Source organism: Burkholderia sp. M6-3 (assembly GCF_050858985.1).
In the GTDB taxonomy this organism is placed as follows: domain Bacteria; phylum Pseudomonadota; class Gammaproteobacteria; order Burkholderiales; family Burkholderiaceae; genus Paraburkholderia; species Paraburkholderia caledonica.
Map to the genome: position 1 here is coordinate 1,436,341 of NZ_CP110091.1, position 113,563 is coordinate 1,549,903.

109 protein-coding genes and 2 pseudogenes (2 of these 111 running past the window's edge) are annotated in these 113,563 nt (G+C 61.3%); 42 read left to right on the top strand and 69 right to left on the bottom strand.

The features are described from left to right. Positions 1-4,712, bottom strand: the 5' portion of a protein-coding gene (locus tag OH764_RS23760; protein ID WP_498851268.1) for a HAMP domain-containing protein. Its footprint begins 1,012 nt before the window's first position; 4,712 of the gene's 5,724 nt are visible here — the first part of the coding sequence; it begins with the start codon at positions 4,710-4,712; its stop codon lies beyond the left edge, outside the window. A 777-nt stretch (positions 4,713-5,489) separates the two neighbouring features. After that, positions 5,490-6,476 carry an alpha/beta hydrolase family protein gene (locus tag OH764_RS23765; RefSeq protein WP_498851064.1) on the bottom strand — a complete coding sequence of 329 codons (987 nt, stop codon included), beginning with the start codon at positions 6,474-6,476 and terminating at the stop codon, positions 5,490-5,492. A 292-nt stretch (positions 6,477-6,768) separates the two neighbouring features. Here OH764_RS23765 and OH764_RS23770 point away from each other — a divergent pair. Continuing rightward, positions 6,769-6,972: pseudogene (locus OH764_RS23770) on the top strand (hypothetical protein); the annotation flags it as partial. Positions 6,973-7,236: 264 nt separating this feature from the next. On the opposite strand, the gene OH764_RS23775 reads toward OH764_RS23770, so the two are convergent. Continuing rightward, complete coding sequence (locus OH764_RS23775) at positions 7,237-8,280, bottom strand: class I SAM-dependent methyltransferase (RefSeq protein WP_498851065.1); 1,044 nt, start codon at positions 8,278-8,280, stop codon at positions 7,237-7,239. Between the two features lie 441 nt (positions 8,281-8,721). On the opposite strand from OH764_RS23775, the gene OH764_RS23780 reads away from it, so the two are divergent. Both OH764_RS23780 and OH764_RS23785 read left to right on the top strand, forming a co-directional pair. Beyond that, a complete protein-coding gene (locus OH764_RS23780) occupies positions 8,722-8,886 on the top strand; it encodes a type II toxin-antitoxin system CcdA family antitoxin (protein ID WP_498851066.1) in 165 nt (54 codons plus the stop codon). Positions 8,887-9,416: 530 nt separating this feature from the next. Next, positions 9,417-9,764, top strand: coding sequence for a hypothetical protein (locus OH764_RS23785; RefSeq protein ID WP_498851067.1), 348 nt, complete (start codon positions 9,417-9,419; stop codon positions 9,762-9,764). A gap of 492 nt (positions 9,765-10,256) precedes the next feature. On the opposite strand, the gene OH764_RS23790 is transcribed toward OH764_RS23785, so the two are convergent. Beyond that, positions 10,257-11,408 (bottom strand): porin, encoded by a 1,152-nt coding sequence (locus OH764_RS23790; RefSeq protein ID WP_498851068.1) that lies wholly within the window; start codon positions 11,406-11,408, stop codon positions 10,257-10,259. 364 nt (positions 11,409-11,772) lie between these two features. Between OH764_RS23790 and OH764_RS23795 the strand changes: the two genes are divergently transcribed. Then, on the top strand, positions 11,773-12,153 hold the full coding sequence (locus tag OH764_RS23795) for a hypothetical protein (RefSeq protein ID WP_498851069.1): 381 nt from the start codon (positions 11,773-11,775) through the stop codon (positions 12,151-12,153). Between the two features lie 45 nt (positions 12,154-12,198). Continuing rightward, positions 12,199-12,519: a hypothetical protein gene (locus OH764_RS23800; protein WP_498851070.1), complete on the top strand. Its 321-nt coding sequence runs from the start codon at positions 12,199-12,201 to the stop codon at positions 12,517-12,519. Positions 12,520-12,636: 117 nt separating this feature from the next. Here OH764_RS23800 and OH764_RS23805 read toward each other — a convergent pair whose 3' ends face one another. Beyond that, on the bottom strand, positions 12,637-13,905 hold the full coding sequence (locus OH764_RS23805; protein ID WP_498851071.1) for an IS256 family transposase: 1,269 nt from the start codon (positions 13,903-13,905) through the stop codon (positions 12,637-12,639). A gap of 160 nt (positions 13,906-14,065) precedes the next feature. On the opposite strand from OH764_RS23805, the gene OH764_RS23810 reads away from it, so the two are divergent. Beyond that, positions 14,066-14,365 carry a hypothetical protein gene (locus OH764_RS23810; protein WP_498851072.1) on the top strand — a complete coding sequence of 100 codons (300 nt, stop codon included), beginning with the start codon at positions 14,066-14,068 and terminating at the stop codon, positions 14,363-14,365. A gap of 104 nt (positions 14,366-14,469) precedes the next feature. Here OH764_RS23810 and OH764_RS23815 read toward each other — a convergent pair whose 3' ends face one another. Beyond that, on the bottom strand, positions 14,470-14,898 hold the full coding sequence (locus OH764_RS23815) for a DUF1810 domain-containing protein (RefSeq protein ID WP_498851073.1): 429 nt from the start codon (positions 14,896-14,898) through the stop codon (positions 14,470-14,472). Between the two features lie 398 nt (positions 14,899-15,296). On the opposite strand from OH764_RS23815, the gene OH764_RS23820 reads away from it, so the two are divergent. Then, positions 15,297-15,704 carry a DoxX family protein gene (locus OH764_RS23820; protein ID WP_498851074.1) on the top strand — a complete coding sequence of 136 codons (408 nt, stop codon included), beginning with the start codon at positions 15,297-15,299 and terminating at the stop codon, positions 15,702-15,704. A gap of 35 nt (positions 15,705-15,739) precedes the next feature. Continuing rightward, positions 15,740-16,468, top strand: coding sequence for a YoaK family protein (locus OH764_RS23825; protein ID WP_498851075.1), 729 nt, complete (start codon positions 15,740-15,742; stop codon positions 16,466-16,468). Positions 16,469-16,573: 105 nt separating this feature from the next. Here OH764_RS23825 and OH764_RS23830 read toward each other — a convergent pair whose 3' ends face one another. Continuing rightward, the gene (locus tag OH764_RS23830; protein ID WP_498851076.1) at positions 16,574-17,467 is read right to left on the bottom strand and encodes an SDR family oxidoreductase; all 894 of its coding nucleotides are present in this window, start codon (positions 17,465-17,467) and stop codon (positions 16,574-16,576) included. An 82-nt stretch (positions 17,468-17,549) separates the two neighbouring features. Here OH764_RS23830 and OH764_RS23835 point away from each other — a divergent pair, with 82 nt between their 5' ends. Together OH764_RS23835 and OH764_RS23840 are read left to right on the top strand one after the other, a co-directional pair. Beyond that, the gene (locus OH764_RS23835; protein WP_498851077.1) at positions 17,550-18,116 is read left to right on the top strand and encodes a TetR/AcrR family transcriptional regulator; all 567 of its coding nucleotides are present in this window, start codon (positions 17,550-17,552) and stop codon (positions 18,114-18,116) included. 408 nt (positions 18,117-18,524) lie between these two features. Next, positions 18,525-18,929: a RidA family protein gene (locus tag OH764_RS23840; RefSeq protein ID WP_498851078.1), complete on the top strand. Its 405-nt coding sequence runs from the start codon at positions 18,525-18,527 to the stop codon at positions 18,927-18,929. 238 nt (positions 18,930-19,167) lie between these two features. Here OH764_RS23840 and OH764_RS23845 read toward each other — a convergent pair whose 3' ends face one another. Together OH764_RS23845 and OH764_RS23850 are read right to left on the bottom strand one after the other, a co-directional pair. Then, positions 19,168-19,425 carry a DUF1214 domain-containing protein gene (locus tag OH764_RS23845; RefSeq protein WP_498851079.1) on the bottom strand — a complete coding sequence of 86 codons (258 nt, stop codon included), beginning with the start codon at positions 19,423-19,425 and terminating at the stop codon, positions 19,168-19,170. Positions 19,426-19,593: 168 nt separating this feature from the next. After that, entirely contained in the window at positions 19,594-20,478 is an 885-nt protein-coding gene (locus tag OH764_RS23850; protein ID WP_498851080.1) for a LysR family transcriptional regulator, read from the bottom strand. A gap of 122 nt (positions 20,479-20,600) precedes the next feature. Between OH764_RS23850 and argC the strand changes: the two genes are divergently transcribed. Then, on the top strand, positions 20,601-21,530 hold the full coding sequence (gene argC, locus OH764_RS23855; RefSeq protein ID WP_498851081.1) for an N-acetyl-gamma-glutamyl-phosphate reductase: 930 nt from the start codon (positions 20,601-20,603) through the stop codon (positions 21,528-21,530). Between the two features lie 198 nt (positions 21,531-21,728). Next, positions 21,729-22,049 (top strand): hypothetical protein, encoded by a 321-nt coding sequence (locus tag OH764_RS23860; protein WP_498851082.1) that lies wholly within the window; start codon positions 21,729-21,731, stop codon positions 22,047-22,049. Positions 22,050-22,177: 128 nt separating this feature from the next. Here OH764_RS23860 and OH764_RS23865 read toward each other — a convergent pair whose 3' ends face one another. Continuing rightward, positions 22,178-23,080 (bottom strand): LysR family transcriptional regulator, encoded by a 903-nt coding sequence (locus OH764_RS23865; RefSeq protein ID WP_498851083.1) that lies wholly within the window; start codon positions 23,078-23,080, stop codon positions 22,178-22,180. 111 nt (positions 23,081-23,191) lie between these two features. Between OH764_RS23865 and OH764_RS23870 the strand changes: the two genes are divergently transcribed. Together OH764_RS23870 and OH764_RS23875 are read left to right on the top strand one after the other, a co-directional pair. Then, the gene (locus OH764_RS23870; RefSeq protein ID WP_498851084.1) at positions 23,192-23,590 is read left to right on the top strand and encodes a cupin domain-containing protein; all 399 of its coding nucleotides are present in this window, start codon (positions 23,192-23,194) and stop codon (positions 23,588-23,590) included. After that, the gene (locus tag OH764_RS23875) at positions 23,568-24,395 is read left to right on the top strand and encodes a carboxymuconolactone decarboxylase family protein (protein ID WP_498851085.1); all 828 of its coding nucleotides are present in this window, start codon (positions 23,568-23,570) and stop codon (positions 24,393-24,395) included. The genes OH764_RS23870 and OH764_RS23875 overlap by 23 nt, the downstream gene beginning before the upstream one ends. A 92-nt stretch (positions 24,396-24,487) precedes the next feature. Here the strand turns inward: OH764_RS23875 and OH764_RS23880 are convergent, their stop codons facing one another. Genes OH764_RS23880 through OH764_RS23890 form a run of 3 tightly spaced genes read right to left on the bottom strand, consistent with a single transcriptional unit; the run spans position 24,488 to position 25,694 of the window. Further along, positions 24,488-24,925: a DUF6691 family protein gene (locus OH764_RS23880; protein WP_498851086.1), complete on the bottom strand. Its 438-nt coding sequence runs from the start codon at positions 24,923-24,925 to the stop codon at positions 24,488-24,490. Position 24,926: 1 nt separating this feature from the next. Beyond that, positions 24,927-25,361 carry a YeeE/YedE family protein gene (locus tag OH764_RS23885; RefSeq protein ID WP_498851087.1) on the bottom strand — a complete coding sequence of 145 codons (435 nt, stop codon included), beginning with the start codon at positions 25,359-25,361 and terminating at the stop codon, positions 24,927-24,929. Between the two features lie 15 nt (positions 25,362-25,376). Next, positions 25,377-25,694, bottom strand: a complete 318-nt coding sequence (locus OH764_RS23890; RefSeq protein ID WP_498851088.1) for a metalloregulator ArsR/SmtB family transcription factor — start codon at positions 25,692-25,694, stop codon at positions 25,377-25,379. 86 nt (positions 25,695-25,780) lie between these two features. Here OH764_RS23890 and OH764_RS23895 point away from each other — a divergent pair, with 86 nt between their 5' ends. Next, entirely contained in the window at positions 25,781-26,335 is a 555-nt protein-coding gene (locus OH764_RS23895) for an MBL fold metallo-hydrolase (RefSeq protein ID WP_498851089.1), read from the top strand. 116 nt (positions 26,336-26,451) lie between these two features. Here OH764_RS23895 and OH764_RS23900 read toward each other — a convergent pair whose 3' ends face one another. Further along, complete coding sequence (locus OH764_RS23900) at positions 26,452-27,051, bottom strand: NUDIX hydrolase (protein ID WP_498851090.1); 600 nt, start codon at positions 27,049-27,051, stop codon at positions 26,452-26,454. Positions 27,052-27,129: 78 nt separating this feature from the next. On the opposite strand from OH764_RS23900, the gene OH764_RS23905 reads away from it, so the two are divergent. Continuing rightward, positions 27,130-27,885, top strand: coding sequence for a DeoR/GlpR family DNA-binding transcription regulator (locus OH764_RS23905; RefSeq protein ID WP_498851091.1), 756 nt, complete (start codon positions 27,130-27,132; stop codon positions 27,883-27,885). Positions 27,886-27,989: 104 nt separating this feature from the next. Here OH764_RS23905 and OH764_RS23910 read toward each other — a convergent pair whose 3' ends face one another. Both OH764_RS23910 and OH764_RS23915 read right to left on the bottom strand, forming a co-directional pair. After that, the gene (locus OH764_RS23910) at positions 27,990-29,120 is read right to left on the bottom strand and encodes a GAF domain-containing protein (RefSeq protein WP_498851092.1); all 1,131 of its coding nucleotides are present in this window, start codon (positions 29,118-29,120) and stop codon (positions 27,990-27,992) included. Between the two features lie 165 nt (positions 29,121-29,285). Next, positions 29,286-29,654, bottom strand: a complete 369-nt coding sequence (locus OH764_RS23915; protein ID WP_498851093.1) for a winged helix-turn-helix transcriptional regulator — start codon at positions 29,652-29,654, stop codon at positions 29,286-29,288. 111 nt (positions 29,655-29,765) lie between these two features. On the opposite strand from OH764_RS23915, the gene OH764_RS23920 reads away from it, so the two are divergent. Together OH764_RS23920 and OH764_RS23925 are read left to right on the top strand one after the other, a co-directional pair. Continuing rightward, positions 29,766-30,401: a glutathione S-transferase family protein gene (locus tag OH764_RS23920; RefSeq protein WP_498851094.1), complete on the top strand. Its 636-nt coding sequence runs from the start codon at positions 29,766-29,768 to the stop codon at positions 30,399-30,401. Positions 30,402-30,613: 212 nt separating this feature from the next. Next, positions 30,614-30,985, top strand: coding sequence for a YciI family protein (locus OH764_RS23925; protein ID WP_498851095.1), 372 nt, complete (start codon positions 30,614-30,616; stop codon positions 30,983-30,985). 212 nt (positions 30,986-31,197) lie between these two features. On the opposite strand, the gene OH764_RS23930 is transcribed toward OH764_RS23925, so the two are convergent. The 10 genes from OH764_RS23930 to OH764_RS23975 all read right to left on the bottom strand — a co-directional run bounded on the left by OH764_RS23930 (position 31,198) and on the right by OH764_RS23975 (position 42,733). After that, entirely contained in the window at positions 31,198-32,889 is a 1,692-nt protein-coding gene (locus tag OH764_RS23930) for an alpha/beta hydrolase family protein (protein ID WP_498851096.1), read from the bottom strand. A gap of 613 nt (positions 32,890-33,502) precedes the next feature. Beyond that, positions 33,503-34,129 (bottom strand): dihydroxyacetone kinase family protein, encoded by a 627-nt coding sequence (locus OH764_RS23935; protein ID WP_498851097.1) that lies wholly within the window; start codon positions 34,127-34,129, stop codon positions 33,503-33,505. 11 nt (positions 34,130-34,140) lie between these two features. After that, positions 34,141-35,151, bottom strand: coding sequence for a dihydroxyacetone kinase subunit DhaK (locus OH764_RS23940; protein ID WP_498851098.1), 1,011 nt, complete (start codon positions 35,149-35,151; stop codon positions 34,141-34,143). Between the two features lie 48 nt (positions 35,152-35,199). Further along, positions 35,200-36,201, bottom strand: a complete 1,002-nt coding sequence (locus OH764_RS23945; protein WP_310066896.1) for an ABC transporter permease — start codon at positions 36,199-36,201, stop codon at positions 35,200-35,202. Next, positions 36,198-37,733 (bottom strand): sugar ABC transporter ATP-binding protein, encoded by a 1,536-nt coding sequence (locus OH764_RS23950; protein ID WP_498851099.1) that lies wholly within the window; start codon positions 37,731-37,733, stop codon positions 36,198-36,200. Before OH764_RS23950 ends, OH764_RS23945 begins: the two co-directional genes overlap by 4 nt. Positions 37,734-37,793: 60 nt before the next feature. Beyond that, positions 37,794-38,891, bottom strand: a complete 1,098-nt coding sequence (locus tag OH764_RS23955; protein WP_498851100.1) for a sugar ABC transporter substrate-binding protein — start codon at positions 38,889-38,891, stop codon at positions 37,794-37,796. Between the two features lie 63 nt (positions 38,892-38,954). After that, positions 38,955-39,626 carry a class II aldolase/adducin head domain-containing protein gene (locus tag OH764_RS23960; RefSeq protein ID WP_498851101.1) on the bottom strand — a complete coding sequence of 224 codons (672 nt, stop codon included), beginning with the start codon at positions 39,624-39,626 and terminating at the stop codon, positions 38,955-38,957. Continuing rightward, positions 39,623-40,702 (bottom strand): S-methyl-5-thioribose-1-phosphate isomerase, encoded by a 1,080-nt coding sequence (gene mtnA / locus OH764_RS23965; RefSeq protein WP_498851102.1) that lies wholly within the window; start codon positions 40,700-40,702, stop codon positions 39,623-39,625. The genes OH764_RS23960 and mtnA overlap by 4 nt, the downstream gene beginning before the upstream one ends. Before the next feature lie 16 nt (positions 40,703-40,718). After that, a complete protein-coding gene (gene mtnK / locus OH764_RS23970; RefSeq protein ID WP_498851103.1) occupies positions 40,719-41,987 on the bottom strand; it encodes an S-methyl-5-thioribose kinase in 1,269 nt (422 codons plus the stop codon). Positions 41,988-42,037: 50 nt separating this feature from the next. Continuing rightward, positions 42,038-42,733: a GntR family transcriptional regulator gene (locus OH764_RS23975; RefSeq protein ID WP_227471287.1), complete on the bottom strand. Its 696-nt coding sequence runs from the start codon at positions 42,731-42,733 to the stop codon at positions 42,038-42,040. 363 nt (positions 42,734-43,096) lie between these two features. On the opposite strand from OH764_RS23975, the gene OH764_RS23980 reads away from it, so the two are divergent. Further along, positions 43,097-43,855 (top strand): Crp/Fnr family transcriptional regulator, encoded by a 759-nt coding sequence (locus OH764_RS23980; RefSeq protein ID WP_498851104.1) that lies wholly within the window; start codon positions 43,097-43,099, stop codon positions 43,853-43,855. Here the strand turns inward: OH764_RS23980 and OH764_RS23985 are convergent. Genes OH764_RS23985 through OH764_RS24000 form a run of 4 tightly spaced genes read right to left on the bottom strand, consistent with a single transcriptional unit; the run spans position 43,830 to position 48,009 of the window. Next, positions 43,830-44,486 (bottom strand): aspartate/glutamate racemase family protein, encoded by a 657-nt coding sequence (locus OH764_RS23985; RefSeq protein WP_027804582.1) that lies wholly within the window; start codon positions 44,484-44,486, stop codon positions 43,830-43,832. The genes OH764_RS23980 and OH764_RS23985 overlap by 26 nt on opposite strands. Before the next feature lie 29 nt (positions 44,487-44,515). After that, positions 44,516-46,033 (bottom strand): sugar ABC transporter ATP-binding protein, encoded by a 1,518-nt coding sequence (locus OH764_RS23990; RefSeq protein ID WP_498851105.1) that lies wholly within the window; start codon positions 46,031-46,033, stop codon positions 44,516-44,518. Next, on the bottom strand, positions 46,033-46,974 hold the full coding sequence (locus OH764_RS23995; protein WP_498851106.1) for a sugar-binding protein: 942 nt from the start codon (positions 46,972-46,974) through the stop codon (positions 46,033-46,035). Before OH764_RS23995 ends, OH764_RS23990 begins: the two co-directional genes overlap by 1 nt. 39 nt (positions 46,975-47,013) lie before the next feature. Beyond that, entirely contained in the window at positions 47,014-48,009 is a 996-nt protein-coding gene (locus OH764_RS24000) for an ABC transporter permease (RefSeq protein WP_027779104.1), read from the bottom strand. 244 nt (positions 48,010-48,253) lie between these two features. Here OH764_RS24000 and OH764_RS24005 point away from each other — a divergent pair, with 244 nt between their 5' ends. Continuing rightward, positions 48,254-49,153: an NAD-dependent epimerase/dehydratase family protein gene (locus OH764_RS24005; protein WP_131315574.1), complete on the top strand. Its 900-nt coding sequence runs from the start codon at positions 48,254-48,256 to the stop codon at positions 49,151-49,153. A 442-nt stretch (positions 49,154-49,595) separates the two neighbouring features. Beyond that, positions 49,596-50,312 carry a transposase gene (locus OH764_RS24010; RefSeq protein WP_498851107.1) on the top strand — a complete coding sequence of 239 codons (717 nt, stop codon included), beginning with the start codon at positions 49,596-49,598 and terminating at the stop codon, positions 50,310-50,312. A gap of 158 nt (positions 50,313-50,470) precedes the next feature. Here OH764_RS24010 and OH764_RS24015 read toward each other — a convergent pair whose 3' ends face one another. The 6 genes from OH764_RS24015 to OH764_RS24040 all read right to left on the bottom strand — a co-directional run bounded on the left by OH764_RS24015 (position 50,471) and on the right by OH764_RS24040 (position 57,573). Continuing rightward, positions 50,471-50,773: a VF_A0006 family four-cysteine protein gene (locus tag OH764_RS24015; RefSeq protein ID WP_498851108.1), complete on the bottom strand. Its 303-nt coding sequence runs from the start codon at positions 50,771-50,773 to the stop codon at positions 50,471-50,473. 119 nt (positions 50,774-50,892) lie between these two features. Next, entirely contained in the window at positions 50,893-52,221 is a 1,329-nt protein-coding gene (locus OH764_RS24020) for an NAD(P)/FAD-dependent oxidoreductase (protein ID WP_498851109.1), read from the bottom strand. A 210-nt stretch (positions 52,222-52,431) separates the two neighbouring features. Further along, positions 52,432-53,736 (bottom strand): MFS transporter, encoded by a 1,305-nt coding sequence (locus OH764_RS24025; protein WP_498851110.1) that lies wholly within the window; start codon positions 53,734-53,736, stop codon positions 52,432-52,434. A 1-nt stretch (position 53,737) separates the two neighbouring features. Further along, a complete protein-coding gene (locus tag OH764_RS24030; RefSeq protein WP_498851111.1) occupies positions 53,738-54,292 on the bottom strand; it encodes a GAF domain-containing protein in 555 nt (184 codons plus the stop codon). 34 nt (positions 54,293-54,326) lie between these two features. Then, positions 54,327-55,739, bottom strand: coding sequence for an MFS transporter (locus OH764_RS24035; RefSeq protein ID WP_498851112.1), 1,413 nt, complete (start codon positions 55,737-55,739; stop codon positions 54,327-54,329). Between the two features lie 49 nt (positions 55,740-55,788). Next, positions 55,789-57,573, bottom strand: a complete 1,785-nt coding sequence (locus OH764_RS24040) for a gamma-glutamyltransferase family protein (RefSeq protein WP_498851113.1) — start codon at positions 57,571-57,573, stop codon at positions 55,789-55,791. A gap of 217 nt (positions 57,574-57,790) precedes the next feature. Here OH764_RS24040 and OH764_RS24045 point away from each other — a divergent pair, with 217 nt between their 5' ends. Then, complete coding sequence (locus OH764_RS24045) at positions 57,791-58,468, top strand: FadR/GntR family transcriptional regulator (protein WP_498851114.1); 678 nt, start codon at positions 57,791-57,793, stop codon at positions 58,466-58,468. Between the two features lie 82 nt (positions 58,469-58,550). On the opposite strand, the gene OH764_RS24050 is transcribed toward OH764_RS24045, so the two are convergent. From OH764_RS24050 to OH764_RS24060, 3 genes are all read right to left on the bottom strand, one after another. After that, positions 58,551-59,603 (bottom strand): serine hydrolase domain-containing protein, encoded by a 1,053-nt coding sequence (locus OH764_RS24050; RefSeq protein ID WP_498851115.1) that lies wholly within the window; start codon positions 59,601-59,603, stop codon positions 58,551-58,553. 81 nt (positions 59,604-59,684) lie between these two features. Beyond that, entirely contained in the window at positions 59,685-60,974 is a 1,290-nt protein-coding gene (locus tag OH764_RS24055) for an MFS transporter (protein ID WP_498851116.1), read from the bottom strand. After that, entirely contained in the window at positions 60,964-62,412 is a 1,449-nt protein-coding gene (locus OH764_RS24060) for a M20 family metallopeptidase (protein WP_498851117.1), read from the bottom strand. The genes OH764_RS24055 and OH764_RS24060 overlap by 11 nt, the downstream gene beginning before the upstream one ends. Positions 62,413-62,587: 175 nt before the next feature. Here OH764_RS24060 and OH764_RS24065 point away from each other — a divergent pair, with 175 nt between their 5' ends. Beyond that, positions 62,588-63,511, top strand: coding sequence for a LysR family transcriptional regulator (locus OH764_RS24065; RefSeq protein WP_498851118.1), 924 nt, complete (start codon positions 62,588-62,590; stop codon positions 63,509-63,511). A gap of 39 nt (positions 63,512-63,550) precedes the next feature. Here OH764_RS24065 and OH764_RS24070 read toward each other — a convergent pair whose 3' ends face one another. The 7 genes and pseudogenes from OH764_RS24070 to OH764_RS24100 form a co-directional block, all read right to left on the bottom strand. Then, positions 63,551-64,699 carry a DUF1501 domain-containing protein gene (locus tag OH764_RS24070; RefSeq protein WP_498851119.1) on the bottom strand — a complete coding sequence of 383 codons (1,149 nt, stop codon included), beginning with the start codon at positions 64,697-64,699 and terminating at the stop codon, positions 63,551-63,553. A gap of 3 nt (positions 64,700-64,702) precedes the next feature. Further along, complete coding sequence (locus tag OH764_RS24075; protein ID WP_498851120.1) at positions 64,703-66,226, bottom strand: DUF1800 domain-containing protein; 1,524 nt, start codon at positions 66,224-66,226, stop codon at positions 64,703-64,705. 71 nt (positions 66,227-66,297) lie between these two features. Beyond that, the gene (locus OH764_RS24080) at positions 66,298-66,807 is read right to left on the bottom strand and encodes a periplasmic heavy metal sensor (protein ID WP_498851121.1); all 510 of its coding nucleotides are present in this window, start codon (positions 66,805-66,807) and stop codon (positions 66,298-66,300) included. After that, positions 66,804-67,223 carry a hypothetical protein gene (locus tag OH764_RS24085; RefSeq protein ID WP_498851122.1) on the bottom strand — a complete coding sequence of 140 codons (420 nt, stop codon included), beginning with the start codon at positions 67,221-67,223 and terminating at the stop codon, positions 66,804-66,806. Before OH764_RS24085 ends, OH764_RS24080 begins: the two co-directional genes overlap by 4 nt. Then, positions 67,220-67,780 (bottom strand): RNA polymerase sigma factor, encoded by a 561-nt coding sequence (locus tag OH764_RS24090; RefSeq protein ID WP_498851123.1) that lies wholly within the window; start codon positions 67,778-67,780, stop codon positions 67,220-67,222. The genes OH764_RS24085 and OH764_RS24090 overlap by 4 nt, the downstream gene beginning before the upstream one ends. Positions 67,781-68,029: 249 nt before the next feature. After that, on the bottom strand, positions 68,030-68,350 hold the full coding sequence (locus tag OH764_RS24095) for a YXWGXW repeat-containing protein (RefSeq protein ID WP_498851124.1): 321 nt from the start codon (positions 68,348-68,350) through the stop codon (positions 68,030-68,032). Between the two features lie 149 nt (positions 68,351-68,499). Continuing rightward, positions 68,500-68,631: pseudogene (locus OH764_RS24100) on the bottom strand (helix-turn-helix domain-containing protein); the annotation flags it as partial. 75 nt (positions 68,632-68,706) lie between these two features. Between OH764_RS24100 and OH764_RS24105 the strand changes: the two are divergent. After that, complete coding sequence (locus OH764_RS24105) at positions 68,707-68,886, top strand: carboxymuconolactone decarboxylase family protein (RefSeq protein WP_498851125.1); 180 nt, start codon at positions 68,707-68,709, stop codon at positions 68,884-68,886. Positions 68,887-68,950: 64 nt separating this feature from the next. After that, positions 68,951-69,220 (top strand): hypothetical protein, encoded by a 270-nt coding sequence (locus tag OH764_RS24110; RefSeq protein ID WP_498851126.1) that lies wholly within the window; start codon positions 68,951-68,953, stop codon positions 69,218-69,220. 110 nt (positions 69,221-69,330) lie between these two features. On the opposite strand, the gene OH764_RS24115 is transcribed toward OH764_RS24110, so the two are convergent. After that, positions 69,331-69,639, bottom strand: coding sequence for a DUF4148 domain-containing protein (locus OH764_RS24115; protein ID WP_498851127.1), 309 nt, complete (start codon positions 69,637-69,639; stop codon positions 69,331-69,333). 440 nt (positions 69,640-70,079) lie between these two features. Here OH764_RS24115 and OH764_RS24120 point away from each other — a divergent pair, with 440 nt between their 5' ends. Next, a complete protein-coding gene (locus OH764_RS24120) occupies positions 70,080-70,217 on the top strand; it encodes a DUF3563 family protein (protein ID WP_498851128.1) in 138 nt (45 codons plus the stop codon). Between the two features lie 161 nt (positions 70,218-70,378). Further along, positions 70,379-71,188 carry an alpha/beta fold hydrolase gene (locus OH764_RS24125; protein ID WP_498851129.1) on the top strand — a complete coding sequence of 270 codons (810 nt, stop codon included), beginning with the start codon at positions 70,379-70,381 and terminating at the stop codon, positions 71,186-71,188. A 52-nt stretch (positions 71,189-71,240) separates the two neighbouring features. Here OH764_RS24125 and OH764_RS24130 read toward each other — a convergent pair whose 3' ends face one another. The 3 genes from OH764_RS24130 to OH764_RS24140 form a co-directional block, all read right to left on the bottom strand. Next, entirely contained in the window at positions 71,241-71,873 is a 633-nt protein-coding gene (locus OH764_RS24130; RefSeq protein WP_498851269.1) for a cysteine hydrolase family protein, read from the bottom strand. Positions 71,874-72,232: 359 nt separating this feature from the next. Continuing rightward, complete coding sequence (locus tag OH764_RS24135) at positions 72,233-72,622, bottom strand: hypothetical protein (protein WP_408489680.1); 390 nt, start codon at positions 72,620-72,622, stop codon at positions 72,233-72,235. 86 nt (positions 72,623-72,708) lie between these two features. Then, entirely contained in the window at positions 72,709-76,893 is a 4,185-nt protein-coding gene (locus tag OH764_RS24140; protein ID WP_498851130.1) for a YadA-like family protein, read from the bottom strand. A gap of 931 nt (positions 76,894-77,824) precedes the next feature. Here OH764_RS24140 and OH764_RS24145 point away from each other — a divergent pair. Continuing rightward, a complete protein-coding gene (locus OH764_RS24145) occupies positions 77,825-78,514 on the top strand; it encodes a phosphatase PAP2 family protein (protein ID WP_498851270.1) in 690 nt (229 codons plus the stop codon). A 94-nt stretch (positions 78,515-78,608) separates the two neighbouring features. Here the strand turns inward: OH764_RS24145 and OH764_RS24150 are convergent, their stop codons facing one another. Beyond that, a complete protein-coding gene (locus tag OH764_RS24150) occupies positions 78,609-78,923 on the bottom strand; it encodes a hypothetical protein (protein ID WP_498851131.1) in 315 nt (104 codons plus the stop codon). Positions 78,924-78,964: 41 nt separating this feature from the next. Here OH764_RS24150 and OH764_RS24155 point away from each other — a divergent pair, with 41 nt between their 5' ends. From OH764_RS24155 to OH764_RS24165, 3 genes are read left to right on the top strand one after another with little or no spacing between them, the layout of a single operon-like run. Beyond that, entirely contained in the window at positions 78,965-79,771 is an 807-nt protein-coding gene (locus tag OH764_RS24155) for a DUF4118 domain-containing protein (protein ID WP_498851132.1), read from the top strand. Then, a complete protein-coding gene (locus tag OH764_RS24160) occupies positions 79,768-80,655 on the top strand; it encodes an alpha/beta hydrolase (protein ID WP_498851133.1) in 888 nt (295 codons plus the stop codon). Before OH764_RS24155 ends, OH764_RS24160 begins: the two co-directional genes overlap by 4 nt. Next, on the top strand, positions 80,652-81,458 hold the full coding sequence (locus OH764_RS24165; RefSeq protein WP_498851134.1) for a MipA/OmpV family protein: 807 nt from the start codon (positions 80,652-80,654) through the stop codon (positions 81,456-81,458). The genes OH764_RS24160 and OH764_RS24165 overlap by 4 nt, the downstream gene beginning before the upstream one ends. Positions 81,459-81,518: 60 nt before the next feature. On the opposite strand, the gene OH764_RS24170 is transcribed toward OH764_RS24165, so the two are convergent. From OH764_RS24170 to OH764_RS24205, 8 genes are all read right to left on the bottom strand, one after another. Further along, a complete protein-coding gene (locus tag OH764_RS24170) occupies positions 81,519-82,853 on the bottom strand; it encodes a Gfo/Idh/MocA family protein (RefSeq protein ID WP_498851135.1) in 1,335 nt (444 codons plus the stop codon). Positions 82,854-82,986: 133 nt separating this feature from the next. Further along, positions 82,987-84,306 carry a PQQ-dependent sugar dehydrogenase gene (locus OH764_RS24175; protein ID WP_498851136.1) on the bottom strand — a complete coding sequence of 440 codons (1,320 nt, stop codon included), beginning with the start codon at positions 84,304-84,306 and terminating at the stop codon, positions 82,987-82,989. Continuing rightward, a complete protein-coding gene (locus tag OH764_RS24180; RefSeq protein WP_498851137.1) occupies positions 84,299-84,748 on the bottom strand; it encodes a DUF2231 domain-containing protein in 450 nt (149 codons plus the stop codon). The genes OH764_RS24175 and OH764_RS24180 overlap by 8 nt, the downstream gene beginning before the upstream one ends. Before the next feature lie 215 nt (positions 84,749-84,963). Next, the gene (locus OH764_RS24185) at positions 84,964-85,335 is read right to left on the bottom strand and encodes a cupin domain-containing protein (protein WP_498851271.1); all 372 of its coding nucleotides are present in this window, start codon (positions 85,333-85,335) and stop codon (positions 84,964-84,966) included. Positions 85,336-85,402: 67 nt separating this feature from the next. After that, entirely contained in the window at positions 85,403-85,882 is a 480-nt protein-coding gene (locus OH764_RS24190) for a carboxymuconolactone decarboxylase family protein (RefSeq protein WP_498851138.1), read from the bottom strand. A gap of 143 nt (positions 85,883-86,025) precedes the next feature. Next, the gene (locus tag OH764_RS24195) at positions 86,026-87,024 is read right to left on the bottom strand and encodes a bestrophin family protein (protein WP_498851139.1); all 999 of its coding nucleotides are present in this window, start codon (positions 87,022-87,024) and stop codon (positions 86,026-86,028) included. Positions 87,025-87,186: 162 nt separating this feature from the next. Beyond that, on the bottom strand, positions 87,187-87,759 hold the full coding sequence (locus OH764_RS24200) for a YbhB/YbcL family Raf kinase inhibitor-like protein (protein WP_498851140.1): 573 nt from the start codon (positions 87,757-87,759) through the stop codon (positions 87,187-87,189). Positions 87,760-88,105: 346 nt separating this feature from the next. Continuing rightward, a protein-coding gene (locus OH764_RS24205; RefSeq protein WP_498846769.1) for an IS5 family transposase occupies positions 88,106-88,917 on the bottom strand; the annotation gives its coding sequence in 2 pieces (ribosomal slippage) (positions 88,106-88,578 and positions 88,578-88,917; 813 coding nt in all). A gap of 610 nt (positions 88,918-89,527) precedes the next feature. Between OH764_RS24205 and OH764_RS24210 the strand changes: the two genes are divergently transcribed. Beyond that, positions 89,528-90,406 carry an ATP-grasp domain-containing protein gene (locus OH764_RS24210; protein ID WP_498851141.1) on the top strand — a complete coding sequence of 293 codons (879 nt, stop codon included), beginning with the start codon at positions 89,528-89,530 and terminating at the stop codon, positions 90,404-90,406. A 44-nt stretch (positions 90,407-90,450) separates the two neighbouring features. Here the strand turns inward: OH764_RS24210 and OH764_RS24215 are convergent, their stop codons facing one another. After that, a complete protein-coding gene (locus tag OH764_RS24215; RefSeq protein WP_498851272.1) occupies positions 90,451-91,233 on the bottom strand; it encodes a hypothetical protein in 783 nt (260 codons plus the stop codon). Between the two features lie 334 nt (positions 91,234-91,567). Here OH764_RS24215 and OH764_RS24220 point away from each other — a divergent pair, with 334 nt between their 5' ends. The 3 genes from OH764_RS24220 to OH764_RS24230 all read left to right on the top strand — a co-directional run bounded on the left by OH764_RS24220 (position 91,568) and on the right by OH764_RS24230 (position 94,840). Further along, entirely contained in the window at positions 91,568-92,569 is a 1,002-nt protein-coding gene (locus OH764_RS24220; protein ID WP_498851142.1) for a sulfonate ABC transporter substrate-binding protein, read from the top strand. 190 nt (positions 92,570-92,759) lie between these two features. Further along, the gene (locus OH764_RS24225) at positions 92,760-94,166 is read left to right on the top strand and encodes a selenium-binding protein SBP56-related protein (protein WP_498851143.1); all 1,407 of its coding nucleotides are present in this window, start codon (positions 92,760-92,762) and stop codon (positions 94,164-94,166) included. Further along, positions 94,163-94,840 (top strand): hypothetical protein, encoded by a 678-nt coding sequence (locus OH764_RS24230; protein ID WP_498851144.1) that lies wholly within the window; start codon positions 94,163-94,165, stop codon positions 94,838-94,840. Before OH764_RS24225 ends, OH764_RS24230 begins: the two co-directional genes overlap by 4 nt. A gap of 102 nt (positions 94,841-94,942) precedes the next feature. On the opposite strand, the gene OH764_RS24235 is transcribed toward OH764_RS24230, so the two are convergent. Continuing rightward, on the bottom strand, positions 94,943-95,344 hold the full coding sequence (locus OH764_RS24235) for a DUF2795 domain-containing protein (protein WP_498851145.1): 402 nt from the start codon (positions 95,342-95,344) through the stop codon (positions 94,943-94,945). Between the two features lie 170 nt (positions 95,345-95,514). Between OH764_RS24235 and OH764_RS24240 the strand changes: the two genes are divergently transcribed. From OH764_RS24240 to OH764_RS24255, 4 genes are all read left to right on the top strand, one after another. Next, positions 95,515-96,057: a hypothetical protein gene (locus OH764_RS24240; RefSeq protein WP_498851146.1), complete on the top strand. Its 543-nt coding sequence runs from the start codon at positions 95,515-95,517 to the stop codon at positions 96,055-96,057. 291 nt (positions 96,058-96,348) lie between these two features. After that, positions 96,349-96,552 (top strand): hypothetical protein, encoded by a 204-nt coding sequence (locus OH764_RS24245; protein WP_498851147.1) that lies wholly within the window; start codon positions 96,349-96,351, stop codon positions 96,550-96,552. Further along, the gene (locus tag OH764_RS24250; protein ID WP_498851148.1) at positions 96,546-97,313 is read left to right on the top strand and encodes a hypothetical protein; all 768 of its coding nucleotides are present in this window, start codon (positions 96,546-96,548) and stop codon (positions 97,311-97,313) included. The genes OH764_RS24245 and OH764_RS24250 overlap by 7 nt, the downstream gene beginning before the upstream one ends. A 238-nt stretch (positions 97,314-97,551) precedes the next feature. Then, the gene (locus OH764_RS24255; RefSeq protein WP_408968216.1) at positions 97,552-98,820 is read left to right on the top strand and encodes an IS256 family transposase; all 1,269 of its coding nucleotides are present in this window, start codon (positions 97,552-97,554) and stop codon (positions 98,818-98,820) included. A gap of 126 nt (positions 98,821-98,946) precedes the next feature. Here OH764_RS24255 and OH764_RS24260 read toward each other — a convergent pair whose 3' ends face one another. Genes OH764_RS24260 through OH764_RS24280 form a run of 5 tightly spaced genes read right to left on the bottom strand, consistent with a single transcriptional unit; the run spans position 98,947 to position 105,017 of the window. Then, on the bottom strand, positions 98,947-99,141 hold the full coding sequence (locus OH764_RS24260) for a PAAR domain-containing protein (RefSeq protein WP_498851273.1): 195 nt from the start codon (positions 99,139-99,141) through the stop codon (positions 98,947-98,949). 26 nt (positions 99,142-99,167) lie between these two features. Next, the gene (locus tag OH764_RS24265; protein ID WP_498851149.1) at positions 99,168-99,419 is read right to left on the bottom strand and encodes a PAAR domain-containing protein; all 252 of its coding nucleotides are present in this window, start codon (positions 99,417-99,419) and stop codon (positions 99,168-99,170) included. Further along, positions 99,416-100,048, bottom strand: coding sequence for a hypothetical protein (locus tag OH764_RS24270; protein ID WP_498851150.1), 633 nt, complete (start codon positions 100,046-100,048; stop codon positions 99,416-99,418). Before OH764_RS24270 ends, OH764_RS24265 begins: the two co-directional genes overlap by 4 nt. Next, entirely contained in the window at positions 100,038-102,431 is a 2,394-nt protein-coding gene (locus OH764_RS24275; protein WP_498851151.1) for a M23 family metallopeptidase, read from the bottom strand. Before OH764_RS24275 ends, OH764_RS24270 begins: the two co-directional genes overlap by 11 nt. Before the next feature lie 21 nt (positions 102,432-102,452). After that, on the bottom strand, positions 102,453-105,017 hold the full coding sequence (locus OH764_RS24280; protein ID WP_498851152.1) for a type VI secretion system Vgr family protein: 2,565 nt from the start codon (positions 105,015-105,017) through the stop codon (positions 102,453-102,455). 693 nt (positions 105,018-105,710) lie between these two features. Between OH764_RS24280 and OH764_RS24285 the strand changes: the two genes are divergently transcribed. The 3 genes from OH764_RS24285 (at position 105,711) to OH764_RS24295 (ending at position 109,132) form a co-directional block, all read left to right on the top strand. After that, entirely contained in the window at positions 105,711-107,921 is a 2,211-nt protein-coding gene (locus OH764_RS24285; RefSeq protein WP_498851153.1) for a VTT domain-containing protein, read from the top strand. Further along, positions 107,918-108,694, top strand: coding sequence for an endonuclease/exonuclease/phosphatase family protein (locus tag OH764_RS24290; RefSeq protein ID WP_498851154.1), 777 nt, complete (start codon positions 107,918-107,920; stop codon positions 108,692-108,694). The genes OH764_RS24285 and OH764_RS24290 overlap by 4 nt, the downstream gene beginning before the upstream one ends. A gap of 129 nt (positions 108,695-108,823) precedes the next feature. Beyond that, on the top strand, positions 108,824-109,132 hold the full coding sequence (locus tag OH764_RS24295; protein WP_498851155.1) for a hypothetical protein: 309 nt from the start codon (positions 108,824-108,826) through the stop codon (positions 109,130-109,132). 30 nt (positions 109,133-109,162) lie between these two features. Here OH764_RS24295 and OH764_RS24300 read toward each other — a convergent pair whose 3' ends face one another. From OH764_RS24300 to OH764_RS24310, 3 genes are all read right to left on the bottom strand, one after another. Beyond that, the gene (locus tag OH764_RS24300; protein WP_498851156.1) at positions 109,163-111,349 is read right to left on the bottom strand and encodes a DNA-binding protein; all 2,187 of its coding nucleotides are present in this window, start codon (positions 111,347-111,349) and stop codon (positions 109,163-109,165) included. Positions 111,350-111,511: 162 nt separating this feature from the next. After that, on the bottom strand, positions 111,512-112,828 hold the full coding sequence (locus tag OH764_RS24305; protein WP_498851274.1) for a PQQ-dependent sugar dehydrogenase: 1,317 nt from the start codon (positions 112,826-112,828) through the stop codon (positions 111,512-111,514). 92 nt (positions 112,829-112,920) lie between these two features. Next, positions 112,921-113,563 carry the end of an alpha-amylase family protein gene (locus tag OH764_RS24310; RefSeq protein WP_498851157.1) on the bottom strand. Its footprint extends 1,022 nt past the window's final position, so only the last 643 of its 1,665 coding nucleotides appear in the window; its start codon lies off the right edge, out of view — the gene reads right to left on this strand; it ends in the stop codon at positions 112,921-112,923.

The window sequence follows — 113,563 nt, forward strand, 5'->3', positions numbered from 1 at the left end:
TCTAACGTTAGAAGATCCGGCTTGTACTGGTCGGCGAGCGTCAGCGCGGAAGCACCCAGCGCGGTGGTCAGGGCTTTGAATCCGCGCTGGCGCGTCGCATCGACCAGCACACGAGCGAAAGCCGGATCGTTTTCGACAATCAGCACGACCCGGTCGCCCGCAACGATGTTATCGCGGTCATCGACGATGTGTGCGCTCGACACTTCGTGCGCGACCTCAGCAACGAGACCGGATTGCGTCCCCACGGCCACAAAGCCGTCGTTCACGGACGAGGCACCGTCCAAAGCAATGGCCCGCGCTCGTTCCCGGCTAGCCGGCTTTCTGCGCCCCGGTCTTCCGAGGTCGTTCCTGCATGGTAAAAAGAGCGTGAACGTGCTCCCCTCGTTCGGCATGCTGCTCAGACGGATCTCCCCGCCCAGCAGTTTTGACAACTCGCGGCTGATTGCCAGCCCCAACCCGGTGCCGCCATACTTGCGGCTGGTGCTGCCGTCGGCTTGCTGGAAAGCCTCAAATACGATCTGCTGTTTGTCGGCTGAAATCCCGATCCCTGTGTCGTGAACAGAGAATGCGATCACGCTTCCCGCGCTGTTCAGCGTGACATTGTCCTCGCTCCATCCGGCGTGCACGTCGTCGATCGACAGCGAAACCCGGCCTTGATGCGTGAACTTGAATGCGTTGGACAAAAGGTTCTTCAGGATCTGTTGCAACCGCTTGAGGTCGGTCACGATCGAAACAGGCACATCGCTGCCGAGGTGAATGACGAAATCCACGTTGCGCGCTTCTGCGATGTGACGGAAAGTGCGTTCGACGTACGTCGTCAAGTCGAGAAGACGATGCTCGTGAATATCGAGGACAACCGTTCCCGACTCGATCTTTGAAAGGTCCAGAATGTCGTTGATCAGTAACAGCAGGTCGTTCCCGGAGGCATGAATCGTTCGCGAATATTCGATCTGCCTTGGGGACAAGTTGCCGTCGGAATTCTTGCAGAGCTGGTCCGACAGGATAAGCAGGCTATTGAGAGGCGTGCGCAACTCATGCGACATGTTGGCGAGAAACTCCGACTTGTACTTCGACGTCAGTGCAAGCTGCTTGGCTTTGTCTTCGAGCGCCTGACGCGCCTGTTCCACTTCCGAGTTCTTGCGCTCCACTTCCTGATTCTGATGCGCGAGCAGCCTTGCCTTCTCCTGCAGTTCCTCGTTCGTCTGCTGGAGTTCTTCCTGCCGGCTCTGCAACTCGTGCGCGAGCGATTGCGACTGCTTGAGCAGATCCTCGGTACGCGTGTTGGCTTCGATTGTGTTGATGACGATGCCGATACTTTCGGTCAGCTGGTCGAGAAACGCCAGGTGGGTCGAGTTGAAGCACTCGAGGGACGCCAGTTCGATCACGCCCTTGACTTGCCCCTCGAAAACGATCGGCATCACGAGGACGTTCTGCGGCATCACACTGAGCAGGCCCGATTCGATCCGGTAGTTGACGGACGCCGAAGGCGCCAGGAGAATCTTGCGTTTCTCGAACGCGCACTGACCGACGAGCCCTTCTCCAAGCTGGACGCGCTTGCCGTGCGTGCCATGACCGTCTGAAGCGTAGCTCGCGACAAGCCTCAGCGAAGCGGCCTGGTCGATGGTATCGAAAACGAAGAATTCAGCCTGCTGCACGCCGACGACCGGCGCGAGTTCCGACAGAATGAGCTGGCCCACCGCGACGAGATCCTTCTGCCCCTGCAGCATGCGGCTGAACTTCGCCAGGTTGGTCTTGAGCCAGTCCTGCTCGGTGTTGAGCTCCGTCGTGTCCTTCAGGTTACGGATCATCTCGTTGATCGTATCCTTGAGCGCGGCGACTTCACCGAGCGCCTCGACAGTGATCGAGCGCGTCAGGTCGCCTTGCGTCACGGCGGTCGCCACTTCCGCGATCGCGCGCACTTGCGTCGTCAGGTTGGCCGCGAGCTGATTGACGTTCTCGGTCAATCCCTTCCACGTGCCGGCCGCGCCCGGCACCTTCGCCTGCCCGCCGAGTTTGCCTTCGACACCCACTTCCCGCGCGACGGTTGTGACCTGGTCGGCAAAGGTAGCGAGCGTGTCCGTCATGCCGTTGATAGTATCGGCAAGCGCCGCGATTTCGCCTTTCGCCTCCACGGTGAGCTTGCGGTCCAGATCGCCGTTCGCCACTGCAGTCACGACTCGCGCGATGCCGCGGACCTGGCTCGTCAGGTTGCCCGCCATGAAATTGACGTTGTCGGTCAGATCCTTCCACGTGCCCGCGACACCCTGGACGTCGGCCTGACCACCAAGCTTGCCTTCCGTACCGACCTCCCGCGCGACCCGCGTCACCTCGGACGCGAACGAACGCAACTGATCCACCATTGTGTTGATGGTGTTCTTCAGTTCGAGAATCTCACCCTTCACGTCCACGGTGATCTTCTTCGAAAGGTCGCCGGCCGCGACCGCTTTCGTCACGTCCGCGATGTTGCGAACCTGGCTCGTCAGATTGCCGGCCATGAAGTTCACTGAGTCGGTCAGATCCTTCCAGGTACCCGCGACGCCCTGCACGTCGGCCTGTCCACCGAGCTTGCCGAGCGTGCCGACCTCGCGCGCGACGCGCGTCACTTCGGAGGCGAATGAGCCGAGCTGATCGACCATCGTGTTGATCGTATTCTTCAGCTCGAGAATCTCGCCCTTCACGTCAACCGTGATCTTCTTCGAGAGGTCGCCCGCGGCGACCGCCTTCGTCACGTCCGCAATGTTGCGCACCTGGCTCGTCAGGTTGCCGGCCATGAAGTTCACGTTGTCGGTGAGATCCTTCCAGGTACCCGCGACGCCCTGCACGTCCGCCTGTCCGCCAAGCTTCCCTTCGGTGCCGACCTCGCGCGCTACCCGCGTCACCTCCGAGGCGAATGAGCGCAACTGATCCACCATCGTATTGATCGTGTTCTTGAGTTCGAGGATTTCACCTTTCACATCGACGGTGATCTTCTTCGAAAGATCGCCCGCGGCGACCGCTGTCGTCACGTCCGCGATGTTGCGCACCTGCGCAGTCAAGTTGCTGCCCATCGAATTGACCGAGTCGGTCAAATCCTTCCACGTTCCCGCCACGCCTTGCACGTTGGCCTGACCGCCGAGCTTGCCTTCCGTGCCGACCTCTCGCGCTACACGCGTCACTTCCGAGGCGAACGAGCGCAACTGGTCGACCATCGTGTTGATCGTGTTCTTGAGTTCAAGGATTTCGCCCTTGACGTCCACCGTGATTTTCTTCGAGAGGTCGCCCGCAGCGACTGCGGTGGTCACCTCAGCAATATTGCGCACCTGCGCGGTCAGATTGCCGCCCATTGAATTCACCGAGTCCGTGAGATCCTTCCACGTTCCCGCTACGCCCTGCACATCGGCCTGACCACCCAGCTTGCCTTCAGTCCCGACTTCGCGCGCGACGCGTGTCACTTCCGACGCAAACGAGCTCAACTGGTCGACCATCGTATTGATGGTGTTCTTCAGTTCAAGGATTTCGCCTTTCACGTCGACCGTGATCTTCTTCGAGAGATCGCCGGCGGCCACGGCGGTTGTCACGTCCGCGATGTTGCGCACCTGTGCAGTCAGGTTACTGCCCATCGAGTTGACGGAGTCAGTCAGGTCCTTCCACGTTCCGGCGACACCTTTCACGTCGGCCTGGCCACCGAGCTTGCCTTCCGTACCGACTTCGCGCGCCACGCGCGTCACTTCCGAAGCAAAGGATCTCAACTGATCGACCATCGTGTTGATGGTGTTCTTCAGTTCGAGGATTTCACCCTTCACATCGACGGTGATCTTCTTCGAAAGGTCGCCGGCCGCCACGGCCGTCGTGACTTCTGCGATATTGCGCACCTGACTCGTCAGATTGCCCGCCATGAAGTTGACGTTGTCGGTCAGGTCCTTCCAGGTTCCCGCGACGCCCTTGACATCCGCCTGGCCGCCGAGCTTGCCTTCGGTGCCGACCTCGCGCGCCACCCGCGTCACCTCGGAGGCGAAAGAGCGCAATTGATCGACCATCGTGTTGATCGTGTTTTTCAGCTCGAGAATCTCGCCCTTTACGTCGACGGTGATTTTCTTGGACAAGTCGCCCGCCGCGACCGCTTTGGTCACTTCCGCGATGTTTCGCACCTGGCTCGTCAGGTTCCCGGCCATTGAGTTCACGGAATCGGTCAGATCTTTCCAGGTGCCGGCGACGCCCTGCACGTCCGCCTGACCGCCGAGTTCGCCTTCGGTGCCGACCTCGCGCGCAACGCGCGTGACCTCTGCCGCGAACGTGCCGAGCTGTTCCACCATCCGGTTAATGATCTTCGCCGTGCGCAGGAATTCGCCTTCGAGCGCCCGTCCGTCCGCTTCGAGCGCCATGCTCTTGCTGAGATCGCCTTGCGCGACCGCGCCGATGACGCGCGCCACTTCGCTCGTGGGGTGTACCAGATCGACGATGAGCGAATTGACCGCGTCGATCGAGCGCCGCCAGAAACCGCGGGGATCGGGCAACGTGGCACGCTCGTGAATGCGACCTTCCTTGCCGACTGCCTGGCTGAGTCGCGAGAGCTCATCCGACATGCGGATATTCTGATCGAGGACATCGTTGAAGACGTCCGCGAGCTTGCCATGCAGACCATGCCAGTCGGCGGGGAGCGCGGCGGCCTCTCCCTTTCTCAGAGCGACGAGCGAGCCGTAGATCTCCCTGGTGCACGCGCTTGCACTATCCATTCTTGCTACCAATGCGTTGAACTCACGGGCCTGTTGCAGCCAGAAGCCGCTCCGTCCTTCTTCTTCGATCCTCGGCACACTGCCTGCGCGTGCCGTTGGGTTCCCGGCGGCACGTCCGAACGCGAGCGCCTGATGCATGCATTGGTCAGCCAGCATGTTCAGTTGCGCAGCGAGCTGTCCTTTGCTGCCGGCCCAGTCGGCTGGCAACACCGGTACATCCTCTCCTTTTCGCAAGGCACTGACGACCCGCACCATCAACTGGATCTCACTTTCTGTGAGCGTATCTTTTTCTTCCGATATGGTGTTCATTCGAGTCCCCGTCCGGGAGTGTTCGTCAAGCGGTGTGGCGGCCGCCATTATGCGTGTGGATTCGGGTGTGCGTGACATCGTGAGACGTGCGCGAACCACCGGAGGGGGCCTAACCGCAGGTTAAAGAACGGCCCCTTCAAGCCGCGCTTGATGATATACCGAGAAGATTGAGGAATGCTTAGAGGAAGCAGGAATCCGATTGGTTAACCAATCCGTCGTGTCGAAAAAAGGAGAAATCAGCCAGCTTGTAGCGGTATTGTCTCCTTTGGTCGCCCAGACACGATCCGGCGCTGCCCAAGGCAACGAACCTTGTATGTGCGGTAGTAGCTGTAGGAGTTCACAATTGATGCTGCCCGTGTTCATAAGGCTACTAACATCGTGCGGTGCAGCATTCGCGTTCGGCCGTGATTCCCAGGGCGGCGTCGCGGCGTAACCCACGGTACCTGCGCACCCAGGACGAAAGATGTCCTATGGCAGCATCGCCTCGAAAAACCGCACCACGGCGGCGTTGAATTGTTCATGGAACGCCGCCCGGTCGAAGCCCGCCAGACTGTCGCAGATTTCCGGCCGGAGCCGGGAAAGACGCGCATCGCAAGGTGGCATGAAGTCGTAGTGGCCTGCGTTCGCAACCACGTGATATTCAGGCGCATGTGGCAAGTCGGCGCGTACCGGCTCGTCATAGTAGGGATGCGGCTGATGCTGATCGTCGGCCGCGCTCCAGAGTTGGACCGGGGCGCGAACGCCGCTTAGCCCTGCGCGGCCGAAAGTAAATCCGAACGAAGGCGCGGCGACGACGAGAGCCTTGATGCGCGGATCGTGCACCCAGGCGCCGGCGGGAATATCAACGGCGAAATGGAGATCGACGCCGGCATGCTGCAGTGCCATACACAGATCATGGTCCGAATGAACCTCACAAAACGGAGAGATTCTGGAAAGATCCGGGATACCGCCTGCGGCCACTAGCACGGTGAAGCCGCCGTTGGAGAAGCCAAATGCGCCGATGCGAGTCGCATCCAGCCGCCCGTGCCAACGCCACTCGTCGAGCATGTAGTCAACCAGCCGGTGAAGTTGAGCGGGACGGCGCCAGAGTTCCAGGACCCGGCTCTGGTCGTCGAAGGTGTCGCCGGCGTGACTGACCGCCGCCGCGACGAAGCCTGCGTGAGCCAAGGCCAGAGCCGTGTCGTAGTGGCCGCTGAACGAGGCTCCGCCGCCGTGTGACATCACCACCAGTGGCAGGTGATTACCAGCAATCGGCGCGTCCAGCGCTACAGTCTGGGTGAAAGTGCTCAGCGAGTGCAAAATCGGCGGCGCATCAGTCGGAAACCAGATGCCGGCCGTGAGCGGTGGCTCGGCACCGTTTGGTATCTTGACCTCCATAAAGCCTACATCGGCTGCGAAGACAGGCGCGGCAACCAGGCTCAAAAGCGCAGCGAGAATGGCCATCAACCGCGGCATGTTCGTCTCCGGTGTCGTCGTTGCTTAGAGCGAAGGGTACTGAGTAGGCGCGGCGAAGCATGCGATGATTTGCGCCTGGCACATCGGTCGCGTTGGTTGTTCTCACAGAGAGAATCAGCCCACAAATCCGAAGGCCACCCAGAATGGTACAAGAGCCTGCCGAGTGTCCGATTAACGGGAGTAACGGAAGCCCGAATGACCGCTTGGGGTTGATCTGTTGAAAAAGTCGCTAGCCGTCTCTCTCGCGAAGTGTTTTGGGTTCTCCTTACCCTTGAACGGCGTGCGCGAGCGGTTAAGGGCATCGGATTCGAACCGCTTTTACAGACGGCACGGCTTTGTACAGACTAGTGAAGAGGAATGGGAATGGGACATCTACTATGCTCGTCAACCGGTCGAGCGAAAGGCAAGCAGCAAGGCTCCATTCATCTGTATACGGACAGGCGTGGTTGAGTCGCGGTCACAGACCCAGCCGTACGGCCCGTCCATGCCGCACTGAGATCGGCCCTACACGAACGGCACGCGTAAGACATCGGCGTCGGGTTGATTGCAGTCCACACCTTCGACAGATCGACTCATCTTCGCATTTCGGCCAGCAACCGTCGTTCGAGATCGGAGTCGGGCGGCCAGTCGGGCGGCGGCTCCATTCGAACATCCGACGTTGCGCACAACGGCATGTCGCGCACAACGCGCCAGTCCTCCAGACCAGTACAGTAGCGTCTCTTCCGCCGCTGAGAATGCTTGCGAATCTCGCGGCGCGTTTCTACCTGGTTCCAATCACCATTGAATCGGGGCCGGTAAGTGGCTCGACGCGTACCTGTGTAAAGCCGACTTGCTGCATCCATTCGCGACACTGCGCACCGGTATAGTCGAAACCGCCTGGCGTCTCGATAAGCATGTTCAGGCTCATCAGCAGGCCAAAGGCATTGCGCCTGCGGTCATCGTCGATTACAGCGTCGTAGACGATCAGGCAACCGCCGGGCGGTAGCGAGGCGTAGCACTTCGCAAGGAGCTCGAGCTTTTGCCCGAGATCCCAGTCGTGGAGGATGTGTCCCATCACAAGCACATCGGCAGCCGGACACGAATCCCTGAAGAAGTCGCCCGGATAGAAATTCAGCCGTTCCTGCAGGCCGTGCGATGCTACGTACTCTTCGAACACAGGGCCCACTATGGGCAGATCGAAGCCGCCCCCGCGCAAATGGGGATGGGCGAGCGCGACCTGTACAGGTAAGGCGCCTTGGGCGGCGCCGATGTCAATGAACGTGCTGTAGTTTTGCCACGGGAATTGGCGCGCAATCGCCTTGGCCGCACCCAGGCTGACCCCGCTCATCGCCCGAAGGAAACCCCGTAGTTTGTGTTCGTCGCGATACATGGCGTCGAAGGGGTTGCCGCCCCCTTTTGCCTCGTTCTGGGGCAGCCCCGTGCGAAGCGCTTCCGTCAAAGAGCCCCAGAACGGATACAGGCGCGCGTTGGCCATTTCCAGTAATCCACCCACGTAGCTGGGCTTCGCCATGTCCAGAAAAAGCTCGGCGTCTGGCGTATTGCGGTATTTCCCGTCTTCGCGTTCCAGCAGATTCAATGCGACCAACGCGTCAAGAAAATCAAGGGCCGATCTCGGATGCAGTCCGAGTGCCTCAGTCAATTCCGCAGCGTCGCGAGGTCCGGTCGCGAGGCGCGAGAACACACCGAGTTCGACTGCGGACAATAAGGTTTTGGATGCCCAGAACCCCATGCCCAGCTGGAGTAGCCGTTCAGGGGAGAGCTCCTGTTGGCGCGGGTTGTCAGCGCCCGGCTCCTGTTGAACCATGCTCGATGTGCTTTCCATCATTGCTCCCGGGGAACGTGTGAAGAAGCATCAGACAGGATGGTAGGCGAAACGAAAGTTTTCGAGCGTTCGTTACCGCACAGACGGACTCCAGCGCGTAGGTATGTTCGCCGCAACCGGATCGTCTCGCTCGGGATGAGCGTCGCAGGTCGCGCCATCGATGCCAATTCCGACAAGTCGACCGACCGCAAACTCATCGCAACCGTGCAATTTTGCGGACCGATGCCGGCGGAGACTTCGTCATCATCGGAAACGGCCCACGGCGTCGGGCTCCCGACCGGCACGACGACACGCGATTGACCGTTGCCTCCCCTGCCCGACTGCGCGTTATTGCTCGACTGATGCCCAGCCGCTAGCCAGTACACTTGCGATCGGTCGAGGATGTGCATCACAATGCACACGGTATGCAGCAAGGAGCCGCACATGGGTAAAGCATTCGGAGTGCGACCGCGTAAATCTGCCAACGTCACCCTGCCGTCTGAGGTGCTGGAGCGGGCCAAGCAGGTTGGTATTAATCTTTCGCGGGCGAGCGAGCGCGGTGTGCGCGAAGAAATCGCAGGAAGCGGGGGCGCGCCGTTGGGCGGATGATTACGCCGGGTTAGTCGCCGCTTCTTATACTGCGATGGTCGATCGCGAAGGGCTCCCACTCGCGAAATACAGGACGTTTTAATGGCCCGGTTTGAGCTCTACACAAACCCCGACATTGAGAGGCGCAAACTTGCACCTGACCTGCTCGATGCAAAGCACCCATGTCGGCATTCTGTCGACGCGCATCGTGATTCCTCTGCGACCTGTCCGGCATCTCGCCTTCTCCGGCAACCCATCCGACCTGCTTCCTCTTTTTTGAAGTCAACAGCGAAGAATTTTTCCTTGATACGCCTGGCATGAGCGCGGTCCACATTGATCGCTCCCGACAAGTGCATCGGTTCCCTTTTAGTCGACGTGAGGCCATGCTCGCGGCGGTCGACCAGATCTTCGGCGCATATTGGGGATAGCAGGACGGCATTGTTCGACAGGACGACCCCCGTACCAGCAGGTCAAGTTCAACCTCCAAACGTTGATCTCGCTGTTGCGCTTCACCCTTGAAACCGCTCCGGGAAACCGCGATTGGAGATGTGATGCAATTCGACAAGCAACAGGAAAGGCTCAGGCAGAGTGGCGCAACTATGCGCCCTGGTCCACCGAGCTTATTGGCGAAGGTATTAGCCGTGGTGATATGCGCTGCGCTACTCGTCGTAGGGCTCGCCGTATCGCTTGTGATGCTGGCAGTGGTGCTTGGCGCGGGCATCGTGATCGGCGGTTTCGTCTGGTGGAAAACACGCGATCTGCGCAGACAGCTGCGCGAGGAAGCAATCCGCGCACAGCAAACGCACGAGCAACAGGTGCACGAGCGTGCGGGCCAGCGCATGGTTATCGACGGCGTGATCGAGGACGTCGAGTTCCGCGACGAGACCCGACCGAAATAAGCGCGGCACCGTGGCAGCGCATGCGCTGCCACGTTACGGGCGATCACGATGGAGAGGCAGTGCTCGATTGCGGCGGGCGTTGAAGGTTGCATGAGCATTAGGCCAGATCTGGGCGCAACTCGAAGCCGTCGCAAGCGGAGCCTCCCTGCCTTTTTGCATCTGATCTCGAGCGCCGCATGACGCACCGCACATCGCTGGTTCGGTTCAGGAAGGCGGCAGTTGCGCGGGCATCTGAGCAGTATCCGACGAGGCGCGCACAAATGCTCCCGCGAAGGAAACGACGCGCGTAGTTGCAAGACCTGCTCAATCTTGCTCGACTACGCGCGTCCCGGCTCGTCGCCGATATCGGCAGCGCAACGCGTGCCGAGTTCGCGCTATTTCGCGCGCACCCGGCATCTACGCGATAGGTGCACGAACTCGTGTCGGCGCTTGGCGAACTGCGGCTCGATGGGCGTCAAACTCGATGAGAGAGCGAGACCCGAGTTGGCCGAATCAGAACTTGTGACGGATGCCGACGATCGCAAGCGCTTGCGAATCGGTGCCGTTGTAGCCATACGAACCGATCGAAGCCTGGGCGTCCTGTGTCGTGCCATCCGCGAGCCGCTGCGTGCCGCTCGCGTGCTGGTAAGCCGCAACTGCATAAAAGTCGGTGCGCTTCGAGATGTTGTAGTCCGCGCCGATGCTGACCTGGTGGTAATGCGCGGACGTATCGCCGGATGCCGCCGTGTACGCATAGCCGACGCCCGCGACCAGTGCGGGCGTAGCCTGATACGCAACGAACGCCTTACCGCTGTTGTACTTCTCGGTACTGGTGAAGGTCGACGAGGCGTCGCTCTTCAATTGCGTGTTGCTATAGGAAGCGCCGAGGGTCACGGGACCGATCACGTATTGGCCGCCAACCTGCGCGATGCTGACCGACTTCGCCGTCACGTAACCGTCGTTGATATGGCTGTCGAAGATCGAATCCGTCGTGCTGCTCGCCCAGCTCGTGCGCGCACCGGTCGCCGACGCATTGGTCGCACGCAGGTAGCCGCCGGCGAGCGAGAACGGACCGTTGGAATACGACACCGCGCCGCTGTAGGTGTAGCCCTGACCCGCCTGGCCCGCGACGCCGCTGAATGCATACAGGCCTTCAAACTGCAGGCCGCCGTAGGTCGGCGACACATATTTGACCGCGTTCGACACACGAGCGCTGTTGTCGTTGTTGTCGACGTCGCCCGGCGTCGCGAAGGCGGACCCGAAGAAATTGTCTGCTGTGACGCCCTGCACCATGTCGACGATCGGATCGTACTGGCGGCCTGCCGTGACTGTGCCCCACGTAGCGCCCGTCAACCCGACGAATGCCTGGCGGCCGAACTCGCGCGAACCTTGACCAAGCTTACCGGTGCCGACGTCGAAGCCGTTTTCCAACGTGAAGATTGCCTTCAACCCGCCGCCGAGGTCTTCCTGACCCTTCAGGCCCCATCGGTCGCCGCTCAGGTTGCCGTTGAGCATGCCGGCGAGGTTGCTGCCGGAATCGGCGTTATGCACGTAGCCGATTCCGGCGTCGATCACGCCATACAAGGTCACGCTGTCCTGTGCATGCGCGGATCCTGCCGCGACCAGCAGTGCGAGAGACGCCGAAGTCAATGCTGTCTTTTTCATACTTGTTCCTTCTATTGAAGTTCCGATAAAGGCATTACGGGTTCGCAGCATACATTGACCAATTGAAATTTCAATAAAAGTGTTTGCTAATTAATACACAGTTAGCATGCCGAAATAAAACAAATAATGAAGGGCTATGTGCGAACACATAGCCCAGAGTCCGGCGCAACACCTTCTCTGCGTGGAGTCGTGGAGAAAGAACCGAACGTGGCGAATTTAGTGATAGGCAAGCGCGACGTCAAGTCGCCATGGAATAACTTTTCTTGCTCAATCTTTCACATGCCAATTAAGCGGGTTTTATTATTTTGAATTATTAAATCATCTTTCCATTTCTACTTCCGGGTGCCGATCGTTGGGAAGATCAATGACAGCCTATCGCGCACCCCAGCAAGCCGAAAACACCGACAATGCCAACGCCCGCGCCCAGACCGAAGGTCTCGAGCGAGGTCGCGCATCCCTGCAAACTGAACAGTATCGTCACGGCTGGAATCAGTATGATCCGGCGGATTCTGTGCCGCATTGCATTGTTTGCGTGAGTGGTATCGATCATCTTTCTCCTCGTCTCGTGGCTCACAAACAACGCGAGTGTAGCGAGCTCGTGGTGGCGCAAAGCGTCGAATACCCAGTGGGAAAGCGGCGGCAGTTACAAAATCTTGCGTCGGCGAGGTGCCGCTGCTCACCCGACTCGGCGCCATCAAGCGGTAGTGGTTTTGCCGTAGCCGTCCATCAGCGCGCTTCGCGATGAAATCACCTAGACTTTTTGATAAGGGCGACGAAGACGGAGGCGGCTATGGGCGACGAAACTGCACCTTGGCAAATGGTCGTGTACGAAGGCTTCGAGATTCACGTGGAGCCGCTCCGTAAAGATGCGCAGGGCGAAGTTAATGCGTCCAATGCGGTGGAGAACCGCTACACGTATGTGGGCTACGTCTGTCATCCGGGCACCGATCCGACGATTCCGGGACATGCAGTGCGGTTTCACGCGGACGGCGAAGAAAGTTTCGGCAGCAAAGAGGAGGCTCTCGGCGAGGGCGTGCACGTGGGACGCAGCATTGTCGACGGTACGCATCCTGATCTCACCGTGCTGCCCCTCGTTACAGGCGGTGTCTGACGCGTGCGGCGACGCATGCAACGATCTGTGGGTACCCGATGCGGGTCCAGCTGCGCACGGGGGCGACGTCTGCGGGAGGTGTCAGGAATTTTGTGTGCTGAGGTCGGTTAAAAAATCTCAGCTCATGGCGGCGGTGAATCGCTCGCCGAACAGAATGGCGAACTGATTGACAGCTTGCCGCCAGGTGATAGGCGGCATCTTCCAATCCTTTTCGATGTTGCGCAAGGCCAGATACAGCAGTTTGCTGGCGGCTTCGTCGCTGGGGAAGTGGCCGCGATTCTTGACGATTTTGCGCAACTGCATGTGCATGCTCTCGATGGCGTTGGTCGTATAAACGATTCGACGCACCTCGGGGGGATAGGCGAAGAAGGGAATCACCTGTTCCCATTGGCGTTGCCACATGGCCGCGACGGTAGGGAATTTGCGGCCCCATTCGCTTTGCGCAAAGGCGTCGAGCGCCACTGCCGCCGCCTCGGCCGAGGCGGCCTGATAGACCGGCTTGAGCGCAGCCGCCAACGGCTTGCGGTCCTTCCAGCTCGCCAGATTCAGCGAATTGCGGATCAGATGCACGATGCAGGTCTGAATCTGGGCGGCCGGATAGACCGCTTCGATCGCCTCCGGGAAGCCGCGCAAACCGTCAACCACCGCGATCAGGATGTCGTGCAGGCCACGGTTCTTCAGTTCGTTGAAGACCTTCAGCCAGAACTTGGCTCCCTCGGTTTGCTCGATCCACAAACCCAGCACTTCCTTGCGGCCGTCGGCGCGAATGCCCAGCGCGAGATACACCGCCTTGTTCCTGACCGTGCCTTCGTCGCGGATCTTCAGCCGAAGTGCGTCGAAATACACGATCGGATACATCGCCTCAAGCGGGCGTTGCTGCCACTGTTCGACCTCGGCCAGCACTTCATCGGTGACAGTCGAAATCAGATCGGGCGACACCTGCAGGCCATACAGTTCCAGCAAATGGCCCTGGATCTCGCGCACGCTCATGCCGCGCGCGTACATGCTGATGACGTGATCGTCGAAGCCCGGCAGCCGGCGTTGATACTTGCCGACCAGTTGCGGCTCGAACGTTGCCTGCCGATCACGCGGGATATCCAGATTCAGTTCGCCGTTGGGCGTGATGACCGTCTTATGGCTCGTGCCGTTGCGGTGGTTGCCGGCCTTGCCTTGCTCAACCTCGTTCTCCAGGTGATGCGTGAGCTCCGCCGCCAGCATGCGCTCAGCCAGTTGCTTCTTCAGTTGCACGGCCAGGCCCGATTCGCCGAGAACCGACTCCGCATCCTTGTTTTGAATCTGCGCCAGCAGTTGATCGATCAGTTCATCGGGAAACAGCTTCGGCGCCTTCGGGTTCTTGATCTTCTTAGTCACAGTTGCTTCGGTCATAGGACGTTGTTTCCGTTATCGTCTCATGACCTCGGCACACTAAAATTCTGACAGGCTCCGTCTGCGACGACGTTTTTGCATCCGCCGGGCCAATGTCTGCGTAAGTCCCTATGGATCCCAGCAGATCCGTCCCCGCACAGTTTCTCACCGGAGTCCTAGCATGCGTACCGCGCTTACTTTCATGGGTTATGCCATCGCCCTCGCCGCCCTCCCCGTTTCTCAAGCTCACGCGGATATGTCCGCGCGCGACGACGTTAACTCGCCGCTTAACACACTCGCGCTGACTCCCGACGCGCCGCTCGGCAGTGAATATCCGACGCACGGTAACCGTCAGGCTGGCGAACTGCCGCTCAAGGTCACGGACCCCCGTGCTCAGTTGTCCAACGGGCTGCCTAACAACCCGCAATCGGGCGGATACGGCAGCCCGCTCGCGGGGGTTCACCCGCTCGATAACCGGTAATACGCGACTACCCTGGGCGGTTTGTCACGCAGTCACGCAGCACAAGCATCTGTTGATCCGCGCGCGAGGCAATCAAACGCCTCGCCGCCCGCTGTTGCTCGCGATCAGTCGTGCGGCAACCTGGCGACGGTGAGCGGATCCAGCTTATCGTCGCAATACTTGCGAAGCGCCGATTCGAATATCGCATTGTCTTGCGCGGCGCGCGCAAACAGCGTCATCGACGAACAGAATTTTCGATTGTCCGGATAGCCGAAGATCTCATCCAACGTCTTGTCTTCGATACCGTTGACGATTGCCGTGCACTCTCGCAGACGTGGACCGAGCACCGGATGCGCGAGATAGGAGCGCGCCTCGTCGAGCCCGGAGATCGCGTAGCGCTGCGCGGTCGGGCTGCTGCCGATCCCCTCTATTTGCGGAAAGATGAACCACATCCAATGGGTGCGCTTGTCGCCGGCGCGCAGTTCGTCGGTCACTCGGGCATACACCGGCTGCTGCGCGTCCACGAAGCGTTGCAGATCATATCGGTCGACCATAGCGATGCCTCCTTTCGTCCGCGTCACGAGAAAGGCCCGTCACAGAGTTTGAATGCCGGGCGGGCACAGTTTTTCAGCTTGCGCTTCGCCCATGCACCCCAAGCATTACAAGTGCCCGCCTTCTGCACGCCAAAACGCTTTCTCATTGACAGAGGTTCCGATGCGATGGCCTTTATGGCCCTGGCGGCGGCATGGTGACATCCCGCCGGTGCGCCATAAAGCAAAATTAAGAACGGTTAATGCGCGCATCAGGACTTTCAAGGTCGCCTTCTGTAGTCTGTCGGCTTGAGACACTACCGCCGCCGTACGGCCCTGAACGATCAAGGAATCGACATGAACCTGCCCCGCCGGTCCGCTCGTGTACGGCGTGCCACTTTGACCACATCGGGCGCTCGCCCGTGACGCGCTTTTCGCCGACCGATGCCGCGCTGCTGTTCCTGCGCGTGAGCGCCAGCGTCCTCGTGTTGCTGGTGCATGGCTTGCCGAAAGCCTTGCACTACTCGCAGGAGTTGAACGCGATCGACGATCCCCTGCACATGGGTAAGACGCTGACCTTCTGGTTCGCGCTTTTCGCTGAAGTGGCGTGCCCGTTTCTGATGATCGCCGGCATCGCGACGCGGCTCGCCGCATTGCCGATTCTGGCTATCACGGTGATCGCACTCGGCTTTGTGCATCGCGAATGGACGCTCTTCGAAGCACAGTTCGCGTGGATGCTGCTGATTCTGTTCGGAACCGTCGCCATCGGCGGGGCGGGACGTTACCGGATCTCCATGCGCCCGCGGGCACCCGCGCGCGGACAAGCCTGACGGGCGCCGCATCACTTTCCAGCCTCTACCACGCCATGCCCCAGACGACACTCACGCGCGACGCATCCGCTCCAGCACTCGACCATCTGCCGGGTGAGGACACCTGGCTCGCGTCGATCGCGGGATACGTCGACACGCTCGGCTTTATCGCTCTGTTCGGTCTTTTCACCGCCCACGTCACGGGCAACTTCATCCTCATTGGCTCGGGGCTGGCAGGTGCCGGTCAGGGCCTGCTGATCAAATGGCTGGCGTTTCCGGCGTTTGTCTGCGGAATCATCGCGGCGCGCGTGCTGTACAACCTGTTGTCGGCGCGCAGTCACGCCACACGCGCGTTTGCGCTGTATGTGATGCAAGCCGCGCTGCTCGCCGGGTTCATGGTGGCCGGCGTCGTCGCTGCGCCCGTCACCAGTCCGGATACGCCGATTGCAATTGCCTGCGGCCTGCTTGGCGCTGCCGCGATGGGTGTGCAGAACGCGCACGGACGCCTGACCGCGCGCTCGGTCGTCGCGAACACGGTGATGACGGGCAACGTGACTCAAGCCGTGATCGACGCCTTCGACTTGCTGGTTTCGCGGCGCGACACCAGAAGCCGTCAGACTGCGCGTACACGGCTCATGCGAACCCTGCCGCCCGTGGCGGGGTTCGCGATCGGCGCCAGCGCGGGTGCTGCGGGCTTTCTGATCGGGTCTTTCTGGGCGCTGCTGTTGCCGCTCGTAGCGCTGTGCGTGCTCGCTTCGTGCGCGTGGGACGCGCGCGGCCGCTGACTCGCGCTTTCGGAGCTGCATGCGCGCGACGAACAGACTCGCCTCAATGCAATTGTCCTTCGCTCGGTGGTTTGATTGGCGTGCGTAGTGCCGGTCAAAGTCCGATCATTGTCCCGGATAGTGTCCCGCCGCGATGTCCTCGAGCAACGCCGGATGAACTGGCTCCCAACCGAGCATCGAGCGCGTGTGGGCGCTCGACGCAGGAATATCGGCACCGAAGAACATGCTGAGCCAGTCGAATCGTGAGTGCGCCTGCTCGGCGGGAATCGACTCGACCGGCACGTCGAGGAACCGGCCGAGCGCGCCGGCGATCTCACGGGTGGCGACGCCTTCTTCAGCGACCGCGTGCAGGGCCGAGCCGGCGGGTGCCTTGTCGATCGCGAGGCGCACCAGCTTGCCGGCGTCGAGCCGGTTCACTGCGGGCCAGCGATTCTGCCCGTCGCCGATATAGGCCGACGCGCCGCGTTGGCGCGCGATTCTCGCGAGTACCGCGACGAATCCGTGATCCCCGCCGGCGCCATGCACCGTGGGTGCGAAGCGCACCACCATCGAACGGATGCCACGCTCCCGCAGCCCGAGCACATATGCTGCATTGGCGAGACGCGGATGACCGTCCGGGGCCGGCGTGTCGCTTTCGATGCCCACGCGCCCCGTCGCCAGGCCGAGGGTACCGGACGCGATCAGCAGCGGGCCGCCCGTGCCCGTCAGCACATCCGCGAATGTTTCGATGGCCGCGCGATCGGTCTGGGCCGCCGCCGCCATTTGCGAAAAGTCGTGGTTATAGCCGAGATGCACGACGCCTTCGGCCATCGTGGCCGCGACACGCAAGCTGTCGAGATTATCAAGGCTGCCGCGCACCACTTCCGCGCCGAGCGGGGCGATCTTCGCAGCAGCCTCATCGCTGCGAGCAAGGCCGAGCACATGATGACCTGCGTCGATGAGTTCCGTGACGCTCGCGGATCCGATCCAACCCGACGCGCCAGTAACAAGAATTCGCATGGCATGCTCCGTTGATGTCATTAAGTGACATCAGTATAGCGCTATGATGTCACACAGTGTCAACACGTTTCTGGAAGGGATCATGGGTCGTTGGGAACCCAACGCAGAGCAGCGCTTTCTTGTCGCCGCGATCGAGTTGTTCAAGGAAGTCGGTTTCGAGGGCACGACGGTGGCCGCCATCGCGCAGCGTGCCGGCCTGACGGCGCGTACGTTTTTTCGGTACTTCACCGACAAACGCGAGGTCCTTTTCAAAGGCTCCGAGCAGTTGCAGCAGACGATGGTGGAAGCGCTCGCGCAAGCGCCGGCCGACGCATCGGCTATCGACGCGGTCGCCGCGGCTCTTGCAACCGCCGGCGAATTCTTCACCGCTGAGCGCCGACCTTACGCACGCGTGCGCCATGCGGTGATCGCCGCCAATCCAGAGTTGCACGAGCGGGAGTTGATCAAACTGGCGACGCTGTCAGGCGCACTCGCCGACGCCCTGCGTTTGCGCGGTGTGCAGGAGCCTGACGCGAGCCTCGTCGCCGAAGCGGGCATTGCGGTTTTCCGGGTCGCGTTCGGCCAGTGGATTGCCGACGCTGAAGAGCGCGCATATGGCGAGATCGTGAGCGAAGCACTTGTGCGATTGCGGACGCTGGCTTCACTCTGAAATCGATACTGGATACGTTGGTGCAGGAATACTTCCAGACTCGTCAGCCTGAAGGACCAGTTCAAAAGAACCTGAGGGAATCGAACAACGCATCATGCTTGTGATCGCCACCGCGTGTGTCAACTCGCCGAGGCGAGGCTAACAGTTGCGATCCAATCGGACCTCCAAATTGTCGCTGGTTGCCGATAACCGTGGACTCCATGGTACATTTTGATGGCACCGGGATTGGAACTCCATCTCCCGAACAAAACACGACACAAACTTTTCTAAACTTCGTCGCATGAACCTGGCGACTGCAATGGGCATGCGACGTTGCCGGCGGCCTGGCCCGAATCAACAAACCCGGATAGCTTCCTGATCTCGTCGTGGCTGTGGTCGACGAGGTCCTTTCTACTTGGAATGGTCGTTATGGATCAGCATCAGCAGAATGCGCAGTTCCCTCAAACGATGAACCCCGCTGGACTGGCAACGCCTGGTGGCCACTACAGTCACGTTTCGATCGCAAATGGCCTGATTTTTGTGTCTGGCCAACTTCCAATCGACGCGAACGGCGCAAAGCTCACGCAGAGTTCTTTTGAAGCACAGGCCGAGCAGGTGTTGGCAAATCTGGCTTCCGCGCTTGCCGGTGCGGGCAGCGATATAAAGAAACTGGCCCAGGTTCGTGTCTATATCGTCGATGTTGCACACTGGGCGAGCTTCAACGAGATCTACGCGCGTTGGGCCGGCGATGCGAGACCCGCTCGCGCCGTGGTGCCGGTCCCAGCGCTCCACTTCGGTCTGAAGATCGAGATCGAAGCGGTCGCATTGGTATAGCGCAACCACTTTGCATTCGGGGATGATGCCGTGCGTCGCTCGCGTACAAACGGTGCGCTACCCGCTCACGTCCCCCGCTAATGCAATCGAAGAGGTGCCATGGGCATCATGTCTGCGGCCACTCAATCGCGGAGCACAACGGCGAGTTGCAGCGAGCACGTTATGCGGCGAGCGGGATCGTCACCCATCGTGGCACGCATGGCCCTGGTCCAGGTTCACGAACATGGGCCAACTTCACTCAAGTCGGCTGAGCCTCGGGAAACGTCCACTTGCCATTCACTATTTCCGGCTTGGGCCGATACAAGCGTACCGTGTAGTTCCACCCTGCAGCGATGGGCAAACAGTTAGATGCTTTGCCTTCGCATCCGAACTGAACATCCACCCAGCCATCCGTGTTTTTCCGCGCGGTGGTGTTGTTCAGCGAGTAGGCGTTGAGTGGATTCGGGTCGATCAGTCCCGCCGCGTTGTACACAGTTATCGACCAGAAACCAATCACGGGTACGCCTCGGTCAACGTGGATCTTATAATCGTCGTACCGTCATTTCTGGCAGGAGTCCGGGTTAGATAGATAGCATCCTTATCTGGGTTACCGAAAACGCTCGACACGAGGGAACGGTGACACGCTGTCAATGAAACCCGGTGTCAGATTCGATGAAGGCAACGCCTACGCTAATCGCAGGTCCCACAACGCATCGAGTACATGTTGAGTGGAACGCTCAACGTACCCTGCCCGATGTGCAATGCCGAGCCGACGCCACAACGCCGGGCGCAGTGGACGCATGACGATCCGGCGATCCGGTACTGGCGTAGTGGCCTCATGGGGCAGCAGCGCTGCGCCGTACCCTGCCGCTACCAGACTCTTGATCGCGTCGTTGTAGTTGAGCTGGATGCGCGGCGCAGGATGATGCCCCGCGGTCGCAAACCACTCGGCCGTCAGGCGCGAGAGACGTGTAGTCGCATCATTCAGAATGAGAGGTTGAGCGGCGAGCCATTCAGGCGTCACCCGGGCGGGGCACCGCCAATGCGCCGGGACGAAGGCCATCACAGGGTCTCGGCGCCAGGGCTTTATCACGAGTCCAGCCACGCGGGGCTGCGGCAGCGCGACGAGCCCAATATCCAGCGTCCCATCCGTCAATCGCGACAGCGTTTCATGCGACGTAAGTACCGCAAGCTGAATGTCGATTGCGGGGTTGTACTGGCGCAGCACCTCGAGCGCTTGCGGCAACAGGTACGCGATTACTCCGGTCGACGCACCGAGCCGCACGCGCCCTTCTATCCCCTGCACCTGGCGTTGAATATCGTCCAACGCCTGCTCCGCGTCGGCCAGCAGTCGACGCGCGCGCTCCACTAGCACCTCTCCTATTGCCGACGGCTTTACGTGACCGCGCTTTCGCGACAGGAGCGGCGCCCCAATGCGACTTTCGAGTTCCGCGATATGCAGGCTGACCGTCGGAGGCGCCAGATTCAACGCGCGCGCCGCATCGGCAAATGAGCCACGCTCGGTAATCGCAATCAGAGTACGCAGGCGGTCCAGACTAATTTCTCGCATGTCGGCGTCCCGATTCAGAAAAACTGAATTGCAAGGTTGTGAAATTCAACTTTTCCTATTCTAGCGGTTCGGTGAACATGGCAGCTCGTTCTGCCCATTACCACCACCTGGAGTTTCCGCGTATGAGCGCTCCCGTTGTTTTCATCGATGGCGACCAAGGCACCACCGGACTGCAGATCCATGATCGGCTGCGCAATCGGGCCGACATCACGCTATTCACGCTTGCCGCCGCGGAACGCAAAGATGCGCGTCTTCGCGCAGAGGCCATCAACGCCTGCGACATCGCTATTCTCTGTCTGCCCGATGCCGCCGCACGCGAGGCGGTGGACGCCATCGTCAATCCTGCCGTTAGAGTCATCGACGCAAGTTCGGCCCACCGCACGCAGCCGGGCTGGACATACGGCTTTCCGGAAATGACGCCGAGACAAGCCGAGCGCATTGCGAGCGCACGTCGGGTCACCAATCCCGGTTGCTATCCGACGGGTGCGATTGGCTTGCTTCGTCCCCTGATGCAGGCCGGGCTGATACCAGACAACTACCCTATCAGCATTCACGCGGTGTCCGGCTACTCTGGACGCGGACGTGCCGGGGTGAAGGAGCATGAAGGTCCCGATGCCATCAACGCGCCTTCATTCCAGGTATATGGTCTGGAACTCGCGCACAAGCACACGCCAGAGATCCAGCAGCACGCCCTGCTCGCGCAGCGTCCGATCTTCGTGCCTGCGTATGGGGCGTTCCGCCAGGGCATCGTGCTGACGGTGCCCTTGCAGTTGCGGCTGCTCGCACCCGGCGTGGATGGCGCGACGCTACACGCATGCCTCGCACGCCACTATGCCGAGGCGGCCCACGTACGTGTCGTGCCGCTACATGAATCGTGCGCGGCAAAGCACCTCGACCCGCAAGTGCTGAACGGTACCAACGACATGCGCTTAAGCGTATTTCCTGCCGTGGATCACGGGCACGTCCTGCTCTCCGCAGTTTTCGATAACCTTGGGAAAGGCGCGTCCGGCGCTGCGGTTCAGAACCTGAACCTGATGCTCACGCAGCAATAACGGCCGATGGGTTGACGCAACGTTCGGCGACACGTGGATGCCGACAATCGGCCCGAGGATTGGCTCGCTTTCCTGCCGGACATTCGATATGCATCATTTTTGTCACGCGTGAGGTCCGGCACATTGATTGCTGCATACGTAGTAAGGATGCGGCAAACGGCTGCATTCCTATTCTCTCTGACCAAGGAGGCAGAAATCATGAGCAAGGCAACGAGCGCGTTACTCGCGGCTGTCGCCGCACTCACGCTGTCGGGCGGCGCCTACGCACAGGCCGCCGGTGGCTCCAGCGGGAACGGTTCGGCCGGCAGCACGGCTAGCCCCGCAAACCAGGCAAATAGTGCAACGGGCGGCTACGGCACACCTGGCACGACCAATTCGGACAGCGGCATGTCCGGGCGTCCCAACTCGGGCCTGCCGAGCAGCGTCAACAGCGATTCGACTTCCGGCGCTACCGCACCCGTAGGTGGCAACAACACCCTGGCGACGCCGAGTGTGAAGTCGCCCGCCTCGGGCAAATAGAAGCAATTTCTTTGACCATCGGTGGCGATGAAGCCACCGTCGGGACCCGCTGTTCGCCCTCTGGCAAGCAATGAGACTGTTGCCCTCGCGACAGCGGGCTGTGTACTGACCATGTTTCGAGTCAGTGTTCACCGCGCGTATTGATAACCCGCCTTTAGCGCATCGACTACAAGCTGGACCGCCCGCGAAGACTTTCTTCCGGTCGAATAGTAGGCGTGATGTCCGACGAAGGTCGGACACCAATCTTCAAGCACCCATGCAAGCTTCCCAGCGCGGACGTATTGCTCGACCAGATCCTTTGGCACGTATGCAAGGCCAAATCCGACTAAGGCTGCATCGACCATCTGATAGACGTTGTTGAACGTAAGTTGTCCTTCGACTCGCACCTGCAACTCGCGCCGGCCTTTCGCCAACTCCCAGGGCAGTAACGAGTCCCGCGTCGGTAAGCGCAGGTTAATGCAGCTATGAAGAGTGAGATCTTGCGGCCTTTTCGCGGGCGGCCTCGACTGCAGGTATTTCGGCGAACCCACGATCGACATCGTCATGTCAGGTGCGATACGCACTGCGACCATGTCTTTCTCTATCTGATCGCCCAACCTCACGCCAATATCGAAGCGATCGGCAACGATGTCAGCTAGGCCGTAGTCATTCACCAGTTCGATCTTGAGGTCGGGATATCGACGAAGCAAAGGCTGCAATCGCGGCCAGACAAAGGTGTTTGCGGCGTAATCCGTGGTGGTGATCCGCACGGTGCCGCTGGGTCGATTTGTCATCCCTCGTAACGAAGCAACTTCAGCCTCGATTTCTTCGAAGCGTGGTCTGATCGCAGAGAGAAGCCGCTCCCCCGCCTCAGTCAGCGAGACACTGCGAGTAGTTCGCGTCAGGAGTTGCAGACCAATGCGTCGCTCCAGTCCCGCCACGGTCCGGCTCAGCGCCGACTGCGAAACACCCAGTTGCGCCGCCGCGCGAGTGAAATTGCGCTCCCGGGCAACGGTGATGAAACCGGCAAGATCGTTGAAGTCTTCGTTCATTAATGCTCCAGCGCATAAGGGCATCCCGATTTTGCCATCTAGTCCATTAGTCGGCCACGGCTTACATTGTGGAGATGTGCATTACGTTAATCGGACATCGGCGAAGAAATCATGGAACTGAAACGCGCTGGCTCGCAGCCATCAATGAAAGGTCCCGACCAATGGTTCACCGGGACTGTCCGGATCGACCCGCTCAACGCCCCGCCGCCCCCCGCGCGAGTGTCTTGCGCCGCCGTGACGTTTGAGCCTGGCGCGCGCACGGCGTGGCACACGCATCCGCTCGGTCAAACGCTCCTCGTCACCGCCGGATGCGGCTGGACTCAATGTGAAGGCGAAGAGCGCGTCGAGATCCGCGCAGGCGACGTGATCTGGTGCCCGCCGGGCCACAAACATTGGCATGGCGCGACTGAGACCACGGCGATGACTCACATCGCGATCCAGGAAGCACTCGACGGCAAGAACGTCGAATGGCTAGAGAAAGTCACTGATGAGCAATATCGCGCATCGTAATCCGCAAGCACGCCTCCAAGCACGCCTCATATCGCGCCTGGTCGCAGTAGCTAGTGTGGCCGTTTTGCTGGCCGCCTGTACGAATCTGGAAAGGATGAGAAACATGCAAGATTCACTGACAACCGTTGATTTGAAGTCGGCTTCTCCGGCGTTCGAGCGATACAGGAACCAAACGGTGCTTGATGGATTGTGGAAACGGCCGCAGCTCTCCGCACGCGACCGGAGCATTGTGACCCTGTCCGTGCTCATCGCCCGCAACCAGACCATTGAGATGCCTTTTCACTTCGGTCTAGCGCTCGATAACGGCGTGACGCCCGCAGAGATCTCGGAAATGATCGCGCATCTGGCCTTTTATTCCGGGTGGGCCAATGCAACGGCTGCTTCCGCGATTGTCAAACGCGTCTTTGATGATCGTAGCATTGGTCCCGACCAACTCTCCCCGGCCGACGTTGAACCTCTGCCGTTAAACGAAGCCGCCGAGAAACAGCGTGCCGAGATGGTCCAGGAGAACTTCGGCGCAGTTGCTCCCGGCGTTGTTCAGTACACGACGGATGCGCTGTTTCGCGATCTTTGGCTGCGTCCCGGACTCGCCCCTCGCGACCGAAGCCTCGTGACCGTAAGCGCTCTCGTTGCCAATGGTCAGGTCGCGCAGATTCCGTATCACCTGAATCGCGCTTTGGACAATGGGCTGACCAACGCTGAGGCGTCTGAAGTGCTGACACAACTCGCGTTCTACGCAGGCTGGCCGAACGTTTTTTCAGCGATGCCCGTATTCAAAGAGGTGTTGCTCAAACGGTCGAGCTAGCCGTCGGGCCAAAGCGAAGAATGATCAGGCACACGTGCAATCTGAACCGGCGCGTCCGCGCGATGCTCTTCGCCGCGCGGCTGTACCGCCAATCAGAGCGCACCATCCTGCCTACGCTGGCTCGCTCGCTCGACCAACTCGAACACGGCCATGCCGGCGAGCATCGCGGCCACAAAACCCCACGCCTTTGGGAGGCCAGCGCCCAGGGCGACAAGTGCCGGTCCAGGACAAAACCCTGCGAGCCCCCAGCCAACGCCGAACACCGCGCTTCCCAGTACCAGTCTCAACGTCACGTTCGCGTTGGCCGGAATCTGCATGGGCAGACCCAGCAGAGACTTCTTCCGACGCTTTGCAAACAGGAACGCTATAGCGCCGACAGCTATCGCCCCTGCCATCACCAATGCAAGTGAAGGGTCCCATTGTCCCGCGAGGTCGAGAAATCCCACCACCTTCGCGGGATTGGCCATGCCAGACACCATCAGGCCCACTCCAAACAGCAGGCCGGAAAACATGGCCACGAGCAAGCTCATCTCAGCCTCCCAGCAGATGTCTGGACACGAATACGGTCAGAAAACCGGTTGCCATGAATATTGCCGTTGCGACAAGCGAACGGACGGAGCCCCGTGAGATGCCGCAGACACCGTGGCCGCTCGTGCAACCGCTTGCGTAACGCGTGCCGATGCCAACCAGAAAACCTGCGAGAAGTATCTGGGCCCACCCCGCTTCGATATCAGGGGCTATCGGGTCCCCGAGCAGGCTTGCCAGGACAGGCGCGCCAATCAATCCTGCAAGAAAAGCGATCCGCCATCCCAGCATCTTGTGTGACCCGCTCAGCAGGCCGCCGAGAATGCCGCTGATGCCCGCAATGCGCCCGTTGAAGAGAACCAGCATCGCCGCTGCGGTGCCAATCATTAGACCTCCGGTCAGGGACAGGCCGGGCGTAAAACTCGCAGTATCAATCGACATGGTCTTTCCTCATCTTCAAGCGGTGCAAAACTGGTCGTACAGCACGTTCATGACTGCAATCGCCTCCTTGCTCGCGATGGAATAGAAGATGCTCTTGCCCTCGCGGCGTGTTTCGACGAGTTCGTTGTCGCGAAGTACGCCGAGTTGTTGGGAGAGCGTAGGTTGATGTATACCGAGTTGCTCTTCGAGGTCGCTCACGCACAACTCGCCCTGCGACAACTGGCACATCAGCAGCAACCTGTCCGGATTAGCGAGCACCTTCAGCAGCGCGCAGGCATTTTCTGCCGAGGCCTGCATAGCCGATAAGTCGATTTGGGCGGACTTCTTCCTCATCTCATCATCCTCTGATTCACACATCTACATTATATTAAAAAATGTATTGTTCGTGAATAGAATGAACAATCGCTGACGAGTTCAGCATGCAGCCCATGGTTCAGCCGTTCTTCGACCCGGTCACCGGCACGGTCACTTACCTGGTTTTCCAGTCCGGGCACCAGGAATGCGCGATCATTGGCCCGGTTCTAGACTATGACCCCAAGTCAGGACGCACTGCAACGACGAATGCGGACCGGGTCATCGAGTTCGTGCGCCAGAGTGGCGTGCACGCTAAGTGGATACTTGAAACGCACGCCCATGCGGACCACCTGTCGGCGGCGCACTATTTGCGAGGCGAGCTTGGCGGCGCGATTGCAATCGGTGAGCACATTCGCGCCTCTCAGGGTGTCTTCAAGAAACTCTTCAACGCTGAGCCCGAGTGGGAAACAACGATGCTCGCGCAGCGTATGCATAACATCCATGTGCACGACGGCGTCGCCGAAGAACAATTTTTCAGCATGCGCGAGGCGCGCAATGCAACATTGGCGGTGTCCGTCCTTATCCTGCCTTCCGTGCAAGTAAATATGCGGGCGGGCAATTTGCCTCCTGCCGAGGAAAACGGCACCCGCAATCTTAAGATTCCCTTAAACGCGCTTTGATTCAAACGCGAGGTTGCGCAGAGCGCATCCGGTCGGCACGTGCACGATCGGTTCAACGGCAGAAAGCACTTGCTGCAGGACAGCGATAACGGCCTGCAATCAGAACGAGTTGGCGTTCATGCTCGGCCTGCCGCCACAATCTCGCTTAACGCTAGATGCTGCAACAGCATGATCGTCTTGCCGTCGACGATCTCGCCACTTCTAACGAGCTGTAAAGCGGTCCCGAGCGGCATTTCGAGCACCTCGAGATCCTCGCCCTCTTCTTCGATGCCCCCGCCATCGTCCACGCGCGTGGACGCGTCGTATTCGCCCAGATAGAAGTAGAGCTTCTCGGTCACTGATCCTGGACTCATGTAAGCCTCGAAGACCTTACGAATATTGCTCACGCGATACCCGGTCTCCTCCTCCGCTTCGAGGCGTATGCGCTCCTCCGGCGTGGCCATGTCGAGCAGACCGGCAGCCGCCTCGATCAACATGCCGTCGTGCCCATTCACGAACACGGGCATTCGAAACTGGCGCGTGAGCACGACATTTCCTGTGTGCCGGTTATGCAACAGGATAGTTGCCCCGTTGCCGCGATCGTACGTTTCGCGACTTTGACGCTGCCACGTACCGTCCCGGCGGAGAAAATCGAACGTCACCTTTTTCAGCGTGTACCAATCGTCGGAGAGTGTAGTCGACTCGACGATGCGAACCCGGTCTTTCGTTGCGCTCATGGCGTCTCCAGTCGACAGCGAATAGCGCTCATGGTATCGTGCAGTTTCGTGCAATATCAAGATATTTCATGCACATCAATGTTAACTACGCAACGTAAGAAAGCTATCCTGGAGGCGCTCTCTCGCGATGGCCAGGTGCTCGCCGGAGAGTTGAGCGTGGAATTCGGCGTGTCGGAAGACACCGTACGTCGGGATTTGCGCGAACTGGCTTCGGAGGGGCTATTGCAACGCGTTCACGGTGGCGCGTTGCCCGTTTCTCCGGCGCTCGCACCGTTCGAGGCGCGCCGGGACATTGAATCAGCGGCCAAGCAGCGGATCGCACGGCAAGCGGCCATGATGATTGCGCCCGGACAGACAGCGATCATTGATGGCGGGACCACGTCCGCATTGCTGATCAAGTCACTGCCCGCTGATCTGCGTGCGACGATTGTCACGCACAGCCCAAGCGTCGCGACGGCGCTCGCCGAGCATCCTTGCGTCGAGGTCATCCTGATCGGCGGGCGGCTGTACAAGCATTCGATCGTTGCCGTTGGCGCCGCCGCTATGGAGGGCATCTCGCGGATCCATGCAGATTGGTACTTCATGGGAGTGACCGGCGTTCATCCGCAGGCGGGCCTGAGCACCGGCGATTTCGAGGAAGCTGCGATCAAGCGCGCGCTTGCCGCGCGCGCGGCAGAAACAGTCGTGCTCGCGTCGTCGTCTAAACTCAATGCGGCGTCGCGGTTCGTCATTGGTGAGATCTCGCTCGCACAGACTATCGTGGTCGAGAAGGACGCCGACCGGGAGGTGATTAAACAGATCAAATCTGCAGGGGTGACGGTCGTGCGTGCGTAGTGATGCCGGCTAATGCCAACCGCACAAGCCTGACGCCGTCTCCTAACCTTCAAAACAAGCTCGGCGGCGGGCTCGCCCACTCGGCTCCCGGTCGTCCTGGACTGTCAGGCGCTCCCCGCCGGATTGGCGTTGGCGGATGCCGCAACCGCCCACCTAAGCTGCCGCTCCCTGATGCGCAGGTTAATACGGTCAGACGCGAGGCGACCCAACGTGGCCAACGCCTCACGGTGAGAATGAGGCAGCCTTCTTGGCGCGCGATCGATCACGCACAGCGAACCAAGTGCGTAGCCCTGGATGTCGCGGATGTTGACGCCCGCATAGAACCGGATGTGGGGCTCACCTGTCACCAGCGGGTTCTCGGCGAAACGCCGGTCGGTTGTCGCATCCTCGACCACGAACACGTCGTCCTGCAGGACAGTGAAGTTGCAAAACGCCCACGAACGCGGCGTCTCTTGCCGGTCGAGCCCCCAATGAGACTTGAACCATTGGCGATCAGGTGTGAGCAGCGTCAGCAGCGCAATGGGTACCTCGAGGATCGTTGAGGCCAGCCGCGTGATCTCGTCGAATGCTTCTTCCTCAGGTGTATCGACGACGCCAGCGGCGGCGACGGCCAGCAGACGCTGCGACTCGTTAGTGGCAGGCTCCCCGCTGACCGTTCCGGTTGCAGTCCGGGCGGGCGCCCCCTTGTCGCTCACCAACTGGCGCACTTTGCTCTGCAGCGCTTCCGCCGTCCAGTTAGCAGGAAGAATGTGCACGCGGCTGCGTGAAGCACCCAGGCCAATCAGGTCCTCGCCCGTTGCTTCACCTGTCACGACGATACTGGTATGACCCAGCCCCGGATGACTGAGAATCTGTTGAACGAGACGCTGACCGTCGCTGTCGCCGCCATCCAGTTCGAGGACGACGATCATGGGTAAGAGATAGCCGGCAGTGAGCAACGTTCTGAAAGTGTCGGCCTCCGCGTGCACCGTGCATTCGGGCGAAAGGCTGAGGGTATCGACGTACCGCTGAAGCTTGTGCTGCGGCGCATGCACCAGCACCAGTGCGGGTCCCTGAATCCTTTCGCGCGCCAGTCTGGCCATGAGATCCATCACAGCGCTGCGGCGCACCCTCCGGTGTCCGCCTGGCGTCTTCCACGAGTCAAGGGCGTTTTCTTCAATCCACGTCTGTGCTGTGCGGATTGATACGCCCAGAAGTTCGGCCGCTGCCCGGGTGGTAATGATGGGGTCTTCCATGTCTATTCGTGTTGGGGCCGCGTTGTGGCCGTGGTGTGACGTTGGCAAGAGGATATGTCATGTAAGTGGTTGACGGGTAGAAGCGCCAGTCACCCACTCGGGAAACCGCGGCATTCCCGTTCCGTTGACGCCTGATCGACTGCATCAGACGACGCCAAAAGGCATCTATTGCGATGCATCTTCTGCACACTCCAGGTCCGCTTCTTGTGAGTCCGGAATCGGGCGCCCTTTGAGCCAGAGGCCGAACTCGCGCATGACTTCGATGACCGGCTTTAGCCGCTCACCGTCGCTCGTGAGTCGATACTCGACTTTCACGGGGACCTCTGCAAAGACCGTCCGCTGAATCAGCCCCGCTTGCTCCAGTGCCCGCAAGTCGAGCGTCAACATGCGCTGCGATATGCCGGGCACATCGCGACGAAGCTCGTTGAAGCGCTTCGGCCCCTCCACCAGATAGGACACAAGCAGCAAACGCCAGCGTCCACCTAGCAGACGCATTGCCTCTTCGATCGAACATCCCGTTGCACTCTGCCTCATTGCTTTCTGTCCGGTATAGTTTTTGTACCTATATCACAAACTTCTGCCTTCTTCTTTTTTTAGCCTTTGCGCGGGATACTTCTCGCAACATGATCATTAAAGGAAGACCGCATGAAGCTGTATCACGCGCCCGGAAGCTGTTCACAGGCCATCTGCATCGTATTGCAGGAGACGGGGCTCAATGCCGATGTCGTCACGGTCGACGCGCGGCGCCACTTGCTGCCGGACGGGACGAGCTATTACGACGTATCCGAGCTTGGCTACGTGCCGCTTCTGGAACTGGAGGACGGCACATTGTTGCGTGAGGGTACCGTCATCGCTCAGTACCTTGCTGACCAGTCGCCGGAATCGAAACTCGCGCCCGTTCATGGTTCGATTGAACGCTACAGGTTGCTCGAATGGCTCAACTTCCTGAGCACCGAAATCCATAAGGGCTTCATTCCGCTGCTTTATGCAGTGGCTGCGGGAAAGTGGGTAGATACCGCGAGGCCAAAGCTCGAAAGCAGATTCGGCTGGATCGATCGTCAATTAAACGGTCAGCGGTTTCTGATGGGCGACAGCTTCACAATTGCCGATGCTTATCTTTTCGCATTGACAGGATGGGGCACCGCCTCGTGGATGAAATCGGTGTACCACGCGAATATCGACCTCGGTCCGTATCGGTACCTGCAGGCGTGGTATCAGCGAATCAGGGAGAGACCAGCGGTTCAGCGCGTCCTGCGGGAAGACGGCCTGCTGGCAGACTGAGCGACGCACATCGCCGTACGCCACGCGTGGCGCTCCTGAACTGGCCGGTGACCAAGGCCCATAGTGTTCAGCCGTACTTTTGTGGCACGAACTCCGGCAGCCGGGCCGGAGCTGGACAGACGGGCGAGACCCGCTACAAATTCTCTTTGGAGAATGTCGATTTTCGATCATCAGCTTCGTCGTAGGTGTATGTCCCACCCAAAGGAACTCCCATGAAATACCTCGGCCTGGCCTACTTCACCCCTGAAAAATTCGCCGCCATGACACCAGAAGCCGTCAAGGCTCTGGTGAGCCAATGCCCCGCATTAGACGAGAAGATGCGGGCTACCGGCAAGGTTCTGATCTCCGCGTCGCTTGGCGATCTGGACAAATGGAGCACGCTTCGCCCGCGCAGTGGCAAGACGCACGTCATGGACGGGCCCTACACCGAGTCGAAGGAAGTCGTGGGCGGCCTGTTCATCATCGATGCGGATAACCGTGACGAGGCGTTGCGCATCGCGTCCATGCACCCGGCCGCCACACTGGGCGAAGAAAGCGGATGGGCGGTCGAGCTTATTCCGTTTGATTTCTACCTGGGCCCTTGAGGGGCTCGTCAACGCGCGTGAAAGCAGCAAGGGGCGTCGCGGGTCGAAAGCCGGACACCCCACCCTGTTGGCGCACTCGCACTCACCAAGGTATAGCCTTGTTGTAGCGATCCGTGAAGCGCAGACCCGGGACCCGGAAGTTTGCCTCGATCATGTCCGCCACCAGCGGAAGTGCGTCAACTCTCACCAGCGCCGCCCTTCGGTACTATCGCTCATCGCGAACATTGAAACGACTCCGCCCGATTGACGTCTCCACCTACGTACCGCGGCCACTCCGGGTAATCGCACAGCGGTCGCGTGCGGCCCGGTACGCCAGCGGTATCGGTCGTTACCTGAGAGACAGGGGCCTTGCCTCTCTCGGCCCACTGCTCCAGCGCAGACAGTGAATCCCATGTGGCGTTGAAGCTACTACTGACCGCATGGCCCATGCCTGGAATTTCATAGAAGCGTACGAAGGAATCGACCTGACGGATGCCGAACTGCTCTTGTAGCCGCCGATAGTATTCCTCGGTCGCGCGCGTACTGACCAGAACATCGGCTGATCCATGCACCAGCAGCAACTTCCCGCCGCGCCTCCTGAAAGCCGAGATGTCAGTGCTTGCATCGAGCTGCGAACTCAGTTCGCTGATACGGTTCGCCCACACGCCGGGCTGCTCGGGGTCGATCGAGAGTGAATTGAAGTCTGGGTCGCGCGTCACGGCATACTTGAACCATTGGTCCGTTAGAACGCTAATGTATGGCGCCGTTGCGGGCATGGGGTTCGCCGGCTGGGACGTTCCGAAAGCGAGAAACGTGACAACGGGCTCGACTGGCGAACTACGTGTGGTCATGCCCAGGTCCGCTCCCCAGACGTTGTATCCGGGGTATTGAGTTTCACCGCTCACGAGCCGGAAGCGAAAATGCGTTGTCGAGTTTATTGTTTTCAAAGCCTCGATTTGTGGGTCCGAAAGGCAATTGTCGCCAGTGTCCGCGCCGTTCCGGCAACGCAGCGGAGCGCCGTTCAACGTAGCGGTAACCGGATCGAACCGGGCGTTACACTGCTGCTGGTCGCTGATGAGCCCGTCGGCAACGCCGTCGAGCGAGTCGCATGCCTCCATCGCCGCGTCGTACAACGCTTTGCGCTTGCCAACGGAAAGGTAGGCACCGGGTTTCGCGAGCGCGCGGTTCATGCGTTGACCGCCGAGCAGCGCTGCGGCATCGTCCCACGCGGGATACCATGCAATCGCACCGTCCCAATCGGACGGCCAGCGCTGAATCGCTGTCACGGCTTCGCGGCCGCCCGTCGATCCGCCGGCGAAATAAGCCTTATGCGGCCAATGCCCATACCGCGCCTTGATGATGGCGAGCGCCGCGTCATGCGTTTTCTTCAACGCGTCACCGCCAAAATTTCTCACCGCCTCGTTGTTCAAGCCGAAGCGTCCGTCCTGTGAGCCGAGCGCGTTGGCCTGATGACCGGAGTCGCTCGCAAACGTCGCGTAGCCGCGGCCAAGTGGCACTAGTTCATCGACCGGGCCATTCGGTACGTTCCCGGTTATGTCGGGGATGGTGCCGTCGAAACCACCACCGCCGAACATGACGACCTTGCCGTTCCATTGCGCAGGCAGTCCGACCCTGAACTGGATGTCGGGCGCGGATCTGTCGAGCGGAGATATCTTGCCCGTGACCTCGCAGTAATCCGGTAACGCTTTTGCACCAGTCCCGCTCGCAGCAACCGGCTTGACGGAAACCACGCTCGCGCCAGAGGTGGACAAGCCGATCTCGGAAGGAGGGACGACAAAGCCTTGAAGACGTTCGCAGGCGGCTACGGGCCCCGCAGGCGGTCTCGCGGCGCCGGTGGCTGCCGATGTCATCCAGAACGCGCCCACGGCCGCTATCTTCAAGATACGAGTATCAAGTGAAATCATGCTGTCTCCGTTATGAGAGCGCCATACTCGCCGCCTGGGCGCTCGCCTCGCCCCACGCGTCGACAACGCTTTCACCGCAGCCAGGTTCGGATCGCGTTGCCGCCGACGGGGCTCCACTCACGCCAGACTCGACAATGTAACGGCGTCGGATATTTACTTCGTATGTCTAACTATGGTGTCGTGTGCTTATGCCAAACGCACGGCTCTGAGCGCGACCTTGGTGCGCCGCGTCATGCCTATGAACGATCGCAGCCTAATCCGACGGACTGTTGTGCGATTGATAGTAGTGTGAATGCGGTTCACCACGTAAGGTCTTTTCCGGACAGCCAGTGTCCTTCAGAGACATTTCGTGTAGACAGGAAGTCTTGTCGACCAGACGCAGGTGTCTGGCTTCGAGTTTGAATGGAGCCTGCCCTAATGAAGAAGCGACAGGTCCATGCGGCGCACGCGGACCCGACCGGCACCGTACACAGTGCCAGTGGGATCAGCATCACGTTCAACGGTCCGATCGCGGGATTGCGCGCGATATAGAACTTCGGATGTAGAAAGACCGGCGCCCCTTCAACGCAGTTTTCTTACACGAGCAAGCAAAGCGGCCGCACCGCGAATCGCGCTATCCAGCAAACGCCCCGCGCAGCGCCTGTAAGAAGCGCACGTATGCCGTCGCTCCGGGGTCCGCATGGCCGATGCTTCGTTCCTGCACCCACGCAGCACGGCCTTTTCTCGATTGAATGGAGGCCGTGGCGGTGACGCCTTCCTGCGCCGTCGCGATCATCGCGTCGAGCAGCGCGACGGCGCTCCCTTGCGATGCCTCCAGCGTATCGAGGCTCGGCAGCAGCGCATCGAGCACCGTCTTGTCGCCGAGCTGACTCTTACCGCGTTCGACGATGCGGCCCGCCACCGCGCGCCCAATCGCCAGAGCTTCGGCGCGTCCCACCCCTTGTACTCCGGGCACCGCCTTGGCAGCAGCAAGCAGACCGCCGCCCACGAGCGCCGCGAACGTCGACGGGTTAGCGGTCGAGAACGCCTTGCCCGCGGCCAGCAGCACATCGCTGAGCGACGCGCCGTCGGGCAATGCGGCAAGCGCATTCACGACCGCTGCCGATCCAGCGCGAACCGTGATGCCGAGATCGCCATCGCCCAAGGCGGCATCGAGGTCGCGCAGTTCGTCGGCATGAGCGGGAAGCGCATTCAATGCGCGCGTCAGAAGCTCGCGCAGTTCGTTGTTGGATACACTCATCGCATGCCTCGTCAGGATGCCGTGCCGTCGCGGAAGAACGGAGAACTTGCCGGTGCTTCGAGCAGCGCCTGAAGTTCGTCGTCGAGCAGCATCACCGTAATGGATGCGCCTGCCATCTCGAGACTCGTCACATATTCGCCGACATACGAGCGCGCCACCTTCAATCCCCGATCCGCGATAAGTCGCGCCGAACGTCGATAAAGCAGATAAAGCTCTTCCAACGGCGTCGCGCCGAGTCCGTTGACGAGTAACGCGACGCGTGAGCCTTTCTCCGCATCCAGATCGTCGAGAATCTCACGCGTGATGCGTTCAGCAATGGCATCCGCGGATTCGAGGTTGCCGCGGTGCGTGCCGGGCTCGCCATGAATACCAATGCCGATCTCCATCTCGCCTTCGGGCAGCGTGAAGGTAGGTTTGCCCGCAGCGGGCAGAATCGTCGGCGACAGGCCGACGCCCATGGTGCGGCAATTGGCATTGGCCTTGCCGCAGATACGCGCCACTTCGTCCAGCGAATCGCCGCGTTCCGCCGCGGCGCCCGCGCATTTGAAGGCGAACAGCATGCCCGCCACGCCGCGACGGTCCGCGGCGCGTTCCCTGGGCGCGGAGGCCACGTCGTCGGTCAGCACGACCGTCTGGATCTCGATGCCGTCCGGCTCGGCAAGATCGGCCGCGAGATCGAAGTTGAGCACATCGCCGCCGTAGTTCCCATACACGTAGAGCACACCGGCGCCGCCATTCACAGCCTTCGTCGCCTCCAGTATCTGTTCGGCGGACGGCGATGAAAAAACGTTGCCCACCGCGACGCCGCTGCACAACCCCTCGCCTACATAGCCGAGAAAGCCGGGCAGATGACCCGAGCCGCCGCCCGTCACGATGCCCACGCGCCCCGCTTTGGGCGCGTCCTTGCGTACCAGCGCCCGCTTGTCCGCAGTTGCGCTTTTGATCCATGCCGGATGCGCAATCAATAGGCCTTCGATGATCTCATCGACAAAGGCATCGGGTTCGTTGATGATTTTTTTCATGTCGTGCTCCTCCGGTTCGGGGTGCTTTCACAGAATGCAAAAAGACGCTCACTGCTTGCGTCGCTGACTGAGCGCATCCAGCAGGACAGCCGCGAATATGACGCCGCCCTGTATGAACTGCGTCCAGAAGGGATTCACGCCGAGCAGCGACAATCCCACATTGATCACGCCGATGAGCACGACGCCGATGAACGTTCCCACAATCGACCCGCGTCCTCCGGCAAGCGACGTCCCGCCAATCACGACAGCGGCGATCACCTGCAACTCCAGCCCGTTGGCTGCGGAAGGCAACGCGGAATTGAGCCGCCCCGCAAGAACGATCCCGGCAATTGCGGCCGTCACGCCGGCCAGCATGTAAGTGAGGAACACGACGCGATGCACCGGGATACCCGCGAGACGCGCGGCTTCCTGATTGCCGCCCACCGCGAACACCTGATGACCGAACGTGGTCTTGCGCAACAACACATGACCTATGACGAAGATCACGAGCATGACAATCATCGGCATCGGCAAGCCAGCGACCGTTTTCGCGCCGAATGCCGTGAAGGCGTTCGGAAAATCGAACTTGGTGCGGCCATCCGAAATGGCGAGGGTCAAGCCGCGCGCCATGGCCATCATCGCCAGTGTGACGATGAAGGGCACGAGCCGCAGCCATGCAACCGCGAGACCGTTCAGTGCGCCTGCCGCTGCGCCTACCGCGAGCGCCGCGCAAAGACCCGCAATGCCGAGGCTGATCGCCCCCGGACTCGACCCCGCCATGACAGTCGCGGCGACCATGCCCGTCAACGCAACGAGCGAACCGACCGAAAGATCGATCCCCGACGTAATGATGACGAAGGTCCCGCCCACCGCCGCGATGCCGACCACCGACACCTGCACCATGATGTTGGTCAGCGTGCTGGTCGTCAGAAACTCGGGCGATGCAATCGACAAAGCAATACAGATTATGACGAGCGCCGCGAACAGTGGCCCGATCCCGCTCCTCAGTTGGCGGATCACGCGGCGCGACAGCGCCTCCGTATCCGCACGGTTGGCTGCCGTGGAGGTCATGCGCCTGCTCCTGTTGTAGCCCATTGAATGACAGCTTCCGAATGCGCTTTTTCGCGCGGAATCTCCGTCACGATGCTGCCGCGATACATCACGAGCACGCGATCCGACATACCGAGCAGCTCCGGCAATTCGGAACTCACCATGACGACCGCACCGCCCGCCCGCGCCATGGCCACCATATGCGCGTAGATTTCCGTCTTCGCCCCTACGTCAATGCCGCGCGTCGGCTCGTCGAGCATGATGACGACGGGCTGGGTTGCGGTGGCGCGCCCGAGAATCACTTTTTGCTGGTTGCCGCCCGACAGCGTGCGCGTGACCTGCAGCACCGAAGACGCCCGCACGCCGAATCGCGTGCTGGCATCTCGCGCAAGCTTGCGCTTCCTCGCACCGCTAACAAATCCGCCGTTCGCCAGCGCTTTGAGACTGGACAGTGCAATGTTTTCTTCGATGTTGGCATCGAGCACGAGCCCCTCGAGCTTGCGATCCTCCGACGTGTACACGAGCCCGTGACGCACGCCTTCAGTCGGCGAATGATTCGCGATCTTTTTGCCTTTGATGAGTATCTCGCCACCCGTCGCGGGCAGCGCGCCGAAGATCGTCTTGAGCAGTTCGGTGCGCCCCGCACCCGCAATTCCCGCGATACCGACAATCTCTCCCGCCCGCACCTTGAAGCTCGCGTTGCGCAGCAGCGGCGAGCTGACGAGATTACGGACTTCGAGCACGACATCGCCGTATTCGCGCGGCTCCCACGGGTAGAACGACTCGAGATTGCGTGCGACCATCGCCTGCACGAGTGCGGCTTCGGTCCATTCCGACATGGGACGCGCACCGACAGTGGCGCCGTCGCGCATCACGACCGCCGAATCGGCGAGTTCGAACACTTCTTCAAGATGATGCGAAATGAAGATGATGCCCATGCCCGCCGCTCGCAGTCTGCGCACCACGGCGTACAGATTGACGATGTCCTGGCTTTGCAGCGCCGCGGTCGGCTCATCCATGACGAGGATGCGCGCGTCGCGTGCAATGGCTTTCGCCACTTCGACCAGTTGGCGCTTGTTGAGCGGCAGATCGCCGAGGCGCATCCACGGCGGCACGGAATCGAGGCCCACACGCGCAAGCGCCTCCCGTGCGAGCTGATTCGCCTCTCGCTGCATGATGAAACCCTTGCGCGCAGGCATGCGGCCGAGAAACAGATTCTCCGCGACCGTCATGTCGTTGATCAGCGAGAGTTCCTGATAGATGACGGCGACGCCGGCATCGATCGCTGCATTGGTGCCGCGCGCAAGCGGCACTCCGTCGATTTCGATCGTGCCTTCGTCTGGTTCGTAAGCGCCGGACAGCGTCTTGACGAGCGACGACTTGCCAGCGCCGTTCTCGCCGACGATCGCCATGACGTGCCCTGCCCGCAATTCGAGGCTCACGCCGCGCAAGGCCTTCACTCCCGGAAAACTCTTGACGATGCCGTGCATGCGCAGCAGCGGCACGGATGTATTCACGGGCGCGCGCTCCCGTTCTTCGGCTTGCAATGTCATGTCGCCTCTTTCCGTTCGCAGGCTGCGCGCTCTCCGATGCAACGCAGCCCGCAGCCTGTCTTACTGTTTAATTTCCTCAGACCACAGCCCGTATTTCTTCGTCGCATCCGAATCGATATTCGACTTGTCGATCAGCAGCGTCGGCCACGCATAATTCGCCGGCACCTCTTTCTTCGCGCTGTTGTCGGCGACGAATTGCAGCGACTTGGCCGCCATCTGAATCGGGTTCTGCGAGATGGTCGCGTCCTGCTTGCCGGCACGAATCGCCGACAGCGCCTGCGCGGTACCGTCCGCACCGATGACCAGAATGTGCTGCTTGTCGCCGAGCGGCTTATAGCGGCCTGCATTGTCGATCGCTTTTTCCGCGCCGACCGTGTTGTCGTCGTTTGCGCCGAAGACCGCGTCGATTTGCGGATACTTCTGCAGGATATTGGTCATCGCGTTGAGGGACTTCTCCTGATCGAACGCGCCTTCCTGACGAGCGACCACCTTGATGTCGGGATATTTGGCGATCTCGTCGCTAAAGCCTTTCTCGCGATCGGTAGCGGCCGTCGTGCCGACGAGCCCGATCAGATCGACCACGTTGCCTTTGGCGGAGCCATAGCGCTTCGTCAACTGGTCGGCAATCCATTTGGCCGCCGTCTGCCCCAGCGCGACGTTATCCGACGCAACGAAAGACGTGACCTTGCCGCCGTCCGAACCGCGATCCAGCATGAACACCGGAATGTTCATCGAATTGGCTTTTTCGACGGCGGGAATAATGGCCTTGGAATCGATTGGATTGAGCACGAGCGCTGTCACGCCCTGGCTCAGAAGATTGATCGCGTCGTTCACCTGCTGTTGCGCGTCGCCATTCGCATTGGTTTGCACGAGGTCGAAGCCCTGCTCTTTCGCGCCCTTCTCCACGCCCGCCTTCAGGCCGACGAAGAATGCGTTATTGAGCGTCGAAACGGAGAATCCAACTTTTGTCTTGCCGCCCGACGCGTTGGCCACGGGCGCGCTGGCCGGCGCGCTCGCGGCCTGGCCTGAAGTGCTGCTGGTCGAGCTGTTGTCGCTTTTGGAGCAACCGGCAAGCGCGGCTGCCGCACACAGCAGCACCGCACAGGTCGGCTTACCCAATACGTCCCATCCGTCGAATCTTGCTGAACTCCAGGCCATAGTCGTCTCCGTTGTAGATTATTCACTGCGGTGCTAACGATAATTTCCCTTGAAGCAAGCGCACTAACGCTCGGCATGCCTCGGTCTGCCATACGTCTTGAACCTTTCCAGAACCTCTTCCATTTGCACGTCCGACAGAAGCGGCGGCGGACCCAGCTGACAGGCGAGCAGGTATTGCCTCGCCAGCACTTCCACTTCGTGCGCGAGCCACACGGCGCGCGCGAGATCGTCACCCAGAGCCACTACGCCGTGATGCGCAAGCAGGCACGCACGCCGGTCCTCCAACGCCTTGAGCGCATGATCGGAGAGCAACTGCGTGCCAAAGAGCGCATAGGGCGCGCAGCGAATCGAATTGCCGCCCGCTGCCGCAACCATGTAATGCAGCGCCGGAATATCGCGTCCATGAATTGCCATAGCAGTAGCCGCGGTCGAATGCGTATGCACGACCGCATGCATCTCCTGCCGCGCACGAAGAATGTCGCGATGAATGCGCCATTCAGACGACGGGCGCTTTACATGCAGCACCTCCGCGTCGTCGTCGACGTCGAGCGGTAACCACACGATGCCTTCTTCGCGCAGCTCGCGCGCCGGCACGCCGCTCGGCGTGATCAGGAAACCATCGCCCAGACGCGCGCTCACGTTCCCGGAGGTGCCCTGGTTGATGCCGAGCCGCTCCATCTCGAGCGCGGTCTCGACGATGCCCCGGCGCAGCGCACGTTCCTGCGCGCCCTTCATGCCGCGTTCCCCGCCGCCGGAAAGAACTGGCCGAGCGACCGTTCGAACGGCGCCTTCGCAATGCCGCGCTCGGTGATGAAGCCGGTGACGAGTTCGTGCGGCGTTACATCGAATGCGGGATTGCGAGCCTTGATGCCGTGCGGCGCCGTGCGCTGCCCCGCAAAATGCGTGACCTCTTCGTCACATCGCTCCTCGATCTCGATCTGCGCGCCGGTCGGCGTGTGAAAGTCGAGTGTCGACGACGGGCAGGCCACGTAGAACGGTATGCCGTAATGCTTCGCTGCAATGGCAACCCCGAGTGTGCCGATCTTGTTGGCGAAGTCCCCGTTGGCCGCCACGCGATCGGTGCCGACGATCACTACATCGACGAGCCCTTGGGACATGATCGAAGCGGCTGCGCTGTCCATGATCAGCGTCACGTCGACGCCTGCCTGCTGCAATTCGAATGCAGTCAGCCGCGCGCCTTGAAGCAGCGGCCGTGTTTCGTCCGCAAATACCTTGAACGCTATGCCCTCGCGATGCGCTGCGTAAATCGGTGCCGTGGCGGTGCCAAGGCCAGTGGTCGCAAGCGCGCCGGCGTTGCAATGTGTGAGCACGCCGCCGCCCTGCTTGATGAGCGGCATGCCGTGGCGGCCGATGCCCTCGCACAGCGTCTGGTCTTCCGCATGAATTTGCCGGGCCTCTTCGACGAGCGCCTCGTAAAGCGCAGTCGAATCGCTCGCGCCACACGTGTGCGCACGTTGCAGCATGCGTCCGAGACTCCAGCTCAGATTCACAGCAGTGGGACGCGCCGTATTGAGCCAACGCGCCCGCCGTTCGAGTTCCGCCCGGAATTGGGCGAGCGGCAATGCGCGCGCATCCTGAACAGCCACGCATAAGCCATACGCCGCTGCAACCCCAATGGCGGGCGCGCCACGCACGCGCAGTTCGTGAATGGCCCGCCATACGGCGGCTGCATCGGCGACATGCTCCACCACGACCTCATGCGGCAGGCGGGTCTGATCGAGCAGCAGAAGAGCGTCCTCGCGCCATTCGATCGTAGGGGCCAGCGCGGGGAACAGGGACTGCGCAACCATGAAAGCTCCGTGTGCGTTAAACGTGTGTGTGCGTCTCGCGCCGAATCTCGCGCGCAAGCATGGCGACCTGCTCGATGTCGGTCAGCGCGTCGCGTTCCACGAGCAAGGCTTCTGCACAACGCAGACACCGCACTTCGATCCGTGCCCGAGCCTGCGCATCCGGTATGCGTGTGATTTCCGCGACTTTCGCCATGCCCACGATGCGTCGAATCATCTTGCAGCCCGCGAAGCCGAGAGTGTCGGCAAGCAGGCGGCGCATGAAATGCGCGCGATAGCCTTCGACTGCGCGCGAGTCGGTCTGTCCGCCGATGAAGCGGCGTTCGCTGCGGCTTTCATGATCGCGCCAGAGCGCGACGAACTGCTCGCTGAAACCATTCCATATACCGATCGCCTGCGCGAGCAGCCATTCCTCGTAAGGCGCCGGGTCTCGCCCATCCACACGGCCATGCCAGTCGCGGGAAAAATAGGCCAGCAGCAGATTGGCCAGCAAGGCGCCGATGTCGAAGCTCATCGGCCCGTAAAACGCGAACTCCGGATCGATGACAAATGTTTCTTCCTCATTGACCATGATGGAGCCGGTATGCAGGTCGCCATGCAGCAAGGTTTCCGCGCGATTCATGAATGCCCATTTCATGTCGCCTGCTGCAATACGCAATGCTTCGTTCGTTCTCAGGCGCTCGAGTACCGACAGCGGCAGTGCCGGGCTATACACATTGGACGGATGGTCTTCGAAGGGAAAAGTGAATACGAGATCTTCGGTAATCCTGCACAACTCGACATTGACGGCCGCGCTCACCGCCTGCTTCTTGATGTCCGGCGCCAGAAAGAGATCCGAGCCGTAAAAAAGCGTATGCGCAAGATAAGTGGACAGATGCGCAGCGAGCTTCGGATAGGTCAAGCCGTTAATGAGGCCTTGCCGCAGAATGCAATGCGAGGCAAGCCTTTGCATGACCATCAGGAAACGCTTGCTGTCGGCGTGATACACCTTCGGCACGTGCTGTGGGCAGAGCGCGCCGAAGCGGCGCAGGGCTGCGACTTCGTGCTCCATGCGCTGGCACGACAGCGGCCACGTTTTGCCGACGAGCCGCAGAAAAGGCGGCGCCTGTTTGACCACGACGCTGCGCTGCGGCGCCTTCGCATTCGTGACGAAGTACACGTAATTCAGATTGCCGTCGCCCACTTCGGCGACGTCCAGATCGTCAGGCTCGCCAAGCAGCGCGCGCACCTTGGGAATGGCGCCGAGATACGCTGCCAGCTCACCTGCGGTAAAGGCTTCAAACTCCATCGGTGCCTCCTCCGATGTTGCTTCCGGCGCCCATCGACCTGGACACGTCTTTAGCGACGCTTGCGCACCAGATCGAACTTGAAGATGCTCGTGTTGTAGTAGTCGTTGCTATAGCAAAGCGGCTCGCCGCTCTGATCGAAATCCACTTCGTCCAGCAGGAGAAACATGCCGAATCCGTCGCCCAGTTCCGGCAGATCGCGCGGCGTGAGGATGGTCGGCTGTATCGACGTATGCGTATGCGACAAGCGCCGGCCTGTGCGCGCGAACATGCCAAAGAGCGATTCGCCTAATTCACCTTGAGCTTCATCGAAAAGCGTTTTCGGGATCGTGTCGATGCAGTAAGCGGCAATCGCATCGTCAGCACGCCTCACCCGTTCGATGCGGATGCAAGTTTCACCGGGCGCGATCCCAAGCTTTTCGGCAAGACTCTCCGATGCCGCAATGCTGTCCATCTGGATACGACTCGTGGAAGGCACCGCGCCAACGCTCCTGATCATGTCGGTCACAGACATCAGATCATCCAGACCGCCTTGCAGCTTGAGCGAAATTTGTCTGATGAAGGTGCCGCGTCCCTGCACCCGTGATAGGAGCCCATGTGAGATCATCTGCGCCACGGCCTCGCGCAAACTCGAACGGCCAACGCCAAGCAGCTCGCAGAGCTCCAATTCCGTGGGAATCTGATCACCAGGCTTGAGCTTGCGCTCACGAATCATGGTCAACAGCGACTCCTGGATCTTGTCGCTCATCGATCGCTCTACGCTTAGGCGCATGTCGCTCTCTCGCTTGTCACTGCACCAAATATACATCAGACATCTGATGTTTTTCTAGGGAATTTCCCTTGGTTTTGTTTCGCGCCGAGCGCGGTTCGCGGGTAGCATTGCGCGTCGCTCGCGCAACATGCCATTGCCCTCAGCCTTGTCGACGTTGGCTTTGCGACACGCTGCGTTGCGCCAAAGCGATGTGCCGGAGCCAGCCCTCGCGAACATTGCTGGCGCGTTGTCCTCAGCGCATTCCGGAGCCCCGTGTGTAGAATGAACCGGACCAAAACAGCGTTATTACAAACGCCTGAAAAGGCGCCAAGTGCGCAAGGCAACTTTAAGGAGACGGCAATGTGGTTTGTCGGCAAGAGCGAATTGCTCTCTTTGATCCAGTGTCATTGCCTCGACGAGGTGATGCCCGCCTTCAGCGACCATCGCACGTTACGCAAGAACACCGTTATCTATCGGCCGGATGAATCGAGCGAGCACGTGTACCTGCTCAAGAGCGGCAGCGTAAGGCTTTATCGCCTCACCGAAGACGGTCAGGAAATCACACTTGCCTTCGTCAAGGCGGGCATGATTTTCGGCGATGGCGACGTTCTCAACGAGGACAACTACTCCCATCATGCACAGGCGCTCACGCCGAGCATGGTCTGCTATATCCGTAAAGCGGATTTCAAGGAACTGCTTGCACGCTACGACGTCATCAATCAGTTCGTGCTGCGCAACCACTATCTGCGCTGGCAGGAAGCACAGCAATTAATCGAGAATCTCTCGTTACACGACGTGAGAAAGCGGCTCGTCAACATACTCGTCATGTTCTCGGGGCAAGTGGGCACGCCCTTCGATCATCCGGAGCACGGCGAGTCTGTTCTCATCGACTTGCCGATCGCGCAGGACAAGCTCGCGGAATTCATCGGTACGTCGCGCGAATCCGTCAACCGGCACTTTAGCGACCTCAAGTCAGAAGGCTTCGTCGACATGCACGAGCGCAAAATCGTGCTGACACCCGCCTTCGTCGCGCGGTACATCACCAAAGCCCCGGACTTCGCTGCCCTGCCCGCGAACCCGGCTCCACGGGAGTTCAGAGCGCCGCTAATGCGCGCTTGACCGACGCTACGCCGCTTTGAGGACTCGACAGTACCGGCACTGAGAGCGAGCCGAGCGACGGCACGAGGCGCGCCATTGAGACTTGCGCGAGCACGATCACATCCACCTGATCGGCGAGTTCGACAATCGTGCGCTTGAGGATCTCGTCGTGCTTCGCGGCGTCGCCAGCGAGCAGCGCTTCGAATGCGCCTGGCGCGATGGATTCCGTCACCTGGATCTCGATGCGGCGCTCGGCGGCTTTTTTGCGGATGAGACGCACCGTCGGTTCGAGCGTCGTGGACACAGTTGCGACAACGCCGATCCGCGGTCCAAGCGCGCAGGCCTCCTCGGCCATCGCTTCGTCGACCTTGACGATTGGCGTGCGGATCATGCTGCGCAAGAGGTCGGTTGCCTCGCCCACCGACGAACACGCATTGAGAATGATGTCCGCGCCGAGTGCTTCGGCGTTTGCCATATAGCTATATAAACGGCGTGTCACTTCGGGCGTCAGGCGGCCCGCCGAACGCACATCGGTCAGCAGGCTGTCGTCGACGATATTGACGACACGCGCATCGGCCAACTGCTCGGCGAACTGCGCCTTGAGGGGATCGACCGTGACTGGGCCGGTGTGTATAACGACGATCGTGGTCATATTCGTATCCATTACTTCGTTGATGGTTATCAGGCGGTGGCGAGCGCCATCACTTTTTCCTGCGAAGCTTGCGCCCTGCTCAATTCCCCGCTGATGCGTCCTTCCCGCACAGTCAAGATGCGATCGCTGACGGCGAGCACTTCGAGAAGATCGGAAGAGATGACGATCACGCCAATGCCCTCTGCCGCGAGCCGCGCAATGAGCGCGTGCACCTCCGCTTTCGCGCCTACGTCGATGCCGCGCGTCGGTTCATCGACGATAAGCACTTTCGGACTGCGCGCGACCCACTTGGCGATCACGATCTTTTGCTGATTGCCGCCGCTCAGGTTGATGACCTTCTGCTCGACGCCCGGCGTTTTGATTCCCAGCATACGGACAAACCGCCGACAGCTCTCACGTTCTCGCGCGTGCTGCACGAACTGGAACGGCGAATAGCGCTCCAGATGAGTAAGGCTGAAATTCTCGCGCACGCTCATGCCGAGTATGAGCCCCTGGGCCTTGCGGTCTTCGGTAACGAAACCTATGCCTGACCTGATCGCATCGTGCGGATTGCGGATCGCCACTGGCTTGCCTTCTACCTTGACTGAACCCGTGCACGCGCGCATTCCGAAGATCATCTCCATGATTTCGGTGCGGCCCGAACCGACAAGCCCGGCGATCCCGAGCACTTCGCCACGATGCAGCGTAAAGCTTATATCGCGGATACGAGGCTCCGCCTTCCTGACCGGCTTGAGCGACAGCGCTTGCACTTCGAGCACGGGATCGCGGCTCGAGTGAGACTGCGGCTCGCCGTAGAGTTCGCTCAACTCGCGAGCCACCATCAGGCGCACGAGCGTCTCGCGCGTCATGTCAGCAATGGGCGCGGTGCCGACCGTGCGTCCGTCGCGCAATACCGTCACGCGATCTGCGAGCTCGAAAATCTCTTCGAGCCGATGCGAGATATAGACCACCGCAATGTTTCTTTCGCGCAAGCGCTTGACGATGCCCAGCAAAACGCTGGTTTCGTGATGACTGAGCGATGCAGTCGGCTCGTCCATGATGATGGCCTTGGACCGCGCGCAGAGGGCCTTCGCAATCTCGATCATCTGCTGCTGGCCGACACTCAATTCGCTCACGCGCGTAGCGGGATCGATATCCATGTCGATGGTGGCCAGCACTTCGCGCGCCTCGCGATACATGCGCGGACGATCGATCAGTCCGAGCCGCGTGCGCGGTTCTCTCGCCAGAAAAATGTTCTCGCCGACAGTGAGATTGCCGACAACCGCAAGCTCCTGATAAATGATGTTCACGCCCAACGCGCGAGCGTGATGGCTGTCGGCGAGTGCAACTTCCTGCCCTTCGACAAGAATAGTGCCGCCGGGATCGGGCGCGTAAATGCCGGTGAGTATCTTCATCAGCGTACTTTTGCCCGCGCCGTTCTCTCCGGCAAGCGCGAGCACTTCGCCCGCGCGTATTTCCAGATTCACGCGGTCGAGCGCCTTGACGCCAGGAAAGGTTCTGGAGATGTTGCGCATCTCCAGAAAAGGCACGCCTGTCACGTGGCTCATCACTTCGTGTAGCTGGTCATGTTGTCTTTCGTGACAACGGTCACGCCGGTATCGATGTCCTTTGGCTGCGCTTCCTGGCCCTGGATCTGCGCGACAAGGTGTTCGACAGCGAGCGAGCCCATTGTCACCGGACGCTGAACCATGATGCCCTGGATATAGCCATCCTTGAGCCCCTTCAGCGTGTCGGGAAGATCGTCGAAGGCAAGCACTTCGAGCTTGCCCTTCATCGTGCCGAACTCCTTCGTGTTGAGCACCTTCGCGACCGCCGGCCCACCCACCTGGCTCACGCCGAAGATGCCTTTGAGTTGCGGATGCGCACGCAGCGTGGTTTCGACCACAGAGACGCCGTGCGCCAGATCGTCGTCGGTGCCTTGCGTTTCGACGATCTTGATGCCCGGATATTTCGCCAGCCCTTTCTTGATGCCGGCAATACGTTCGTTCAGATTGACCGCGCCCAGTTGGCCGGTAATGATCGCCACTTCGCCCTGACCATTGAGCGCCTTGCCCATCGTCTCCGCCATGGTCGCGCCCGCCTGTTCGTTGTTCGTGCCGATATACATCGAGCGTCCGCTTCTGGGCGAATCCGAGTCATACGTCAGCACCTTGATGCCGCTTTGCTCTGCGCGCTTCATCACGCTTTCGACCGACTTCGGCTCGTTCACCGATATCGCAATGCCATCGACATGCCTCGAGATCAGGTCCTCGATAATCTGTACCTGCGTGGAACCCTGTGTGTTTTGCGGCACCACCCATTGATATTTCACACCGGCCTTGTCGGCAGCCGTCTGTGCCCCTTTGTTGCAGTCGTCGAAGAACGGCACCGCGACCTTGGGAATAACGGCGACCGAAATGTCTTTTGCGTCTTTGGCGTGAGCCGTTGCGCCAACTGATGCGGCTAGTGCGACCAGGGCGCTCGCGGTGAATCGTTGCGTCAGTTTCATGCATGTCTCCTGATGTTATGGTTGCAGCGTTCAGTGTTCCTAGCGTTCCTTGCGACGCACGCGCCAGATGTCGATACTGACGGCAATGAGAATCACGCAGCCGGTGATGGCCTGCTGCGCATAGGTATCGATGTTGAGCAGCACGACGCCATTCGTAATGATTCCCGCGAGGGCCGCGCCGATGATCGCGCCCTCCACGCTGCCCGCCCCGCCCGACAGACTCGCGCCGCCGATGGCCGCCGCCGCGATGACATCGAGTTCCGCGCCGAAGCCAGAAGCCGGCTCGGCCGACACGAAGCGCGAAAACGCAATGACGCCTGCCATCGATGCGATCAGGCCGGATAGCACATAGACCGTAAATTTCACGCGCGCGGTGCGCACGCCGGATAAGCGCGCGGCCACTTCATTGCCGCCCGTCGCATACACGTAACGTCCAAAGCGCGTCTGTCGCATGACGACGGAGAAGACGGCCGTCATGGCAAGAAGAATGACGACCGGAAAAGGCACGAATCCGATGTAGCCCTGGCCGATGAATGTGAAGCTGTCAGGAACGTCAGGTGTGACAGGCACGCCTTTGGTAATGATGTACATGAGGCCGCGCCCGATCGACAGGGTGCCAAGCGTCGCAATGAAAGGCGGCAACTGTATCCACGTGATCATGAAGCCATTGAATGCGCCGACCGCGATTCCCACGGCGAGCCCCGCGCCAATGGCCGCCGGCGCGTTGTAGCCATGCTGGAAGACGAGCGCGGTAACGAGCGACGACAGGCCCATGACCGATCCAACCGAGAGGTCGATGCCGCCCGTAATGATCACGAGCATCATGCCGATCGACATGAGCGCAATCAACGAAAACGAGCGGAACACGCCCATCAGGTTGTTGGTGGTGAGGAAGTACGGTGAGAAAACGCTGATCAGCAGTCCGACCAGCAGCAACACCGAGAGCACGTTCAGCTCGCGTATGCGCAAGCACGCCTTGATCCAGTCAGCGGCACGCCCGGACTGGGGTTCCTTCTTCGACGATATTGCAGTCACCGATCGCTCCTCCTTTGCAGGCTCGGAACAGATCATAGGAGCCGGGACATGCGGAAATCTGTGACGCGCGTCATAGATCCGTATCGGGATTGACCCGTAGATTGTCAGCAGATAGCGCGATGAATGCCCTCATGCCTATGACGGGCGTCACAGCATCGCGCAGGGCGCGGCGTTACGATGCGTCTGGTGTCGTCAGCGGCGCATTGCCGTCGGGTGGCTTTATGAACTGCAAAGGAGACAAGGCATGACCAAACGAGTAATTGTGACGGGCGGCAGCGGACTTGCCGGCAAATGGGTGGTAGAAGATCTGGTGGCGCACGGCTACGAAGTACTCAATCTGGACCGCGTGCCTATGGCTAAAGGCACCGCCCGGACTCTGATCACCGACATTACCGATGCGGGACAGGTCTTCAATGCACTTTCGTCGACGACCACGGCAAAAGAATTCGACGACGACATCGAGCCCAAGCCGATCGACGCCGTTGTGCATTTCGCCGCCATTCCGCGCATTCTCGTCACCACGGACAACGAGGTGTTCCGCATCAATGTGATGGGCACCTACAACGTGCTGGACGCGGCTGCAAAGCTCGGCATCAGGAAGGTCATCGTCGCTTCGAGCGAGACGACCTACGGCGTGGTGTTCGCACACCGGCATCGCGACCCGGCGTACTTTCCGCTCGATGAAGAGTATCCCGTCGACCCGATGGACAGCTACGCCACGTCGAAAGTCATTAATGAAGTGACAGCAAAGGCGTTTCATGCGCGCACGGGCGCGGATATTTACTGCTTGCGCATCGGCAATGTACTCGACCCCGTGGACTACCAGAAATTCCCGACCTGGCTCAAGGACCCGGCCTTGCGAAAGCGCATTGCATGGAGTTATATCGACGGCCGCGACCTGGCAACGGCCTGCCGTCTGGGCATCGAAAAGGATGGTCTGGGCTTCACGGTGATGAACGTAGCCGCAGACGACGTCTCCTCCGACCGGCCGGTCGCGGAATTGCTGAAGACTTACTACCCGAATGTGCCGGTAAAAAAACCACTCGGCGAATTCGAGACCTTGCTGAGTAATGAAAAGCTCAAGCGTTTGCTTGGGTGGAAGCAGGCTTACCGGTGGCGCGAGCAGGTGTCCGGACAGTCGTAGGCGACCGACAGTCTCGCGAGGCGCCAAGTGCGCCTGATGACGACATCAGGCGCGCTTCCAAAGAAGCCGAAGACCTGCCGGACCGCCGAGGTCTCCCAGAGGCACGTGATTGCGCTTGACCACGGCCTCGCATCCGCCAGGCGATCGATCCCCAATTCGTCCGCATCATCCCGTTCGCAGAGCACGAACGATCTACTTCTTCTGCATCGCCACAATCAGATGGGCCAGTTGCGTTTGCACGCCGCTGCGATTCAGCGTTGGCATAAAACCGGCGATGGCAGCGCACGCCAATTCAGCGAAATGAGGCTAGAACAAAGGCCTATTCGCGATGAAAACTCGCGCATATCACCACTAGAATCCATCTCATACCTGCTTCACGCACCATCACACATTCGTTACCTGTCGGAACGCTTTCTCACATCGGATTTCCGGTTAATTCAGCATGACACGGCTCGCACGTCATTACGTTCCAGAACAACCGCAGCACGTTATTCTGCAGGGGCTCACGGGGCCCGCATTCCTGGATGAAGGAGATTACCTGTACTTCCTCGCCTGCCTGGCAGACGCAGCGCGCGTCGCCGACCTGGCAGTCCACGCCTGGGTCCTGATGCCAGGTGCGGTGCAATTTCTCGTCACGCCGTCATATGAGTCGAGCGTGGCCATGGCGATGCAGGCGGTGGGTCGCCGCTATGTCGAGACCTTTAATCGACGCCATGGACGGCGCGGCACGATGTGGCGTGGCGGCTACCGGGCAACGGTGATCGAGCCCGACCGATATTTTCTGCTGGCGAGCCAGATCATCGATCATGCGCCGGTGCGCAGCAACCTTGTAGACGAGCCGGGAAAATACCGGTGGTCGAGCTACTCGCATCACATCGGGCTGCGTGTCGATAGCTTTATCAAGGACCACCCGCTTTATCGCGCGCTCGGCAACACACCGTTCGAGCGTCACGAGGCTTATCGGGACCTGGGCGCACAGTCTCCGGATCAACTCGAGGTCGACAAGCTGATGCAGTCCACGCTGAATGGCTGGGTGCTCGGCAGCGCCGAGTATTGCGAGTGGGCCGCGCGGACTGCCAACCGGCGTTTGATGCCGCTGCTGCTGCGGGACCGACCGCCCAAGGCTCGCACGACCCGCGCCTTCGCGCACGCCGGCTAAACCAAGGAAAACAGGGAGGCACACCCTGCCTGTTTGAGCCAGCTACGTCACGTCGGCATTTTCTATCCGCGCGGTCGGTGAACCGCGAACCGGGTAACGGCACTCAAGGTACCGTACCGGCTCGCGCTTGGCCAATATCGAATCGTCGCGCGCACAACTCACATCCGATTCTGGCGGCGGCAGGCGTGCAATATCTCGTTGACTGCAAATGCCCCTCTCACATTCTGGACATTTTGCAAGATACACACGTGATAAGACTTCTCGCGCGGCAAAAGCAGAGCACTGTTTACGTACAGTGCCTGGCACGAATTTCTGATGACACGTGCCGCGTAGCTGCTCTGGCTATTCGCTAAAGAATTCAGAATGCATTGATCGTATTCCACATTCTCGCCGCCAACCGCGAAGGCTGATAACGGTGCGGCGAGCGTCAAAGGAACGAGCAGGTAAGCCAGTTTGTGCATGGACACGCGACAGCCAGGAACTTGACGATGGCAATCGTAGCACGTGGCGTTTAATTGCAAATGCGCACTCCATTCAGTGCGCATTGCAGTGCCGCGAGAACGACTCCCCGTCATTCAACTCACATCATTTCGGGGCTGCTCAGTTTCGTTCCGTCGGAAAAGCGTGTCAGTCTGTAGGGACCCATGTCGAACTGCGGCGCCTCGTCCATTACCAGCCGGCTCACCAGTAGACCCGCGCCTGGCCCTAGCCCGAAGCCGTGACCGCTAAAGCCGGAGGCGATCACAAGACCGGGTTTCGCATCGACCTTCGAGATGATCGGGACCAGATCCGGCGTCGTGTCGATTGCGCCCGCCCATGCGTGAGCGATCCGCAAGCCCGACAACTCGGGAAACACGCGGGCCACATTGCGCAGTCCGCGTTCGAGCCATTCACTATCGACACGCGGGTCCAGTACCCGTGTCCGTTCAAATGGCGAGATGTCATCGTCGCGCCACGTCGTGGTCGCCTCTGGTCCGTGGAAGAAGCTGGCACCGACGCGAACCTTGAGTTTCTTCTTCAGCTTGCTGCGGAACATGGTGCGGAACTTCACCGAATGCCGCAGGTTTTGCGGCGCGAGTTCGACGCGTCCATAGCCGGGGACCGCGATGGTGTAGCCGCCGTCCAACCTCCGCCTCAACGCGAAGTCAGGCCCGGAGAAACAGCCTTCGACGACCGCCGGTGCCTCAGCGGTGCGCAACGCCGTTCCGATAACGTTGATGGCGGGCAGATCGATACCATGATGCTGGCAGAACAACGCGCTCCAGGCGCCTCCGGCAAGCACGACGGTGTCGGCTGCGAGCCGGCCGCGCTCCGTCCAGATGCCGCCGACGCGTCCCGCAGTCATGTCCAGACTGCGTACCGCGCAGTTCTGGAAGACCTTGGCGCCAAGCCGTTGCGCCCCGCGTGCAATTGCAGGCGCGGCTTTCGACGGCTCGGCGCGGCCGTCCGTGACCGACCACAGACCGCCAGCCCATCTTGCACGCCCGGACGGAATGCGCGCTGCCAGTTCGCGCGCACTGAGGATCTCACTGTTGAAACCGATCTCCCGTGCGCGCGCAATCCACGACTCCCATTGCGCGACGTCCGATTGAAGCTCCGTGCCATACAGGATGCCCGCCCTGCGAAAGCCAATATCCTCGCCGAGTTCTCCGCTCAATTCCTCCCAGCGTCTGAGGCTTTGCATGGCGAGCGGCAACTCATAGAGGTCGCGGTTTTGCTGACGCACCCAACCCCAATTGCGCCCCGACTGCTCGCCGCCAATAACGCCCTTTTCAAGCAGAACCACCTGGACACCGCGCCGCGCCAGTTCATACGCGGTGCTGACGCCAACGATGCCGCCGCCTATCACCGCGACATCGCATCGCTCGGGGAAATTTTCGCTACTCGTGACTTCGTCGATCCTTAACATTTCACAGCCGCCGGTTGCCGCTTCGTGGTGAAACTGCAGTGGCGAATTCGGGAATGCGTACAAGAGCGCGCATCACCGTTTCACCGTCCGCAGAAAGTGGCTACGATTCTCCTATCTTCCATCGCTTCGCTGATAGGACGATCCTCTTGCCTCTGCGCGAGAGACGACGATCCACCGCATCCTGAATGTTTTGGGGTGAAACTCAAAGCGTCATGGCGTGGATGGCCGCTCGGTGTCGTACAGCCGGTCCGGGATAAACAGCGCCGTAACGCCGCTCAGAAAGAAGACCGCACCTACGACAAGAAAGCCAAAGCCGATGGAGAACTGGGTGGCGAGATAGCCGATAACGATAGGCGCTGCGCCCGCGCAGAAACGGCCAACGTTATAGGAACCGCCCACAGCAGTGCCACGGATAGAAGTGGCGAAGCTCTCGGACATGAAAGTCCCGATCGTGCCCAGCGGAACACCATAGAGAAAGCCGAAGAAAAGCATGAGTGCCGCAATGTTTTCCCGCGTATGCCAGAAGATGATGACCGGCAAGAAGAGCGCGGCGCCCGCGCAGCCCAGCACGTATACGCCGCGCCGGCTCCATCGGTCGCCCAGCCAGCCGGCGAAGATCTTGCCGATGAAGGCGACCACGTAGGTGCCGATCATGTAGCCGGTCAGTGAACTGAACTTGATATGCAGTTCTCTTTCAAGGTACGTGGGTAGCCAGTTGTTCAAACCATAAAAGCCGGAAAGAATAAAAACAGAGGCGAGAGTCCACAGGATGAACAGCGTGCGCGTCTGGCGGGTGCGGAAAATCAGGGCGTAGCGGCCATCGCGCGATCGCGCTCCACTGTGGCCTTGAGTGCCGCTTTCGTTCTGGCTTTTGCGGTCGGCTGCACGGCTTGCCCGCCAGCTGGCCGGCTCGGGTACGGCAAACTTGATCGCGAGCGCAAAGACCACGGGAACCGCCGACACGTAATACAGCGTGCGCCAGCCATAGTGCGGCAAGATCCAGCTGCTCAGCGCAATCACCACGATATAGCCGGCTGAAATGGCAGTCTGCAATGCGCCGAGAATCAACGAACGTCTTTCGGTGGGCACGTATTCGGCAACCAGCGTGGTGACGAGCACCATGCAGCCGATTCCCAACGAACCGATGAACCGAACAATCGCGAATTGAAGAAAGCTGTGCGTGAGCCCGAGCAGTCCCGCGCCGAGCGAGAATAGCGTCAGCGCCCACACGACGACCCTCACCCGGCCCACCCGATCACTTAGCCAGCCGCCCAGTATCCCGCCCGCGGCCATGCCTAACAACGTCAAACTTCCCAACGCTCCCGCCTCGACATTGCTCAGCCCGAAATCGTCCTTGATTCGCGTGAGGGTCAGGCCGTACATCATCACGTCGGCGCCATCGGCCATTAGCGCAAGATAGGAAAGGACGAAGACCAGCAGCCAACGGCCTTGCGATTCGGCACTTTGCGTTGCCGTCGCCGTCGCCGCTGACGTAGCGCGGGGATTTGTAGTCATGTCAGAGAGAACCCGAACTGCCGGCGGATACCGTATTGCCCGCGATCAAAGCGGGTGCGAGAAACGAACCGATCAGCAGGCCGAGCGCTTCGTGCCGCTCCGTGTACCACCCTTCCCGGTGTGTCAGGTTCATCGTGCCGATGCACACGCCGTTGTACGCGATCGGAATGTTCAATATCGATCCGAGGCCCATGCCGGTCATCACCGTATGATCGTCGAACGCTTCGAGAATGCCTTGCGGCGTTTCTGCGCGGAATGGCTCAAGGTCGTGCAGAACCTGTCTGGCCCACGCGGTGCCGCGTTTTTTCTTGCGCCCGCCAACCGGATACACATCTGGCATGTTCGTATAAGCGCGCTCGACTTCCTCGCGCCCGGCGTCGTAAAACATGATCGTGAGCAGACGGAAGCCGATTACGCTTGCCGCCACTTCATGAACCGCACGGAAAAGCGCCGCCGCTTGACCGTTGAGCCGCATGGCCCTGGCGAGATGTTCCAGGTGGGAAATGTCGAGCGTTTGCGGGACGGGCGGCGTAGTCACGATCCTGTTCGCTTGCATGGTCTATAACCGAAGAGTTGGCAGATCGCGGCGTTCAGCCGCCTAATTCCGTCGAACTGAGCGGACCTCGAACATCCTGTGCAAGCGCAAACTCCTCGGCCTCGATATCTTCGAGCGAGCGGTTGCGGGTCTCGATACCCAGGCAGAAAACCACGCATGCCCCGACGAGCAGAACTGTCGTGGTCATCGCGAATACGCCCAGAAATCCGAACGCGGGATAGACGAGGCCGACCAGAATCGGCGCGCTCACCGAGCCGATGCGGCCAAACGATGACGACGATCCTGTACCCGTCGTGCGAACTGCAGTGGGAAACACTTCCGGGGTGTACGCATAGACGCCCGCGAACGCGCCGTTCATGAAGAACGACAGGCATATGCCCGCAAGCATGATGCCGATTCCCGTGTGAGAGAACGCAAGCGCGATCGCCGCGACGCCGCCCAGCAGCATGTACGACGCGACCACCGCTTTGCGTCCGATGCGTTCATTGAGCCATGCGGCCGAGAAATAACCAGGGATCTGCGCCCCATAGATCGCGATGGAATAACCGAAGCTCTTAGTCATGGTGAGCCCCTCCTTGAGGAGCAGACTCGGAATCCAGGAGAAAAACGAGTAGTACGCGAACGCGACCGAAAACCACATGAGCCAGCTTACCGCCGTGGTGCGCGCGAGCCGCGGCGACCACAACGTCAACACGTTCTGCAATGCGCGACCCTTTCCCGGTGCCGACGCCGGCATCATGCGGACGGAGGCGACCGGCGCTAGATGAATGCCTCGGCCGGTAAACCATGATTCGATCGTGCTTACAATGCCATTCGCTTCTTCCGTCCGGCCCTGACTTTCGAGCCATCGCGGCGACTCCGGCAGCGTCCTTCGCCACCAGAGCAGCATGACGACCGGCAACGACGTGACCACGGCGAGATACCGCCAGCCATCGGCAAAGTTTCTGACCACGACGAAGCCGAGAATCGACGAACTCAGATAGCCGAACGACATGAAGCCGACCAGTGCGCCGCAAAACATTCCCCTGTAGCGCCGCGGGACGAATTCGGCGAGGAATGGCGCGATCACCACTGTCTCCGCGCCGGAGCCAAAACCCGCGACGATGCGTAATGCGAAGAACGTGTGCCAGTCGGTTGCCGCCGCACTCGCGAGCGACGCGACACAGTAGATCGCCAGCGCCGTCATCATGATGCGGCGGCGGCCGATGAGATCGGCGAAAACCCCCGACAGAAAAGCGCCGAAGAAATACCCGATATAGGTACTGCTGGCCACGAGGCCAGTCTCGGCGCTCGTCAAATGCCACAGCTTGCTGACGACCGGTAACAGGAACGCAAGCGACGACGAATCGAGTCCGTCGAACAGATACCCCAGCCCGCCGATCAGCAGAAGTTTGCGATGAAATCCCGATAACGGGAGCCGTTCAAGACGAGCAGCTACAGCGGACATGGCGAGTTTCTCCATGGAGGAATGAGCGCGTTGATCGCGGGCACGAAGTTCATCGCCCGATCGCATATGCCTGCATCTGGCGAGGCGTCGCCGCGCCGCGCATCAGACCATTTCTGATGCCGACCGCGCAGACCCGGCCCAATGCCCAAGGCTCCGCCACGGTCAGATCGTGTCCACGCGCGCGCAATTCGGCGAGCGTGCTTTCCGGAAAACGGGCTTCGGCAGACATCTTGCCCAACTGCATCGCGCGCGGGTAGAACGAGCCGGGGAAGTGAGCGGTCTGGAACGACGGGGAATCGGCGGCGGCCTGGAAGTTCATGCCGGCGTGCACATGTTTCAGGAATAGCTGGAGCGACCACTGATCCTGCTGGTCGCCGCCGGGCGTGCCGAATGCCGCGTAGGGCTTGCCCGCGCGGGTAACGAGCGTGGGCGACAGCGTTGTGCGAGGACGTCGCCCAGGACCCAGTGATGATGGCAGTCCTTCTTCCATCCAGAACATCTGCGCGCGCGTGGTGACGTTGAAACCGAGTCCGGGCACCGCCGGCGACGCCTGCAACCAGCCGCCCGACGGCGTAGCCGACACCATGTTGCCCCACCGGTCGACGATATCGAGGTGCACGGTGTCGCCTCGCAGTTCAGGCAGCGGCGCGAAGGTCGGCTCTCCCTGCCCGAAGCCCCCGAACTGTTCCTTCCCGGCGAGTGCCATGATGCGCGCGGCGCGGCGCCCGCTGTCGCCCAGCGTTCCCGGACAAAATTCGAGCGACGCACGCTGCGGGTCGATGAGCTTGCGACGTTCGTCGTTATAGGCGTCGCTGAGCAGCACATCTAGCGGCACATGGGCAAATGCCGGGTCGCCATAGAAGACCTCGCGGTCGGCGAACGCGAGCTTCGAGCACTCGATAATCGTGTGGACGAAATCCGGTCCCAGCGGATCCATCGCCGCGAGATCGAATCCCTTGAGCAGCGCAAGTTGCTGCAGGAACATTGGGCCCTGCCCCCACGGACCCGTCTTGTGAACTCGAAGGTCGCCGTAGTCGTAGGACACTGGGTCTTCATAGGACGGCTCCCAGCGAGCGAGATCGTCGGCCGAGAGCAAGCCGCGGTTGCGCTGGCCGGACGTATCGAGAACGGCTGTGGACCGAAAGTACTGGTCGATGGCGTCTGCCACGAATCCGCGATAGAACACTTCGCGAGCCCGTTCGCACTGCTCGGCGCGGTCGCTGCGGCTGGTCGCTTCTCGCAGAATGCGCTTGTAGGTGGTGGCGATCGCCGGATTGGCGAAGAGGTGATTCGGCGTGGGCGCGTCGCCATTTCGCAGCCATTGTTCGGCCGAAGTAGGCCATTCGGTGAGGAAAAAATCCTTGATCGCGAGGATCGACGAAGCCATGCGCGGCAGCACCGGATAGCCGTTCTCCGCATAGCCGATCGCATAGCTCAACACGTCTTCGAGCGGCAACTGGCCATAGTCGCGCAGCATGGCCATCCATGCGCCGAATGCCCCCGGTACCACCGCCGGTAGAAGTCCGGTCCCCGGCACCACTTCCAGCCCCAACTCGCGCATACGTTCGATGGTCATGCTTGCGGGCGTCACGCCCTGGCCGCAAAGCACTCGCACCCGGTCTTCGCGGGCGCTGTAGAACACCACCGGCAGTTCACCGCCGGGACCATTCAGATGCGGCTCGACGATCTGGAGTACAAACCCCGCGGCGGCGGCGGCGTCGAAGGCATTGCCGCCTTTTTCCAGCGCGGCCATGGCCGACGCGCTGGCCAGCCAATGCGTCGACGCCACCATTCCGAACGTGCCAATCAGTTCGGGACGAGTTGTGAACGACATGTCCTACTCCTCTTGTGATCGTTACGACCGGTGCTGAACCAATGTTTAAAGGTACGAATTCGATCGGTCAGCATTGGATGACGCCACCCATTCCTCGATGCTAACCTGAAATATAAGTTCGTGGATTATTGGCCAAAAAAGCATTGCATGAAATTCGCAGCCGGTGCGCCGTCAATCTGTTATCTTTGAGACCAATATTCATTGGTTCGGAAATGGAATGGAAGACACCGCGTTGAACAGCCTGCTCGGGTATATTGCAAGTCATCAGCTCAAAGACGGCGACGCGTTACCGCCCGAAAGGAAGCTGGCTGAGGAACTTGGCGTCAGTCGAAGGGAATTGCGCTCGGTGCTTGCCTCGCTGGAAGCGTCGGGACGCGTATGGCGCGGAGTTGGGCGCGGCACCTATCTGGGAGCACGGCCTCTCAAGTTCGGTCCCACGCTGCGCGGCTTGCGCGCGGGCACCAGTCCAGCCGATATCGCCGAGATGAGACTACTTTTCGAGCCCGCGCTGGCGGAACTCGCGGCGACCAAGGCCAGCTGGGACGATCTGCTTGAACTGGAGAAGTGCGCGCGTAAAAACGCCGCCGCGAACAGCGACGAGGAGTGGCAGCAATGGGATCACCGCTTTCACTTATTGATCAGCCAGGCCACCCGCAATCCGGCACTCATTGCCCTCATGGAAGTGATCAACGGCATGCGCGTCAAGCCGGAGGTTCGAAAGAAAACCGTCAGCCAGGAGACGCGGCACTATTTTGCCGAGCAGCATCAGGCAATCGTCAACGCGATGAAAGCCCGTGACGGTGAAACGGCGGCTCGATGCATGCGCGAGCATCTGTCGAGCGTGCAGTCGCGGGCGTCCAGCAAGATAGGCGGCGCGGCGGATTCAGCGGGGTGAAACAGCTTTGGCTGTGCATTGGTTTGATCATGCTTTCGGTGAACTTGGCGAAGGGCGTTTGCTCTGCTCACCCGGGTCGCCGTTACCGCAACTGCGCCACTGCATCGAACACACGCCCAAAGAACTCATCCGCATGCTCGGGATTAAGCCAGCGCACTATGACGGCGAGCCTCCGGGTCGGCTCGATCCACATGAACGAGCTACCCGCGCCCACGCCGAAGTAGCTCGATGCCGGCACGCTCGGGAACATCTTCTGTCCGGTGTTGAGCCAGACGAGATAGCCGTAGAACGGCGCGATCGCGCAAGGCGTTTGCATACGCTCGATCCATTCCTTCGACAGCACGCGGCGCCCCGATGCGACGCCTTCGTCGAGTAGCATCTGCGCGATCTTCAACTGATCGTTCGCGCTGATCGACATGCCGCCGCCCCAGTGCGTGCCGCCCGGCACCGACTGCATGCGGCGCCCGCCCACCTCCACCCATGCGTGGTCATAGCCGACCCAATCCCAGGCGTCGCTTGCTCCTGAAGGCCGTGCAATCGCCTCGCGGAACACGTCCGGCAGCGGCTCGCCGAACAGATGCAGCAGCGCCAGCGAAAGCTGGTTGATGCGCACATCGTTGTACTCCCAATACGTGCCCGGCTGCTGTAGCGGACGCAGATCGCCCTTCTTGCCGTTCGGCGGCTCACCGAACGTGACCGCGCGATAGTGATCCGCCTGATCGGGTAAACCGAAGCAGGTGCCCTGCCATTCGCTCGTCTGTTGCAGCAATTGCGCCCACGTGATGCTTGCGTTGTGATCGTCGTCGAAACCGATCCCCGGCACGCTCACGCGCACTGGCTCATCGAGATCGGACAGCAGGCCGCGGTCGTGGGCCACGCCCGCGAGCAGCGCGAGATACGTCTTCGCAATGCTGAACGTAAGGTCCGCGCGGTCCGGCTCGCCCCACGTCGCGAGCTTGCGTCCGTCGAGTGCAATCGCGCCAGAGACCGGTCCCCGGTCGTGCACTGGCCCGAGCAGCCGGTTCCACGGCGCCGGGTCTTTCACATGCACGCCCCAGTTGGCATCGACCTGGCGATCCCATGTCGATTCATGCTCGATGGAAAACTGGATGGCCTGCTGCAATGCTTCGTTCATGCGTATTTCCTGTGAGTTTTCTGGATAGTCGTTGCGCGTGCAGAGGTGATGACCCGCGATGAATCCCGATGAACCGCGTCCTCATCGCACGTGCAGACGGCGGCGCGCCCACATCAGCGTGAAGAGGCTGATTACAGCGGCGATCATCAGATACAAACCGGGCGCCAGATTGTTATGTGTGAAGGCGATCAGCGCCGCGACCACCACCGGCGTGAAGCCGCCGAAAATCGTGGTGCCGATGTTGTAGGCGAACGCCATACCGGTCGTGCGCGTTTCAACCGGAAAAAGGTCCGCCATCAACGCGGGAATCGGCGCGAAGTACGTCGCTTTCAGCAGCGCGACCCAGATCACACAGGCCAGCAGCATGGGCAACGACGGATAGGCGTTCATCAGCATGAAGGCCGGATACACCGTCACCAGAAACAGTACGCCGACCGGCAACATGATGCGTATGCGCCCGAGCTTGTCCGACAGGTGTCCGACCACCGGCACCAGCGCCATCACGATGAAGCCCGCCACGAGCGTCGCAATGAATCCCGACGACGGCGAGAGCTTGAGCTGATGCGTCGCGTACGTCGGCATATACAGGAGCATGTAGTTCGCGGTCGTGGTGAGTACGAGCGAACCGATCGAAACGAGCACCAGTTCCTTCTGTGTCGCAAGTACCGTGCGCACCGGCGACGCGAGCTTTTCGGCGCGAGCGAATTCCGGTGTTTCGTCCATGCGCCGGCGAATGTACAGGCCGATAGGGCCGATCAGCATGCCGAACAGGAATGGGATACGCCACCCCCACCCTTCCAGTTGAGGCGGCGTCAGCAGGCCGGTCAGCAAGGCGCCGAACAACGAGGCGAGCAAGGTGCTCGCGCCTTGGCTCGAGAACTGCCAGCTCGACATGAAGCCGCTGCGCGCCGGCGCATGCTCGACGAGAAACGCCGTCGAACTGCCGAATTCACCGCCGGCGGAAAAGCCCTGCAGCAAGCGCGATACGAAGATCAGGATCGGCGCGGCGATGCCGATCGTCGCATACGGCGGCATGACGGCGACGAGTCCTGTGCCGAGCGTCATCAACCCGATCGAGAGTGTGAGCGAGGCCTTCCTGCCGTGTCTGTCGCTATATGAACCGAGAACCAGCGCGCCGACCGGACGCGCGAGATACGACAGCGCAAACGTGCCGAGCGTAAGTAACAGCGAAACGGTGCGGTCGTGCGTCGGAAAAAACAGGCGCGACAGCGTGGAGGCGAAGTAGCCATACACGACGAGGTCGTAGAACTCGAGCGCGTTCCCTATCGATGTCGCCACGATCAGGCGCGTAATGTTGTGCGACTGCGCGGCGTCGAGCGGTTCTTGCATGGCGGCGGTGTCAGTACTCATTGCGCTGTCCTCGATACGGTTGACGGGGCAGATTGGCGGCCGGATTCGCGTCGGGGGCGTCGCCCTCGCGCGTACCGAGATCCCAGAAGAGGCCTGCCATGATGCGCAGACCTTCTTCGACTACCGGCGCGAGCAGATGCTCGTCCGGCGCGTGCTGCGAACAGCCGGGGTAAGAATGCGGCACCCACAGCGTGGGCATGCCGAGCACGTCGGCGAACACATCGTTCGGCAGCGTTCCGCCGAGGTTCGGCAGCAGCACCGGCTGCGCGCCGGTGGTTCGCGTAAGCGAGCGCAACGCCCACCGTACCCAAGGGTTCTCCGGATCGACGCGCGTGGCGGGCGCGCCGCGTTCGACGCTCACTTCGACCATATGGAACCCGTGCGCGTCGAGATGGCGGCGCACGATGCCGGCGATATCGGACCAGTCGGTGCCCACCACGAAGCGCAGCTGCATGTGCGCAAACGCGAACGGCGGAATGGCATTCACGGGCTTTTCGGGGTTGCCGGTGCGAAACGCGAGCACTTCCAGATTGTTCCAGCCGAACACGCGCTCGGCGGGCGTCAGGCCCGGCTCGCCGTAGTCGGTATCGACTTCAGGCTCGCCGGAGTTGCCGCCCACGCTGATGTCGGCCAGCGCGCGGCGCACCGCGTCCGGCACCGGCGGTGGACGAAGCCCTTCGATCGCGATCCGGCCGTTGGCGTCGACCATCGAGGCAATCGCGTTGGCGAGCACGATGCCCGGATTGCGCAGCAGCCCGCCCCAGTTGCCCGAGTGATGCGCGCCGTCGCGCAGGTTTATGTCGAGCCGGAAGTTGATTACGCCGCGCGAGCCGAGAAAAAGCGTCGGACGGCTGGCGGCGAGCCGCGGGCCGTCGGAGGCGATCAGTACATCGGCGGCAAGTTCGTCGCGCAGGCTGGTGCACAGTGCGTGCAAACCGGGCGACCCAACCTCTTCGCCGGTTTCGAACAACAGCTTCAGGTTGAAGCCGAGCTTGCCGCCGCGCGCATCCATCACGGCTTTCAGCGCGGCCAGGTTGATGCTGTGCTGGCCTTTGTTGTCGGCGGTGCCGCGGCCATACCAGCGCTCGCCGTCAACGCTCACCTCCCATGGCGAGCGGCCGTCGGCCCATTGCGCGTCGTAGCCGCGCACCACGTCGCCATGCCCGTAGCTGAGCACGGTCGGCAGATCGTCGCCTTCATGACGATGCGCGATCAGAAACGGGCCCGCGCCTTCGTGCGGATTCTCGGCGATGCGGCACACGAACCCCCATGCTTCGAGGCGCGGCGTCAATTCGTCGGTGAGATAGGCGCGCAGAAGCGAGTTGCGCTCCGGCTCCTGGCTTTCAGTACGCAGCGCGACGCGGCGTTGCAGGTCAGCGAGAAACTGGCCGGATCGGTAACCTTCAGTGGCTAGCTCAATGGCGGTATGTCGGGTCAACTCGGTCTCCGTCGGGTGCGCTGGAAACTGCGTTGCGCGCCGCGTCAGAGTGCGCGGCGCGTGCGGCAGCGGGTCAACACCCATGCTGTGGTGGCCGATATTTCTGCACAATTACAATATTTCTCACCCACCTTTGCCAGAACGGCAAAGGTCGTCACCGGGATTAACGCATCCAATGGATCAGACAGCCTTGCGCTATTTCCTCGAAGTCGCGCGCAGTGGATCGCTGAGCAAGGCGTCCGAGCGGCTTTTCGTCGCCGTGTCCGCTTTGAGCCGGCAAATCGCGAGGCTCGAGGAGCAACTCGGAACGCCGCTCTTCGAGCGCCGTCCGCGCGGCATGGTACTTACCGATGCCGGGCGGCTCCTCGCCAACCACGCCCGCCGCAGTCAGCTGGAGGACGAACGTGTCACCGGGGAGATCCGCGGTCTTGCGGCCGGCGAACGCGCGACCATTCGCATTGCGAGTTCGGAAGGCGTTGCGCCGGACTTCCTGCCGCTCGTGTTTGCGCAGTTCCTGAAGATGCATCCCGGCGCGCATTTCCAGCTGGACGTCTCCGCGCCGTCGATAGCGACGCAGCGCGTGCGTGAAGGCACGCACGACGTGGCGGTATGTTTCAACATGGTGCCGGAGCGGGACGTGCAAGTGCATTACGCACAGCGCGCACCGGTGTACGCGCTGATGCGGCAGAGCCATCCGCTCGCCGCGCGCGCCAGCGTCTCGCTGGCGGACATGCTGCCGTGGCCGCTCGCCATGCCGAGCCAGACTCTGACGATACGGCAACTGTTCGATATCGCATGCAGTCTGGAAGGGCTGATCTTCGAGCCGGTAGTCGCCAGCAACTATCACGTGGCGTTGCAAAACTTCGTGCGCTACACCGACGCGATAACGTTGACCGGCTATCTGACGGTACACAGCCGCCTCGTGTCCGACTCACTTGCAATGGTGCCGATTTCAAACCCCGAACTACACCAGCGCACGTTACAGATTCAGACTATGGCGGGCCGCACGCTTCCACAGGCAGTGACGGCGTTCATTGCGTTGCTGATGGAAGCGATCGAGTCACCCGAGCATGTGGACGTGGGAGTCAGCCGAGGTTAGCGCGCTGCCAAAGCACTGTGAGCTACTAAACCCGCCGCACTATGAACGCACGATACCTGTGAGCGGCTTCGTCGCGACGGTCTGACTGAATAGCGCGCGAGCCGTGCGCTGAGGATCGAGGCCGAGGCCTTCGCTCGCGACGCCGGCAATCAGCGAGTCGAGCGATGTGGTCGGCTTGAGGTCGCGCGCTTCGTAAAGGTCGCGAGGCGCGAGACCGGGCCAATCCGCGATGACCCGCCCGCCCGCGACCGCTCCGCCCAACACCATCGCGACCGAACCCGTGCCGTGATCGGTGCCGCCAGTGCCGTTCGCGGCCGCGGTTCTGCCAAACTCGGTCGCGACCAATACGGTGGTTTTGCTCCAGGCCGGGCCCATGTTGTCGCGCAGCGCCGCGAGCATCGTGTCGAGCGCTTTCAACTGATTGGCAAGGCGCGTGCTCTGCGCACTGTGCGTGTCCCACCCGCCGGTTTCGATCATTGCGATCCGCGGGCCGTCATCGCGTGACAGAAAACTGGCGGCCAGTTTGCCGAGGCTCGCGGGGTCCTGACGCGCGCCTGCGTCGCCCGCCAGGCCGCGCGCCGTCATGGCCGATTCCCACAGTGGGCGCAACTGGGCGTCCTGATCGTATAGCTGGGAGACGCGCATGAGCAGATCGTCCGGCGCTTGCGGTAGGGCTGAAGGCGCGTAAGAAGTCACCTCCGCATTGCCGCGCAGCGCCATGGGCACAGTCGGCGCGAACGCAATCGCGTTTTCGCGTGCGCTCGGCAATTGCGCGACGAGCCGGTTGAGCCAGCCGTCCTTCACCCGATATGGCGACGCGCTGCCCGTCTCGAGCACGTTCTGTCCGTCGAAATGCGAGCGATCGCGATACGGCGATGCCACCGCGTGCACGAACAGCGCCTGGCGATCCGCGTACATGGCGCCGATCTGCACGAGTGCGGGATGCAGCGCAAAGGTGCCGTCCAGGCGACGCGCGCTCGATGCATCGATTGCAAGCGCGCCGCGCAACGTTGCATAGGCAGGCTCCGCGTAGGGCACGACGATGCTCAGGCCATCGGCGGCGCCCCGCTGAATCACGAACACGAAACGCCGATCCGTGACGACGCTCGCGAAAGCAATGCGCGGCGATACGAGAATTGCGCCCGCTCCGGCAGCAGCAATTTGCAGAAATTGACGGCGTGAAGACATGGACTATCTCCGTTGAAAATCGGGCGAGACCAGCAAAAGTGCGATGGCCGTGGATGCGCTTTCGGCACGTGCGACGGCCACTGCACTCGGCGCGCTGAGCGATCCCGCAAGCAGCACCTGTCCCAGCGAACGCGCGTCGAGCCGGTCGCCGACGCGCGCGGCCAGCCGCTGCGCCACTTCGACGCGGCGCACCAGCGCATCGGGCGCGGCCCAGCTTGCAGCAATATCGTCGTAACCGGCAGGCGAGCCTGGCCGCCACACCGGTTGACCGAGTTGCGCGAGCACGGGCGCTGCCTGCTGATTGCCAAGGTCTTGCCAGCCGAGCCCGCGCATCGAAGAGATCGCCCATTCCCAGGGCGTCTTGAACTTGACAGCGACGGGCGACCACGCTTGCGGCATGTCGAGCAATGCACGGTAGACGGACGGCAGATCGCCGCCGCTGCGCTCGAACACGCCCGCAAGCCGCTCGCTCACGTCTGCCGGCGGATTGTCGGCAATGAAATGACGGGCCAGTTTCGAGCCGATGTGCTGCGCTGTCGCGGGCGCGCCTGCGAGATCATGCAAAATTGCAAGCGCCTGTTGTTCGCCGGGCTGATCGTAACGGCGGCCCATGATGGTTCGTGAGCCGGGCTCATGCAACGCGTCGCGAAACACGAAGCTGCCCGGCGCCGAGGCTTCTTGCATCGAACGGCTTGCCGGCATGTCTGCACCGGCTGAACTGCCGGCGTTGGCGATATTCCCGGGATTACGAGGTCCCGCAGCGAGACTCCAACCCGTCAGCGCGCGGGCGAATTCGGTCACGTCGTCCTGGTTATAGCCACTGCGCACACCTAGCGTATGCAGCTCCATGATTTCGCGCGCGAGATTTTCGTTCAGGCCGCGCTTGCGCTCGGGATTGCGCTGCGCCGCCCGCATCGCCGCGACGCTGTCCGGCCCGACCGAGCGCGTCTGATCGAGAAACAGTTGCATGGCCGGATGACGTTCCACCGCAACGAGCATGTCCTCAAAGCGGCCCAGCACATGTGGGCGGATTGCTTCGGCTTCAAACGAGCCGGCGAGCGCCGCCACAGCGGGCTTTTCTGCCGACACCGCAAAGTGGTTAGACCAGAAATGAACGAGCCGCTCGACAAAGGGCGTCTGTGTGGTGAGTGCGCTAACCACCCGCGCATTCACGGACGATCGATAGTTGTCGCGTATTTCCGCACGGATCGCTTTTCGTTCGGCTTCCTTATCTTTTCGTGAATTGCTTTGCGATGCCGCTTGCTCACCTGTCTGGGCATTCGCTTCTGCGGGCATGCTCGCGCCGCCCGGATTGCGCTGAGCCTGCATACGCAACTGCATGCGCTGATGTTCCAGTTCGCCCGATATTGCCAGCGAATCCGGCTGGCTCGCCCACGCAGCCGGCTTCGGCTGGTAATGATCGAACTGCGCGAGTAGCCAGGCCTTCGGGTCGGGGGGCGCGGTATCGTCGGCGCGGGCGCCCAGGCCGAAACGGTTCAGCGCAATTGCAGCGGCGGTAAGGCCCATGCGATCCTCTTCGGCGGTAGATACAGCTTGAACGTGCGGTGCGATAGATATCCGTCGCGCCTGTCTGATTTTTAATCACCCGAAGATGCCGGACTAGCCGGCCTCGCGACGCTAGCGCCGGACTGCGGCTCGCGCCACTGTCCGCGCAAGCGGAGGCTGTCGGCAAACTTGACCCGCTCTTCAGGCGACAACCCCGCCGCGAAGTCCGCCACACTGCTTTCCACTTGCGCGCGCAGATTGCTGTCGGCCGCACGTGTGCGAGCGAGGGCGGCGTCGAGTGCCGGGCGATCGACCTGCGGAGCGGCCAGCAGACGCAACACCTCGCGCCGCCCTTCGCGTGCCTCGCGCGCAAACTGTCGCGCCTCGCGGCGTCCGTTCTTCAGGCTGTCGGCAAACTCTTTTTGCCGCTCGGTTGAAAGCGTCTGCGCGGCAAAGCGCAGCGCGCGCTGTTGCGCGGCGAGCGGTGTCGTGGCGCCGTGCGCCGCAAACCACTGATACGCGCCACCGGCAATCGCGCCCAGCAGGAACACATTGAGCACCAGCGAAGCCACCAGAACGATTTTCCATGACCGGCTGTTCATTCGCCGCTCCAGTCGGCAGATGAACCACCGAAACTCGACGTTAGATATGACGACTCGTGCATCGGCGGAACCGTTTCGGTCAATACGAAAAACGACACGGCCAAAGCGCCGGCCGCGCCGCCGAGCAAGCCGACGCCAGCGACCGCCGCGCCTGACCACCACCATGCGCGCCGCTGCGCGGCAGGCCGCCGCCGCGGCGCGCTGTCGATGATGCGCTGCTGCAGTGCCGCGTCCGGCGGCGCAACATGGTCGGCAGCGAGCCACGTGTCCAGCTCGGCGGCTTCAGCCAGGTACGCATCCGCTTGCGCGCGATGCGCGTCCGCCCAGGTCTGCGCCGCTGCCCGCTCCTGTTGCGGCCAGCGGCGCGGATCGGCACCGTAGGCTTCGACGATCTGGTGGAATCTTTCCGGCGTCATGACTTGTCCTTGCTAAGGCCGCTGTCGGCCAGTTGAGCGCGCAGATTGCGGCGCGCGCGGGCCAGCAGACTTTCCAGCGCATCGACCGTGACGCCCATTAGTGCTGCGGCGTCGGTGTTCGACATCTCCTGGTAATAAGTGAGCACCAGTGCCTCGCGTTGTCGCGTGGGCAAGGCGGCGAGTGCTTCGCGAACACGCTCGTCGCGGGCGCGCGCTTCGAGCCGTGCATCCGGCGGCGCGGCGGGATCGACCTCGTCGGGCAGGTCGTCGCGAGGATCTTCGCGCCGGCCGCGCAGACGGTCATAGCAGAGGTTAAGTGCGACGCGATGAATCCACGTGTCGAATTTCGCCTCGCCTTCTCGCCAGCGCGTGGCCTGTTTCCAGATCCGCACGAACACTTCCTGCGCGACGTCTTCCGCTTCCATGCGGTCTCCCAACATGCGCGTGGCGACCGCGAGCAGACGCGGCAGCTTGCGCGCGACGAGCGTGCGCACGGCGGCCGGATCGTGCCGGCCGACCTGCTCCAGCAATTCCGCGTCGGGATCGCGTTCGCTCAAGAGGCCGCGCCCTTCGACACACGTGCGATGCGCTTCACGTCGTCTCTATCCTCAAAGGTTCGTTGCGCGTGCATTATCCAGGCGCAGTTTTTCAAGCAGTCGTTCACGCGGTTGTTCAATAAACGACGACTGCTGGACGATAGTAGACCGACCGCGCCGGGTAGACCACACAACCGCCGAGCGACGCCACGAGCAGCAATATCATCAGTGTTTTCATGGCAGCGTGCCTCCTCGAGTCATGTGAGGCCTTCACGCCCAGTGACCTTCGACCCAGCGCCAGTTCGGTCCGCGCTGCACCCAATGTCCCGGTACCCAGTGGTAACCGGCGCGGACCGGCTGCCAATGGCCCGGCGCCCACTCGTAACGACCGTGGTGCCAACGCCAGCGGCCCTGGTCCCACACATAGCCCGCTCGCGGCGCGGGCATGACTTCGACGCGGGGCGGCGGTGGCGCGACAGGCGCAATGATCACTGCCTGGGCGATGGCAGGTGCCGCGGTCAGCGCTGCGGCGCAGGTCGCCGCGACGGCGAGCACGTTGCGTCCAAAGTGAAACGGCGTTTTCGATGTCATGTCGGTTTCTCCCATTCATTCAGTGTCGAAGCGCGGCACGGCTCCGTTTCTTCTTAAACGCGACAGGGGGAAAAATCCGTCGAACGCTTTGAATATTTATGCGCGTCGCAGCGACAATCACCGCTGCGACGCGTGGGAGCGGATGCAAATCATGACTGTCCGTGCTGGTTGTCTTCGGAACGACGCCACTCGGCGGGTGTCATGCCCAGATGTTGGGTGAAGGCGCGACGGAACGCCGCCACGGATTGATAGCCGACCGTCTCGGCTACGACTTCGGCCTCTCGCCCGAGACGCTCCGTCAGATTCGTGCGGGCCAGGCGACGGGCGATACGAAGCGCGACGCCCTCGTCCACTTCGTGCTGAGCCTGCAGAGCACGCGCGGCACGATCGATGAAAGCGAGTTCACAGCTATTCGCACCGCGGGCTACAGCGACACGCAACTGGCTGAGATTTCACTGGCGATTGCCATGACGATCTTCACCAACACATTCAATCGCATTAACGACACTGACGTCGATTTCCCGCCGGTCAAGTAACACGTGCGTAGTCGGGCGGACTCGTCACGCGGTGACGTGCCGCTCGCCGCATCGCTGTGATCCGGTGGAAAGCCTGATCGCTGCCGCACTGGCCAACTCACTCGCAGGTGTACTGGAGGATTTCATGTCTCAAGTTGAACATTTCGATACGTTGATTTTCGGCAGCGGCCAGGGCGGCAAGCGTTCGCCGAAGGTTTGGGGCCGCTTCTGTCGAAGGTTCCTGCAAGGGCGGCTTAACAGGCGATCGGCGCATGGGCGCGGACTGCGCGAGTCCGTTGAATCTGACGGGCTCGCTCGTTACGTGCGCAGTCTGCCCGCGCCCGGACATGGTTAATAGCCAGAGAAACGAGCGTTGCGGCGGTCTGTATTCCGGGTGCCCCCCGGTCGGACCATTGCAAATCATTGTCCCGGTTCGTGCTCGCGTCGACCGCTGATGAATGACGATCAGCCGGGCTGAGGCCGCTGGCACTCGGTCTGGAACCAGTAGTCGACCAGGCGCTGCGCCGCCTGGAGGTCGTCCGGATAGTACGGGTCATACCACGGGGACGGGTCGTAGCCCGCTTTTCTCAGGGCACCGAGTTCGCTCTGGTGCTGCGCCATGGTCGGCGGCGCGTTTGTTCTCAGCGCTGCGAGGTCGCGGCACTCCGTCGGGGTAAGGTGCGGCCCGGTGTACGGCATGACGGGTGCCACGCAACCGGCGACCAGCATCGTCACGGCGAAAAGCGTCGACCAGTTTGTCAGCAGTCTGCTCATGGTGCGTGTCCTTCGGTGCAAGCGTGCCAGGGGCGACGCCGTGCCGGCGCGGCTGGCGTGTTTCCTCGGGTTTTTCGTCTTTCGATGATTCCGTTGCTGTGCAATAACGCCTACTCACGGAGGCGACAAAAAACCCCGAGCAATCCCCACGCCTGGTTTCTCAAGCTCCGCTCACATTTCCCGCCGCAACAAACGGGTGTTCGTGTCATGCCGACGCTCACGTGAATCCATGTTGGCGACGCTACGACAGTTTATCGAATTCGCCGTACCCGGCGTAGTTCAAAACACCGCCATACAAGGCTTGCAGCGATATGGCATGGACTCTGCAATACACAGCGTCCAGCCGCAGCGCGAGCCACTGTACATCCAACCGGATACTGTTGCGTCGCGCCCCGTTCGCGCTGGTACTGAATCGACCAGGCCGTCGACCGGAGGGCATCATGTTCATCTATCTGTTTCTCTTGCTGCAAGAGCTGCTCGACCGCTCTGAACACAGCCGTCGAGATGCGTACCTCGCATCTGCCGTGGACATGTGCGAGCTTGAACGTCGCATGCAGTCGCTCGACATCGACGGTTGAGTTCGCTCAACGGGCGCTGACCGCCTATCAGTTCGGATGGCAGAGCAAATCTTCCGGCGTCTCGGTCATAGCCAGCGGGCGGCGTCGCACCGATAGTGGAGACTCACCGGCACGGCATCCGCGCTCCCGACTCCTCGACTACCCGACTCCCCAGGAACGACATGAATAGCGCCATCGCATCGCGAGTCTGCACATCTCCAACGACCGTCATCGCTCTGCATTGCTCGGGCTCCGGAGCGACGCAATGGCGCAAGCTCGGCGAGGCGCTTGGCTCGCGCCACGCGTTCGTCGCGCCGGAGCACTACGGCTGCGACAGCACCGGCCCATGGAGCGGCGAGCGCGCGTTCACGCTTGCCGACGAGGCGGCAAGGACGGTCGGCATCATCGACGCCACGTGTGGCAAGGTGCATCTCGTCGGCCACTCGTACGGCGGTGGCGTGGCGTTGCGCGCGGCCGTCGAGCGGCCCGGGCGCATTGCGAGCCTGACGCTGTACGAACCGTCGGCTTTCCACCTGCTGAAGGCGATGGGCACCTACGGAGTCGAAGCGCTGTCGGAAATCGTCGCGATCTCGAAGCGCACCGCCGACGGAGTCAGCTGCGGCGACTATCGCGGTGCGGCGGCTTCCTTCGTCGATTACTGGAGTGGACGGGGCGCATGGGATGCGCTGCGGCCCTCGGTGCAGGCGGCGCTCACGCGCTGGGCGCCGAAGGCGCCGCTCGACTTTCGCGCGCTTCTCGATGAACGCACGCCCGCCAGCGCTTACACGAGCCTGCGCGTGCCGGCGTTGATCATGCGCGGCGAACATGCGCCGGTTCCGACGCGGGCGATCGCCGAGCGGCTGCCCATGCTGCTGCCTGCGGCACGCCTTGCAATCGTCGTGGGCGCGGGACACATGGGGCCGCTCACGCACGCCGACCAGGTCAATGCGGCGATCGCGCGGCATATCGCCGAGTCGGAAGCGGCGTATTGATCAGGCAGCAGGCGAACGGCAGCTCGTCCGGGAAATGCTGGTTACGCGTGCGTCATTCCATTGAAGCGACAACTTCGTCGGTTGTCACCACGCCGTGCGCGAGAAACGCGTAATTGACCATTGCCGCTTTATATCCATCGCCCCAAACGGGGTGACGTGGTCCCGCAGTCGCATCGCTCACGACGTGAACCTCGAACCCCTGTTCGAGCAGGTCGCGCAGATGCGATTCCACGCACATATTGGCGAGCATGCCTCCGAGTACCACCTTGCTCACGCCGCGCTTGCGCAGCTGAAGGACGAGATCGTTGGTTTGCGGTCCGAAGACCTTATGTGGGCTCACAACAACCGTCTCGCCGTCGTTGATGTAAGGCTTGAATTCGTCGAGCCAGTCAGCGCCTGATCCGTCGAAACCTTCGAGATTCAACTGACCGCTACGCGCAAATGTCCCGGTAGCGAATTCATCGGACTCCAACGGCCCGTTGAATTTCCACAGGCGATCGGTCGGGAAAAAGTAATGTGGCGATATAAAGACGGGAAATTTCGCGGCCTTTGCCGCCTTGAAGATTCGCAGCATGTTTTCGACCGTCCTGTTCTCCGTCACGCTCGCTCCCACCGCGCCCCAATTCTTGCCCGACTTGCTCAGGACATCGACTTGCGGGTCGATGAATACTACGGCTGTCTCCATACGATCAAAGGACACTTCGGACCTCCAGGAAAACGCGTGACGGCTCACCGACCTACCCGACCGGAGCCTCCCGACCAGATTAGGAAACGAAGCCCTGGAAAGCAACGACGCATTGATGCGGCGTCCCGGTTTTGCACGCGAGCGCCAGACGACAAGGCGCTCGATGCGTCCGCTGCTTGGCCCGCATGCATGCTTTTAACAAGGCGATGATTAAGACTCCCACGCGCTTGTTGGGATCTGGCATGCAAGTACGGTTTTCGCGACCTGCCGGTGCGTTTGTTTTTGAACGTGCGCAGGTCGCTCAGGTCGGCGACACGGCGGCCAACGCCCGAGACGAGCGTGGCCGCGCTGCCTCACGGTTACATCGCTTTAGTTCCTGAACGGTGATCGACGTCTCCGATCCTGGCGCCTTCGTCAACCGTCGAAGGCGGTTCGGCCGACGTCTTGCTGTCGGACGCCTGAGCGCAACTGAATAGCAGAACGCGAGGGTCATTGCGGTTGTCGTCGGCTTCGCGAACGCGGTCGATCCGTTCGATCGGCTGTACAGACTTGTCGCCGCAGATGTGTTGCGCCACTTTCGTGCAGGTCGCCGCGCTTTCCAGGAGGCCGTGGCACTCGGCCCGGTATGTCCTGACGCCGTTGCTTGCGTCGACGGAATAGGCGTTAAAGGATGGACCACTCGCTGCCGTGCATCCGCTCACGAGAAGGACGCCGGTCGTAAATAGGCTTGCAAGAAAAAGTCGGTTCATCAGGTGCTCCATAGACTGTGTGTGGCGGAAAACGCGGAAAACGCAGAGAACGCGGGACACGCGGCTGCGGTCCCCGTCCTCACGACTTACCATTGCATTGCGGCGCCGACGCCAACGGTCGTGCCGCCTGGGCTCATGCCCACGCCGGCCTTCATTTTCAGATTCTCCGCGAGGCGCGCAGTACCGCCGATCGCGACCGCCTGATAACCGCGGAAGCCCGCCGTGCCGATACCGAGCGACAGGGTCTTGTCCTTGTCCACTTCGGGAATCATCGTCAACGCAGTCGCTGCCGCGATGCCGGAGTACGCGTTGCGCGCCGTCGAATTGATGCCGTTCTGCAGTTCGTTCACGCGGGCGTCCGTGTATGCGTTTGCCTGAGACAACGCCGCGTTCAGCTGTTGAACGTTCACCGCGTCGGTCGGTGCGGTGCCGGCCGCCACGTTGATCACCTGCCGGGTGGACTCGCTGGAACCGACCGCGACCACATTCGCACGTCCGCCGTCGTTACTGTTCGCGCCGAGCGCCGTCGAGCCGCTGCCTGTGGACGTCGCGCCGGCTCCTACGGCTGTGGAACCACTGCCCGACGCCGTCGAGCCGTTACCCACCGCCGAACTGTTGTTGCCCGAAGCCACGGCGCCCTGCCCGCCTGCCGACGAGTTCGATCCCGAAGGCGTCGGGGGCGTGGGCGTGCCGGGCGACGACGAGAAGCTGCCGCCGTTGTTGGTGGTCTGCTGGTTGATCAGTGTCGTCAACCGGTTGGTCACCGCATCGAGCTGCGATACGTTCACGGCGTCCGTGCCGGCTTTGCCCGCAGCGAGACCGGTAATCTGCCGGTTGCCGACGTTGACCTCGCCCGCCGACGATTGCGGACTGCTCAGCCCGTAAGCGATGTAGTTACTCAACGCGCCGACCGTCGTCACCGATCCGGCTCCGAGCGCCACACTGTTGGCAAACGTCGCGCCCGCGCCGGCCCCGAGTGCAAGCGCGTCGATTGCACTGCTGTGCGCGCCTGAACCGATTGCAATCGATCCGGCGTTAGCAGCACTCGCATTCGCGCCTTGAGCGATAGACTGCGCGCCGCTCGCGACAGAGCCGCTGCCCACCGCAATCGCGTCCGCCTGCGCCGAATTCGCGGCCTGGCCGATCGCGACGCCGCCGGGCGCGGTTGCGTCGACGATCGCGCCATTGCCCATGCCAACTCCGCTGTCGCCGTTGACGACCGTGGTCGGTCCCACGGCGATCGACTCCGCGCCGACCGCGAGCGAGTCCGCCGCCGTCGAATTCGCATGGAAGTACATCTGGCCAGTCACCGCAAACGACGACAGTGCGCCTGCCAACTGGCGGATGGTGACGGCGTCGTGCTGCTGCGTACCGTCGGCGACGTTCGTCAACTGCCGATACGTGTTGCCGCTTGCGCTGCCGAAGGACACCGCGCCGAGCAACGTCTGATCGCTGGTGTCGAACGGAATCGCATGCGAGCCGTTGGCGATCGAGCCGACGCCCGAGAGCACCGCCCGGTCGGACACCGAACCGGCACCGATCGCCACGGCACCCGCCACCGACGCACTCGACAGCGAACCTAGCGCAACGGCGTTATTGGCTAGTGCCGAAGCGCCGTTGCCGCCCGCGAAGCTGCTCGCGCCGCTCGCCGTCGCCGCGACGCCTGCCGCCAGCGCATTGAGGCCTGTGGCGCCGTCGTTGTTGTAGTTGCCGCCTTGCGCGCCGCCGTCGTTGACGCTGTAGTAGTGCTTCGCATTCGCCGTCACGACATTGGCGAGGTTATCTACCGCCTGATCGGTGGCGTAAAGCTGCGAGCCGTTCACTGCATCGGTACTGTTCGCGTTGACACGGCCCGCGGCCACGTTCGTCACGGTGCGCTCGTGACCGAGGCTGCCGACACTCACCGTGCTGGTGGGCGAAGTGCCGGCATACGCATACGCAGTGCCGTTGATGGTGTCGCCCGTGGTCGCCACGGCCACGTCGGTCGTCGAGCCGCTGCCGAGCGCCACGTCGTTTGCATTGTTCGCCGTCGCGCCCTGACCCATAGCGGTGCTGCCCGCGCCGGCAGCGACGGTTCCCACGCCTGCCGCCAACGCGTTGACGCCCGTGGCACCGTCGTTGTTGTAATTGCCGCCTTGCGTGCCGCCGTCGTTGACGCTGAAGTAGTGAGTCTTGTCAGTTGCGACGGTCGCTGCGAGAGCGTCGATCGCCTGATTGCTCTGGTACAACTGCGAGCCGTTCACGGCGTCCGTGCTCGTCGCGCTCAGACGGCCCGCCGCCACGTTCTGGATCTGGCGCTCCGTGCCTGCCGCGCCAACGCTCACCACGCTGGTCGGCGCGGTGCCGGCGAAGTTGTAGACCGTACCGTTGATGGTCGTGCTCGCGGTCGGCGTTGCGGTGCCGGTTTGGGAGCCCGAGCCGAGCGCCACGCTGTTCGCGTTGCCGGCCGACGCGCCGGCGCCGAGTGCAATCGCGCCCGCCTGGTTCGCGACTGCTGCATCGCCGAATGCGAGGGCACTCGCGCCGCTCGCGTTGCTCGCATTGCCCAGCGCGACCGCACCTTGACCATTTGCGATGTTGCCGTTGCCTTGGGCGATCGCTCCGTTGCCGGTCGCCGTGTTATCCGCGCCAACCGCAATCGCGCCATTGCCGGTCGCGCTATTCGGGTCGCCGATTGCGACGGCCCCGTTGCCGCTGACCGTCTGCGCCTGACCGAGCGCCACAGCGCCCGTCCCGGTCAGCACCTGAGAATTGTGGCCGCCCGCGATGGAACCGGCGCCGGCCGCTGCGGCAACCTTGTTGCTGTCGCCGATCGCAACTGTCGACGCCGCGAGGGCTTGCGACGAAGAGCCAACCGCGGTCGCGTTCGTGTTGCTCGCGACGGTCTGGTTGCCCAACGCGACGGCGCTGCTGCCTGAGGCCGTCGCAGCCGTGCCCATCGCAATGGCATTTGCATTCGTGCCCGTCGAAGCCGAATCGCCTATAGCAATCGACGAGGACCCGCCCGAACTCGCGCCTGAGCCGATCGCAACCGCACGAATGCCCGACGCCGCGGCGCCCGCGACTGCTGCCGGTGCAGAGGAGCCGCCTTCGGCGACGGAATCCGCCCCGCCCAACGCTATCGAATTGGCGCCACTGGCGCTGGAGCCATTCATCATGCTGAGCGAGTTGAGTCCCGACGCGGCGGCTCCGGCACCCAAGGCCACGGCATTCTGGGCAGTGGCGGCGGCCACCGTGCCCGCAGCCAGCGAAGAGGGACCCGAAGCTCTTACATCCGTGCCGATGCCAATCGCTCCCGCCGCCGTTGCGCCCGTGCCCGCGACGGTACGCGCTCCCAGATACACGGAATTAAGACCGCTCGCGATTGACTGAAAGCCGACGGCCACGGCATGCGTGCCCGAGCTGTTGGCGATATAGCCCATTGCAACAGCTGCGGCTCCGCTCCCCACCGACTGGAAGCCGAAGGCGGCAGCATAGTCGCCGGTAGCGGTGACGTCAGTGCCGATCGCAATCGACGATTGTCCGGACGAACCGGTGCCCGCGGCGGTGCGTGAGCCCATGTAGATCGCATTGACACCGGTCGCATTGGCTCCCGAACCAACGGCCACGCCATTGGTTTGCGAACCGATGGCTCCGCTGCCCAATGCCACCGCGCCGGAAGCGGCTGCGCTGGAACTCGCACCCAGTGCAACGCCGTTGTCTCCGTTCGCCTTCGCCGACGGGCCGACGGCTGTCGACAGGTTGCCGCTGGAGACTGCGTCGACGCCAATACCAATGGCGGCAGATCCGGTAGCGGCAACATCGGTACCGATCCCAATCGCCGATTCAGCGGTTGCGCCGGTGCCCGGAGCATTGCGCGCCCCCAGATAAATGGCATTCGTCGCATTGGCGATCGCCTGATAGCCGACAGCCGTGGCATTGATTCCCGTAGCGTTAGCGGCGTAACCCAGCGCAGTCGCACCGCCACCACTGGCCGTGGACAAATAGCCCGCGCACGAATTGCTACCGCTGAAGAAGTTATAAGGTGACGACGAGCAATTGACCTGCGCCTGCGCCTGCGTGCCCCATGCGCCGAGGGCCGCCAGCACGAGGGCTGGCAAGATCCGTAGACTCGCCCCGTGCATCAACGTGCTGCGACGGTCGCCGTCTCGTCCATCGAATACCGGGGCACCGGTTCCCGAATTCCCTTTGCCGCGCGTTCTGCCCCGTTCCGAGGCGGCCACAAAAGACCCTAGTGACGCGTTCCAGACTGTCCGATATGCCTTATTCATGGTTATTTTCCTGTAAGGATTCAAAATTCGAATTTAAAAGCACAAGCGTGTTTGTTTACAGCCAGTACGTTTAGGATGACTATTTATGTTGAATGGACGAGCAACTGCGGCCGTGCTTCTTCTAAACAGGCGCGACTAGCCCTTTTCCCTTCAGGTGTTCCTGGATAACTAGTTTTCCAGGGCGAGCGAATCCGTCCTCGTCGCGCAGGAATTCAAGTTACTGGGTAATGGGCAAGCCTCGACTAGAAAGCTGCTGAGCGGCTATGCAGTCGGCCGGCGGCCCTGTCAGACGTTGATTTTACGAAGGTCCGAATGATTGCAGCATAAGGAGAGCAAAGGCAGGCATTAGTTGCATTGAGCGGCCTTGAAGAGTGTCTCCTTCGGCCGGACGCATGCCTGATTGTTTTTCGCTTTCCACACTCATTCGTATTGCCCCTCAATAGCCTGTTGGGACTTTTTCCTGACGCGTTACACTACAGCCGCAGCAGTGCAAATTTCAATGTAATGAAAAGAAAGTTGCAAAATTCCGCGCAACTTTCTCATACGATTTTTCATTTGTCTACAGAAAGACGTGGCTATTCCGGCGTCTTGCAAGATTTAACAATTGCGTCGAATTCGAGTTTTAAACGCAGTGCAGATAGTGGATGACATTGATGTGAAGACGATTGGCAAATTCCCAGCCAATGCTCCGAAAGTCCCAGCGAATATTGGGCATTTGCCACGTAAAGCGCCCCGCCACGCCGAATACAATCGTGCCTCGCCAAGTCAAGGGCGAAAACTTAGGTGGTTCTTCCCACATACCGGATTGAGAACAAGGCCTATAAATCGTGGACGTAACTGCGGGGGGCTACGTCTTCCCTTCCGCCAGGACGGCATGGCCACCGGCGAAAAAAGAACTCTGGTTATAACAAACAGGCTACGAGGGTTGCCGATGAATGTCTTCGATACCGCAATCCAGACTTTCCTGACCGGCGTTGCTGCAGATCTGCCCATACTGAACCACCCGATCAGAGTCCTTGCGGCTCTCTACACGTTCAAAGGTTTGGCGCTCGTGGCGGTGTTATGGTGGATCTGGTTCAAGCCCGGTCAGCGAACCGAATGGGAACGGGAAATGGTCGTCGCGACGATCGTGAGCGCGCTGCTTGCGCTCGCAACGTTCAGAATCGTCGCTCATCTCTTACCGTTCCGAGTGCGGCCGGTTTATAACCCGGAGCTGCACCTGCAATTTCCATCGGACGATCTGGGTGCTGCCGTTTTGCCGACCTGGAGTTCGTTTCCGAGTGATCACGCGATGCTGTGGGTGTCGGTCGCCACCGGCATCTTTCTTGTCTGGCGCGCCGTCGGCGTACTCGCGCTACTGCACACGGCGATCTTCATATGCCTGCCGCGCGTCTATCTCGGCTGGCACTATCCAACCGACATACTGGCGGGCGCGACGTTTGGAGCGGCCACCACGTGGACAATGACGCGAGACGCAGTTCGAACCCGTTTTGCAGTTCCGATCCTGCGATGGCTACGAAAATGTCCCGGGCCAGGTTATACGCTCCTATTCGCTTTATGTTTCGAGCTGGTCACTCAATTCGAAGAATTACTGATTCTCGGCCGTTTGCTTCTGAAGTAGCTCGAACCGGTCAGGTTATCCAGATCGTCGCCTGGGTTAACCCTCCGAAAAGCCAGAGCGAGCTTCTGCACGTCATCCGGACATTATCCACAGCTCAACTTTTCGCGCCCGAGGCCGTAAACCCATTAGGGCGCCGGAATAGCCGCAGCGGCTGACAAAGACGCAGCTTTGCCGGAATTCCGGACCGTACATGAGTAAGCGCACTCAAAAGCGCCAGTTTGGACTTCGCCCAGGAAACAAACTCCATTTTCTGGATGACAAGCTTGATGCCGTTAGCAAATGCGCTCCAACGGATCGAAACCGGGAGCAGCGTCTGAAACACTTCGAACCAATCCAGCGGAAAACCCGAATCCCCTGCACTGCTAATGCTGCAGGCTTTGGCGAGACACAGCCCGCTGAACAGAAACACCGTTACTTCAATAGCGCAGCCGACGCGGCCCCGAATAGCATATGAAAGTCCGTAACGCCCGTTGCTGGGCACCTCAAGGGAAACGGCGGTGGCTCGCCGCTGCTGCCGCGCTGGCCATCGCGAGCGCAGTACGCATGCTGCTTCATCCGTTGCTTGGGCCCGTCATGCCTGGCACCGCGTTCTGCATTGCGGCGGTGCTCGTTGAATACCATTTCGGCCTTGCTCCTGCGCTGACCGTGATGCTGGCGGGACTGGGCCTCGCCGACTATCTGTTCGTGCCGCCCTACGTGACCATCGCAGTCTTCGACAGGGCAGATCTGCTATTGCTCGTGTCGTATCCAGTCGTCACGCTCGTGCTGATCACGTTGCTCGAAAAACTGCGGCGTGTGCAGTTCCGCGCCGAACTGATCGCGGCGGTCGCGCAATCGCGCTACGAAATGCTGCTTCGCCATGACAACGAGCGCGCGATCGCTCGCCGTGCCATTGACGAAACGCACCGGCTCCTCCGGCATCTATCACACCATCACAAGACGTTCATTCTGATTCAGGCACTCGAACGTGAGCCGCTGCGGCGCAACGGCGCCGGCACGGCGTCCGCGCTGGCCGTCGCATCGCACGCTTTCGACGGATTGCCTGCCGATCTGGCGCCGGGGCCTCGCCTCTCCGAAGTCGATCCGGACGATATCCGACGGCTCTCGAATGGGCTCTCGGCCGGTTCTCATCGTGTGCGATTCGCCGCCGGTTCGAACCTTGCCGGAGGCACTGCGCGCGTCGTCGACTGCATCTGCGAACAATTTACGACTCACGCAGGCGATTTCCTCGTGCTGCGCGTGGCGACCGACACATGAAATCATTAACGCAGTCCATCTTTCTCGAAGGCGGCGGACACGCCGTGCTATTGCTGCACGGCCTGTCAAGCTCGCCGCTCGAAATGCGCTACCTCGGGCGGTTCCTGCGCGACGAGGGCTTCACGGTGTGCGCCCCGGTGCTCAACGGCTATAGCGCCGGCACGGGCGGCGAGACAATGGAACACTGGCTCGACGCCGCAACCAGCGAATTCGATGCACTCGCCGCGCGATTCGACCGCGTGTCTATCTGTGGATTGTCGATGGGCGCGGCGCTCGCGCTCGCACTCGCCCATCGACGCCCGCAAGCGCAGGCGGTCGTGCTGCTGTCGCTTACACTCGCCTACAACGGTTGGGCCATTCCCTGGTACCGCTTTCTTCTTGGCTGGGCTTACTACACGCCCTTGCGTTCGCGCTGGCAGTATCGTGAGTCGGAACCGTACGGCCTGCGTAACGAAGCGCTGCGTGCAAAGATCGCTCGCTCGATGCAGCGCTCGAATTTCAGCGAAGTCGGTCCGTCGACGATTGCACTGCCCGCATTGCACGAAGCAAGCCGCCTTGCATCGCTCGTCCGCTCGCAGATTCGTGGTATCCGCAACGACTGCCTCGTCATCCACGCGATCGACGACGAAACGTCGAGCCCGCGTACCGCCCAATCCGCGGCATTGGCGCTTGGTTCGAGCTTTCTGCGCACCATCTACCTCGACGATTCGTACCACATGATCACATCGGACAACGAACGCGAGATCGTTGCGCGCGAAACGGCGTCGTTTCTGCGCGAGAGCGAAGCGGCTTCGGGATCTGGCGAACCGCGTAGCCCCGTTGTCTCCAAAGCGCTCGCGCGCCGCTTGCGGCAGCTTGCTGCCATCGGCAAGGACGACGCATGAAGGCGCGGACGTTCACGCATCGAACCGTGGGCGCCGCGGCGCTCGCCATATCGCTGGCGGGTTTCCTGCCCGCTCCGACCGCGCGCGCGGCCGACGCAACAGCGGTCCCCGGTGACAGCAAGTGGAAAGTGGCGATCGGACCGGGCGTCGTCGTGACGCCGGAGTCGCCCGGCTCGCGGCATACCACGGTGTTCCCATTCCCTTCGCTCGATATTTCCTACGATGACCGGGTCTTCTCGCAAGGGCCGGACGTGCTGGGCGTCAATGCGCTGCGCAGTACGAACTATCACGTCGGCGCGGCGCTGAGTTTCGATTTCCAGTCACGCAACGAGAAGGACGATCCGCACCTGCACGGCCTGGGCAACGTGCATGGCGGCCCGAAACTCAAACTGTTCGCCGACTATACGGTATGGATGTTCACGGGCTCCGTCGCCCTGTATCAGGACATTGCAGGGCACGGCCAGGGCAAAACCGTTCCGGTGGACCTGCTTGCGTCGGTGCCCGTTGGAAGCGGTCTTTTCTCTATTGGCCCGGGCTTCACGTGGGCCGATGCGATCTACACGCGGACGTTCTTCGGCGTGTCCAGCCAGCAGAGCGCGGCATCAGGACTGCCGGTCTATAAAACCGGTTCTGGCGTTCGGGACATTCATCTGAACGGCTACTTCAGCTACGACTTCTCGAAGCACTGGGTAGGCTCGGTCGCGGTCACTGTCGGGCGGCTGCAGCACTACGCGGCAGCAAGCCCGATCACCGAGCGCCGCAGCGAACTGAATACGCTGGCGTCTCTCAACTACCGCTTCTAGGGTGTGCGGGAGTTCAATATCGGTGTGCGTGCCGGAAAACCCGTTCTGGTCGCACGCGCGTCAGAACGTCTCCTGCTGCGGCTCGGGGCCACGCGTCGGCGCGGACGGTTGCGCAAGTTTGACCGCGCGCCCGGTGCGGGCGGATTCGTAGATCGCGTCGATAATGCGCTGATCTTGTAAGCCCTCCTCGCCTGGCGTGTGCGGCTGGATGTCGTCCTTGACGCACACGGACATGTGATCGATCTCCCGCGCAAACTGGTTCTGCGGATCGATCTGCAACTCCGTTGTCGCGGACTTGCCCTCCACCAGCATGCCGTGGCGCAGCCGCAGGCCGTTGTAACCAAATGCGGGATCCATTTCGACCCAGCCTTTCGAGCCTTGTAGCCGGAAGAAGCGCGACTCGTGACTCGCGTAGCTCGACATGCACGTTGCCGTGAATCCGCTCGGAGAGCGCAGGATGAAGTGCACCGATTCCTCCACTTCGACGAAGCGTGGATCGTTTTCCGGCCGGTGCACCGACGCAAATACCTCCAGCGGTTCCTCGCCGGACAGAAAGCGCGCAGCGTTGAGACAGTACAGTCCAATGTCGGGCATGGCGCCGCCGCCCGCCAGTGATTTCTTCAACCGCCATTGCCCCGGATCGCCGACGTTTTGCGAATTTCCGGCGACGAACTCACGCAATGGCCCCAACTGCTTTTCCTTCACCATTTTCACGATCATGCGGTCCATCGGCTCGTACTGGCTGCGATACGCGATCATGAGTTTGCGGTTGGCGCGTTTCATCGCCCCGACCATTGCCTCGCAGTCCGCCGCGCTGTTTGCCATCGGCTTTTCGCATAAAACATGTTTGCCGATATTCGCGGAGCGCAGCGTGAACTCCTTATGCATGCCGTTTGGCAGGACGATATACACGACCTGTACGCGCGGGTTGTCGGCGAGACGCTCGAAATTCTGATAGTCGTAAATGTCCGCTTCCCGCACGCCGTACTGACGTGCGACGCGAAGTGCCTTGGTCCTGTCGCCGGAAACCAGTGCGGCGACCTTCGAGTACTTGCACTGCGCAAGCGCGGGCAGAATCTGGTCCAGCGACAGCCGGCCGAGTCCGACGATGGCATATCCCACACGCTCATCAGGCGGCAAGTTCGCGTCTGGCGTTTCTTCCTTTTGCTCTGTGTCCGGGTCCTGAATGAGCGGCAGTTTCACCTGGTTCGTGTCGGCACCGTTTGGACCCGCGGCCAACACGCTGCTGGCCGAGCCAACCGTGAGTGCCGCTGCGAGGCTCGCGCCGCCTCGCCTGAGAAAGAGGCGTCGCGCGGTTTCTGCAGGCGCAGTCGCCTCCGTTGGTACGTCGGTCGTCGGCTGGTCGGAATGCGAAATGCGGTTGCGAGTGGGCATTGAAACTCCGGTACGAATGATGGGTCTCGTGCCTTGAGACGATATGCTGATGCCTGTCGTCGCAGCGCACTTCGCCGTGTTCGAGCATGACGAGCGCCTCGGCCGTATGAAGGCACGCCACGTTACATATGCATCAGCCGCCTGTACCGGTCACACGCCAGATGGCGTTGCCGACGTCGTCGGCGATCAGGAGACCACCGTCCCGATCCTCAGCGACGCCCACGGGCGCGCCATACAACTGCTTCTGGTCGGCAGATGTAAAACCTGTCACCACATCCTTGGGCGCACCCACCGGCTTGCCGTTCTCAAACGCCACGTACGACACCACGTAACCGCTCAATGGCGAGCGGTCCCAACTGCCGTGCTCGCCGACGAAAGCGCCTCCGCGATACTGCGCCGGCAAGTTGTTGCCGGTATAGAACGTCAGTCCCAGCGGCGCGACATGGGAGCCTATTGCGAAGTCCGGCGCAATCGCCTTGGCAACGAGGTCGGGGCGCTGCGGTTGAGCGCGAGGATCGACGTGCTGGCCGTAGTAGCTATACGGCCAGCCGTAAAAGGCATTCTCCTTTACCGACGTCAGATAGTCCGGCACCAGGTCTGCGCCGATCTCGTCACGCTCGTTCGCGATGGCCCATAGTTGCCCCGTCTTCGGTTCCCACTGTAGCCCCGTCGGATTGCGAATGCCCGCTGCGTAAATGCGGCTTGCACCCGTAGCCGTATCGACTTCCAGTACGTCGGCGCGCCGGTACTCGACTTCCAGGCCGTTCTCTCCGACGTTGCTGTTAGAGCCGACGCCTACGTAAAGCTTCTTGCCATCGCGACTGGCCAGCAACGATTTCGTCCAGTGGTGGTTGACCGTATTGGGAAGATCGGCAAGCTGCACGCCGCGCTCACTGATGCTGGTTGCGCCCGCTTTATACGGAAACTTCAGGATCGCATCGGTATCGGCAACGTAGAGCGTGTCGCCAACCAGTTGCATGCCGAATGGCGAGTGCAGATTGTCGATAAATACGTGCCGCTCCCATTCGCCGCTGCCATTCGCAGGCTTTCTCAGCAGCGTGATGCGATTTGCGCCTTTCGCCTTCTTCCCCGACTTGCTTTCGATAAGTCCCGCGATAACCTGCTTCGGCGTGGTCACAGCCTCTTCGTTCGGGCTATTGGATTCCGCCACGAGAATGTCACCATTGGGCAGCGTATAGACCTGACGAGGGTGCTCGAGCCCCGAGGCGATCTTCTCGATCTTCAGGCCGTCAGCGACCTTCGGCGTGGCGCCGTTCTGCCAACCCACGTACTTGGGGACCTGCATCGGCGGCGCGAAGAAGTTGCGCGCCTCCGGCATCGGCGGATTGGCTCCAGCCTGATGCGACGCATCGTACTGCGCGTGTTCGTTGCACCCACTCATCAGCGCCGACATGGCGACGATGATCGCGCTGGTCGTGGCGATCTTAGTCATGAATCGCCTCCACGCGATGGAGTCTGTCTATTGCCATCGCAACGTGAGCGATACTCAGCAGCACGACAGTGATAACGGACAGGATCACGTTTTCCGGAACCATCGCATAGGCGTCACGGCTATGCACGAATGCATTGATGACCGCCGCGACGATCGCAAGCAGATTGAGCCAGAAGTCCACCCTTTCGATGCGCGATACCCGGCGACGTCGCTGCACCCACACGTGACCCAGATTGAGAAGGCGCGGAACGATCGCGATGATGAGGCCCACTGTCACGAGCCAGGCGGCGCCCTTGCCCCAGAACACGTTACGCGTCGCCATGTAGATGACGTCGAAGATCAAGGTGCCGACGAACAGTCCGTACGGTATGGGATTGAACAGTTCGAAGATGGCAGGAGCGATCGTCGACGGACGTCTCGTAACGGAGGGCGAGGTGGACATGGCTTTCCATTTCTGTATCAGAACCGGTGTGGGTGCGGTTGCATTAGACATGCCCGGACCCTTCGTTTAGCTGTCGGTCTGATTGCCCGAGACGTCCGCAAGCGTCAAGTGGAAAGCACGGATACGCATCAACTGATGCGCGTTGAATTGCAACGCCATGTCATTGCGGCCCGCGGCGGCTCCTTGCTGAGCGCGCCGCGAGTACTATCGATACGTCACTTTACGGGCACGAGCACCGGCGCGTTCTGGTCCTTCAATAGCAGCACGAGAAACTTCGCTGGTTGTGTGGCGCTGGCATTGCGGCCCACCGTATGCACGTCGTTCGGACCTTCATAGAACGTCTGGCCGGGTGTCAGCGTGACTTCCTTGCCGCCCTTCACGCCCATCACGATGGTGCCTTCGAGCACGTAGATAAAACCGTGCGCGCGATGCACATGCACCGGATCGGCGGCGCCCGGCGGGTACACAACGGTGATCATCAGCGCTTCCTTGCCCGGATAATCCGCTAGTGGCTTCTCCATCAAGGGCGTGACAACAGCGTCGGGCGCGGCGTGAGCCGCTTGCGCGAAACACGCCGCGGCGATCATCGCAAGCTTTCTGAATTCAGGCATGATGTCCTCCGTGTTGCTGACGATGCGCGACTGGACTCGTCGCTCAGGACAGGTTCGCCTTGCCGAGTCCGAATGCCGCGTCTGCTGATCCTGGCACAGTCCTGAACGCCACGTTAACGCGGTTCCAGCCATTGATCGCCATCACGTGAAATGTCAGGTTCGACAGTTCCTGGTCCGTGAACTGAGTGCGAACGCGTTCGAAAATGTCATCGGGCACGCCGCCTTCCGGCAACTTCGTCAGGACCTCCGTCCATGCGAGCGCCGCGCGTTCACGCGGAGAAAACAGCGTCGACTCGCGCCAGATGGCGACATGATGCAAACGCAGTTCGCGCTCGCCGTGAATCTTTGCCTCCTTCACGTGCATGTCGACGCAAAAGCCGCAGCCGTTCATTTGCGATGCACGCAGCGACACCAATTCGCAGATCGACGTTTCAATGCCAGTCTCTTTCACCGCGAGGCCGAACGCCACGAATTTCTTGAACAGTTCCGGCGATTGCTGCATGTAGTTGATGCGTTGAGTCATGGTTGCTCCAGCGAGGATGAAACCGGTGCACACGAGCCACGCACCGGCGCCGGCGATATGCCGTACGCAACCATCGTAGTCCTGGGGGCCAACGGTCGGAAGCCATGCGAAGCGCCTCACTGTGTTGTCTGTGAGACACCAATCTAAAGCGCGATGACCTCGGGCGCCGCATGTTCGAAGGGCTCCCCGAGCATCCAGCGCAGATCGCGCTCCATCGCGGCGCACAGCGTGGAAATGGGGACGTCGTTCGCGCTTCCTTCGAAGGGGTTCTCCGTGCTTTCGCCCACCTGCGCGAGCGACGTGTACATCCACGAAACCATGACGCTGCATGGCACGACGAGCCAGATCATGTTGCCGTGCATGAGTCCGCTTGCGCCGCTATTGAGTTTGTCGAATTCCTGCAGCAGGCCGAACGGAAACAGAAAACAGAAAAACCGCACGAACAACGCGCTGATCGTCGCATATTGGCGAGGGTAAGGGAAGTTTTTCAAGCGCTCGGCTTTCGCCTGAAGCGCGATGAAATCGCCAGTCGCCCGCTGAAGTTCGAGATAGAACGACAGGTTCAGATGCCCGGCGAGGTGCAGCGACTTAAGGCAATCGCTTTGCATGCTCAATATAGCCGTTGTCGCCGACGGTGAGTCGAGCGCGCGCGCACTCTCAGTGCTGGAAAGATAGTTCACCAGAACGTCTTCGATCGCTGTTTCCCATTCGGGAACATGATAGTGACGCCGATACTCGAGATTGAAGCGCCGGGTCATGCTTTCCCAGATTCGGGGGCTACGCAGTTCGTATCGCAATGCGGTTAGCCACGCAAGATGCCGGCAGATCAGCTCGCTACTGGTATTCCGTTCAGACGGAAATGCGCACGACAGTTGTCCCCACTTGCGGCTCGCGCCGACGATCTCGGTCCAGACGTCCTGTGCTTCCATTGCACGGTTGTACGTCTGCACGTTTTTGAAGCCCACGATAAACGACGTCGCCGTGCCGAGCAGTACGACGATAGTGAACGGCACCGAGAGCCACGTCATCGACGCGTACTTGTAGAGAATGACGGGCACCGAACCACATATGACGAGTGCGTAGATCTGCCTTCGTGTCCAGATGAGGAACTCGGTGAGACGATACGATTTACCAAGGTGCATGTCGTGTGTGAGACGTTCGATTAAATAAGGTCTGGTCGAATGACCGCACTCTCACAAGACGTTTGATCTTGCGCCGTGTGACACCGACACAAGAATTTCTGGTTCGATGGCTGAATGCGCATGGCGGAAGACCGCATGGCAACCTTCCGCTGAAGGACACAGTCACTCCACCGGACGGTGATATCGCGCGACAAAGCGCGCCTGCCCAATGACCTTTCCATGCATCTGGTATGCGACGAGCGCCGGACTCGACGCGGCTTTCACATCGATGCCCGGCACAGAGAGCGCGGAAACCGTGACGACATATCGATGCGATTCGCCTTGAGGCGGACACGGTCCACCGTATTTCGAGTCGCCGAAGTCGGTCAGTGTTTCAACAGCACCCGCCGGCAGCAGGTTTGCATTTCCGGACGCGCCCTTTTCGATCGACGTCTGCAACGGCGCAATGTTAGCCACTTCCCAATGCGTCCAGCCGAGGCCGCCGGTGGGCGCATCAGGGTCGTGGATAGTGACGACGATGCTTTTCGTTCCCGCCGGAACATGCGACCACGAGATGTGGGGAGAGACGTTCTCACCGCGGCAGCCGAATCCGCCGTACACCTGTTCGTTCGCGAATTGTCCACGATTCAGGCCATCGACCTTCACTGAAAACGGCTCGGCAAACGCGGGGGCCGGCACGATCGCCAACAAGGATGCGGAACAGACGGTGGTTCGCAATGCGGCACGCAATTTCATGAGCATCTCCGTTATCAACAAGACAAGTGAAGGGATTGGTCAGCGCTTTCGATCAGCCGATGGTTGCAGCGGATCGCTGTTGTACACGCCGTTGTACATTTATCTCTCAGCCTGACCCATGCGAGCAGTGGACGTACTCCACTGGACTACTAATCAATCTGAATCGCGATTCGTCGTAATGGAGCCATGCATATCGGGCTGCTCAATTCGAGGTTTAACTCGTTGCACGGAGCGCCTTAGTCGAGACGAATTGTAGGTTCGAGATTTGGTTGTCAGTAGAGCTCTCGCGGCGATCACCGTGTTGTTCGTCAGACAACAATGTTCAGACTAAGAAGCTGTTGCGAAATTAGTTAAACATTGGCCTGAGTCGCGTCCAGCAAATCAAGGCGCAAGCCAGGGACAGAAAGGCTTCATGGACATGGGCATAACGTTCGTAGCGAATCTTCAGGCGTCGAAACGAGTGAAGCCATGCAATCGAGCGCTCGACTGGCCAACGCGTTTTGCCCAGACCACTGCCATGGGGCGAGCCAATCTTTGCGAGCACCGGCGTGATGCCGCGCTCTCTCAAACGCTGTCGATGTGGTTCCGAGCTGTAGCCCCGGTCGCCCTGAACGATTTGCGGTTTATGCAACGGGCGTCCCCGCTTGCCTCTAATGTGTGGAATGGCATCGACGAGTGCATCAAGCTGGGTGACGTCGTGGCGGTTCGCCCCGCTCAGAATGACCGCGAGCGGGATGCCTTTCGCGTCGACGATGAGGTGGTGTTTGCTGCCGAGCTTGCGCCGGTCCGTGGGATTCGGGCCGGTTTTTTTCCCGCCAGCATCGCGCGAATCGACGAGCTGTCTACAAGCGCTCGTGACAAGTCGATTTCGCCACGGCGACGCAGTTCGGCCAGCAGCGTTTCGTGGATGCGTTGCCAGACTCCTGCTTCTTGCCATGCCACGAGCCGCCGCCAGCAGGCGGTGCCCGAACCGCATCCCATCTCCTGCGGTAGCAGATTCCACGCAATGCCGGAGCGCAGTACGAACACAATGCCCGTCAGCGCGGCACGGTCGGGAGTCGGCTTGCGGCCCGCATACTGGCGATTGCGCGGTGCCCGAGCAGGTAAAAGCGGTTCGATGAGCAACCACAATTCGTCGTCGATGAGTTCTTTAGGCATCGCTTCCTGTTGGACAAAACAAGACAGGAAGTTAACACCAAGTCAGAAAAGTTAACAGGCCCAGAACTTAATTTCGCAACAGCTTCTAAGGAATGTCTAAGGGTGCAACGGACTTCAGGCCGCGCGGCGGATATATTGAGCACAGTCCACCTGCCATGGCGGCTGAAACGCGGTATCCGTAAACGGATATGACAAATTGTTGACGACGGCGGAATTGCGGCATCTGCGCAGGTTAACCTCATCTCTCTCGCCGCTCGGCTGGAGAACAATGAAGCCAACTCGCCGACCTCCTTCCGCGAACCATACACCCAAATTAGCCGATATCTCTACGATTTGCGCCACTAGCTTTCGAGCGGCCTTCTCCGGGCTATGCTGAACCACCCCGCTGCTTTGGCTACTGCACGAGCACGCGGGCGGGCGTCTGAGTATGACAATTAGATGCCAGGACACCTAATCCATTGCTGACCGTCAGGAACCTGGCGAAGCAATGGACATCTCGCGCGCGGCCGGGCCCAACGAAACGGTCGGTGCGCGCGTGCGACCGGTCGCGTCCACCGCCCGACCTGTCGCGATGGTTCATAACTGCGTGCCCTCTATTCGGAGACAGACCATGTGGCAGCCGTCCAGTGCGATCCTTCAGTTGGTGAAGGACAACGCAAAACAGTTGCTTCCCGATGCGCTATTCCTCAGCCTTCTGCATCGGAAGCACATCGGGCGCTTCCCGAGATTGTTTCGTCCCACGACATTCAACGAAAAAATCCTGCAGCGCAGCTTGCGGCCAGACCCGCGATATGCCGCACTGACCGATAAGTTGACCGTGAGAGACTATGTCAAGGCGAAAGTGGGCGAACAACATCTGGTCCCGCTGATTGCGTCGCCCGACGTTTTCACGCAGTCGGTCTTCGATGCGCTACCCAACGCCTTTGTGATGAAGGCGAATCATGGCAGTAGCTTTGTGGAGATCGTGCAGGACAAGTCGAAAGTCACTTTCGACGGGTTGCGGACTATGGCCAATCGCTGGATGTCCACGGACTTCTATCAGATTGCAAGGGAGCGTCACTATCGGCAGATTCGGCCACGAATTTTCTTCGAACAACTTCTTCTCGACGAGCATCGGCAGATTCCCGCTGACTACAAGGTTCACTGCTTCGGCGGAAAGTCCGGACGACCGATGATGTATATCGTCGTCATCTCCGACCGGTTCGGCAATAACACGCGTGGCGACGTATTCGATGTTCACTGGAATCATCTCGACGTGGGCATTGGCCCGTACGCCCGTAGCACGACGCCGCCACCGCCTCCGGAGAATCTGGATTCCATACTGGACATGGCCGCTGTACTGGCCGAAGACTTCAACTATGTTCGCGTCGACTTGTATGCGCCGGGCAATGCAGTGTACTTCGGCGAACTCACGTTCACGCCTGGCGCTGGCGTGGTCCCTATGAGGCCCGATCGGGTCGATTTCGAGTGGGGCCGGCTTCTAACGTAACGTTTCCTTACTCCGATAGAAACGGTCGCACGATCGATCCAGGTTCATTGCTGATCTTCGAAAGTGTTCCGAGCCTGGGTGAGCGGAAGCCTCGCACGCTCGGACGGTGCGGAATTCCTGTGATGAGCCCACTCGCGCAGTCTGTCCACTGCGCCTCCCGAGTGCGGGTTGGCAAAATGAAACAGGACCGTGGATCTCACGCTGTGCGGCAGGCAAGCCTGGTTCGCATGGAGCGATCGCATTCCCCAGAAGAAATACAGATTGCCCGGTTCCAGCGGCAAGACGCGTGCGCCGAGCGCACGCTGCACCGTTTCTCGCGCGAGTACCGAGCGCGTCAGTGAGTTTTGCACTAGTGCTTTTTCGGCCAGATTGATCACCGATGAAGACCGCACCCGGCGCAGGTTTGGATACATCACGAGATCGCCGCGCGGTTCGTTGGGAGCGTTCGGAATGATCAGCGGCAACAGTGCGGTGACGACATAGGTGTCGTAGTGAAACAGGTTCGATGCCTTGAGTCCTAAGTCGCCCGATAGCACGCGAAGCGCGGCGACGATGTCGATGTCGGGTGCGGCTCGCCCGGTGCCTCGCCGGTACAGCCCCGCGAGTATGCGCCGCAGATGCGGCGATTGCCCAAACGTCGCGAGCGGTGACGCATCGAGCCATGGGCGCCCGGCGTAAATAAAGTGCTGGCGTTCATGCTTGTCCAGTTCGCGCTCAACGTAGCTGCCCGCTATTGCAATCTCAGCCGGCGAAAGGACGTCCCGAAGTGCGCTTATGCCGACTGTGTCCATCTCCTCGCTCAATGCGTCGAGCCTTTCGTCGGTCACGTGCTTCAATACGGAGTCCAAAGCTTGATTGGAGGCACTTTCCATAGCTCCTCATGCAGTGTGGTCGCAGAGTGGATGGTGGTTTCGTCCTGGGAATCGCCAGCTTCTGCCTTACAGTTTGTCATGGGCCAATTGCAGCGTTATGTGCGGTAGGCCATACCGCGGTTCAATGGTCGTCTGATTTCAGCGCAACCGGGAACCGCGCCCCCGCGCAATCCGAAGCTCCCGTCTATTCCATCTGTCGTCATTTGCTTACGGCGAAAGATCGGTTCGTCAACTTCGCGCCCGCAGGTAGGATGGCTCGCCAGATGCATCCCTAACCTTCCCGACCGCCATGGCCACGACAACGACACGACCCGATCGCCGCGCATTTCTCAAGCTTTCCACCGGCGCTGCCGTAGCCGCGGCAGCCGCCGTGGCCGCACCGCTCGCTCTTGCGCAAGCGCCGGCGCCAGGGGCACCAGCGCGCGGGCCGCGCGCGTTGCGGATTGGCAACCAGAAGGGTTACCTGAATCTGCTGAAGGGACGCGGCACCCTCGAAAAACGGCTGGCGCCGCTGGATGTATCCGTGAGCTGGACCGAGTTCGCCGCGGGCCCCGTGCAACTTGAGGCGCTAAATGTAGGCTCGATTGACTTCGGCGATGTCGGCGAAGCACCGCCGATCTTTGCGCAGGCGGCCGGCGCGCCGCTCGCTTACGTGGCAGCGACGGTTCCGCGACCGCAATCCGAAGCCGTGCTGGTGCCACCGGGTTCGTCAATCCGTTCAGTAGCGGATCTGAAGGGAAAGAAAATTGCGCTTAATCGCGGCAGCAATGTTCACTATTTTCTCGTCAAGCTGTTGCGTCAGCATGGCTTGCAGTATGCCGACGTGAACGTCGCCTTTCTCGCTCCCGCCGACGCACGCGCTGCGTTCGAGCGCGCCTCAATCGACGCATGGGTGATCTGGGACCCGTTCTTTGCCGCCGCGCAGAAGTCGCTCGGTGCGCGGGTACTTGCCGATGCCAGCGGCGTCGTGGGCAATCGCGGCTACTACTTCTCGTCGCAGAGTTATGCAGCGAAGAACCCCGACGTGATACGGATCGTGATCGAAGAGATCGAGAAAGTCGATCAATGGGGCAGCCTCAACAAGGAGCAGATGTCGAGCGAACTGGCGCAGCTATGGGGCTTGCCGAAACCGGTCGTGGATGCCGTCGTGGCGCGTCAGCAGTTCGGCACTGAGCGGATCACTCGCGCCATTCTCGCCGAGCAGCAGCAGATCGCGGATGCGTTTCTTGACCTTGGATTGATCCCCAAACACGTCGACGTGCTGCGGGCCGGCCCGCCGAACCTCGCGTAAAGACGCCAGCGCGGACGCCCGATGGCGGCCGACGAAGCGCTTAAGGCGCTGCGACGCACGACGCTGGCGAGATCGGCGCCGGCAAGCTCCATGAAAGTTCCGGTTGCTCTCGGCGCCGCCGTGAACTACATCTAAAGCCGGAGCGCGCTCGGCGGCAAGCCGGCGCGCGATCAGACAGAGGAGAGCCTTCATGGGTATGCGCCCGGATCCCACGTTCCACGCGTCGCCAAAACTTGCAATGGAAGCGCCCGCGGAAGAATACGCGTACACGCTCCTGCTCAGCCCCGATTTTTCGCAGCCCGACGCGCTCGCCGTTATCGACGTCAAGCCCGGCTCGCCGACCTACAGCCAGGTGGTCCACACAGTGCCGGTGCCGAACAAGGGTGACGAATTCCATCATTTCGGCTGGAATGCGTGTTCGTCGGCGCTGTCGCCGCTGACCGGCCACGCGTTCCTCGAGCGGCGCTTTCTGATTATTCCGGGTATGCGCTCTTCGCGTATTTACATCGTCGATACGAAGCCGCATCCGACGCAGGCGCGGATTCACAAAATCATCGAGCCCGAGGAAATTTTTCGCAAGACAGGCTACTCGCGTCCGCACACGGTTCATTGCGGCCCCGAGGGCATTTACGTCAGTACGCTGGGCGGCGCGGGGCCGGATGGCACCGACGGGCCGCCGGGCATCTTCATCATGGACTGTGAAACGTTCGACGTGCTCGGCCGCTGGGAAATCGATCGCGGACCGCAGGAGAAACATTACGATTTCTGGTGGAACCTGCCGCGAGACTACATGGTGTCGAGCGAATGGGCGTTGCCGCCGCAGTTCGAGAACGGCATCGTGCCCGAGGATCTTCTGTCGAACAAATACGGACACGCAGTCCACTTCTGGGATCTGCGCGCCCGGCGCAATGTCCAGACCATAGACCTCGGCGCGAATCACCAAATGGCGCTGGAAGTGCGTCCCGCTCACGATCCGAGCCGCGAATATGGCTTTATCGGCGTGGTGGTCGACACGACGAACCTGGAAGGCTCGATCTGGACATGGTGGCGCGAAGGCGGCCAGTTCCACATCGAGAAGACGGCGACCATTGCGCCCGAGCCGGCCGACGCGGCGTCGCTGCCGCCGTTGCTGCAGGGTTTCGGCGCGGTGCCGCCGCTCGTCACAGACATCGATCTCTCCATCGACGACAAATTTCTTTACGTCGCCTGCTGGGGCACCGGCGAAATGCGGCAGTACGACGTGACCGAGCCGCGCAAGCCGAAGCTCGCCGGTTCGGTTCACCTCGGCGGGATCGTGCGGCGCACGCCGCATCCGAACGGCGAGGCGTTTGCAGGCGGCCCGCAGATGGTCGAAATCAGCCGCGACGGAAAGCGCGTGTACTGGACCAACTCGCTCTACTCGACGTGGGACAACCAGTTCTATCCGAACGGCGTGCCCGCGGCGCAAGTCATGGCGCACGCCGATCCTGGCGGCGGCCTGACGCTCGCCGACGACTTCTGGGTGAAGTTTCCCGATGGCTACCGCGCGCACCAGATTCGCCTCGAAGGGGGGGACTGCTCGACGGATTCGTTCTGCTACCCGTCGGTGGGCATTTGAGCGGCGGCTGGTCGCAGACCGGCCTCTGGCTCGCGGTCGTCGCAAGCGGTTGCTATCACGGCGTCAATCCGGCAATGGGATGGCCGCTTGCGGTGTCGAACGCCCTGATGCAAAGGCGCTCGCGTGCGCTCTTCACCGCTCTTTTCTATCTCGCGGCCGGACACGTGCTGGCGATCTTTCTGATGGTGATGCCGTTTGCGATGCTCGCCGTCGTGTTTGCATGGCAGCGCCAGATCCAGACTGGCGCGAGCGTGCTCGTGATCGGTTTCGGCGTTGTCCTGCTGCTGTGGCGCCGGCATTCGCGTGTGCTCGCCCGGATCGCGCCATCGCGGCTCGCGTTGTGGTCGTTCGCCATCGCGATTGCGCACGGCGCCGGGCTGATGCTCGTGCCGATCTACCTGGGCCTTTGCCGAGCCGACGATGCCGACCGAGCGCATCAGGCGGCGCAGACATTGATAGAAGCGCGGCTCGGCATGGCGCTACTGGTATCCGGCGTGCATGCCGCGGCCATGGTGCTCGCGGGCGGACTGATCGCGTGGCTCGTGTATCGCTATCTCGGGCTCAAGTTCGTGTCGCGCAGCTGGTTCAACCTTGACGCCGTATGGGCGTTGAGTTTCGTCCTCGTCGGCACGCTTGCGCTGGTGCTGAATTCTGGCGATTTTCGCGGGTCTTGATGGCCGCTGGCTTCTACCTCGCAATATCTTGTCAGGCTGTTCACGTCATTGCGCGCAAGGCCTGCACGAGCCGCCGCGATCTCTAAAGACATGCCAGCAGCGCTACTCCACGTTCGATGCCTCGCGAACGACAGCCGAGACGCTGTCGAACTTGCGGTCGCCCATTCTCCTAAGCACGGCTAGGACCTCGCCGTCGGCGCCCTTGCGCTCTGCATAATCGACCAGTTTGTCACGCGTAGAGGGAAACGCGGCACCTTCCAGCGCGCGCGTAATTTCTTCCATTCGCGGTTGGTCCGGATGGCGGTGGTTCTGCGAACGAGCCGGGTGCTGAGCCATTTTCATCTCCTTGCAGGTTGAGAAAAGCTTCATCCGATGAATCGCATAACGTGTGCCGCGCCCGGAACTCTGCGTCAAGTTGCTTTGTAAGCGGGCCGTTGCAATTGATGACGCGTTCCAACACAGATTCACGAGAAGCTGAGAGACGACGATGTCTTTCTCGCGCATGGGCCGCTTTTTATTGCCCTCCTCACCCTGCTCCCGCTGCTGCCAGTTGCCCTTGCCGGCTGCGCCGGTACTGCCAGTCCACAGCCTTCGATCAGCGGCAGTGTCTATCCCGGGACAGTCTAGGGCGCGACGGTTTCCGCCATGCCGTCGATGCAAACGGGCATGCGGCAGTGACACCGCTCGCCACCGTCGTTACCGATGCCGACGGCCACTTCGTGTTGCCGCGCACCTCGCACTGGCCGCTGCTCGTGCAATCGACCGGCGGCAGCTATACCGAGGAAACGTCGGGGGTGCGCGCACCGGTCGGACAATCCGTGCTGTCCGCGGTGTATCTCGCGGAGCCTTCGACGAAGGTGATCACGCCGTATTCGAGCGCGGTGGTTGTCGATGCGCAGACGGCGGACGGGCTCACGGCGTCGAATGTCGCGGCCGCGGCCACGCGAGTCCCCGCGTTCCTCGGCGGCGTCGATCCGCAACAGACGCCGCCCGCCTTCATGGCGACTGGCACTGCGGCCAGCACTAGCAGCACGGTCGCCGATGGCAACCGCATGGCGTTCGCGCTCGGCGCCGAATCGCAAAGCCGTGTCGATAACGACCTGACCGTGGCTGCGAGCGTGCAGAGCATCGTCGTGCAATCCGCGAATGGCGACACGCTCGCGGACGACGCCTGCTACGTCCCAACGGCGCCGCCAACTTTGCGACGAACCCGCTGAACCACTCGGGCGTCACCGCGCTCCTGATGCTTGGGGCCACGCGGGCTTCAGACGACCAGACCGCTGGCGCGTCGGCGAGCGCGTGCGGCGACCGGTCGGCGTTGCTCAATGAAAACCTGTGGTTTTTCCAGGGACGCAAGAACAGCCTGCAGGCGTCGCTCGTGCCAGGCATGACGAGCACGAACTGGTCGACCTATCCGACCATGAGCACGTGGGGATCCCACGCGGCGATTTATGGCGCGATCTCGGCTCGGCCGGCCTGCACGATATCGACACGTTCAGGTCAAACTCGTGATGGCAATCGAAAACTACTGGGTCGATCAGGACCCCAACTACTGCCACCATCACGTTCCGGGCTGGACGCCGCCGGAGAACACCGCAAGCATCGACTATCGCGGTTCGTCGGCAGGCGGCACCAGCGGCGGCTCGGCCGATCCGCATTCGCCGAAAATGACCTGCACCGCGCAGCGGGGCGGACGGGTCGCAGAGTGTTAAGACCTCCACGGAGCAAACGCCGCCCCGCCATCAGTTCGGCGCTGATGTGGAACGGCGCGGACTGCTCCAACTTCACGTCGTGGGTCTACAACTTCGCGGGACTCGCGACCAATCAGTTGTCTGGAGCGATCGGCGTGCAGGCGTGCAGCACGCCGTCTTCGGGTGTGGATCCGCTGACGGGCGTACTGCTCGACATCAACCGCGGCAATCTCACGACGATGGAGCAATACCTGCTGTCCGGCGATCTGCTCTATGTGACGCAAAAGGACACGGTAGGCAGCGGCACGTTCGCCGCCGACTACAAGCTCGCGCGCGTCATCACGTGGACGGGTAAGCGCTTCAGCGATCTACAGGCCGGTGCCGACCGCGCGATGTACGATCTGAGCCGCATCGGCCAGCCGGATTCGCGGCTTGGAGGCGACTTCCTGGCGCTGTTGGGCCCGACCGACACCGCCGCGAATCTGGGACAGCCCGGACACAATCCGTGGATGATCATCGACAGCCATTACGCCGGTCCCGCATATCGTCCGTTTCTCGGCTGGCATGCGGAGCGCCTGTCGCATGTGCGACGCATTGTCGGGGCCGATGCGGCCACAACCGATCCGCACCTCGCCGCCTATGTGATCAAGCCGTTGCCGCAGACTAGGAAAGGCTGGCTGACGCTTGCCTCCAGGCAAGCGAGTGTGACGGCTACGAGTGGCTATCGGCTTATCGATCAGACGAGCGGCACGCAGTCGTGCTATCAGGCTGGGACGCTGTGAGGTTGCGAGGGGTTGGCGGGGTTTGCCCGGGAGGCAGTTATGATGGTGGTGCGGGGTGTGTCGGTACTGTGGACTGGATGCGGGGACTCCGTGGAAGATTTTAAGGTGAGTCGTGCCGCGGGTGCGGAGTGGGCACGTTGTTTCTGTTGATGTCGGGCGCGAGGGTCCGGGCCGGTTTGGGAGCCTGTCAGAATTTTAGTGTGCCGAGGTCATGAGACGATAACGGAAACAACGTCCTATGACCGAAGCAACTGTGACTAAGAAGATCAAGAACCCGAAGGCGCCGAAGCTGTTTCCCGATGAACTGATCGATCAACTGCTGGCGCAGATTCAAAACAAGGATGCGGAGTCGGTTCTCGGCGAATCGGGCCTGGCCGGGCAACTGAAGAAGCAACTGGCTGAGCGCATGCTGGCGGCGGAGCTCACGCATCACCTGGAGAACGAGGTTGAGCAAGGCAAGGCCGGCAACCACCGCAACGGCACGAGCCATAAGACGGTCATCACGCCCAACGGCGAACTGAATCTGGATATCCCGCGTGATCGGCAGGCAACGTTCGAGCCGCAACTGGTCGGCAAGTATCAACGCCGGCTGCCGGGCTTCGACGATCACGTCATCAGCATGTACGCGCGCGGCATGAGCGTGCGCGAGATCCAGGGCCATTTGCTGGAACTGTATGGCCTGCAGGTGTCGCCCGATCTGATTTCGACTGTCACCGATGAAGTGCTGGCCGAGGTCGAACAGTGGCAGCAACGCCCGCTTGAGGCGATGTATCCGATCGTGTATTTCGACGCACTTCGGCTGAAGATCCGCGACGAAGGCACGGTCAGGAACAAGGCGGTGTATCTCGCGCTGGGCATTCGCGCCGACGGCCGCAAGGAAGTGCTGGGTTTGTGGATCGAGCAAACCGAGGGAGCCAAGTTCTGGCTGAAGGTCTTCAACGAACTGAAGAACCGTGGCCTGCACGACATCCTGATCGCGGTGGTTGACGGTTTGCGCGGCTTCCCGGAGGCGATCGAAGCGGTCTATCCGGCCGCCCAGATTCAGACCTGCATCGTGCATCTGATCCGCAATTCGCTGAATCTGGCGAGCTGGAAGGACCGCAAGCCGTTGGCGGCTGCGCTCAAGCCGGTCTATCAGGCCGCCTCGGCCGAGGCGGCGGCAGTGGCGCTCGACGCCTTTGCGCAAAGCGAATGGGGCCGCAAATTCCCTACCGTCGCGGCCATGTGGCAACGCCAATGGGAACAGGTGATTCCCTTCTTCGCCTATCCCCCCGAGGTGCGTCGAATCGTTTATACGACCAACGCCATCGAGAGCATGCACATGCAGTTGCGCAAAATCGTCAAGAATCGCGGCCACTTCCCCAGCGACGAAGCCGCCAGCAAACTGCTGTATCTGGCCTTGCGCAACATCGAAAAGGATTGGAAGATGCCGCCTATCACCTGGCGGCAAGCTGTCAATCAGTTCGCCATTCTGTTCGGCGAGCGATTCACCGCCGCCATGAGCTGAGATTTTTTAACCGACCTCAGCACACAAAATTCCTGACACCTCCCGGTTTGGTAACGTGCGGCGCGGTTGATTGCTTTTCGGCGGCTGTCGCATGCATCGTCCATGCGCGCCCTCAGTCCAGCATCTTCAGTCAAGCAACCGGGTATCGTCGCCTTCGAACAAGGTACCGCCGTGGCTGGTGGTATCGCCCTTGCGCGCGACGCCCTCACCGCCAAACGTACAGGACGAGCCAGTAACGATAACCGCACCGCAACTCGTCAGGTTGCCTATACGAGCGACGGCCCGGCCGTTGACCGTAACACTGCTTGTGTCGCTTCGTATTCATTTCTGTGGCGTAGACGCGCCAGCTACACAAGGCTGGGAATGAAGCTGCATCCGCAGGTGGCATGGTGGGCCCTGCCGGGCAACCGGTACGCCGTCGTCGGTGATCTTTCGTCACCTTCGATGATGACATTGGGTTGCACATCGCGATGCTGCGGAGAAGTCACATGGTCACCCCTGCGGGCGACGCGGCGTCCGCCATATTGCATCCTGTCGGAGGCGGTGACGACTTCGCCTCCGCGGTCAGTCGTGTCATTGAGCCGGATTAGGTCGATCATGGATTGGCATTTTTACTGGTTTCAGCGGGCGCATCGGTAAACTCGACGCTTTTAAGAATTCGAAGTGCATAAGGAAGCATGTCACTTTTGGCATCGGCAAGTCGCTTTACGTCACCAAGCCCGCAGATAGCTTTTGTTTCGTGAAACAGACAGTACGAGAAATGTCGTACGCGTCGATCTGGCTCCCCAACCGTCTCATCCTGAATCATGTAGAATCCGTGGCCGTTCTTTGAATCAAGTGAAAATATTTTTGTCACTTTTCTTAGCCGCAAAATTCCGTCAGCAGAAGCGCCGGGAAAGAGTGGAACCCATTTATTTTTCACAGGCTCAAAATGCCCACCATAGTTTTCGGCAATTTCGTTTACATTTTTAAATTTTGAATGGCATGAAAAATTAAAACCGAAAGATTTTTCCGAACCAAAGACGGATATCGTTGCAGAATAACCACCAGACTCAAAATTATTTTCCTGGCTAGGCTTCCTTATAGAACCATGCAACGCATCGGTAAGCAAGAAATTGCATGACTGGACCTGCACTTTTAATGCGGAATGGGGCGTATCCGGAGGTCTGGCCGTGCAAGGTGCAATTGCAGCCGCCAAAAATGCGCAAATCGCCAACTTACGTATCATTTTGATCCCGTCTAGGTTGATAGCCTTCAGGAAAGTCCAGCAGAGTGCCGTGCCCGTCAGGAAATAAGCATTCACTTGTTACCGCCAGAACCTGTCCAAATCCCACGCAACGCGCTACATATCCATTGAAAGGATGATTCGGATGTCCGACTGCGGCAGGAAGATTCACGATCGCCGATGCATCTCGAAAGCTGCCGCTGTGGTAATAAATTTTTGTTACTGATGTCGCACCATTTCCCGGATGGTGAGGATTGGGAGGAGGCGTTGCTGAGACTGTTCTTCGTTCCAATCTGACACTTTGATCGGCATAACGTGCCATACCCATCTTGGACCAGTAAAAACCAGCACTGTCCGCTGGAGCTATCAAATCGTAATTTATATCGTGATCTCCAACTTGATTTCGATATTGAATCACTAGCGGAGTAGCTCCATTAACACTGTCCGAGTTGTATTGTTGCGCTTGAGGACGATGCGAGTTCGCCATCGAATGTGCCTGCAAAATTCTGCGCCGAGTTTCCGTAGAAATTTGATCTCCGGTTCCTTTGAAGTCCCAATAACCGAAATAATTCTCTGGGTGCGTGAGCTGGAGAAATCCTCTTCCGTCCCATGGGAAGTACCACATTTGCGGGTTGTTTTCATGCAAAGCGCTGAGCCAAATTGTTTCCTGCATGGCATTGCCAAAAAAAGTCGAAACTCTCTCTGGAGAATTAATTGAATATTTCCGGAGCATTTTGTTTAGTGACGGTCCATGCACGCGTATTAAAGATTGTCGAGGGACCGTCCAATCAACATTCTCATAATAGACAGCATGATGAGGACCTTCACGCAAGACCTGTCGAGGGACAAACTGCTTAAACTCGGCTGCGCTAAACCATCCGCACGTCCTGAAATGCCGCACAAACGCCGTCGGCGGGAAATGCCAGACCTCATTGGCATGCGGAAAATCCGGATCGCTGACGTCCTCCCGGAACGCCAGATCGCGCGCATGATCGATCAGCTTCGTGAAAGCTTCGTCCGCTAACGGATTGGTCAATGCCTCATGTGGACTCTTAAGCCAGTTGTATCGCGCCTCCAGTCCGTCGCGACTCCACTCCGATGGAAACTTGCAAATCGCACGCGCCATGCGCTGCCGGATCGCATCAGTGCCCAGCGCAGTCACGGCATCGGCATGAGTCACGTGTCCTGCATGATTGCCGTCCAGCCAGCGTTTGACCGTAGGCGAATCGCACAGGCTGTCGGGCGTGGGGTCATCGTTAATGAAACTCCACCCAGCCCACTCAGGGAAATCAGCATCGCTATAGACCCGCACGCCGGCTTTCGACAGGTTGATCCAGCCGTCACCGTCCGGTGTCTTCACTTTCCGCCAGTGATTGAAGCGCGCGCCGGCGGGAAGTTGGTCGTTGATGCAGCGCCCGAAACGGATCATCTCGAAGATGGCACTCGGCGATGGCACTGGCATACCCGCTGCCAGGCTCGCGAGACTGCTGTCGATATAGCGGCCGTTCAGGGCGGTGGCCCGTTTGTACAAGTTATATTCGGCGTCCCTCTCCGCAGGCATTGCACCGTAGACAGACCAGCTCAGGTCCGCATTCTGCCGGTAGGTTGTCAGCGTGCAGTCCTTCTCATAGTGCATGCGGATGACAAGGTCGCAACTGGTCCCGGCCGCGACAAGAGGCGATTGCGGCTGCAATGTCGCGACAGGGGGCGCGCTGTCATCATCACGGAACGGATGCGGCTCACTGGCAAAGAGTTTCGCGCCGCGAGGAACGAAGAACCACATGTCGCCGCACACCGCATCCCTGCGCGCCGGAGTATTGCCAAGCGGCGCCGGCGCACGGCCGATCATCTTTTTCAGGTTCGCCTCGCTGCAGATGATCTCGAAGTGAATCTGCGGGTACTGTCCGAATATCTGGCCGGGTGTGCCGACCACATCCTTGCGGTAGATCCGGTTGCCGGCTGCGAGCGTCGGCATCACCTGCTGCAGGTGCAGGTACACGGAGTAATACGTGATTTTCGCGCTCTCGCCTTCACCGATCTCGGTGTCGTGGCGGATCACCACGCACCCGTCGTCTGTACGCGCGTTGCGGTACTGGAGCGTTGGCTTGTGGGTCGTGTCGGTTTTGCGCACGTACACGATCCTGCCATCCGCGATGGCTCGCACAGGAAGCGCATCGCCGCCTTCTGTTGGTGCTCTCAGGTGCGCGCCACCATGCCAGCCGAGGTTGAAGCTGACCGGATAGGCGCCATTGCCCGGTGCGCATTCCAGCATGCTGGCCGTGCATACGTCACCGTCGGGCACGACCGTGTTGCCCGCATCCGCTGTGGGCATTGCATCGTTCTGCTGCGGATGGGCGGCTGAAAGAAAGGGAGGGCTGATAATCATGAGTCTGTCAGGAGGGGAAGGTCACAGCGAATGGATGTAGTCATCGGTAGGCGTGCCCGAACCGAAAGGCGGAAAGTTCCTTAACTGGGCGTCCGGCCCCGGAACATCCCACGACGCGCCTCTCTCCAGAATCGGCCCCGGCGACCCGTTGACGATCCCGCTGCCGTTGATCTGGATGTATGAGCCGCCCGCGCCAATCCAGACTTCCTTTGCAGCATGAATGACGATCCTGCCGTCGGTGCTGCTGATCGTGATGTCCCTGAGCGCCGCCAACGCCATCCCGCCGCTCTGGGCCTGCAACTGCACCGCACCTTTAGCGGCGTAGAACTTCATGCCGTCCTGATAGGCAAACAGCGACACCGCGCCGCGTACCGACACGTGATACGAGCGCCCCGCCGACAGGCTGTAATCGCGTCCCGCCGTGATCGCGTGATCGTTCACGCTTGCCATGTGCGTGCTGTCGGCCGCGGTTGTCGCAATACCCGCTGCACTCGCCATCACGACGTCCGGCCGCGTCATTTCGGGCGATGGATTCTCCTCCGTCTTCTGTCCACCCCGGATCGCTTCGTTATGCGCCTTGATGGTGCTGGCCGCATCGCCCTGGCTGGCGTCCATCGTCTGCGCGTTGTGCTGAAGCGCCAGCCGTGACAGCTCCTCGTGCTGCTGCCGCGCCTGCGTGAGCCGCGCCACCGTCTCGCCCATGTCCTTCACCGGCGCACTCGCACCCGCGCGCGCTTCCGTCGTCAGTAACATGCCTCTGTTAGCGCGCATCACCGCATGCGCATCGGTGGCCACCTCGATCCCCTCACCGCGTGCCTCGGTGCGCCCCTTTGTGCCGTCGATACGGGTGTTGAACCCCGCCACAAACCGCGAATTCGCCTGGTCGCTCGCAAGCTGCGCCTGCATCCTGCCGGGTGTATCGTCCAGCGCGAGGTGGTTGGAGCGCAGACCGTACTCGAGGCTCTTACTCCGGATGCCGCTCAGTGCCGCATTGGCCGGCAGTTCCCACGGCGGCATGTTGAATCTGTCCACCACGAATCCCGCGACAACGGGCCGGTCAGGATCGCCGTGCACGTGCGCGACCAGCACCATCTGACCGGCGCGGCCGGGGGCGACGACGCCCAGCTCGCCGCCCTGCCATTGCGTCATGACGCGTACCCAGATCGAACTCGCGCCATCGAGATTCGCCCGCCGGTCCCAGTCAAACTGGATGCGCAGCCGGTTCCGGTGGTCGATGAACATTTCCTTGTCCTGCGGCGCGACCACCACCGCATATTCATAGCCGTCGATGCGCGGCCGGGGCGTGATCTGCGGCAACCGGAAATACTCGTTCGACGGTTGCAGTTCGAACTCCGTGTTGACGGTGTATTGACGCCATGCACCGGATGACGTGCCGACTTCAGTGATGTCCAGATCACAGCGCAGCACGATGTATTCGCGGTTCGCGCGCTCCTGCGGATAGCCCGCAAGCGTGAACGTGCGGCCCGGCTGAAGGGCCTGGAGGTGCCCCCTGCCGGTTGCCCGCAAACCTTGGCAGCGCCGCGCTTCGAGCTTGACCCGCGCAAGGTGCTGGCCTTCGATCTGCTCGTCGTTCGGATGGGCAGACGTGCGTCGCGCCTCGGGCTGGGCAAAGTCAGCGGGCTCGTACAGCTCAATGCGCTGGCTCGCGGTACCGCGCGCGTCCTCATAGGTCTCGCGGTTTGGCACAAGACTTTTTGCCAGCCGCGGCTGTGCGTAGTTATGGTCGTTGACCGTCGCCTTGCCCGGCGTCAGCGTGTAGGCGATCGACAGTTCACTGATGTGTTCCTCGTCAATGCGGCCGCCGGTGTGATAGCGAAGCGTTTCATAGGCCAAGCCATGCGGACGGAAACCACCCAGCAGGTCGGAGATGACAAGCGAATGATAGTCGTCCCGGTGTTCCCACCAGTAGAAGAGTCCGAACTCTTCCATTAAACGGGACACAAATTGCCAGTCCGACTCCCACGCCTGCCGGAGCATGTCGCGCGCGGGACAAGCCCTGCCCCTGCCGGGCCACATTCCGCCAATGCGCCACTCGACGGTGCCCTCGTAGGGTTGCAGCACCTGTTCAAGCACCTCGATCACGGTACCGTGGAAGATGCGCGAATCGCAGTTCAGCGTCGCCCGCCACACGAACGGGCGCAGCACGAAGTCGAACACCGCCGCGCGGTCCTCAACGCACCGGATGCGCGCTGAAACGATTTCGCCATTGATATGGCGGGTATCGGCACCGACGTTCACGCGCCCGGCATCGCCTGTCGCGCCGGCGCGGAAGGTGCCGATGCCCGTAACCTGGATCGCGACGGTGCCCGATGTGCCGACGATCTTCGCCAGGTCGAGCTGCGCGGCACTCGCCGGGTCCTGCAGGAAGTCCGGGTTTTCGACCTCGGTTTCCACGACGTATTCGAACAGCTCGCCCACCGCCTCGCGTCCCCGCAGACTGCGGACCGTCAGCATCGGCTCCCGGGTTTCGATGCATTGCCGGCTGCGGTAATCGACGCCGATGATTTCGGGAAGCGCGGCACCGCTGAACGTGAGGGTGCGCGTTTGCGTCGTCCACCGGGTCATGCGTGCCTCGCTTCAGCGGGTCGGGGAACCGTGGGAAGCGGCCTGCCCGCCCATTGCGTCCACGCATCGCCGGTCGTGTCCGGCGTACGCGGCTGGATAAGCCACGACATTGTTAGCCCCCTCCAAAGTTATGTTTCATATGCCGCTGGCTTTCCGGACAGTTTGGAATCCTACTAAATGCCTCCACGAGGCACCCCTTTTTCAGTGAGGGCTCGCCTTTGCATGTTTGAATCGATACCAGCCCTTTACCGGTCGGTTAGCAGCCACCACCAGAAGGAACATCAATCCAAACGCTCGCCCATTAAAAACGACGTATGGACGCAGCCGCTCACCCATTCGCGCCCGAACCACTCTAGAACAGATCCGATCCCATCCGCACGCTGAAGCCAAGCACCCCTGCAAATTCAGAAAATTCGCCACGGCATCGTCCGAAAATCTGACGCCACGCAAGACTGATCGACATCAACGTCCGCTACACGACCCGCGAAACATCGCGCACCGCTCCAGCGCAAAACGCTAGGAGCCTTGCGACTGAAAAAACAGCGCCCACCGCCGCCAAAATTTCAAACCGTACAAAGCGCAACTACAACCCGCGCCCCGGCTGACAAGCGAAAACGGCTGACAGCAGCGTCCGCCTCGCCGTGGAATGCCACTTGCATCCGCATATACCCAGTGACAGTCGCACGGACCACCATGAGTGAACCTGACCCGATAGAATCCGATCTGCTGGATGCGCCGTCGCCGTCGCGAGACACCGCCGACGCGGCGCCCGCCGTCCCGAACGGCGAGGTGATGGACACCCGCTCGACCTGCGAATGGATTCTGAAGGCGCATCGCGCGAGCGTGTTGATCGACGCCGCCTCCTACTACGCGGTGTTGCGCGAGATGATTCCGCGCGCACGTCATTCCATTTTCATCCTGGGATGGGATATTGACAGCCGCATCGAACTCGTCCCCGGCGGCGTCGACGACGGTTTTCCGCCCAAGCTCTCCGAGTTCCTGTGCGCCGTGCTCGACGCGAATCCGCAGTTGCGCATCTATCTGCTCGGCTGGGATTTCGCGATGCTATATGCATTTGAGCGCGAATGGCTCCCATCCTACAAGCCCGCGTGGCACGCGCATCGGCGCCTCTGGTTCCGGCTGGACGGACGTCATCCGCTGGGTGCGTCGCATCATCAGAAAATCGTCGTGATCGACGACAGCCTCGCGTTCACCGGCGGCATCGACCTCACCGGTTCGCGTTGGGACACGCCCGAACATCGGCCCGACGACCCGCTGCGCAAAAATCTCGGCAAGACGAGCTACGAGCCGATGCACGACGCGCAACTGATGTTCGACGGCCCCGCTGCCGCCGCCATCGCGCATCTGGCCCGCGAACGCTGGCGCCGCTCGCGCCGCAGCGACAAGGCCGGCCGGCCGTTCAACGGCAAGCCGCCGCCGCGAACCGATTTGTGGCCGTCGCGCATCGAACCCGATTTCACCGATATCGACCTGGGCATTTCGCTCACCGAGCCTGCGTACGACGGCAGACCCGCGATCCAGCAAGTGAAGGCGTTGCATCTCGCTACCGTGGCCGCCGCGCGCCGCAATATCTATGTCGAGAATCAGTATTTCACGGCGAATTCGGTCGGCTCGGCGCTGCAAAAACGCATCGCGGAAGAGAACGGCCCCGACCTTGCGGTCGTCTGCCCTTACCGGCAAAGCGGCTGGCTCCAGGAAGCGACAATGGGCGTTCTGCGTGCGCGTCTGCACAAGCTGCTTGAGGCCGCGGACCGCAACGGCCGCTATGCCATGTATGCGCCGGCCGTCGATGCCCCGAACGGCCGGTTCATCAACGTGCACAGCAAGATCATGATCGCCGACGACCGTTTGCTGGTGATTGGCAGTGCCAATCTGAACAACCGGTCGATGGTGCTCGACTCCGAGTGCTGCATCGTGATCGACGCGCGCGACAATCCGCTCAGGCAAGCAGCGATTGCACGCATTCGCAACCGGTTGCTCGCCGAACATCTCGATTCAAGCGAGGCAGACGTGGAGCGGGCGCTCGCGCGTCATGGGCGTCTGAACGCGGCCATCGCGAGCCTGAAAGGACATTCGGCGCGCACGCTTGTCCCGTTGACGCCGGAGGTGCCGCCCGAACTGCGCGACATCGCCGATCGGGTTCACGTTCTCGATCCCGAAGCGCCGATCGAGGCCAATGAACTGCTCGCGCAATTCCTGCCCGAGCCCACGCGTCGTCCCGTCATTGCGAAGCTGCTGGTGCTCGGCGCGCTCGCACTCGGCGTCGTCGCGCTGACGATTGCGTGGCGCTTCACGCCGTTCGGTCATGAATTGACCTTCGCCAAGCTGACGGCCGACGCACAACGGCTCGCCGCAACGCATTTCGGTCCGATTGCGGTAGTCGCGATGTACGCAGTGGCCGCTCTGCTGTCGGTGCCGGTCACGTTGCTGATCGCCGTTACCGGGCTGGTGTTCGGCGCGATAGCCGGGGCCGCCTACGCGCTCGCCGGGACGCTGATCGCTGCAGCGGCGGGCTGGGCTGCGGGCGCCTGGCTCGGTCGCGACGCCGTGCGCGAACTGGCTGGCGAACGCCTGAATCAGCTCAGCGAACGGCTGCGCAGCAAAGGGCTCGTCGCAATGATCCTGCTGCGGCTCGTGCCGGTGGCGCCGTTTTCCATCGTGAATCTCGCGGCGGGCGCATCGCATATCCGCTTCTGGGACTTCATGGCGGGCACTGCGATCGGGATGGCGCCAGGCGTAGTGCTCGCGACTTCGTTCGCCCGTCAACTAGTCACGGCGCTCACACATCCGACGCCGCTTTCTCTGCTGCTCGTCGCCGCGATCGGCGTCGCGCTCGTTTCGATGTCGCTTGTCCTGCGGCGCGTGCTGATGAGGCGCCAATGAGCGGCCGCGCGAACGATACAGTGACGCTCGACGAAGCGCAGCCGGCGCCGCGTGTGCGAACGATGCCAGCACATTCGAGCGATGCGGGCGAGCCGCTGCGCATCGCCACGTACAACATTCACGGAGCCGTGGGCACGGACGGCAAACGCTCGGCGGCCCGGATCGCGCAAGTGATCACAGCTCTGAAAGCCGATGTGGTCGCGTTGCAGGAAGTGCCGCTCGGCGGCGCGGCGAGCATCGACGTGCTGCGCGAACTGCAGGATCTGACGGGCATGCACGCGGTACCGGGGCCGACGCTCGACGGTCCCGACCGGCGCTTCGGCAACGCGGTGCTGACGAATCTCCCGGTACGAGCCGTGCGCACGCTGGACCTGTCGTTCGGCAGCCGCGAAGCGCGCGGCGCCCTCGACGTCGACATAGAAACGGGCCATGGCGTGATGCGCATTGTCGCGACACATCTGGGCCTGTCGGCCCGCGAACGCCGGGCGCAGGTGCGGCTGCTGCTGGAAGCCTTCGATACGCCCGATCTCCCCGTCATCCTGCTCGGCGATCTGAATGAATGGTTCGTTTGGGGATGGCCGTTGCGCGCGCTTCTCACGCGCTTCGGCCGGGTGGCCGCGCCGCGCACGTTTCCTTCGCGCTTTCCGACTTTTGCACTGGACCGCGTGTGGGTGCATCCGGCCGCGCGTCTCGTCGATATCGAGGTGGATCGGAGCAAGCCCGCGCGAATCGCGTCGGATCATCTGCCGCTCGTCGCGCGCGTGTTGCGCTGAGCCGGTCCGCCGATCGCAACGGTTGCAGGCGAGGCCGATGGAACGGCGCGTGCTGCGTCTGCGGTACGCATTGCACGCAAATGTCGTTCGCGCGCCGTTCGGAACGACCCCAGCCAAGGAGATGACCCCATGACCGACCACCAGGACGCTTCTTCCTCTTCTTCGAACAACGACCCCGCCACGCCGCCCTCGCCGAACACGCCTTCGCAAGAGGGGTTGTCGGGGCCGGGGCCGGCTCAGCCACGAGCGGTCCCGACGCCGGCGCCGGGCACGCCGCGCACGCCCGGCGGCAATCAGCTCAACGCAATCGACGAAGCCGACGCCGACAAGGTCGTGCCGAAAAATCCAGAAGAGACGCAACTGCGCGACACGACCTCGCCGCCGGGCGCGGGCAGTCACAGCATCGACGACGACGGGTCGCCGCCCAAGCCGTTATAAGCACGCAGTGCTGCCTGACGCCCCGAAGCGTCAGGCCTCGATCTTCGATATGACCGCGGTTGCCGGATCGTACCGATAGCCCTTCTGTTCGAGGCGCTCAGCGAGCGTCGCGCTGATGAGCTTTTGCTGCGCGTCGCGCGACACCAGATCGTGATCCGGCTTCAGGCGTTCAAGCTCGGACGACAGCCGCCGTAGAAGCGCGACCTCCGCCGCGCTGCGCGCGTCGAGGAAGGTCACCTTCTGATTCGTCGCGCTGAGCCGCTGCTTGAGTTCCTTGGCGTGCGCGACCCACTGCTCGGCCAGCGTATGGAGTTCGCTGTACGCCTTCTCGTGCGCCTTCGCCTGAGTGGACATCTGACGGCGTAGCGACGCGATTTCGTCGGCCATTACCGCTTCCTTCGATTCGGAAACCGGCGACGGGCTCTCCGGCGACGCGCTATCCGGCGACAGGGGGTGTTGCTGCGCCTGTTCCAGTCGTTGCGCATGTGCTGTTTCGAGTTCGGCAAGCTGGCGCTCGAGGTCGGCGACGCGCTGTTCGGCGGCCTCTGCGCGGCTCGCCGCCGACGATGCCTGCTCTGCGAGCCGGCCGGTCTCCGCCGTCGCGGTCGCATTGGCTTCGCTCATGGCGACGAGCTGTTCGCGGGCGGCATCGAGTTCCTGCTGCACACGTTCGACCTCGGCGCGCTGGGCGGCTGCTTCGTCGCCGTGAGCCGAGTTCGCCTCGCGGTGTGCCGCTAGCTCGGCGCGCGCCTGATCCAGTTCGGTCTGCAGCGCCGCAAGCTGCGCGAGGCTTTCGCTCGCCTGTAACGCGGCGTCCTGCGCACGCGACGACGCCGCACTAGATTCGTCCGCCCATTTCTGCACTTCGCGCGCGTGTGTCTGGCCGGCTTCACTCAGCGTGGCCGCCTCGTGGCGCGCGGCATCGCGCTCTTCAATAAGACGCGCGATCTCCACGTCCTTAGCGACGGTAGCGCTGCTCAACGCTTCGCGCGCCTGACGTTCTTCGTCCAGAGATGTTTCGGCGGCTTGCAGCCTGGCTTGCGCTGCCGACGCGCGTTCTTCCGTCTCTGCAATGCGTGCTTGCGCCGCCGAAGCGTGTTCCTCGGCGCTTTCTTCGGCATGGGCAATGCGCGCTTGCGCTGTCGACGCACGCTCTTCGGCTTCTGCAGCTCGCGCCGCCGCACCGGCTGCACGTTCCTCTGCCTCTGCAATGCGCGCCTCTGCTGCCGAGGCGCGTTCCTCGGCCTGCGCGATGCCCGCTTGCGCCGCTAATGCGCGTTCGTCAGCCTCCGCCACGCGCGCTTGCGCGGTCGTTGCGCGCTCCTCGGCTTGCGCGACGCGCGTCTCCGCCATGGCCGCCAGCTCGTCTGCCTGTGCAACACGCGCCTCCGCTGCCGCCGCTCGCTCTTCTACTTCCGTGATGCGCCGTTCGGCGTCCGCTGCCCGCTGTTCGGCCTGGGCGACCTGCGCCTCTGCATTCGAAGACCGCTCCTCGGCCTCTACAACCCGCAGCTCCGCAGTCGACGCCCGCTCCTCGGCCTGTGCTACCCGCGCCTCCGCGGTCGAAGCCCGCTCCTCGGCCTCCACAACACGCGCCTCCGCGGTCGCCGCACGCTGCTCGGCCTCTGCGACGCGCGCCTCGGCCGCCGCTTCGCGCTCCTCGGTCTGGGCCACGCGCGCTTCCGCCTCCGCGGTGCGGTCCTCGAGTTCGGCGACGCGCTCCTCAGCGGCTTTCGCCCGGTCCCGTAACGCCGACAGTTCGGTCGCGAGGCGATTCACCGCGTCTTCCGAGATGCTCAGCGCGTTCGTGAGCGTCGCAACGCGCTCGCGCGCCAACTCGGCTTCGGCCAGCGTGTTCTGATATTCGACTAGCGCCTCGTCACGCTCCGCGGCAATCGCACCGGCGTGCTCGCTTGCTGCGGCAAGACGCTGATTGACGACGCGCTCGGCTTCCTCGCGGGCGCTCGCCCACACGTTGCCCGCGGCATTCAGCATCGTCTGGGCAACATCTTCCGGCAAGCCGGCCGCGACAGGCGCCTCTGGCGCGGGTTGCCGCGCTGCACGCCAACGCTCGAGAGCCTCGGACACGGCGACGATCGAGCCGCTGCGCACCTCTGTCCAGACCGCCAGCGCCGAAACTTTCCTGCCTTCGCCAACCATGCGGTCTGCAATGTGAGCCACCCGTTCATCGGTGACGGTGTCTGTTTCCATGGACATGAACGCCTCGAAATTCAAAGTAAGCAGGCGGAGATCAGACCTTCCGCGCCGTCGGTAGTGCGCGGTATTTTACCGGGCAATTCCGGCAGGCCACGGCGGGACGCTTGGAGGCGGCCCGCCCCCTGGAACGCGGCGCGGCCGTATTGCATTCGCGGTTCATCGTCAGTTGCCGCTATAAACGACTTTCCAGACGACGTTACCCACGTCGTCGGCGACATACAACGCGCCCGCCTTGTCGACGGCCACGCCGACCGGCCGCCCCAACGCATGCCCGTCCGCGCTCAGAAAGCCGCTTAGAAAAGTCTCCGGCATCCCTGCTGGCCGTCCGTCCGCGAACGGCACGAAAATAACCTTATAGCCGCTATGCTGCTTGCGGTTCCATGACCCATGCTGGCCGACAAATGCGCCGCCCCAGTATTGCCGAGGAAAACTCCTGCCGGTATAGAACGCCAGTCCGAGCGACGCGGTGTGGTTGCCGAGCGCATAGTCCGGCGTGAGCGCGCTCGCCACCTTGTCCGGTCGCTGCTCCTTCACGCGCGTATCGACATGTTGCCCATAGTAGCTATAGGGAAATCCGTAGAAGCCGCCGTCTTTCACCGCGGTCATGTAGTCGGGCACGAGGTCGTCGCCCAGCTCGTCGCGCTCGTTGACGGCGGCCCACAATGCGCCGCTATCGGGTTGCCAGTCCATCCCGTTCGGATTGCGAAGACCAGACGCGAACACGCGCGAGCGCCCGCTCGCAAGCGTCAATTCGAGGATGAGCGCTCGGCCCTCTTCGGCCTGAATGCCGTTCTCAGCGACGTTGCTATTCGAGCCGACCGTGATATACAGGCGCTGTCCGTCGCGGCTCGCCACGACATTCTTGGTCCAATGATGATTGATCGGCCCCGCCGGCAGTTCGGCTATCTTCTCGGGCGCCGCAGTGATGTGCGTGTCGCCGGCATGGTACGGAAAGCGCAGCAGCGCGTCGGTATCGGCGACGTAAAGGTAGTCGCCGACGAGCGCCATGCCGAACGGCGAGTGAAGGCCCGACAGAAACACATAGCGGCTTTGTGCGCTGTCGCCCTGGCCGTGCAGCAGCACGATCCGGTCGGGGCTCGGCACGCCCGCGCCCGCGCGCTTCATCACCTGCTTCATCACCTGTTTGCGGATCCAGCCGACAATGCCCTCATCCTCATCGTGCTGAGCCGGCGCATTGCTCTCGGCGACCAGCAGATCGCCGTTCGGCAGCGGATACACCCACCGCGGATGGTCGAGCCCGCCCGCGAACGCCGTCACCTTGAAGCCTTGCGGCGCAACGGGCACGCTTTGGCTGTCGCGCGCCTGAATGGGCGCGATGTTCACCGTCGGAAACAGCGACGTTTGCGGCGCGGGCAGTGGCGGATGCGGACCCAGCCCGGTGTCGCCGATATCGCCCGCACCGGACGCACATGCCGCGAGACTTAAAGTGAGAGTCAGCGAGAGACTCCACGTGAGCATCCCGGCAGACCTGCTCAGGTGCGCCTGGCTACATGCGGCGTCGTGGTTATTCATTGCATTCGCCTTGCATATTGCGGACTCCGTAACTGTGTCTAGATTTCGCTGCGCCTCAACAGATAATCGAGCCCGCCGACCCGATACCATCGGTAGCCATACGGTTCGAGTACGACCGCGTGCCGGCCGTCGTCCTGCTCTTCGCTGTGGTCGTCGGAAAGAAGGTTGATGAGCCGGTTCTGGCCCGGCTCGTTGCAGCCAGAGCGGAATTTCACCGTGCAGGCCTCAGCGCCGAAGTTGTGCAGGCACAGAACCGAGTTGTTGCGCCAGTCGAAACGAAGCGCAAGTACGTCGCTTCGCGACGTGCGCAGCACGTCGAAGTCGCCCCAACTGATTTCGGGCACCTCGCGGCGCATGCGAATCATGCGTTCCATCCAGTTTAGAAACGAGTTGGGATCGCGCCGCTGGCTCGCCACATTCACACGCTCGAAGCCGTAAGCGCCGCCGGTTATCACGCGGCAAGGCGGCTTCGCATGCTTGGTGAAGCCGCCTTCAGGCTCCGTCGACCATTGCATTGGCGTGCGCGCGCATTCGCGCTCGGGTAGCCGCAAATCGTCGCCCATGCCGATTTCGTCGCCGTAACGGAAAACGGGCGTGCCGGGCAAGGTGAGCATCAGGCTGTAGGCGAGCTCGAGCCGGCGCCTGTCGCCCGCGAGCATCGGCGCGAGTCTGCGGCGGATG

Excerpts from the sequence above, each read along its gene's own strand:
- OH764_RS23830 (WP_498851076.1), bottom strand. The coding sequence starts at position 17,467 with ATGCGAATTCTTGTTACTGGCGCGTCGGGTTGGATCGGATCCGCGAGC.
- OH764_RS23905 (WP_498851091.1), top strand. The coding sequence starts at position 27,130 with ATGTTAACTACGCAACGTAAGAAAGCTATCCTGGAGGCGCTCTCTCGC.
- OH764_RS24055 (WP_498851116.1), bottom strand. The coding sequence starts at position 60,974 with ATGAGTACTGACACCGCCGCCATGCAAGAACCGCTCGACGCCGCGCAG.
- OH764_RS24045 (WP_498851114.1), top strand. The coding sequence starts at position 57,791 with ATGGAAGACACCGCGTTGAACAGCCTGCTCGGGTATATTGCAAGTCAT.
- OH764_RS24120 (WP_498851128.1), top strand. The coding sequence starts at position 70,080 with ATGTTCATCTATCTGTTTCTCTTGCTGCAAGAGCTGCTCGACCGCTCT.
- OH764_RS24185 (WP_498851271.1), bottom strand. The coding sequence starts at position 85,335 with ATGATCGCCGCGGCGTGTTTCGCGCAAGCGGCTCACGCCGCGCCCGAC.
- OH764_RS23850 (WP_498851080.1), bottom strand. The coding sequence starts at position 20,478 with ATGCGAGAAATTAGTCTGGACCGCCTGCGTACTCTGATTGCGATTACC.
- OH764_RS23915 (WP_498851093.1), bottom strand. The coding sequence starts at position 29,654 with ATGAGGCAGAGTGCAACGGGATGTTCGATCGAAGAGGCAATGCGTCTG.
- OH764_RS23800 (WP_498851070.1), top strand. The coding sequence starts at position 12,199 with ATGGGCGACGAAACTGCACCTTGGCAAATGGTCGTGTACGAAGGCTTC.
- OH764_RS24065 (WP_498851118.1), top strand. The coding sequence starts at position 62,588 with ATGGATCAGACAGCCTTGCGCTATTTCCTCGAAGTCGCGCGCAGTGGA.
- OH764_RS24280 (WP_498851152.1), bottom strand. The coding sequence starts at position 105,017 with ATGACCCGGTGGACGACGCAAACGCGCACCCTCACGTTCAGCGGTGCC.
- OH764_RS24170 (WP_498851135.1), bottom strand. The coding sequence starts at position 82,853 with ATGCCCACTCGCAACCGCATTTCGCATTCCGACCAGCCGACGACCGAC.
- OH764_RS24025 (WP_498851110.1), bottom strand. The coding sequence starts at position 53,736 with ATGACTACAAATCCCCGCGCTACGTCAGCGGCGACGGCGACGGCAACG.
- OH764_RS24300 (WP_498851156.1), bottom strand. The coding sequence starts at position 111,349 with ATGTCCATGGAAACAGACACCGTCACCGATGAACGGGTGGCTCACATT.
- OH764_RS23840 (WP_498851078.1), top strand. The coding sequence starts at position 18,525 with ATGGATCAGCATCAGCAGAATGCGCAGTTCCCTCAAACGATGAACCCC.
- OH764_RS23860 (WP_498851082.1), top strand. The coding sequence starts at position 21,729 with ATGAGCAAGGCAACGAGCGCGTTACTCGCGGCTGTCGCCGCACTCACG.
- OH764_RS23995 (WP_498851106.1), bottom strand. The coding sequence starts at position 46,974 with ATGAAACTGACGCAACGATTCACCGCGAGCGCCCTGGTCGCACTAGCC.
- OH764_RS23890 (WP_498851088.1), bottom strand. The coding sequence starts at position 25,694 with ATGAGGAAGAAGTCCGCCCAAATCGACTTATCGGCTATGCAGGCCTCG.
- OH764_RS24285 (WP_498851153.1), top strand. The coding sequence starts at position 105,711 with ATGAGTGAACCTGACCCGATAGAATCCGATCTGCTGGATGCGCCGTCG.
- OH764_RS24135 (WP_408489680.1), bottom strand. The coding sequence starts at position 72,622 with ATGAACCGACTTTTTCTTGCAAGCCTATTTACGACCGGCGTCCTTCTC.
- OH764_RS23945 (WP_310066896.1), bottom strand. The coding sequence starts at position 36,201 with ATGACCTCCACGGCAGCCAACCGTGCGGATACGGAGGCGCTGTCGCGC.
- OH764_RS23960 (WP_498851101.1), bottom strand. The coding sequence starts at position 39,626 with ATGAAGGGCGCGCAGGAACGTGCGCTGCGCCGGGGCATCGTCGAGACC.
- OH764_RS24165 (WP_498851134.1), top strand. The coding sequence starts at position 80,652 with ATGAAGGCGCGGACGTTCACGCATCGAACCGTGGGCGCCGCGGCGCTC.
- OH764_RS24175 (WP_498851136.1), bottom strand. The coding sequence starts at position 84,306 with ATGACTAAGATCGCCACGACCAGCGCGATCATCGTCGCCATGTCGGCG.
- mtnA (WP_498851102.1), bottom strand. The coding sequence starts at position 40,702 with ATGGTTGCGCAGTCCCTGTTCCCCGCGCTGGCCCCTACGATCGAATGG.
- OH764_RS24005 (WP_131315574.1), top strand. The coding sequence starts at position 48,254 with ATGACCAAACGAGTAATTGTGACGGGCGGCAGCGGACTTGCCGGCAAA.
- OH764_RS24210 (WP_498851141.1), top strand. The coding sequence starts at position 89,528 with ATGTGGCAGCCGTCCAGTGCGATCCTTCAGTTGGTGAAGGACAACGCA.
- OH764_RS24255 (WP_408968216.1), top strand. The coding sequence starts at position 97,552 with ATGACCGAAGCAACTGTGACTAAGAAGATCAAGAACCCGAAGGCGCCG.
- OH764_RS24220 (WP_498851142.1), top strand. The coding sequence starts at position 91,568 with ATGGCCACGACAACGACACGACCCGATCGCCGCGCATTTCTCAAGCTT.
- OH764_RS23900 (WP_498851090.1), bottom strand. The coding sequence starts at position 27,051 with ATGAGCGCAACGAAAGACCGGGTTCGCATCGTCGAGTCGACTACACTC.
- OH764_RS24140 (WP_498851130.1), bottom strand. The coding sequence starts at position 76,893 with ATGAATAAGGCATATCGGACAGTCTGGAACGCGTCACTAGGGTCTTTT.
- OH764_RS24115 (WP_498851127.1), bottom strand. The coding sequence starts at position 69,639 with ATGAGCAGACTGCTGACAAACTGGTCGACGCTTTTCGCCGTGACGATG.
- OH764_RS24020 (WP_498851109.1), bottom strand. The coding sequence starts at position 52,221 with ATGTTAAGGATCGACGAAGTCACGAGTAGCGAAAATTTCCCCGAGCGA.
- OH764_RS23930 (WP_498851096.1), bottom strand. The coding sequence starts at position 32,889 with ATGATTTCACTTGATACTCGTATCTTGAAGATAGCGGCCGTGGGCGCG.
- OH764_RS24225 (WP_498851143.1), top strand. The coding sequence starts at position 92,760 with ATGGGTATGCGCCCGGATCCCACGTTCCACGCGTCGCCAAAACTTGCA.
- mtnK (WP_498851103.1), bottom strand. The coding sequence starts at position 41,987 with ATGGAGTTTGAAGCCTTTACCGCAGGTGAGCTGGCAGCGTATCTCGGC.
- OH764_RS24195 (WP_498851139.1), bottom strand. The coding sequence starts at position 87,024 with ATGCACCTTGGTAAATCGTATCGTCTCACCGAGTTCCTCATCTGGACA.
- OH764_RS24305 (WP_498851274.1), bottom strand. The coding sequence starts at position 112,828 with ATGCTCACGTGGAGTCTCTCGCTGACTCTCACTTTAAGTCTCGCGGCA.
- OH764_RS23980 (WP_498851104.1), top strand. The coding sequence starts at position 43,097 with ATGTGGTTTGTCGGCAAGAGCGAATTGCTCTCTTTGATCCAGTGTCAT.
- OH764_RS24155 (WP_498851132.1), top strand. The coding sequence starts at position 78,965 with ATGAAAGTCCGTAACGCCCGTTGCTGGGCACCTCAAGGGAAACGGCGG.
- OH764_RS23935 (WP_498851097.1), bottom strand. The coding sequence starts at position 34,129 with ATGAGTGTATCCAACAACGAACTGCGCGAGCTTCTGACGCGCGCATTG.
- OH764_RS24290 (WP_498851154.1), top strand. The coding sequence starts at position 107,918 with ATGAGCGGCCGCGCGAACGATACAGTGACGCTCGACGAAGCGCAGCCG.
- OH764_RS24130 (WP_498851269.1), bottom strand. The coding sequence starts at position 71,873 with ATGGAGACAGCCGTAGTATTCATCGACCCGCAAGTCGATGTCCTGAGC.
- OH764_RS24050 (WP_498851115.1), bottom strand. The coding sequence starts at position 59,603 with ATGAACGAAGCATTGCAGCAGGCCATCCAGTTTTCCATCGAGCATGAA.
- OH764_RS23895 (WP_498851089.1), top strand. The coding sequence starts at position 25,781 with ATGCAGCCCATGGTTCAGCCGTTCTTCGACCCGGTCACCGGCACGGTC.
- OH764_RS23920 (WP_498851094.1), top strand. The coding sequence starts at position 29,766 with ATGAAGCTGTATCACGCGCCCGGAAGCTGTTCACAGGCCATCTGCATC.
- OH764_RS23810 (WP_498851072.1), top strand. The coding sequence starts at position 14,066 with ATGCGTACCGCGCTTACTTTCATGGGTTATGCCATCGCCCTCGCCGCC.
- OH764_RS23825 (WP_498851075.1), top strand. The coding sequence starts at position 15,740 with ATGCCCCAGACGACACTCACGCGCGACGCATCCGCTCCAGCACTCGAC.
- OH764_RS24035 (WP_498851112.1), bottom strand. The coding sequence starts at position 55,739 with ATGTCCGCTGTAGCTGCTCGTCTTGAACGGCTCCCGTTATCGGGATTT.
- OH764_RS23835 (WP_498851077.1), top strand. The coding sequence starts at position 17,550 with ATGGGTCGTTGGGAACCCAACGCAGAGCAGCGCTTTCTTGTCGCCGCG.
- OH764_RS24015 (WP_498851108.1), bottom strand. The coding sequence starts at position 50,773 with ATGCACAAACTGGCTTACCTGCTCGTTCCTTTGACGCTCGCCGCACCG.
- OH764_RS24040 (WP_498851113.1), bottom strand. The coding sequence starts at position 57,573 with ATGTCGTTCACAACTCGTCCCGAACTGATTGGCACGTTCGGAATGGTG.
- OH764_RS23780 (WP_498851066.1), top strand. The coding sequence starts at position 8,722 with ATGGGTAAAGCATTCGGAGTGCGACCGCGTAAATCTGCCAACGTCACC.
- OH764_RS23950 (WP_498851099.1), bottom strand. The coding sequence starts at position 37,733 with ATGACATTGCAAGCCGAAGAACGGGAGCGCGCGCCCGTGAATACATCC.
- OH764_RS24080 (WP_498851121.1), bottom strand. The coding sequence starts at position 66,807 with ATGAACAGCCGGTCATGGAAAATCGTTCTGGTGGCTTCGCTGGTGCTC.
- OH764_RS24010 (WP_498851107.1), top strand. The coding sequence starts at position 49,596 with ATGACACGGCTCGCACGTCATTACGTTCCAGAACAACCGCAGCACGTT.
- OH764_RS23785 (WP_498851067.1), top strand. The coding sequence starts at position 9,417 with ATGCAATTCGACAAGCAACAGGAAAGGCTCAGGCAGAGTGGCGCAACT.
- OH764_RS24295 (WP_498851155.1), top strand. The coding sequence starts at position 108,824 with ATGACCGACCACCAGGACGCTTCTTCCTCTTCTTCGAACAACGACCCC.
- OH764_RS23925 (WP_498851095.1), top strand. The coding sequence starts at position 30,614 with ATGAAATACCTCGGCCTGGCCTACTTCACCCCTGAAAAATTCGCCGCC.
- OH764_RS23775 (WP_498851065.1), bottom strand. The coding sequence starts at position 8,280 with ATGGTTCAACAGGAGCCGGGCGCTGACAACCCGCGCCAACAGGAGCTC.
- OH764_RS23990 (WP_498851105.1), bottom strand. The coding sequence starts at position 46,033 with ATGAGCCACGTGACAGGCGTGCCTTTTCTGGAGATGCGCAACATCTCC.
- OH764_RS24095 (WP_498851124.1), bottom strand. The coding sequence starts at position 68,350 with ATGACATCGAAAACGCCGTTTCACTTTGGACGCAACGTGCTCGCCGTC.
- OH764_RS23975 (WP_227471287.1), bottom strand. The coding sequence starts at position 42,733 with ATGAGCGACAAGATCCAGGAGTCGCTGTTGACCATGATTCGTGAGCGC.
- OH764_RS23870 (WP_498851084.1), top strand. The coding sequence starts at position 23,192 with ATGGAACTGAAACGCGCTGGCTCGCAGCCATCAATGAAAGGTCCCGAC.
- OH764_RS23790 (WP_498851068.1), bottom strand. The coding sequence starts at position 11,408 with ATGAAAAAGACAGCATTGACTTCGGCGTCTCTCGCACTGCTGGTCGCG.
- OH764_RS24085 (WP_498851122.1), bottom strand. The coding sequence starts at position 67,223 with ATGACGCCGGAAAGATTCCACCAGATCGTCGAAGCCTACGGTGCCGAT.
- OH764_RS23910 (WP_498851092.1), bottom strand. The coding sequence starts at position 29,120 with ATGGAAGACCCCATCATTACCACCCGGGCAGCGGCCGAACTTCTGGGC.
- OH764_RS24265 (WP_498851149.1), bottom strand. The coding sequence starts at position 99,419 with ATGATCGACCTAATCCGGCTCAATGACACGACTGACCGCGGAGGCGAA.
- OH764_RS23765 (WP_498851064.1), bottom strand. The coding sequence starts at position 6,476 with ATGCCGCGGTTGATGGCCATTCTCGCTGCGCTTTTGAGCCTGGTTGCC.
- OH764_RS24070 (WP_498851119.1), bottom strand. The coding sequence starts at position 64,699 with ATGTCTTCACGCCGTCAATTTCTGCAAATTGCTGCTGCCGGAGCGGGC.
- OH764_RS23795 (WP_498851069.1), top strand. The coding sequence starts at position 11,773 with ATGACAGCCTATCGCGCACCCCAGCAAGCCGAAAACACCGACAATGCC.
- OH764_RS23885 (WP_498851087.1), bottom strand. The coding sequence starts at position 25,361 with ATGTCGATTGATACTGCGAGTTTTACGCCCGGCCTGTCCCTGACCGGA.
- OH764_RS24145 (WP_498851270.1), top strand. The coding sequence starts at position 77,825 with ATGAATGTCTTCGATACCGCAATCCAGACTTTCCTGACCGGCGTTGCT.
- argC (WP_498851081.1), top strand. The coding sequence starts at position 20,601 with ATGAGCGCTCCCGTTGTTTTCATCGATGGCGACCAAGGCACCACCGGA.
- OH764_RS24160 (WP_498851133.1), top strand. The coding sequence starts at position 79,768 with ATGAAATCATTAACGCAGTCCATCTTTCTCGAAGGCGGCGGACACGCC.
- OH764_RS24180 (WP_498851137.1), bottom strand. The coding sequence starts at position 84,748 with ATGTCCACCTCGCCCTCCGTTACGAGACGTCCGTCGACGATCGCTCCT.
- OH764_RS24200 (WP_498851140.1), bottom strand. The coding sequence starts at position 87,759 with ATGAAATTGCGTGCCGCATTGCGAACCACCGTCTGTTCCGCATCCTTG.
- OH764_RS23805 (WP_498851071.1), bottom strand. The coding sequence starts at position 13,905 with ATGACCGAAGCAACTGTGACTAAGAAGATCAAGAACCCGAAGGCGCCG.
- OH764_RS23880 (WP_498851086.1), bottom strand. The coding sequence starts at position 24,925 with ATGAGCTTGCTCGTGGCCATGTTTTCCGGCCTGCTGTTTGGAGTGGGC.
- OH764_RS24125 (WP_498851129.1), top strand. The coding sequence starts at position 70,379 with ATGAATAGCGCCATCGCATCGCGAGTCTGCACATCTCCAACGACCGTC.
- OH764_RS24030 (WP_498851111.1), bottom strand. The coding sequence starts at position 54,292 with ATGCAAGCGAACAGGATCGTGACTACGCCGCCCGTCCCGCAAACGCTC.
- OH764_RS23815 (WP_498851073.1), bottom strand. The coding sequence starts at position 14,898 with ATGGTCGACCGATATGATCTGCAACGCTTCGTGGACGCGCAGCAGCCG.
- OH764_RS23985 (WP_027804582.1), bottom strand. The coding sequence starts at position 44,486 with ATGACCACGATCGTCGTTATACACACCGGCCCAGTCACGGTCGATCCC.
- OH764_RS24235 (WP_498851145.1), bottom strand. The coding sequence starts at position 95,344 with ATGCGCGAGAAAGACATCGTCGTCTCTCAGCTTCTCGTGAATCTGTGT.
- OH764_RS24075 (WP_498851120.1), bottom strand. The coding sequence starts at position 66,226 with ATGGGCCTTACCGCCGCTGCAATTGCGCTGAACCGTTTCGGCCTGGGC.
- OH764_RS24270 (WP_498851150.1), bottom strand. The coding sequence starts at position 100,048 with ATGATACGTAAGTTGGCGATTTGCGCATTTTTGGCGGCTGCAATTGCA.
- OH764_RS23875 (WP_498851085.1), top strand. The coding sequence starts at position 23,568 with ATGAGCAATATCGCGCATCGTAATCCGCAAGCACGCCTCCAAGCACGC.
- OH764_RS24275 (WP_498851151.1), bottom strand. The coding sequence starts at position 102,431 with ATGATTATCAGCCCTCCCTTTCTTTCAGCCGCCCATCCGCAGCAGAAC.
- OH764_RS23865 (WP_498851083.1), bottom strand. The coding sequence starts at position 23,080 with ATGAACGAAGACTTCAACGATCTTGCCGGTTTCATCACCGTTGCCCGG.
- OH764_RS24190 (WP_498851138.1), bottom strand. The coding sequence starts at position 85,882 with ATGACTCAACGCATCAACTACATGCAGCAATCGCCGGAACTGTTCAAG.
- OH764_RS23955 (WP_498851100.1), bottom strand. The coding sequence starts at position 38,891 with ATGGCCTGGAGTTCAGCAAGATTCGACGGATGGGACGTATTGGGTAAG.
- OH764_RS23940 (WP_498851098.1), bottom strand. The coding sequence starts at position 35,151 with ATGAAAAAAATCATCAACGAACCCGATGCCTTTGTCGATGAGATCATC.